This is a genomic window from Pseudoalteromonas sp. SG41-1 (assembly GCF_014164575.1).
GTDB lineage: Bacteria > Pseudomonadota > Gammaproteobacteria > Enterobacterales > Alteromonadaceae > Pseudoalteromonas > Pseudoalteromonas rhizosphaerae.
On the sequence record NZ_JACJFL010000002.1, the window covers coordinates 115,344 to 230,686 of the forward strand.

The 115,343-nt window shown below is 40.0% G+C and carries 83 protein-coding genes and 5 pseudogenes (2 of these 88 cut by a window edge); 37 read left to right on the forward strand and 51 right to left on the reverse strand.

What is annotated here, in order from left to right; all coding sequences use genetic code 11:
• The 3 genes from H5203_RS02090 to H5203_RS02100 form a co-directional block, all read right to left on the reverse strand.
• A protein-coding gene (locus H5203_RS02090; protein WP_145234387.1) for a DUF4331 domain-containing protein crosses the window boundary here: on the reverse strand, positions 1-635 show its 5' end (the start). It extends 958 nt beyond the left edge of the window; only the first 635 of its 1,593 coding nucleotides appear in the window; its start codon is at positions 633-635; its stop codon lies beyond the left edge, outside the window.
• Positions 636-812: 177 nt separating this feature from the next.
• Positions 813-1,499 (reverse strand): anti-sigma factor domain-containing protein, encoded by a 687-nt coding sequence (locus H5203_RS02095; protein WP_145234383.1) that lies wholly within the window; start codon positions 1,497-1,499, stop codon positions 813-815.
• Entirely contained in the window at positions 1,496-2,035 is a 540-nt protein-coding gene (locus tag H5203_RS02100; RefSeq protein ID WP_182734204.1) for a sigma-70 family RNA polymerase sigma factor, read from the reverse strand. Before H5203_RS02100 ends, H5203_RS02095 begins: the two co-directional genes overlap by 4 nt.
• 362 nt (positions 2,036-2,397) lie before the next feature.
• On the opposite strand from H5203_RS02100, the gene H5203_RS02105 reads away from it, so the two are divergent.
• Positions 2,398-3,399, forward strand: coding sequence for a branched-chain amino acid aminotransferase (locus H5203_RS02105; protein WP_145234381.1), 1,002 nt, complete (start codon positions 2,398-2,400; stop codon positions 3,397-3,399).
• A 274-nt stretch (positions 3,400-3,673) separates the two neighbouring features.
• Positions 3,674-5,299: a diacylglycerol kinase family protein gene (locus tag H5203_RS02110; protein WP_145234378.1), complete on the forward strand. Its 1,626-nt coding sequence runs from the start codon at positions 3,674-3,676 to the stop codon at positions 5,297-5,299.
• Positions 5,300-5,341: 42 nt separating this feature from the next.
• Here H5203_RS02110 and H5203_RS02115 read toward each other — a convergent pair whose 3' ends face one another.
• Both H5203_RS02115 and H5203_RS02120 read right to left on the reverse strand, forming a co-directional pair.
• Complete coding sequence (locus H5203_RS02115) at positions 5,342-5,608, reverse strand: VF530 family DNA-binding protein (protein WP_145234376.1); 267 nt, start codon at positions 5,606-5,608, stop codon at positions 5,342-5,344.
• Between the two features lie 65 nt (positions 5,609-5,673).
• Positions 5,674-5,976: a DUF1496 domain-containing protein gene (locus tag H5203_RS02120; protein ID WP_145234374.1), complete on the reverse strand. Its 303-nt coding sequence runs from the start codon at positions 5,974-5,976 to the stop codon at positions 5,674-5,676.
• Between the two features lie 181 nt (positions 5,977-6,157).
• On the opposite strand from H5203_RS02120, the gene H5203_RS02125 reads away from it, so the two are divergent.
• Positions 6,158-6,391 (forward strand): TIGR02647 family protein, encoded by a 234-nt coding sequence (locus H5203_RS02125; RefSeq protein WP_145234371.1) that lies wholly within the window; start codon positions 6,158-6,160, stop codon positions 6,389-6,391.
• Between the two features lie 6 nt (positions 6,392-6,397).
• Here H5203_RS02125 and maiA read toward each other — a convergent pair whose 3' ends face one another.
• Both maiA and hmgA read right to left on the reverse strand, forming a co-directional pair.
• Positions 6,398-7,027: a maleylacetoacetate isomerase gene (gene maiA / locus H5203_RS02130; protein ID WP_182819292.1), complete on the reverse strand. Its 630-nt coding sequence runs from the start codon at positions 7,025-7,027 to the stop codon at positions 6,398-6,400.
• 7 nt (positions 7,028-7,034) lie between these two features.
• Entirely contained in the window at positions 7,035-8,336 is a 1,302-nt protein-coding gene (gene hmgA / locus H5203_RS02135) for a homogentisate 1,2-dioxygenase (protein ID WP_182819293.1), read from the reverse strand.
• A gap of 129 nt (positions 8,337-8,465) precedes the next feature.
• Between hmgA and H5203_RS02140 the strand changes: the two genes are divergently transcribed.
• The gene (locus H5203_RS02140) at positions 8,466-8,897 is read left to right on the forward strand and encodes a MarR family winged helix-turn-helix transcriptional regulator (RefSeq protein ID WP_182819294.1); all 432 of its coding nucleotides are present in this window, start codon (positions 8,466-8,468) and stop codon (positions 8,895-8,897) included.
• A 63-nt stretch (positions 8,898-8,960) separates the two neighbouring features.
• Here the strand turns inward: H5203_RS02140 and H5203_RS02145 are convergent, their stop codons facing one another.
• From H5203_RS02145 to H5203_RS02155, 3 genes and pseudogenes are all read right to left on the reverse strand, one after another.
• Positions 8,961-12,038 carry a carboxypeptidase regulatory-like domain-containing protein gene (locus H5203_RS02145; protein ID WP_145234362.1) on the reverse strand — a complete coding sequence of 1,026 codons (3,078 nt, stop codon included), beginning with the start codon at positions 12,036-12,038 and terminating at the stop codon, positions 8,961-8,963.
• Between the two features lie 274 nt (positions 12,039-12,312).
• A pseudogene (locus H5203_RS02150) lies at positions 12,313-15,489 on the reverse strand (TonB-dependent receptor domain-containing protein).
• 31 nt (positions 15,490-15,520) lie between these two features.
• Complete coding sequence (locus tag H5203_RS02155; protein ID WP_182819295.1) at positions 15,521-16,384, reverse strand: S1/P1 nuclease; 864 nt, start codon at positions 16,382-16,384, stop codon at positions 15,521-15,523.
• A 222-nt stretch (positions 16,385-16,606) separates the two neighbouring features.
• On the opposite strand from H5203_RS02155, the gene H5203_RS02160 reads away from it, so the two are divergent.
• Both H5203_RS02160 and H5203_RS02165 read left to right on the forward strand, forming a co-directional pair.
• Complete coding sequence (locus H5203_RS02160) at positions 16,607-17,503, forward strand: PhnD/SsuA/transferrin family substrate-binding protein (protein ID WP_182819296.1); 897 nt, start codon at positions 16,607-16,609, stop codon at positions 17,501-17,503.
• Positions 17,496-18,443, forward strand: a complete 948-nt coding sequence (locus H5203_RS02165; protein WP_182819367.1) for a hypothetical protein — start codon at positions 17,496-17,498, stop codon at positions 18,441-18,443. The genes H5203_RS02160 and H5203_RS02165 overlap by 8 nt, the downstream gene beginning before the upstream one ends.
• Before the next feature lie 78 nt (positions 18,444-18,521).
• Here H5203_RS02165 and ushA read toward each other — a convergent pair whose 3' ends face one another.
• Both ushA and H5203_RS02175 read right to left on the reverse strand, forming a co-directional pair.
• The gene (ushA, locus tag H5203_RS02170; RefSeq protein ID WP_182733985.1) at positions 18,522-20,156 is read right to left on the reverse strand and encodes a bifunctional UDP-sugar hydrolase/5'-nucleotidase UshA; all 1,635 of its coding nucleotides are present in this window, start codon (positions 20,154-20,156) and stop codon (positions 18,522-18,524) included.
• A gap of 77 nt (positions 20,157-20,233) precedes the next feature.
• Positions 20,234-20,431 carry a hypothetical protein gene (locus H5203_RS02175; RefSeq protein ID WP_145234351.1) on the reverse strand — a complete coding sequence of 66 codons (198 nt, stop codon included), beginning with the start codon at positions 20,429-20,431 and terminating at the stop codon, positions 20,234-20,236.
• Between the two features lie 263 nt (positions 20,432-20,694).
• Here H5203_RS02175 and H5203_RS02180 point away from each other — a divergent pair, with 263 nt between their 5' ends.
• Positions 20,695-21,438 carry a peptidylprolyl isomerase gene (locus tag H5203_RS02180; RefSeq protein WP_182819297.1) on the forward strand — a complete coding sequence of 248 codons (744 nt, stop codon included), beginning with the start codon at positions 20,695-20,697 and terminating at the stop codon, positions 21,436-21,438.
• Between the two features lie 50 nt (positions 21,439-21,488).
• On the opposite strand, the gene H5203_RS02185 is transcribed toward H5203_RS02180, so the two are convergent.
• The gene (locus H5203_RS02185; protein ID WP_149979989.1) at positions 21,489-21,908 is read right to left on the reverse strand and encodes an MAPEG family protein; all 420 of its coding nucleotides are present in this window, start codon (positions 21,906-21,908) and stop codon (positions 21,489-21,491) included.
• A 154-nt stretch (positions 21,909-22,062) separates the two neighbouring features.
• On the opposite strand from H5203_RS02185, the gene H5203_RS02190 reads away from it, so the two are divergent.
• From H5203_RS02190 to H5203_RS02200, 3 genes are all read left to right on the forward strand, one after another.
• Positions 22,063-24,942, forward strand: coding sequence for an insulinase family protein (locus H5203_RS02190; RefSeq protein ID WP_182757443.1), 2,880 nt, complete (start codon positions 22,063-22,065; stop codon positions 24,940-24,942).
• Between the two features lie 148 nt (positions 24,943-25,090).
• Positions 25,091-25,678, forward strand: coding sequence for a DUF1287 domain-containing protein (locus H5203_RS02195; RefSeq protein ID WP_182819298.1), 588 nt, complete (start codon positions 25,091-25,093; stop codon positions 25,676-25,678).
• Between the two features lie 25 nt (positions 25,679-25,703).
• Positions 25,704-26,108, forward strand: coding sequence for a DUF1801 domain-containing protein (locus H5203_RS02200; RefSeq protein ID WP_182730760.1), 405 nt, complete (start codon positions 25,704-25,706; stop codon positions 26,106-26,108).
• Positions 26,109-26,188: 80 nt separating this feature from the next.
• Here the strand turns inward: H5203_RS02200 and H5203_RS02205 are convergent, their stop codons facing one another.
• Positions 26,189-28,369: an OsmC domain/YcaO domain-containing protein gene (locus tag H5203_RS02205; protein WP_182730759.1), complete on the reverse strand. Its 2,181-nt coding sequence runs from the start codon at positions 28,367-28,369 to the stop codon at positions 26,189-26,191.
• A gap of 446 nt (positions 28,370-28,815) precedes the next feature.
• Here H5203_RS02205 and H5203_RS02210 point away from each other — a divergent pair, with 446 nt between their 5' ends.
• Together H5203_RS02210 and H5203_RS02215 are read left to right on the forward strand one after the other, a co-directional pair.
• Positions 28,816-29,895, forward strand: a complete 1,080-nt coding sequence (locus H5203_RS02210; protein ID WP_392352553.1) for a porin — start codon at positions 28,816-28,818, stop codon at positions 29,893-29,895.
• 10 nt (positions 29,896-29,905) lie between these two features.
• Complete coding sequence (locus tag H5203_RS02215) at positions 29,906-30,322, forward strand: phosphate ABC transporter substrate-binding protein (RefSeq protein ID WP_310736407.1); 417 nt, start codon at positions 29,906-29,908, stop codon at positions 30,320-30,322.
• 78 nt (positions 30,323-30,400) lie between these two features.
• Here the strand turns inward: H5203_RS02215 and H5203_RS02220 are convergent, their stop codons facing one another.
• A complete protein-coding gene (locus H5203_RS02220; RefSeq protein WP_145234337.1) occupies positions 30,401-31,783 on the reverse strand; it encodes a Na+/H+ antiporter NhaC family protein in 1,383 nt (460 codons plus the stop codon).
• 306 nt (positions 31,784-32,089) lie between these two features.
• A complete protein-coding gene (locus H5203_RS02225) occupies positions 32,090-32,992 on the reverse strand; it encodes an AraC family transcriptional regulator (protein ID WP_182733996.1) in 903 nt (300 codons plus the stop codon).
• Between the two features lie 189 nt (positions 32,993-33,181).
• Between H5203_RS02225 and H5203_RS02230 the strand changes: the two genes are divergently transcribed.
• From H5203_RS02230 to H5203_RS02240, 3 genes are all read left to right on the forward strand, one after another.
• Positions 33,182-34,702 (forward strand): aldehyde dehydrogenase family protein, encoded by a 1,521-nt coding sequence (locus H5203_RS02230; RefSeq protein WP_182819299.1) that lies wholly within the window; start codon positions 33,182-33,184, stop codon positions 34,700-34,702.
• 678 nt (positions 34,703-35,380) lie between these two features.
• Positions 35,381-36,115, forward strand: a complete 735-nt coding sequence (bla, locus tag H5203_RS02235) for a subclass B1 metallo-beta-lactamase (protein ID WP_182819300.1) — start codon at positions 35,381-35,383, stop codon at positions 36,113-36,115.
• Positions 36,116-36,655: 540 nt separating this feature from the next.
• On the forward strand, positions 36,656-36,853 hold the full coding sequence (locus tag H5203_RS02240) for a CPXCG motif-containing cysteine-rich protein (protein ID WP_145234329.1): 198 nt from the start codon (positions 36,656-36,658) through the stop codon (positions 36,851-36,853).
• 147 nt (positions 36,854-37,000) lie between these two features.
• Here H5203_RS02240 and katG read toward each other — a convergent pair whose 3' ends face one another.
• Positions 37,001-39,268, reverse strand: a complete 2,268-nt coding sequence (gene katG / locus H5203_RS02245) for a catalase/peroxidase HPI (RefSeq protein WP_182757440.1) — start codon at positions 39,266-39,268, stop codon at positions 37,001-37,003.
• Between the two features lie 315 nt (positions 39,269-39,583).
• A complete protein-coding gene (locus H5203_RS02250; RefSeq protein ID WP_149979997.1) occupies positions 39,584-40,924 on the reverse strand; it encodes an L-cystine transporter in 1,341 nt (446 codons plus the stop codon).
• 324 nt (positions 40,925-41,248) lie between these two features.
• Here H5203_RS02250 and H5203_RS02255 point away from each other — a divergent pair, with 324 nt between their 5' ends.
• Positions 41,249-41,779 (forward strand): hypothetical protein, encoded by a 531-nt coding sequence (locus H5203_RS02255; RefSeq protein ID WP_145234322.1) that lies wholly within the window; start codon positions 41,249-41,251, stop codon positions 41,777-41,779.
• An 82-nt stretch (positions 41,780-41,861) separates the two neighbouring features.
• Here the strand turns inward: H5203_RS02255 and H5203_RS02260 are convergent, their stop codons facing one another.
• Positions 41,862-43,004: an alkene reductase gene (locus tag H5203_RS02260; RefSeq protein WP_182819301.1), complete on the reverse strand. Its 1,143-nt coding sequence runs from the start codon at positions 43,002-43,004 to the stop codon at positions 41,862-41,864.
• A gap of 110 nt (positions 43,005-43,114) precedes the next feature.
• Between H5203_RS02260 and H5203_RS02265 the strand changes: the two genes are divergently transcribed.
• Complete coding sequence (locus tag H5203_RS02265) at positions 43,115-43,999, forward strand: LysR family transcriptional regulator (protein WP_149979999.1); 885 nt, start codon at positions 43,115-43,117, stop codon at positions 43,997-43,999.
• A 3-nt stretch (positions 44,000-44,002) separates the two neighbouring features.
• Here the strand turns inward: H5203_RS02265 and H5203_RS02270 are convergent, their stop codons facing one another.
• Positions 44,003-45,271: a mechanosensitive ion channel family protein gene (locus H5203_RS02270; protein ID WP_182739522.1), complete on the reverse strand. Its 1,269-nt coding sequence runs from the start codon at positions 45,269-45,271 to the stop codon at positions 44,003-44,005.
• 119 nt (positions 45,272-45,390) lie between these two features.
• Positions 45,391-47,280 (reverse strand): AMP-binding protein, encoded by a 1,890-nt coding sequence (locus tag H5203_RS02275; RefSeq protein WP_182819302.1) that lies wholly within the window; start codon positions 47,278-47,280, stop codon positions 45,391-45,393.
• Positions 47,281-47,532: 252 nt separating this feature from the next.
• Here H5203_RS02275 and H5203_RS02280 point away from each other — a divergent pair, with 252 nt between their 5' ends.
• The gene (locus H5203_RS02280) at positions 47,533-47,943 is read left to right on the forward strand and encodes an NUDIX hydrolase (RefSeq protein WP_182819303.1); all 411 of its coding nucleotides are present in this window, start codon (positions 47,533-47,535) and stop codon (positions 47,941-47,943) included.
• Here the strand turns inward: H5203_RS02280 and H5203_RS02285 are convergent.
• Both H5203_RS02285 and H5203_RS02290 read right to left on the reverse strand, forming a co-directional pair.
• On the reverse strand, positions 47,940-48,695 hold the full coding sequence (locus H5203_RS02285) for an ABC transporter substrate-binding protein (RefSeq protein ID WP_182819304.1): 756 nt from the start codon (positions 48,693-48,695) through the stop codon (positions 47,940-47,942). The two genes, H5203_RS02280 and H5203_RS02285, sit on opposite strands and share 4 nt — an antisense overlap.
• 94 nt (positions 48,696-48,789) lie before the next feature.
• Entirely contained in the window at positions 48,790-49,788 is a 999-nt protein-coding gene (locus H5203_RS02290; protein ID WP_182778169.1) for an AraC family transcriptional regulator, read from the reverse strand.
• A gap of 96 nt (positions 49,789-49,884) precedes the next feature.
• Here H5203_RS02290 and H5203_RS02295 point away from each other — a divergent pair, with 96 nt between their 5' ends.
• Positions 49,885-50,334: an SRPBCC family protein gene (locus H5203_RS02295; RefSeq protein WP_182819305.1), complete on the forward strand. Its 450-nt coding sequence runs from the start codon at positions 49,885-49,887 to the stop codon at positions 50,332-50,334.
• Positions 50,324-51,148, forward strand: coding sequence for a sterol desaturase family protein (locus H5203_RS02300; protein ID WP_182734009.1), 825 nt, complete (start codon positions 50,324-50,326; stop codon positions 51,146-51,148). Before H5203_RS02295 ends, H5203_RS02300 begins: the two co-directional genes overlap by 11 nt.
• A gap of 70 nt (positions 51,149-51,218) precedes the next feature.
• Here the strand turns inward: H5203_RS02300 and H5203_RS02305 are convergent, their stop codons facing one another.
• Positions 51,219-53,402: a fasciclin domain-containing protein gene (locus tag H5203_RS02305; RefSeq protein ID WP_182819306.1), complete on the reverse strand. Its 2,184-nt coding sequence runs from the start codon at positions 53,400-53,402 to the stop codon at positions 51,219-51,221.
• Between the two features lie 591 nt (positions 53,403-53,993).
• On the opposite strand from H5203_RS02305, the gene H5203_RS02310 reads away from it, so the two are divergent.
• Complete coding sequence (locus H5203_RS02310) at positions 53,994-54,416, forward strand: VOC family protein (protein ID WP_145234299.1); 423 nt, start codon at positions 53,994-53,996, stop codon at positions 54,414-54,416.
• 24 nt (positions 54,417-54,440) lie between these two features.
• Here the strand turns inward: H5203_RS02310 and H5203_RS22765 are convergent, their stop codons facing one another.
• Together H5203_RS22765 and H5203_RS22770 are read right to left on the reverse strand one after the other, a co-directional pair.
• On the reverse strand, positions 54,441-55,043 hold the full coding sequence (locus tag H5203_RS22765; RefSeq protein WP_310736539.1) for a GGDEF domain-containing protein: 603 nt from the start codon (positions 55,041-55,043) through the stop codon (positions 54,441-54,443).
• Positions 55,044-55,055: 12 nt separating this feature from the next.
• Positions 55,056-55,985, reverse strand: a complete 930-nt coding sequence (locus H5203_RS22770; protein WP_259401893.1) for a 7TM-DISM domain-containing protein — start codon at positions 55,983-55,985, stop codon at positions 55,056-55,058.
• Positions 55,986-56,303: 318 nt separating this feature from the next.
• On the opposite strand from H5203_RS22770, the gene H5203_RS02320 reads away from it, so the two are divergent.
• Positions 56,304-57,776: a S41 family peptidase gene (locus H5203_RS02320; RefSeq protein WP_182819307.1), complete on the forward strand. Its 1,473-nt coding sequence runs from the start codon at positions 56,304-56,306 to the stop codon at positions 57,774-57,776.
• Between the two features lie 47 nt (positions 57,777-57,823).
• Here H5203_RS02320 and H5203_RS02325 read toward each other — a convergent pair whose 3' ends face one another.
• The 7 genes from H5203_RS02325 to H5203_RS02355 form a co-directional block, all read right to left on the reverse strand.
• Positions 57,824-60,769 (reverse strand): TonB-dependent receptor, encoded by a 2,946-nt coding sequence (locus tag H5203_RS02325; RefSeq protein WP_182730915.1) that lies wholly within the window; start codon positions 60,767-60,769, stop codon positions 57,824-57,826.
• 74 nt (positions 60,770-60,843) lie between these two features.
• Positions 60,844-62,985 carry a glycoside hydrolase family 16 protein gene (locus tag H5203_RS02330; protein WP_145234289.1) on the reverse strand — a complete coding sequence of 714 codons (2,142 nt, stop codon included), beginning with the start codon at positions 62,983-62,985 and terminating at the stop codon, positions 60,844-60,846.
• A gap of 473 nt (positions 62,986-63,458) precedes the next feature.
• Positions 63,459-64,469 carry an alpha/beta fold hydrolase gene (locus H5203_RS02335; RefSeq protein ID WP_145234287.1) on the reverse strand — a complete coding sequence of 337 codons (1,011 nt, stop codon included), beginning with the start codon at positions 64,467-64,469 and terminating at the stop codon, positions 63,459-63,461.
• A gap of 250 nt (positions 64,470-64,719) precedes the next feature.
• Positions 64,720-67,044, reverse strand: coding sequence for a TonB-dependent receptor domain-containing protein (locus H5203_RS02340; RefSeq protein WP_182819308.1), 2,325 nt, complete (start codon positions 67,042-67,044; stop codon positions 64,720-64,722).
• Between the two features lie 307 nt (positions 67,045-67,351).
• Entirely contained in the window at positions 67,352-67,777 is a 426-nt protein-coding gene (locus tag H5203_RS02345) for a hemerythrin domain-containing protein (protein ID WP_145234283.1), read from the reverse strand.
• A gap of 230 nt (positions 67,778-68,007) precedes the next feature.
• Complete coding sequence (locus H5203_RS02350; RefSeq protein ID WP_145234281.1) at positions 68,008-70,056, reverse strand: S9 family peptidase; 2,049 nt, start codon at positions 70,054-70,056, stop codon at positions 68,008-68,010.
• A gap of 92 nt (positions 70,057-70,148) precedes the next feature.
• Entirely contained in the window at positions 70,149-72,740 is a 2,592-nt protein-coding gene (locus H5203_RS02355; protein WP_259401894.1) for a TonB-dependent receptor, read from the reverse strand.
• Positions 72,741-72,927: 187 nt separating this feature from the next.
• Between H5203_RS02355 and H5203_RS02360 the strand changes: the two genes are divergently transcribed.
• On the forward strand, positions 72,928-75,081 hold the full coding sequence (locus H5203_RS02360) for a winged helix-turn-helix domain-containing protein (protein WP_182757422.1): 2,154 nt from the start codon (positions 72,928-72,930) through the stop codon (positions 75,079-75,081).
• Here the strand turns inward: H5203_RS02360 and H5203_RS02365 are convergent.
• From H5203_RS02365 to H5203_RS02385, 5 genes are all read right to left on the reverse strand, one after another.
• Entirely contained in the window at positions 75,062-76,381 is a 1,320-nt protein-coding gene (locus tag H5203_RS02365; protein WP_182730908.1) for a TonB family protein, read from the reverse strand. The two genes, H5203_RS02360 and H5203_RS02365, sit on opposite strands and share 20 nt — an antisense overlap.
• Positions 76,382-76,700: 319 nt before the next feature.
• Entirely contained in the window at positions 76,701-79,259 is a 2,559-nt protein-coding gene (locus H5203_RS02370; RefSeq protein WP_182730907.1) for a TonB-dependent receptor, read from the reverse strand.
• Between the two features lie 800 nt (positions 79,260-80,059).
• Positions 80,060-81,286: a threonine/serine exporter ThrE family protein gene (locus H5203_RS02375; protein WP_149980016.1), complete on the reverse strand. Its 1,227-nt coding sequence runs from the start codon at positions 81,284-81,286 to the stop codon at positions 80,060-80,062.
• Between the two features lie 117 nt (positions 81,287-81,403).
• Entirely contained in the window at positions 81,404-82,624 is a 1,221-nt protein-coding gene (locus H5203_RS02380) for a glycosyltransferase (protein ID WP_182734026.1), read from the reverse strand.
• A complete protein-coding gene (locus H5203_RS02385) occupies positions 82,621-83,628 on the reverse strand; it encodes a LacI family DNA-binding transcriptional regulator (protein WP_145234263.1) in 1,008 nt (335 codons plus the stop codon). The genes H5203_RS02380 and H5203_RS02385 overlap by 4 nt, the downstream gene beginning before the upstream one ends.
• A 174-nt stretch (positions 83,629-83,802) precedes the next feature.
• Between H5203_RS02385 and H5203_RS02390 the strand changes: the two genes are divergently transcribed.
• The 7 genes and pseudogenes from H5203_RS02390 to H5203_RS02420 all read left to right on the forward strand — a co-directional run bounded on the left by H5203_RS02390 (position 83,803) and on the right by H5203_RS02420 (position 90,826).
• The gene (locus H5203_RS02390; RefSeq protein ID WP_259401900.1) at positions 83,803-86,256 is read left to right on the forward strand and encodes a prolyl oligopeptidase family serine peptidase; all 2,454 of its coding nucleotides are present in this window, start codon (positions 83,803-83,805) and stop codon (positions 86,254-86,256) included.
• A 71-nt stretch (positions 86,257-86,327) separates the two neighbouring features.
• Positions 86,328-86,552, forward strand: a pseudogene (locus tag H5203_RS02395) (alpha/beta hydrolase family protein); the annotation flags it as partial.
• Between the two features lie 71 nt (positions 86,553-86,623).
• Positions 86,624-86,848 (forward strand): annotated as a pseudogene (locus tag H5203_RS02400) (alpha/beta hydrolase family protein); the annotation flags it as partial.
• A gap of 83 nt (positions 86,849-86,931) precedes the next feature.
• On the forward strand, positions 86,932-87,144 hold the full coding sequence (locus H5203_RS02405) for a S9 family peptidase (RefSeq protein ID WP_182819313.1): 213 nt from the start codon (positions 86,932-86,934) through the stop codon (positions 87,142-87,144).
• A gap of 71 nt (positions 87,145-87,215) precedes the next feature.
• Positions 87,216-87,440 (forward strand): annotated as a pseudogene (locus H5203_RS02410) (alpha/beta hydrolase family protein); the annotation flags it as partial.
• A 71-nt stretch (positions 87,441-87,511) separates the two neighbouring features.
• A pseudogene (locus H5203_RS02415) lies at positions 87,512-87,736 on the forward strand (alpha/beta hydrolase family protein); the annotation flags it as partial.
• Between the two features lie 357 nt (positions 87,737-88,093).
• Positions 88,094-90,826, forward strand: a complete 2,733-nt coding sequence (locus H5203_RS02420; protein WP_182819315.1) for a choice-of-anchor I family protein — start codon at positions 88,094-88,096, stop codon at positions 90,824-90,826.
• Positions 90,827-91,131: 305 nt separating this feature from the next.
• Here H5203_RS02420 and H5203_RS02425 read toward each other — a convergent pair whose 3' ends face one another.
• The 3 genes from H5203_RS02425 to H5203_RS02435 all read right to left on the reverse strand — a co-directional run bounded on the left by H5203_RS02425 (position 91,132) and on the right by H5203_RS02435 (position 95,893).
• A complete protein-coding gene (locus H5203_RS02425) occupies positions 91,132-91,524 on the reverse strand; it encodes a GreA/GreB family elongation factor (RefSeq protein WP_182730903.1) in 393 nt (130 codons plus the stop codon).
• Between the two features lie 230 nt (positions 91,525-91,754).
• Entirely contained in the window at positions 91,755-94,844 is a 3,090-nt protein-coding gene (locus tag H5203_RS02430; RefSeq protein WP_182819316.1) for an efflux RND transporter permease subunit, read from the reverse strand.
• Positions 94,844-95,893, reverse strand: coding sequence for an efflux RND transporter periplasmic adaptor subunit (locus tag H5203_RS02435; RefSeq protein WP_182819317.1), 1,050 nt, complete (start codon positions 95,891-95,893; stop codon positions 94,844-94,846). Before H5203_RS02435 ends, H5203_RS02430 begins: the two co-directional genes overlap by 1 nt.
• 170 nt (positions 95,894-96,063) lie before the next feature.
• Between H5203_RS02435 and H5203_RS02440 the strand changes: the two genes are divergently transcribed.
• Positions 96,064-96,669, forward strand: a complete 606-nt coding sequence (locus H5203_RS02440) for a TetR/AcrR family transcriptional regulator (RefSeq protein ID WP_145234238.1) — start codon at positions 96,064-96,066, stop codon at positions 96,667-96,669.
• A gap of 17 nt (positions 96,670-96,686) precedes the next feature.
• Here H5203_RS02440 and H5203_RS02445 read toward each other — a convergent pair whose 3' ends face one another.
• Positions 96,687-97,376, reverse strand: a complete 690-nt coding sequence (locus H5203_RS02445; protein ID WP_149980025.1) for a VC0807 family protein — start codon at positions 97,374-97,376, stop codon at positions 96,687-96,689.
• 107 nt (positions 97,377-97,483) lie between these two features.
• Entirely contained in the window at positions 97,484-98,392 is a 909-nt protein-coding gene (locus H5203_RS02450; protein ID WP_149980026.1) for a LysR family transcriptional regulator, read from the reverse strand.
• A 120-nt stretch (positions 98,393-98,512) separates the two neighbouring features.
• On the opposite strand from H5203_RS02450, the gene H5203_RS02455 reads away from it, so the two are divergent.
• The 3 genes from H5203_RS02455 (at position 98,513) to H5203_RS02465 (ending at position 104,155) form a co-directional block, all read left to right on the forward strand.
• Complete coding sequence (locus H5203_RS02455; protein WP_182819318.1) at positions 98,513-100,501, forward strand: ligand-gated channel protein; 1,989 nt, start codon at positions 98,513-98,515, stop codon at positions 100,499-100,501.
• 432 nt (positions 100,502-100,933) lie between these two features.
• Entirely contained in the window at positions 100,934-102,961 is a 2,028-nt protein-coding gene (locus H5203_RS02460) for an ATP-binding protein (protein ID WP_182819319.1), read from the forward strand.
• A 330-nt stretch (positions 102,962-103,291) separates the two neighbouring features.
• A complete protein-coding gene (locus H5203_RS02465; protein WP_182819320.1) occupies positions 103,292-104,155 on the forward strand; it encodes a sensor domain-containing diguanylate cyclase in 864 nt (287 codons plus the stop codon).
• Between the two features lie 72 nt (positions 104,156-104,227).
• Here the strand turns inward: H5203_RS02465 and H5203_RS02470 are convergent, their stop codons facing one another.
• The 3 genes from H5203_RS02470 to H5203_RS02480 form a co-directional block, all read right to left on the reverse strand.
• Entirely contained in the window at positions 104,228-105,091 is an 864-nt protein-coding gene (locus H5203_RS02470; protein WP_182819321.1) for a DMT family transporter, read from the reverse strand.
• A gap of 131 nt (positions 105,092-105,222) precedes the next feature.
• Complete coding sequence (locus tag H5203_RS02475) at positions 105,223-106,797, reverse strand: PepSY domain-containing protein (protein ID WP_182819322.1); 1,575 nt, start codon at positions 106,795-106,797, stop codon at positions 105,223-105,225.
• The gene (locus H5203_RS02480; RefSeq protein WP_145234221.1) at positions 106,794-107,090 is read right to left on the reverse strand and encodes a hypothetical protein; all 297 of its coding nucleotides are present in this window, start codon (positions 107,088-107,090) and stop codon (positions 106,794-106,796) included. The genes H5203_RS02475 and H5203_RS02480 overlap by 4 nt, the downstream gene beginning before the upstream one ends.
• A 356-nt stretch (positions 107,091-107,446) precedes the next feature.
• Between H5203_RS02480 and H5203_RS02485 the strand changes: the two genes are divergently transcribed.
• Positions 107,447-109,522 (forward strand): TonB-dependent receptor, encoded by a 2,076-nt coding sequence (locus H5203_RS02485; RefSeq protein WP_179959130.1) that lies wholly within the window; start codon positions 107,447-107,449, stop codon positions 109,520-109,522.
• Between the two features lie 61 nt (positions 109,523-109,583).
• Here the strand turns inward: H5203_RS02485 and H5203_RS02490 are convergent, their stop codons facing one another.
• The 5 genes from H5203_RS02490 to H5203_RS02510 form a co-directional block, all read right to left on the reverse strand.
• Positions 109,584-111,245 carry a methyl-accepting chemotaxis protein gene (locus H5203_RS02490; protein WP_182757408.1) on the reverse strand — a complete coding sequence of 554 codons (1,662 nt, stop codon included), beginning with the start codon at positions 111,243-111,245 and terminating at the stop codon, positions 109,584-109,586.
• Between the two features lie 217 nt (positions 111,246-111,462).
• Positions 111,463-112,452 carry a Gfo/Idh/MocA family protein gene (locus tag H5203_RS02495; protein WP_182819323.1) on the reverse strand — a complete coding sequence of 330 codons (990 nt, stop codon included), beginning with the start codon at positions 112,450-112,452 and terminating at the stop codon, positions 111,463-111,465.
• Positions 112,453-112,454: 2 nt separating this feature from the next.
• Positions 112,455-113,258, reverse strand: coding sequence for a class I SAM-dependent methyltransferase (locus tag H5203_RS02500; protein ID WP_145234211.1), 804 nt, complete (start codon positions 113,256-113,258; stop codon positions 112,455-112,457).
• An 8-nt stretch (positions 113,259-113,266) separates the two neighbouring features.
• Positions 113,267-113,638 carry a hypothetical protein gene (locus H5203_RS02505; protein WP_145234209.1) on the reverse strand — a complete coding sequence of 124 codons (372 nt, stop codon included), beginning with the start codon at positions 113,636-113,638 and terminating at the stop codon, positions 113,267-113,269.
• Between the two features lie 57 nt (positions 113,639-113,695).
• On the reverse strand, positions 113,696-114,115 hold the full coding sequence (locus H5203_RS02510) for a DUF3429 domain-containing protein (protein ID WP_149980032.1): 420 nt from the start codon (positions 114,113-114,115) through the stop codon (positions 113,696-113,698).
• A gap of 245 nt (positions 114,116-114,360) precedes the next feature.
• Between H5203_RS02510 and ahpC the strand changes: the two genes are divergently transcribed.
• A complete protein-coding gene (ahpC, locus tag H5203_RS02515) occupies positions 114,361-114,930 on the forward strand; it encodes an alkyl hydroperoxide reductase subunit C (RefSeq protein WP_145234205.1) in 570 nt (189 codons plus the stop codon).
• 102 nt (positions 114,931-115,032) lie between these two features.
• Positions 115,033-115,343, forward strand: partial view of an alkyl hydroperoxide reductase subunit F gene (ahpF, locus tag H5203_RS02520; protein WP_145234203.1) — the 5' end (the start) only. Its footprint extends 1,264 nt past the window's final position; the window shows 311 of its 1,575 coding nt (coding positions 1-311); the start codon lies at positions 115,033-115,035; its stop codon lies beyond the right edge, outside the window.

Below are 115,343 nucleotides of genomic sequence, written 5' to 3' on the forward strand. Positions count from 1 at the left end.
GGGATTGCTACTTGATATACAAATTGCGCTGCGTAGCTTTTATAGCCATCCATTGATGAAAACGTTTTATCGCCAATATAATCAAGTGGCTTGTGGAATTCATTACTGCTGGTCATGGTATTAGTTAGCATGGTTTTGCTACCTGTACGCTGATCACCTGCGATCATCGTCATAGTGTATGATTCGCTAAAGTTAACTGCGGCATTATTGCCAGCTGCAACACCACCAACATTTTTAAGTGGTACAGCAACAGTACGTTGGTTGCCTTCAGGGCCAACGGTTAATGCAACGCCTTGATTGTCATTAGGCAGCATACTTTTGAAGTTAAAGGCGAAACTAATATCTTCAATCGCATCGCCATCGTTATCAATATGGATGCTGTAGGTTGCATCAGGATCCATGGCAAAATAGTTAGGTCCACCATAGCCATCTTGCAGTGGAATATAGTTTGCAATCAGGGTGACATAATCACCACGGCCTTGTTCATAACTGTTAAATGCATAAAAATCTGTTGAATCTAAAGTCGGGAAACGACTGATATTTGGAGCTTCACGGTGACTTGACGCCTCTGATGGGGCGCTTACTAAGGTACTGCATACTACAACTGCTAATATTGACGGAGTTAAAGCTTTCATGACTTTGTCCTTTAGTTTTAATAAATAGTGGTCATAGTTAATAACGCATGGTGGTCGTAATTAGATGCAAAGAAACGTAAATAAAGTTAATAAAATGTCTTTTTATTTTTATTGCTTTGATTTTAAAGCAATAAAAAACCAGCTTGCGCTGGTTTTCAACTATCTTTTATTGTTTTACTACAATAAAATTAATTCAGTAGTGTAAAGTACTTCGCTAGGTAAGCCGTTTGGTGAGCCACCTATTGGCTCTATACTAATTGCTAACAGGGCAATATCTTGCGCGTTAAAACGTGCGTCTTTCAATATTGATTTAACGCCATCTTTAGGAAGTAGCCCTAATGATATTGGTATATCTTGCCCTTTTAAAATCATCCACAGCTCATAATCTTTATCCGTCCTTGCCGTAAGCTGCTCGCTGGCTTTTATTGATAAGCCTTGCTCGTTGATATCAATAAACCATAATGGTTTTTCGCTGGCATCTTTAAACAGTGCAATTTGCTGAGTGTTTTGCCCTACAGGCGTTTGTGGCTGCCAAATAATCAAAGCTAATACTACACAGGCTGCGGTAGCAATTAACGACCACGCTTGCCAAATACCAGTTTTAGGTTGAATAACATTGTTCGATACTACTTGCTGTGGGTCAATACGTTGTGAAATTGCTTCCCAAACATGGCTATCTGGCGGCACAGATTTAATTGAGCTGGCTAAATTATTTAAATGTTGCTCCCACATCCAGGTCGCCTCTCGAACACGATTTGATGAGAGCATCAAACGTTGAAAGCGTTTGCGAGCAGAGCCTTTTAATGTTCCTAACACGTATTCAGCCGCCAACATATCGATGAGTTTTTGATTGTCATAATTCATAACGTTAAGCACCTTTGCAACTGTTGCAGGCCGCGTCTGATCCAGCTTTTTACTGTGCCAAGCGGAGTATCAATATGATCAACTAACTCACTGTGAGTCAAGCCTTTGTAGTAGGCTAAGTGGATCGCCTGTTTTTGCTGTTCATCTAGTTGCTCTATACAATCAACGAGTTTACTTTTATCTTCGTAATCAATAGCTAAAGGTGAGTCAGTTAAATCATCTGAGATTGCTGAGTCGTCATCTAGGGCTTGCTCTTTACGGACTTTATGATAGCGCAAAGAGTCTAAGCTACGATAACGAACAATGCTGATCATCCAGCTGATGACAGTGCCTTTAGTTACTTGATAATCAGATGCATTGTGCCAAATTTTCACAAATGCATCTTGTAGCGCTTCTTCAGCATGTGCACGATTGCTTAACATTTTTAAGCTGATCGCAAACAGCTTTGCACTTGTGGCATTATACAATTTAGCAAATGCCTGTTTATTGCCCTGTGCGGTTGCACTTAGTAGAGGTAATAATTCGTCGGTTTCCATAAAGTTCCTATTTTTATTGTCAGTTGGTAAACGTTTCAGGATGTAAATTGGATGCAAAAAACCAACTAAATGATGGGTGCTTACTATTATTTTCATGCTTTTCCACCAGTTAGCCTAGCAGCAAAATACGGCTTATCAAGTTGAGAAGCTCCGTCGGCTATTTGGTAGCAAGGTTTTACAATCGAAGTTTTGAAGTGATTAATGACTCTTTTAAGTAAAACAATATGGCTGACAAAATTGAAATTTTACCAAATTGCAAAAAAATCCCGTTGCTTACAATAAATGCCTTGTTTTAGTTATGGTTAAACGGTGCATGAATGTCATACAATGGGGTAAAAGTAGACCACATAAGAGAGATTAAAATGGCCGCATTCGGTACCGTATTTATGCCGCAGATGATTCAAGCACGTTTTACTGATAACGCTTGGAGCGAAAGCTCTGTTGTTCCGTCAGATAAAATTGAACTTCATGCTGGTGCACATGTTCTTCACTATTCAAGTACATGTTTTGAGGGGTTAAAAGCATTTCGCCATGAAGACGGCTCAGTTTATATTTTCCGTATGGACGCTAACATTGCCCGCATGAAACAAAGCTCGCATTTATTAAGTTTACCTGAAGTTGATGGAGCCATGCTTGAAAAAATGATCATTGATATTGTTCGCCAATATGCTGATGAAACGCCGTTACCACCGGGCTCTATGTATATTCGTCCAACTCATATCGGTACTGAAGCTGCAATTGGTAAAGCGGCTGTGCCGTCATTAAGTTCATTATTGTATGTGCTATTATCACCTGTTGGTGATTACTTTGCTGGTGGCGCGACTGCGCTGCGAGTATTGTTAGAAGAAGATGGTATGCGCTGTGCCCCACACATGGGTATGATCAAAAGCGGTGGTAACTACGCTAGCGCATTAGCACCCATTACGGCAGCACGCTTGCAACATCAAGCCGACCAAATTCTATTCTGTCCAGGCGGTGATGTACAAGAAACTGGTGCCGCAAACTTTATTTTAATTGATGGTAATGAAATTATTACTAAAGCGCTAGACAGCACCTTTTTACATGGCGTGACGCGCAGCAGTATTTTAACCATCGCTAAAAATTTAGGTATGACAGTATCCGAGCGCAATTTTACAGTCACTGAATTACTTGAGCGTGCTGCAAAACCGGGTACTGAAGCTGCTTTATCTGGCACTGCTGCGGTATTAACCCCAGTGGGTACTTTTATTCATAATGATAAAGAATACAAAGTGGGCAGTGGTGAAGCAGGGCCAACGACAATGCGTTTGCGCCAAGCCCTTAACGATATTCAATGGGGTAAAGCACCAGACACCCATGGCTGGTTAACCAAAATCGACGTGTAAAGTTAAACGATATGTTTTTATAAAAAGCCTAGGTTATTTATAACCTAGGCTTTTTTATGGTCTAAGTTATTTAATAATCTATACTTTCAACTGTGTAAGTTAGCTGCAAAGGTGTGTAAAAATAACGTATGTAAACACAGGAAGTATCACTAAACTAATCAGTTGATATCTTAATGCTATGAAATATATATGAATATTTATTTCTGTGAAATTTTATTAGTGGCGCATAGATTGCATTTCTATTTGGGTATAACTAACGACAAAAGGAGCGTTTATGTGGGCCGCAATAAGTTACTTATTATTGGCAATTGTATTTATCATTATGGGGTGGCAGGTTAGTCCTAGCTATTTTTCGCTGCTATTCTATTGGACGGCTTTATCTTTATTACTGGTAAGCGGTGCCTATTTTTTTAATATTGCAAAAATTTTTCGTAAACGAGAAAACGGTGTTATCCCGTTTTACATTCGTTGGGCTTTCATACCTTTTTTATTGGGGGCACAAGTTTATAACGCGTGGAGCCGAAAGCACGATAAAGTACCGCCATTACAACAAATTAACGAACACTTATTTTTAGCCTGTCGGTTATTCCCTTCAGATATAGATACTTTAAAAGATAACGGTATTACCGCGATTTTAGATGTAACCTGTGAATTTGATGGACTTGAATGGTCATCAACACAAGAAAACATAAACTATTTAAATATCCCTGTGCTTGATCATCGAGTCCCAACACGTTCGCAGCTTAATCAAGCGATTAACTGGATTGCCCATCATATTAAAGATAATCGTCGAGTGGTGGTGCATTGTGCGTTGGGTCGTGGTCGATCGGTGTTTGTGATGGCGGCTTATTTACTCAGTCAAAATAAGGAGGCTGATGTACATCAAGTGCTTGCGCAAATAAAAGAAACACGCGAAACCGCTAATTTAAATAAACACCAACTACGTCAACTAGTTAAACGCCATAGAAAGGGTGAGTTATTAATCAAAAATAAAGCGGTATTAATTGCTAATCCAGTTTCCGGCACTAAGTTATGGCAGCAAAAAGAGCATTTAATTGTTGCGCGTTTATCTGCTTATTATAACTTAAAAGTGATGATCACATCAGTCGAGAAAAATGGGATTGTGTTGGCCAAACAAGCGATAGCTGATAAGCCAGATATGATCATCGCCTGCGGAGGCGATGGCACAGTGGCAGAAGTGGCAAGTGTTTTGGTAAACACAGACTGTAAATTAGGTATTATCCCATTTGGCACGGCCAATGCTCTAGCACATGTTTTAATGGGAATTAAGTCAAAGTTGATCCCTGTGGAAGTAGCATGTGATTTGATTATTGAAGGGCAAACCAAGCAAATGGATACAGCATATTGCAATGGTGAGTTAATGCTGCTGTTAGCAGGGATTGGCTTTGAACAACACATGATTGAAAAAGCCGATCGGGATACTAAAAACGAGCTTGGTCAGTTCGCATATTTACAGGGCTTCTGGCAAGCTTTAGGCGAACAAAAAGCCCAAGATTTCACAGTACAGCTAGATGATAACGAGCCGCAGCAAATACATACCAATAGTTTAATTGTCGCTAATGCTGCACCTTTTACTACTTTACTAGCGCAAGGTGGGGGACAGCCTGATCACTATGATGGCTTGCTCGATGTTAATTGGCTTACTCCAAACCAAGACGCATCAGCCAATGTATTAAGTATTGCTGAGCTGGTATTTAGCAGTATTACCCAAGCACATTTTGCGATTAATTCACATCATACCAATGCGCGCCGCGTTGCAATATCGGCGACTCAGGAAATAAAATATGTACTTGATGGTGAAGTTAAAAGTGCTGATAAATTGATCATTGAAATTACTCCGCAATCACTGGCGGTGATCTGTGCAGAGCAGGTCGAGTAACTGAACTTGTTGCGCGTTATAAGCTATAACGCGCAATGGCTGTTACTTCTTTTTAATACTAGGCCACACAAAGCCACTGTTTTGCGGTTGTGCATCGACACAGTTATCGAGGTATAACTGCTCGACCTTGGTACGAGCCCAAGGTGTTTTACGTAAAAACTTTAGGCTCGATTTTACACTTGGGTCTGATTTAAAACAGCGAATATCAACATGCTCACCCATCGCTTTCCAGCCAAGTGTTTGCTCGAGTTTTACTACTATTTGTTCGAGTGTAATGCCATGTAACGGGTTGTTTGCTTGCTGATTCATAATTCACTATTGCTTGATAAAAGTCGCTGCTATTGTAACGTAACTGTGCGTTGATACCAATTCTATTAATTAACGCGAATTGTTTTAGGAGCGGTTGGGTAAATAATTTCATTTTGCTCGTTGAGCATTAACCAATTTAACGCGCTATTATTGTGATGAGGTTTTTTTGCTGCACAAATCACCCGCACATTAGCCATTATAATAATCGCACCTTCGCTGTAGCGTTGATCTTCAAACCAACAGAGTTGTTGCTCGCTAACTATATTTTTTGCGTCAAGAAACAAGGCTGGTTTTTGATTATTACTGAAACTATTAGCCGAGTAAATTACACTGATAAAACAGATGCCTATAATCGTTATAATTCGCATATTTAGCCTTTGCATTAAAAAATAACTACACTAAGCTTATACCTAAGTTATCCCAAAATACTAGTTTCAGTTGCAATTAAATGCGTTTAAACCAGCCCACTTAGGGTTTTAGGGTGACTTGGCCATAAAATGTGTTAGGGTAAAATCCACAAAAATAATTTTCTAAAGACAAGGTGAGCACATGCAATTTAAACAAACGATGATTGACGAATTTACACTGTTAGCAAAATTTCCATTAACCAGTAAAATGCAAGGTATTAAGTTACATAGTGATGCTGATGAAAGCTTATTAAGCGCAGCACAACGATTGTTTGATAAAGGTATTATAGATAGCCCAGATGGCGGTTACTTAACCGATCTGGGCTTAGATCTGATAGAGCACGTAACCGTGCTACACAGTGCGTTGGGTAATTAAAAAATATCAGGCTGCATCCGGTTGGTTTTGTGGTGCAGCACCAATAAATGCATCAAGCTTGTTACAACGTTCATAAATGGCTGCTATTTTCGGATACGCAGTCATATCAACGTTAAAACGATAAGCATTAAAGACTTGCGGCACTAAACACACATCAGCAAGGCTAGGTTTATCACCCACACAATATTCATTTGTATGATCAAGTAGCTGTTCAATTTTTTCAAAACCAACCTCTACCCAATGACGATACCAGGTATTTTTGATTGCATCGTCAGCACCAAGTTCACCGCTTAAATATTTCAGTACCCGTAGGTTATCAATAGGATGAATATCGCAGGCAATGGCATAACATAAATTACGGATCTGGGCTTTTTGCCAGGCATCACCAAATAATAGTGGTGTGTCGGGGTGTGTTTCTTCAAGGTATTCTAAAATTGCCATCGATTGTGCGAGTACACCGTCATTGGTTTCCAGCGCAGGTAATAACCCTTGCGGGTTTTTATCTAGGTATTCAGGTGCTTGTTGCTCAGATTTTAGTAAGTTAACAGTTACTAAATCATGCTGAATATTTTTTAAATTAAGCGCAATACGCACGCGATATGCGGCAGATGAACGAAAATATGTATAAAGTTTCATGGTTCAATTATCCTTGTGGGCCACTGTAGTGTTTTTTAATAGTACGCCAGCAGTCAGTGTAGTTAGGTTGGCGCTCTTTGCCTTCTAATGCGTATTTTGTTGGTGAAATAACGTAACGTGATTCAAACATAAACGCGAGGGTATTTTCGTAGCGTTGCGGTTCAAGCTCTGCGTTAGAGGCCTTTTCAAATACATCAGCTTCTGGGCCATGCGGTGACATACAATTATGTAAACTCATGCCTCCTGGTACAAAACCGTGCTCTTTGGCGTCGTACACGCCTTCAATTAAGCCCATAAATTCACTCATAATATTGCGGTGATAATAGGGTGGGCGAAAAGTCTTTTCTGCCACCATCCAGCGTGGAGGAAAAATTGCAAAATCAATATTAGCAACGCCTTCTGTGCCTGATGGGGATGTCAGTACTGTGAAAATAGACGGATCCGGATGATCAAAGCTCACTGTATTCATTACATTAAAACGTGCTAAATCATATTTATAGGGTGCACTGTTGCCCGTCCAGGCTACAACATCTAAAGGGGAGTGGCCTATATCACAGCGGAACATATTACCGTTGAACTTAGCAACCAACTCAAACTCACCTTCTTTATCTTCAAAGGCAGCAACAGGGTATTGAAAATCACGGTCGTTAGCGTAGCCGTTGGCTCCCACTGGGCCGCGCTCAGCTAACACATAAGCATGACCATAATTTTCACAGATATAACCACGAGCAGTATCAGAGAGCAAAACGACTTGGAATTTAATGCCACGCGGGATCACTGCGATTTCACCCGCTTTAATCATTAAATTACCACATTCTGTTTTCAGCAGTAACTGACCTTGCTGCGGCACAAATAACATTTCGCCGTCGGCATTATAAAAATAACGATCAGTCATTGATTTATTCGCTACATAAACATGGATGCCAATTCCTGTTTGGCCATTGGCGCTGCCGTTTGCAGCCATAGTGATCAAACCATCAATGAAATCGGTTGGTGTGGTTGGAATATCAATTGGATCCCAACGAAGCATTGTAGGTGGAGTCGGGACTTCGGTAATTGGGGCGGTGCGAATTAAACCGTTATCAATTGCGCTGTAATCACCTTGGACAACCGATGGGCGAATACGGTACATCCAAGTGCGGCGGTTATCAGCACGCGGCGCGGTAAATGCGGTGGTACTAAATTGTTCAGCGTATAAATCGTATTTTACTTTTTGCGGGCTAAACTGCCCAATAGGCAATGCGCCAGGCAGAGCTTCGGTTTCAAACTCATTGCCAAATCCTGTCATATATTTTAATTCGCTGGTCATCACTCGACTCCTTTATGTTTTACTGTAAGATACTCTCAAGTGAGACTAAATTCAAACATCGTGCTTTTTGTCACTGTACATATTTATGGACACTTAAACATGATTGTAAATTAAGAGGACATAGCCGTTATGGCACTCGATTTAGAGACATTTTTACCTTATCGTCTGGCTAACTTAGCCAGTGAAATGAGTGAACAGTTTGCACCCGTGTATCAACAGCAAAGTGATTTAAGCATTCCTCAGTGGCGTATTTTGTTTAATTTAGCCCAGTTTGGACAAAGCAACGCGAAAGCATTGTGCGAGCAAGCAGCAATGGATAAATCCACGGTATCGCGTGCTATTAAGGCATTGATAGATAAACACTATGTAGTGAGTTTAATCGATCCAGCAGATAAACGCGCCAGCTTGTTAGCGTTGAGTGAGCAAGGGTTGGGCTTGTATCAGCAATTAGCCCCAGCTGCTTTAGCGTGGGAGAAGAATCTGTTGGATGTTTTAACTCAAGCCGAGTATCAAACCTTGCTTAGTTGTTTAGATAAGTTAACTAGTAAATTAGATGAATAAAACAAAAAGCCCATCAAAAGATGGGCTTTAAAATTAATTTAATTTGTAAGTTACTTTAGCAAATTAGAATGTGTATTTAACACCTACACGCATTTCCCAAAGTGACGGCTTAGTTTCTACACTTGCACCTGCTGGATCATTAAAGCTGGTGTAAACGTATTGACCATTAACAATTTCAGTCGTTACAGCGTTTTGTAATGCGCTGCCGCTTTTCAGCACGCCCCAATCGTCATTTAGCATGTTACCGATGTTTTTGATAACAAAGTATGCTGAGCCTTTTTGATCATCAGTAAAGCCCATAAATTCTTGCTCAACTTTGAAATCGAACGTAACCCACCAATCACCATCAATGCTGTTACGGTTATTGATTTTACCGCGAGTTAGGCCTTCGCTTTCAACCCACTCATTAAAGGCTGCTTGATCAAAATCTGCACCATAAACAACTTGGCTGTCGTCAAGTGTTGGTACATACAATAATTGACGAGCAGCATCGTTGTATCCCATACCACCTGATCTTGAGTCAAATCCATATGAGTAAGGTGTTGTTTGTTGTGCTTGACCAAATAGGTTGAACTTAGTCTCGTAACCATCAAATAACTCATGGCTATACGCTAAACTCATCGTAAAGCGGTGCGGAATTTCATAGTTAGATGTTGCCACACCTGGGTTTTCAGAATCAGACACCGCAACGTAATGATAGTTAGAAAATGCTACAGAGCTAGTCATCGGGTTAACATCTTTAGACACTGTATATGCATAAGAAAGAGCAAAATCGATGCCATTATCAAATGACTTGTTCATTGCAAGAGACAGAATATGCGAGTAAGCATCATCGCCTTTAACATTGGTTAACAAGAAGTCTGAACCACCATTGTAAATTGGGCGACCATCTGGCGCTACACCAGTTTTTTCATATGCTAAGTTTTTAACAATGGCTGAATCTTGCTTATCGGTATAAAGGTAGTCAACATTAAACACATAATCGCTTTCAGTGATATAAGTACCACCTAGTGAGAATTTCCATTCTGATGGAATTTCAAAGTTAGGATCCGTCACATTTACATCAGCATCAGCACCACCTTGGCCTACTTTATCATATAAGCCTTGTGGAATATCGTAACCAGGTTGACCTGCGCCATTGAATGCTATTGCATCAGGACCAAGGATTTGGATATTTCTTTGATTAACTTGAACATTACGAACACCATCGTTTGAATAGCTGTTAGAAATCCATACGTTAGGGTTACCACCTGAATATAAGCCAATACCGCCGCGCAATTCTAACTGATCATTATATATCCAGTTAACACCTAAGCGTGGTTGAAGTAAGTCAACCCCATCAAGATTTTGGCTATTTGAATAGCCATAACGTTCTTCAAAGTTAGCATTATAAGTTGGTGTATCATCACTGGTATACCAGTCATAACGAAGACCTGCAGTAAATGTTACATCATAATCAATAAGTGCAAACTTATCTTGGAAATACACTGTATTCAGTGCATATTTGAATTCACCCGCGGCATCATCAGGATTTTGGCTTGAAGCGTTACCATAGTAAATTCTGTCTACAAAGCCGCTTTCAAACTCTTCAATAGAACCAAAACGGTATTCACCTTCATTATGCTGTACAAATAAGTTGAAAACATCAAGCTCTTCACGCTCATAGCCAAATGATAGCTCATGGTCTTCAAGGTAATATGTACCACCTAATTTAAGTGATAAATTATCATACTTAAGTTTGTTCGCTTGGCGAGAGTCATCAGGACCCATGTAAATATCAATATCACCAGTATCGATTCTAAACTCACCAAAACCAGATGCTGCATCAAGTGAATTTTGACGATTATCAAGTTTTGAGTAACCTACGCGAACTTCAGTTGAAAAGTTATCAGTCCAATCTGAATATACTGATGCTACGTAAGATTGTAGCTCAGCACCACGCTCATAAAAATGATTAGATAAAGCGATTTCGCTAGAATCTGCGTCTGACTGGGCTAGGCTGAAGCCGTCGTTATAGTTATAAACAAAGCTTGCACGGTGAGCTTCGTTAATATTCCAATCTAGCTTAACTAAGATTTTTTCATCTTCAACTGGCATGCTAGGTACCATAGTACCTGGGTCATAATTATATTTATCGATAGCAATTTGGGTAACGCGATCAATAGTTGCTTGATCAATTCGACCGTTAGCAAATGGCGTATAATTAAAAATTTGTGCGCCTTCAAGCTTCTCATAAGAAGTGAATAAGAATAGCTTATCTTCAATAAGAGGAAGGCCTACGTTAAAGCCGTAACGTTTTTCTGAGTAATCACCAAGCTCTTGTTTCTCGCCTTCAATTGAGTCACCTGACATTGAGTCATTGGTATAATCATAGAAGAAACCACCAGTGATTTCGTTGGTACCTGACTTTGTTACGGCGTTAATGTTACATGAAGTAAAACCACCATATTGAACATCAAATGGTGCAAGTTCTACTGCAACTTGTGCAATTGAATCAAACGAGAAAGGCATTCTTTCAGTAGGGTAACCACTTGAGTTTAAGCCAAAGTTATCGTTCATACGAACGCCGTCAACAGTTAAGCTGTTAAAACGTGGGTTACCGCCGCCACAATTGATAGCACCAGCGTTTGTTTCATCGATATAGATACGTGGATCAGCGCGAATAATATCTTTTAAGTCACGGTTAATAGCTGGTTTGTTTTCTAAATCATCTAAAGTGAAATAAGCAGCTGGACCTGTGCTGCCTGATTGAGCGCTAATTGGCGCGCCACTAACAACGATTTGTTCCATTTGTTGCGAGCGAAGTGCAACAGTTACTGGGTAAGTTTGACCAAGTGTTAAATAAACATCATCAAGTTGAGTATCTTCATATTTATCAGAATCAACAATGATTTTATATGGGCCGCCTACGCGTAAACCTTTTGTAGAGAAGTTACCTTGTTCATTTACTGTTGTTGTTTTTGTTGAACCAGAAGGTAAGTGGATAATAGTAATTTGAGTACCAGTGGCTGGGTTGCCATTTGGACCTGTGATTTGGCCTTTTACAGATGATGCAGTTTCATTTGCAAACGCTGCGCCACTTACGCCAACACAAGCTGCGATAGCAAGTGAAAGTGCTGTTTTGCGTAGTTGAATTTTCATTATTAATTTCCCGTGTAAGGTGTAATATTTTTAGTTTTGGTATTAATTTGCTCGGATTTTCCAAGCAGCTAAATTGTACCCTATTATTTCATTACAAATAAGTTACATTGCACATAAATTTGTAATAAAAGTAGTTTAGAACAAAACTGCGGTTTTTCGAGCAATTTAGTACCCATGAGTCAATCTACTCATTAAATATGACAAAAGTATGAAACCCAGTGCTTTATGCATAAAAAAACCCGCTAAAAGCGGGTTTTACATAGAGTTTTAAAAATTAGAACTTGTAGCTGATACCAATCTTAGCTTGCCATGTTGATGAGCTCGTTATTTGGCTATAGTTTCTTACATCAGCGCCACCGAAGCTATTATCAATAATATAGCGTCCTTGGTCATCAAGACCACCAAAATCATAAATTGATTGGTCTGAATAGCCTAAGCGCTTTTCTATACCCCAATCGCTATTAAGTAGGTTAGCGAAATTATCAATCATAAGGTATAGCTCGCCACTATGGCCGTTAGCAAAGCCAGGGATTTCTTGTTTAATGCTGATGTCCATGGTGGTAACCCAAGGCTGCGTTCCAGTATTTTTACCGATAATGCCGCCGCGTTGAGAGATACCTGCGCGATCTAAACGCTCTGCTAATTGTGCCCAATTCATTTCAGAATCAGCCCAATTGACATTCGCATCATCAGCACCCGTTGGAATATAGGCCAAATAAGCACTGTTGCTAAATAAAGAACTTGTGTCGCCTAAGTGAGCATCTTTATACATATTCATTGTATAACTAAATGGACGACCAGAACGGCGTTCAAAATACATATTAAATTTAGTCGCATAACCGGCAATAAACTCAGCATTGTAGCCTAAGTTAATTTTGAAACTGTGCTCAACTTCATAAAAGCCACGTGCTGCCACATCTTGATTACGATTAGCCGTAATATTATGCTTATAGTTACCTTCAGCTTGCGACGCTGATCCAACAGAAGACTCAGTAACATCTTGATGAGCATAACTTGCAGAAACAAATAAACCGTTATCCCATTCTTTAGCAATACCAGTAGAGATAATGACAGAGCGACCATCGTCGGTTGAATTAGTCATTGCAATATCAACATTATCTTTCAATGCACCACTGTAGATGGTTTCATTAATTACACGCTCGCCGTCAGCAGCTAAACCGATAGGACGGATAGAGGTATTATGCCATACAGCTTCATTTTCTTTTTTGTGGTAAGCAATTTCGGCCTGCCATTTAAAGCCATTTCCTAATAGTTCAGAATCAAACTCATATTCAAAGCCAACTTGGGCACGAATACTTGAAGGTAGCTTGAAGTCAGGATCAATGTAAGCGGTGCTTCCAGCGCCTTTCTCTAACGAATTTTTTATAACATCAGGGACCTGAGTGATATCTGCTGGGTTATTTTGGTAGTAGTCGTTTATTACACTATTTGGTGCAGAAACGAGGGTAATACCATCTTTTTGAAATGAGTTGTTATACCAGACATTTGGAATGCCACCTTGGAAACGACCAATTCCTCCGTTGATAGTTAATGCTTCAGTTGCATAATACTTAAAGCCAACTCAAGGTAGAATAATATCTAAACCATCTAGGTTTTCTTGATTACTATAACCATAGGTGTTTAGAAAGCTTTCATTAAGAGTTGGTTTATCATCAGATGATAAGCGCTCATAGCGAAGCCCAGCTGTCACTTCTAAGTCATCATTTAAGTAAAAGGTATCTTCAATATATAAAGCTAATTGACTACGTGTTGCATCATAGGCGGTATCTGCTGAATTATTAGTGTACGCATTTTGATATGAGAAGTTGTATGCACTCACTTCGCGGTTAGCAAATTGATCAAGACTAGTGAATTTCCATGTACCTAATGAGTTCTCAGCAAACAAGTTATATAAACGAAGTGACTCATATTGAGCCCCAAAGTTTATTTCGTGCTCGTCCATTAGATAAGTTGCATCAAGTGTCAGTGTTAAGTTTTCAGTTTCAGATTTATTAGCATGGCGATATCTATCAGTACCAAAATTAAAACTAGGGCCATTTCTGCCATCTTCTTCTACGGTGATGCTACCTAAGTTAGAGCGAGTAACACTGTCAGAGGTTACATCTTTATAGGCAATACCAATCTCTGTTGAAAAGTCTTCAGTCCAATCAGAATAAAGCTTAGTGGCAAAGTTATTAAACTTAGTAACATATGCATATGTATTTGATTTTAATACAATGTTATTGCCACCCTTACTAAAGTTACGCTCATCTTGATCATCTTGCCATTGATACGTGAAATCTAGGCGATGCTCATCACTGGCATTCCAACTAAGCTTAACCAATAAATTTTTATTGGTGTCTTCAGGTGCCCCCGCTAATGAATCGGTTAAACCATATTCGTCATTTAAAATAGCAATAAAGCGATTGTAGCTGTCTTCGGTTATATTGAATTCATTCGCTGCACCTGAATCTTCAAAGCCATACTCTAAATCCTGCTCACTTGACCACTGTGCGTAGTTTACAAAGTAAAATAGTTCATCTTTAATAACTGCGCCACCGACATTAAAACCAAAACGTTGTTCAGTTTGAATAGGTTTTACTTTATTTGTTGAATAAGTTTTATAACCGGCTTCATCTGTATCTTCTTCGTTAATTGTTTGAACATCGCCGGCCATATCAGGTGTAGATGTTTCATAGAAACCTGAAAATTTGAATTCATTAGTACCAGACTTCGTTACGGCGTTTATTGTACCGCCGCCAAAGTTACCTTTAGAAGCTGAAAAAGGCGATACGTCAACTGAAACTTGCTCTATTGCGTCAAGTGAAACAGGAGGTTGAGACGTCGGGTAGCCACCAAAATTTAAACCAAAGTCATCGTTTTGACCGATACCATCAACAGTTAGACCGTTAGTACGAGGGTTGCTCCCCGCAAAAGTTAACTCGCCATTACCATTGATACTTGCTAAAGGATTTAGACGGGCAATATCTTTAATGTCACGGTTAAAGCTTGGCATGTTACTGATTGTATCTTCGCCAAAGGTACTGCTTGAACCACCAGATTGCTGAATAATTTTATAGCCTGATACTTCAATTTTTTCGATGTTAGCTGCTTGAAGCTGAGAATTAAGACGATATGTATCGCCCAGTTCTAAATATATGTTTTCAAGCATGGTATCGGTAAATTGGTCTGAATCAATAAACACAGTGTAAGGGCCGCCAACACGTAAACCATTGGCAATAAAGGTACCGCTTTCATTGGTTGTTAATTCGCTTACAGTGCCAGTTGGTTGGTGAATAACTTTAATTTTCACATTTGCAGCTGCAGTGCCAGAAGGTGTAGTAATTTTACCACGCATAGCGGATGAGGTATCTGCTGCCATTACGCTTGTAGAAACACCTAAGGCTAGGATCACAGCCCCAGTTAATTTCGAAAGGCGAAGCTTATTCATTTTGTTGATTCCCGTGGAAAGTTAAGGTTTATTACTTGTTTGTGTTAGCTGACATCTTAAGTGCCTTTGCTAACGGTTTTGCTGAACTATCAAATAACGTATTTAATAATCCTGCTAATCGAATACCGGCTTGTTGTAAGCGAGTTTTAATAATCGGTGTATTTTCGTAAATGTAGCTAAAGCCAATCTCGTCATTATTTAGCTTGTATAGTTTGTCAGCTAAATTGTGTGACTCTGTTACCCATTGCTCTGGTGAACTGGCTAGGTACTCGGTAATTATTTCTGCATTATCAGTATCAATAAACTGCGCGAATTCAGTGAATGATAGGTTCTCATTTTCGATTAATTTAGTGTCCCACAATGAGTGCAGGTTGGTTGGCTGGCCAAAAAAGGTAACGTTAACACGGTTACCACCTCTGTCTTCTGCACGTCCGGCATGAAACGGCTGATGGCTATCGCCAACTAAATGAACAAGAAAGCGTAAGCTAAAACGTTTGGCATCTATTGAGCTGTTTTTGTTTTGTAGTGTATCGATGGCAAAATACATCCCTTCAAGAATGTTGCTTACATTATCTTTATTTAAGTTTTCATCGTGGTTGTGAGTAAATGTAGATGAGTTGCTTGGCGCGTTAATGTAATGCCAACGAGAAGATTTTTTTTGCCAAAAAGGACTCGGATCAGAGCGCATTTCATCAGCCCAAGTAGCAATTTGCGCTAGGCTTTGCCCTCCTAAAAGTGCTTTTAGCTCTGCTTTAGTTGCGTCTGTTATGTGATTTTCTGCAATTTTACCGACAATTCTGTGGCCATTTTGTCCCCAAGCCAATACATTTTGTGATGATAAAAGTACTGCGCCGACTAAAAGATAACTAAATCCATGTGTAATTTTGCGTAACATTTGTGTTTTCCTCAATGATCTTACTTTGGCAAGAGCGGCCTCTTCTATGGCGCAAATTGTCCTGATTTTGAGATAAATAGGAAGGACTCAAAGAAATTCATAATTTCCCATTGATAGTTCTTTTAATTCATAAGCTTAACTGTTTTGGGTAAAATTACTTGTTGTAATAAGTAATTTAAATTGGTCAAATAGAAGGATGAATCGTTTTGGATTGTTGAACTTTTGAAAATTAAACAGCTGCTTTTGCAACACAGCTTCTTTGTTACTGTTTTGTTACTGTTTTTTTTGTTGGTTTGGCTCAGTGGCCAGCTGAGTGTGGTTACATCAACGGGGACCTTGAAGCCTTTAATTGAAACATCTAGTCTTTGTCAGACGAGGGCAACAGAAAACCAAGCGCAATTAATTGTCTATGCCTCGTCGCAAAAGGTCGCTCGTTCTTTAACACAAAACCTGTGTGAAGATCCCGTTGTAGCAAAACAATATGGCGAAGTGATCGCTTTATGGGGTTACCGTACTGCCGATAGCATTGAGTTCATTGGTAAAGGTATTGCTGATTTAATTTTAGCAAAAAACAACATTATGTCAGCCTTCAAAGCTGAATCGACCTATAACTACCAGCCTGTGGTTGGCTTTCCAAGTTATACTGCGTTTTTTATTTCAGCTAAAGAAAAGCCAAAAATTAACAAGCAATACTTTTTGGGGAAACGGATTGGCTTACTTGATTATCCTACAAGCCGATCGGGGCATATACTACCTAAACAAAAGTTTAAAGATTTAGGGATCAACCTTGAAAATTTAAAAATTACTTACGCCAGTTCACATAATGAGCTTAGGGAGTTATTAGCCAATGGACAGGTTGATTTAATAGCCTCTTTTTGGAAGGAAGCAGATCAGGCGCATTTTTCTAAAAATTATATAACTCCAATCAGCGATAATGTAATAGGCACACGTTGGTACTTTAAAATGCAGCATGAGAACACTGATTTGCTGTGCGCTATCCAATCTCAATTAATCCAATTATCTAAGCAGCAAGTGTCGACTTATTTTAATCATGTTGAACCATACTGGCATTGTTCAGCGGGTAAAGCTGAATTCTTAGGAGAGCAACGTGATGAATAATAAGCGCTTGTTTGGCGTGACACTGCTTATTTTTAGTGCGGCGCTATTGACGTTTAAACTCTCTAGTTATCTGCAGCAGGCGCAACATAACGATTTAATAATGGCTGATATTGAAAACCGAATTGCACTAGATTTACCTCGGTTAGACTTATCAAATCGTTTTTTGAAACACTCGGGTAATCATGATGCTATTGTTGGTTATCTACAACGTTTGAATATGCAATTGATACAACAGCCAATTCAAGTTAATACCATCAATGATGTCTCACTGGCATTAACAAATAATGGCCGCGAAAGTCGGATAGAGTATCTTGAAACAAGTGATCAAAAAGTTGCGATTACATTTTTAATTGAGACGCGTTGGTGGCATACAAGCGATATTTATACCTTTATTGTATTGTTATTATTGGCTTTTTTATTTTCTAAGTGGGCTGAACTTATTAACCGAACATCGCTGAAACACTTAGTATTAAAAGAACAAGTAGAGCAACTTCCACTGATTAATGTGCAAGTGAAACTAGTGATTGATTTGCAAGCCAAAGTTTTGGCTATTAATGATAACGCTGAGATAAAAGCTGGCTTAGCTAACAAACCACTGTGTTTTTACTTGGCTTTAATCGAGTTTTGCGTTGAGAATCCGGACGTGACACTTAATCAAAACAAAGATGTGCCGGATGAGTTAATTGAACTTGCTAATAAGTATTTTTACCGATTAACACAACTTGGCCATACTATTCGTAAACGGCCTAATTTTACTAACAGTCTAGAAAAAACCTTGAGTGAAATTAGGGCTGCATTGGATGAGGTACTTATTGAACACTCACAGCTGAAGGAAATATATTACCCTCCTAAGGCACATGGTGAAGGCTCTCGGTCACGGTTACATAGTTATGGTTTATCGAATATCAAAGCAGATGATATAGAGGTGATAGGCAAATAACCTTAACCTGGTTAGTGAGTTAGTTCAGAATAAAAACCTCACACTGCTAATACTTAAACTGTGTGAGGTAAGCTCTGATTATTTAGGAGCAAATTCAATGGCTTTGACTGGACTATTTTCAATAAAGAAGCGTTTTAATGCCTGTGCATCTGTTTCGTCAGTGCTGACAAATCCTTTATGATTTATCAGTATCGGGTAGCCGTCACCGCCAGATGCATTGTAGCTATTAATGCTCATGCGATAGGTTTTGTTTTTATCCAAAGCTTTGCCGTTGATCATCACTTTAGTCAGCGCATTATCGTTACGCTCGAAGCTTAATTTGTGGTATTGCAAATAAGCACCAGAATCCGGTGGGAAACTAGTTACAGTCTCAAGGTAATCCCAAAGCTCTTGGCCTTGCCAATCAATATACGCGATGCGATTTTTAAAAGGGTGTACTTTTAAAATATCTTTATAACTAACTGCACCTGCAGCAATACTATCACGTACGCCACCGCCACTGATGATACCAAAATCGGCGCCAACAACATTCATTTGTGCTTGCACAATAACGCGCGATAAGTTGGTTTGTTGATAACGAACTTTATTGCGATCGCCCTCAAGCTTTGCATCAACATAACCAATTTCACCTTCAATTTGTTTTGCACCTTTGGCTTGGTAATCAGCTAAAAATGTTTTTAAGGCAGCGTCTGGTTTGATGTATTCGTTGGCAAGCTCAGGCTTAATTGAACCATCAGCTTGCGTTTTATCAACGTATAAGTTAACTGGCAATAATTTATAATCTAATAAGGTTAATACGCCGTTTTCTTGTTTAAACTCGGCTTTGCCGACATATTTACCCCATTCATGAGCTTGCATTATCCACGTACCATTTTGTTGGTCTGGTTTACATGTCATACCGGGTTTAAAGTTATCGTCATTTTTATTTTCGCTTGCCATGCACACAGGTTCTTGTGAGTGACCGCCGATGATCATATCAAGGGTATGAGCCGGTAAAGAGCGGGCAAGGGTAACATCGCCAGGTGCATTTATGCCATAATTCGCATCAACATAATGACCCATATGAGTTACTGCAATCGTGATATCCGGTTGATATTGTGCTTTGATTTTCTCAGCTAAAGCTTGGGTTACTGCAACGGGCTCTTGAAATTCAAGGCCGCCGATATACTGCGGGTTGCCTATTTTAGCGGTATCTGTGGTTGTCAAACCAATAACGGCGATTTTCAGCCCCTGTTTGTTAAAAATCTTATAGGATTCGAAGGCATTTTTACCGGTTTTTTTATCAATTATATTAGCCGAAAGAAGCGGGAAATTTGCCCACTGCTGCTGTTGTTTTAAAACACTCAGTGGATTATCAAATTCATGATTACCAATCGCCATCGCATCGTAACCAATTAATGACATTCCTTTAAAATCAGGCTCTGCAAATTGCAGGTCTGATTCTGGAATGCCTGTATTTATATCACCACCAGATAGAAGTAGCACTGCGTGACCTTGTTGCTGCGCATCAGCACGTAACTGGTCGATTAAGGTTTTACGTGCAGCCATACCGTATTCACCTTTTTCGTTATGCCAAAAGCGGCCATGATTATCATTGGTATGTAAAATGGTGAGATAGTGAATATCTGCTGTGTCAGCTTGTTGAACGGAGGTTTGATGATTACTACATGCAGTAATGCTTAGTAATAGGAAAAATGAAAGTAATATGCGCATAATATGACCCGTGTTGTCAGTGTTGTGCTATTTATTAAGCGCATAGTTTAAACTAGTTTTATTGCAAAATAACGTAATTATTCTATTTTAATGTCATCTTGGAAATTTAACTTTCCAGTTGCCGCTAATTGACGTCGCTGTAACTCTTGTTCTGCTAATGCTGATTTTTCATGGTTATTACCCACCATCCAGTTTAAAAAGCTTGCCGGTAACTTAGTGTACGCCTCTCCTTGGTGTAAGCCAAAATCACAGATGTGTTGCTCTTCATACGACATAGTTGTTAATCCTGTTGTGTGTGTTTTATTGTTATAAATAATACTAACAAAATAAACTCGGCTATTAAGACGATTTCGTTTTAAACAAAATTTATTTATAACGTGAGTGAATAACAAGATAATGTAATTACATGTAATTTAAATGTAATCAATTCGGTTTGATTTGTTTAAAGGTACGTTTTGCTATCGTAATCTCCACAAGAGTTCTTTATTATTTGCATTAAATTCACATAACCACAACATTCTTCAGGATAGATATAATAATGAAAAAACTATTACTGTGCGGTTTGTTAACCGCAACCTCATTTGCAAGCCATGCCACTGTAGTTGAAATGCAAACTTCACAAGGCGCTATTAAGGTCGATTTGTTTGATCAACAGACTCCGAAAACGGTCGAGAACTTTTTAAGTTATATACAAAGTGATGCGTACAACCAAACCGTGATCCACCGTTCAATCAAGGACTTTATTATTCAAGGCGGAGGCTTTACTTTTACCGATGATTTTAAAGCGATCACAACGTCATCAGCTGTTGTGAATGAGCCAGAACTATCGAATGTAAAAGGCACGATTGCCATGGCAAAAGTCGGCGGTGATAAAAATAGCGCCACCAGTCAATGGTTTTTTAATCTCAAAGATAATAGTGCAAATTTAGATAAGCAAAATGGCGGTTTTACCGTATTTGGTCAGATTACAGCAGATAGTTATGCAGTGCTTGATAAGATCTCTGCTTTAGTGCATTGCGGTGAAATACCGGTAGTTAATCTCACTAAAGACCAATGTGCAAGTGCAGATACTACGCTGACTATTGCTAATTTAGTGTCGATCAATAGTGTTGTGGTACTGGATAATGATCCAAATTCGTCAGTAAATTTATCTCCAAAAGAAAATACGCTAATTGACGATTCAACTCCAACTCAGCCTGATGATGGGGATAGCTCAAGTGGTAGTATGAGCTGGTTACTACCATTATTATTGCTTGGCTTTAAACGCCGCCGCGCAGCTTAAAGGTATATACTTGCTATCGGGTTATGTGTCCTGATAGCAAACGTAACGCTTTAGAGTGCAAATACCCGCATTACTAATAACACCCACATAGTTAAAACCAGTAAACAGCCAAGCAAAAAGCTATAATAGCGAGGTTTTACGCTATTGCTGCCTAAATGAATAATACTGTGAATGACGCGCGAAATCACAAAACCCCAGGCTAAAGTAATAAATACATAACCCGCTGCATTGAGCTGTAAAGCAGCTAAACAGGCTACAAAAAATAGCACTGGTATTTCAAACTGATTAATAAAGTTTCTACCGGCAATATGTACATCATCACCCGCATTATTTAATTGCATAGTGGCAAAATCTTGCATAGTAATCGTTTTGTTACGCGCCGCACTAAAACGGCGGCGGCCCATGACTACCATTACCGTAAAAGTGAGTAGTACCTGAGAAAACATCGCGAGTAATACATATTTTTCCATTAAGAGTCTCATTTGATAAATAACCTAGCTTTAAGCCTAGCAGTTTGTCTTTATAATTCACAATGTGTTACAAAGTATTTAGAAAAATGATTGCAAGCGTTTTGAATTTTACCGATCATTCAAACAACAAATAAGTATGGATCACATTCTCAATATGAAAAAAATAATTACTTTAAGCGCTATTGCTTTAGCAGTATTAAGTGGCTGCGGCACTACCACCACAGCGGTACAGCAGCAAACGTCATTACTTTCAGATACGCTGGTAATAAGTCCCAACGATACTCGTCAATATAAAACCCTTAAACTTGCGAATGAGATTGAAGTAATTTTAGTGTCGGATCCAACTGCTGAAAAATCAGCCGCTTCATTGAGTGTGGGTGTTGGTTTATTACATGATCCAATCAGCCAGCAGGGAATGGCGCATTATTTAGAGCACATGCTATTTTTAGGCACAGATCGTTACCCAGATACCAAGGGTTACTCTGATTTTATGACTAAAAACGGCGGCGCCCACAATGCTTATACATGGTTAGATATTACTAATTACATGTTTGAAGTAAATAACGATGCTTACGATGAAGCATTGGATCGTTTTGCTGACTTTTTTAAATCCCCTAAGCTTTACCCAGAATACACCGATAAAGAAAAAAACGCAGTAAACGCCGAATGGTCAATGCGTCGCGAGATGGATTTTTTTGGTCAGTTTAAGCTTGCCCGACAAATGATGGGCGATCATCCAGCTAATCGTTTTTTAATCGGTAATCTTGAAACATTAGGTGATAAAGACGGTAGCTCTCTACATAAAGAAACCGTTGATTTTTATAATAAATACTACTCTTCTAACATTATGAAAGTAGCAATGATTTCAAATCTACCACTTGCGGAAATGGAAGCGAAAGCACAAAAATACTTCGCTGATATTGAAGATAAAAAGATCGACAAACCAACTGTTACCACAAAGCTAGATTTTGATAACGTAGGTGGAAAACGCGTTCACTACGCGCCGAATGAAGACGTAAAAGAGTTACAACTTGATTTTACTATTACCGATAACAGCAATGAGTTTGCCGTTAAACCTAACCGTTTTGTAGCATACTTATTAAGCAATGAAATGCAAGGTAGCCCGGCGCAAATTTTGCGTGATAAAGGCTGGGTTTCACAACTTTCAGCCGGGGCAGCACCAACCCAATATGGTAATTACGGTGCGCTGACGGTTAATGTGCAATTAACAGACGAAGGCATGAAAAACCGTGAAACGATCGTTGCAACAATAATGCAATATATTGATTTGATCAAAAAAGAAGGTGTAGATAGTAAATACTTTAATGAAATTCGCACTTCACTTAATAATGAATTTCAATTTTTAGAAAAAGGCGATGAATTTGGCTATGTCAGTAATTTAACTGGTAGCATGCAAGATTATCCACTAAACCACGTTATTAATGCGCCTTTTTATTATGCTAAGTTTGATGCAGCTGCGATCAACAACGTACTTGCGCAACTCAATGCTGATACTCTACGTATTTGGTATACCTCACAGCAAGAAGAAACCGATTCACAATTGCATTTTTACGATGGTAAATACCGCATTGAAGATATCAGTGATGCTGAAATTGCCAGCTGGAGTAAGCCTAGTCAGTTTGCCTTAGCATTACCCACGGTAAACCGTTTATTACCAGAGAGTTTTGCGATTAAAACAGCACAATTTGCAGAGCAAAAACACCCTAAGCTGGTATATGATAAAAATGGCGTAAAAGTATGGCGTCAAGCGAGTCAAAATTTTGCTGAGCAACCGAAAGGTTTGGTCGAAGTTTACTTAAATACCCCAGATGCTTTGACGGATATCAAAGCTAAAGTACTTTATTCAGTATGGTCTGACTTATTTAACTTACAACAAAGCAAGCTAAGTACCGAAGCTGCCGTGGCAGGTATGAGTGTTGGCCTTGAAGCAAGTAACGGACTTATCCTTTCAATGAGTGGTTTTACCGATAAACAAAATGTTTTACTCGCGCAAGCACTGACAAATATTGATGTGCAAGTAACTGAGCAAGGTTTTGCTCAAGCGCTTGATCGTTACCAACGTGATTTATTAAACGCCCAAAAACAATTCCCTTATTATCAAGCGTTTGGTGAGTATTCTAAATTAATACGAACTGGCAGCTTTGACACCGATGCACTGATCAATACGGCAAAAGCATTAACCATTGCAGATTTTGAGCAGCTTAAACAGCATACCTTCGCTAATAACGAAATGCGGGTGTTTACTTATGGTAACTATAACCAAACAGATGTTGAAGCGATAGCTAAAGAGTTAACGGCAGTTTTACCAGCGGCGCATATAAGCACTGAATTTGCGCGCAGTAAAGCGTGGTTACCGCAACCAGGCGAAACGATTGTATTGCAAAAAGATATTGATGTGGCTGATGTAGCTATCATTGATATGACCGTACACCCGATTGCAGGCTATAAGCAAAAAGCGCAAGCGCAAGTCTTACAAGGTCACTTTAGCACCGTCGCGTTTGACAAGTTACGTACTGAAGAGCAATTAGCGTATGCGGTTGGTGGTTTAGCAAGGCCGATTGAAGATTACTCAGCGATTGGCTTGTTTATTCAAACCCCGGTAAAAGATGTAAAAACCATGCAAGCGCGTTTTGAAGAGTTCAAAATGCAATATGCAGTAGAGCTTGATAACATGAGCGAAGAAACGTTTGCTCAACTTAAAAACGCCGTATTAGTGTCGCTTAAACAGCAGCCTAAAAATCTTAGCGATGAAATGGGCCCACTTATTGGCGATTGGTATCGTGAAAACTTTGATTTTGATTCAAAGGATAAGTTAATCGCTGAAGTTGAAAAAGTCACGCTTGCAGATATTAAAGACTACTACCAGCAAACTATGTTAAACCCACAAGCTGCGCGTTTAAACGTACAGCTTCGTGGTAGCAAATTTGCCGACAAACCGTTTGCAGATTTACCAAAACAAACATTGGTAACAGACTTACAAGCGCACTTTAATGGCATTAAATTGCAAAAGTAATTTAGCTAATTGAAGCGTTGAAAAAGATTAAAGCCCAAGCGATTTGCTTGGGCTTTTTTTTATGAATCATTATCTTTTAAATAATTTACAAAATGTACGTACAGTGTAACTATATAAAAAAGGAACAGCTCAAACCGCTAGGATTTTGATGAATAAGATAGTGTCCATATTGCTACTGCTAAGCCCTTTTTATAGCTTAGCCAACTCATTTGCTGATGATTTTGTAAACGCTGCAAATGATAGAACAACACAAAGCGTGCGCTATGACGGCGCTTATCACCGTATTGCCTATCCAAATGGCGATGTACCTGCCAATATTGGCGTATGCACAGATGTGATTATTCGCAGCTACCGAGCACTGGGTATCGATTTACAAAAGTTAGTTCATGAAGATATGCGCGATAATTTTTCAGTCTATCCATCAACAAGAATATGGGGGCTAACTAAACCCGATAGTAATATTGATCATCGTCGCGTGCCTAATTTACAGGCTTTTTTTCAACGCCACGGTACAGTGCTGCCCATAACTAATAATGCTCAGACCTATAAAGCAGGCGATATTGTCACGTGGATGCTGCCGGGCAATTTGCCGCATATCGGTATCGTGGTAGATACATACACTGCAGATAACAAAACCCCATTGATAGTGCATAACATAGGCGCAGGGCCGCAGCGTGAAGACGTGCTGTTTCGCTATAAAATTACAGGGCATTATCGGTATCAGCTATCAGAGTAAATGCTTTTTAAGCAAGGGTGATCAAATGGATGAGCAAGTACAACAAAAGTTTACGACTTACCCTTCACAGGTTGTAGTTGTCTTAAATGAAGTTCGAGAGATTATATTCCGTGTTGCAAAGCAGGATGGTATCACTGAACTTGAAGAAACACTCAAGTGGGGAGAGCCGAGTTATATTTCAAAAATAGGCACTACCATTCGTTTTGATCACAAACCAAAATCAGCTGAGCAATTTTGTATTTACTTTAACTGTAAAACTAAACTTATTGAAACCTTCAAAGAGCTTTATGGTGATACGTTTAGCTATGAAGGTAACCGTGCTTTGGTGTTTAAGCTTAATCAAACCGTGCCAGCTAAAGAGCTAGCCCATTGTATATCGTTGGCTTTGCGCTATAAAAAAATAAAGCACCTGCCATTGCTAGGTGCTTAAATTTAAGAAGTTATTGTCCGGCAGAAAGAGCAACAGCGCGATATAAACTCCCGCCTACGCAAATCTCGCGCTGACAATAGTTATTTGGCTCTTGCAGCGCGAGCCCCATGCAGTTTTTTATAGCTGTCGATCAAACGCTGATGACGATCTAACCCTTCAAGTTGCATATTGGTTGGAGTTAAACCGTAGAACATCACATCACCATTGATAGAGCCGACTACTGCATCCATTACTTTTTGGCCAAACATGCGGGTGAAGCTGTGAATGTAGTCTTCAATTTCTAAGTCATCATTTAGCGCAACTTCTAAAGTCGCGTGCATTGCTTGGTAGAATAACCCGCGTTCAACAGTGTTATCGTTAAACTGTAAGAAGGTTTCAACCAGTTCCATGGTCGCTTCTAAATCGCCTAATGCTAAGTAAATTAGCAGCTTAAGCTCAAGAATAGTTAACTGACCCCACACGGTGTTTTCGTCAAACTCAACGCCAATTAAGGTGATGATATCGATGTAATTATCAAGCTGGCTGTCTTCTAAGCGCTCAACTAAGTCGGCAAGTTGGTCTTCATCTAAACTGTGCAGATTTAAAATATCTTCACGGTATTTAAGGGCTTTATTGGTGTTATCCCAAATTAAGTCTTCGACAGGGTAAACTTCTGAATAATCAGGCACTAAAATACGGCATGCGATGCCAAGATCTGAAAATTCAGCAATATAAGCTTCTTTACCTAAGGCTTTTAAAATACCAAATAAGCTAGCAGTTTCTTCTTCGTTAGTACCTGAAAAATCCCATTCCACAAAGTCATAATCGTGTTTAGCACTGAAAAAGCGCCATGAGATCTTACCGGTTGAATCAATAAAGTGTTCAACAAAGTTTTCAGGTTCAGATACTGCCATGCTGTTGAATGTTGGTTTAGGTACGTCGTTTAAACCTTCAAAGCTGCGACCTTGTAATAGCTCTGTTAAGCTACGTTCAAGGGCCACTTCAAAACTTGGGTGTGCACCAAATGAAGCAAATACGCCACCGGTTTTCGGGTTCATTAACGTTACGCACATGACAGGGAATTGCCCGCCTAGAGATGCGTCTTTTACAACAACCGGAAAGCCTTGCTCTTCTAAGCCTTTAATACCGGCAACAATACTAGGATATTTAGCAAGTATCGCTTCTGGTACGTCTGGCAATACCAGTTCTTGCTCGATGATTTGGCGTTTAACAGCACGTTCAAAAATCTCAGATAAACATTGTACTTTGGCTTCGGCAAAGTTATTACCCGCACTCATGCCGTTACTTAAAAACAAGTTTTCAATCAAGTTTGATGGAAAGTATACAGTTTCGCCGTCAGAGTGACGCACATATGGGATCGAGCAAATACCTCGCTCAACATTACCAGAGTTAGTGTCGATAAGGTGCGAGCCACACAGCTCATCTTCAGGGTTGTAAATGCTCAAGGTATAGTCGTCTAAAATACCTTCTGGTAGTGAGTCATCATCAGTGAGCTGAAACCATTTTTCGTTCGGGTAATGAACAAATTCGCTGTTGGCAATTTCTTCACCAAGGAACTGGTCATTGTAAAAAAAGTTACAGTTTAAACGTTCAATAAACTCGCCAAGGGCTGAACATAATGCGCTTTCTTTGCTGGCGCCTTTACCATTGGTAAAGCACATCGGTGATGCAGCATCACGAATATGCAATGACCAGACGTTTGGTACAATATTACGCCATGATGAAATTTCAATCTTCATGCCTAAGTCAGCCAAAATCGCAGTCATATCAGCAATGGTTTGCTCAAGCGGTAAATCTTTACCTAAAATAAAGGTGTTTTCGCTGCCTTCTGATTTTGCCATTAACATGGCTTGCGCGTCGTTATCTAAGCTTTCTACGGCATCAATTTTAAATTCAGGTATGGTTTGAATAACACGCTTTACGGTACAACGATCAATAGAGCGTAAAATGCCGGTGCGGTCTTTTTCTGAAATACTTTCAGGGAGTTCAACCTGGATTTGGAAGATTTGGTTATAACGATCTTCAGGATCAACAATGTTGTTTTGCGCAACACGAATACCGTCAGTCGAGATATCACGGGCATTACAATACACTTTAATAAAGTACGCAGCACATAAAGCCGAAGATGCTAAAAAGTAGTCAAACGGACTTGGCGCAGAGCCATCGCCTTTATAACGGATTGGTTGATCCGCAATGACTGAGAAATCGTCAAACTTAGCTTCTAATCTAAGATTATCGAGAAAATTAACTTTAATTTCCATTGAGTTGGTCCACCTTCGTGCGCACTAATAAGTAAGGCCAATAGGTGTTTGCGCCAGACTTTGTCAGTGTATTTTCATTTAGCTGCAATTATCCGCTTTTTAAGGGAGCACATACAAGTAATAGTCGAGGTTAATTAAAATAAATGCTATTTGCAGCGCATAAATTGGTAAAAGTCACGTGGTTCGCTGGTTTTGAACTATTTATGAGGCTGTAAACTTTATACTCAGAGTAAGCCTAAAGTTTTTACAATAAGAGGTAGAAAAGGTCGTGAACTCCAAATAATTTAGTACTAATTAATTAAATCGATTATCACTGATGTTTTAATTTTGTTGTTATTTTGTAATTAATTTGGGGCGGAAGCTTAGGTATAGTAGGCAAAATTTTCATCTGTGGTCTAACTTTAATAATGCATATTGCAAAAGACTAATATCATAAGGTAACGCAGATGATGAAAAAGCTGTATTGGTTATTAACTGTAAATTGCATCCTGTTTACAGGTGCTTCTTATGGCGAGATCAACTTATCAGGGTTTACTAGTATTAATGCTGGTAAAGTTTTATCTGGAAGTGGGGTCCCGCAGTACGATATACCACCTACTTTTTTGGCCGATTATCCAATAGTATCGTCTTACGACGAAGATGTTTCGTTTAAACCAGAGAGCTTATTTGGGCTACAAATTAGCGCTGATTTAGCTGATGGACTATCGGTGACAGGCCAACTAGTTGCTCGAGGCGCTAATGATTTTGATGCAAAAATTGAATGGGCTTATCTCTCATATGAGATTAATGAAAATTGGACTGTTCAAGCAGGTAAAAAACGATTGCCCCTGTTTTATTATTCGGATTTTTATGATGTAGGTTACGCCTATGTATGGATGCGTCCGCCTGCGGATAATTATACGTGGCAAATATTTAACTACAACGGCGTAAATGCACTATACAGCGGTGAAATTGGTGATTGGTCTGTAATGGGCAATCTTTATTATGGAGAAGAGGATGATACAGAAAATAAGCTCCTTAGTGAGTTTTTTTTCAAAGAGCCAACACGTGAAATTTGGCGTGATATGTTAGGTGGGGTATTGCAATTAAATAAAGAGTGGTTCGAAGTTAGATTAACCCATATGACTTACAAAAATGAGCGCTACCGTAGTGGTGAGCGAGTATTATTTGACGGTGAAACTAGCCGTACAGGTAAGTTTTATGGTGTTGCAGTTAACTTAGACTTTGAAAGTTTATTTATATTAACAGAGTTAAACCGGTTGGATTTGAATGGCAACCTTGACACTTCAATGATTACGCTAGGTTACCGTTTAGACACAATTACTCCTTATGTTTCTTACTCTCAATTTAAAGAAGATGCCGATGATGGTGAACAGCACAATACAACGTCAGTCGGAATACGCTGGGATTTTCATTCTTCAGCGGCTTTTAAAGTCCAGTTTGATAAAGTGAATGATAAATCATTTGATTTAGCTGTTGCAGGTGATAGTGAGTCGATCACACTTGGCATTGACTTGGTATTTTAAGGAATACGCTATGATGTTGTTAAAAAAGATACTTTTACCACTTTTATTGCTTAGTTGTTATTCAGTAAACGCGGAGGTAGTTGTTGTTGTTCATCCTACAAATAATAGTAGTTTTGATCAATCTGAGATTTCAAAGCTCTTTTTAGGCAAGGCCAAATCATTTTCTGATGGCAATCAAGCTGTTCCATTGAATCAAGAGGAAGCCTCTACAGCACGCCAAGAGTTTGATGCGAATGTTTTATCAAAATCAGGTAGCCAGTTAAAAGCATACTGGTCAAAGCTTATTTTTACAGGTAAAGGCTCGCCTCCTAAAGAAGTGACTAATGATGCAGAGGTAATTGATTTAGTAGGTAAAAATCCAAGTATGATTGGTTACATTAATGCTGCATCGCTAACCGATTCAGTGAAATCGGTTGGGAAGTTTTAGTAATAATTTAGATAAAAACGCAAAACGTTAAAATCGATTACAGGAAACTGTAATCGATTTTTTTTAGATTTATGCACCTTAAGCAATCACTAAAAACCCGACAAATGCACAGGCAGCTGCGATGAGTGTATAGGGCAATTGAGTAATTGCGTGACTCATTAAGTTACAGCCTGAACCTTGGGCTGCAAGGACAGTTGAATCTGAGTAAAAACATGCTTGGCTACCAAATGATGAGGCAGATAACAGCGCACCAATCACCAGCGGTATATTTGCATCAACCGCGACTGCCAGAGGCATCACAATAGGAATTGTTACCGCAAAAATACCCCAGCTTGAGCCTGTAGCAAACGCCAAAATTGCCATTGCTAAAAACACCACTGCAGGTAAATAGCCTGCGGTCATGAATGGGCTTAAGGAATCAATTACAAACTGTGGTAATAGTAGTTGGTCGCACACATCTTTAAAAATAAATGCGGCGATCACAGTTCCTATTGCTGGCAACATGCTTTTAAAACCATCGAGCATTTTTTCAATCATTTCGGCAAATGGCATTAGCTTTTGCAGCATATAAAATGGAAGCGTCACGGCGAATGTCGCTAATAACCCTTTGTATACATCAATGTCAAAATACACAGTGAACGCAACGAGCAATAAAATAGGCAGTAAAAAGTTGTACAGTTTGCCGTGGCTGTCTGCGCTTTCAAAGCTTTCTTCAACGGCTTTTACTGCGTATTCATCGGCAGTTTGCACTTCGTTGTACTGTGCAGGATCTACTTGCGGTTGTTCTTGCATTGCCTGTAATTGGGCTTTTTTCATCGGCCCAAATAAAGGGATAACACCAAGTACCACTAATGGCACAAGTAACACGGCAAACCATGCATACAGCATATAGGGGATTGCTTGAATATACACGGCAATACCTTGGCCTTCGACGGCGATGTTGTTATCAACCAATAAGCCACCAAAAAATACTGCCCATGTAGACAGTGGTACTAATACGCAAATTGGCGCTGCGGTAGAGTCAACTACGTAAGCAAGCATCTCACGGCTAATTTTGAATTTATCGGTAATGCGTTTCATGGTTTCACCCACGGTAAGCGCATTGAGGTAGTCATCAATAAAAATAACGATACCAAGTAAAAAGGTCATGAGTAAAGATGAGCGTGGGCCTTTACAAAAACGCAGCGCAAAACTACCAAATGCTGCTGCACCACCGGTTCGCACTAGTAATGCGATTAACGCACCAAAGCCACCACACACTAAAATAAGCCAGCCGATTGTTTCATCTACCATTACTTTTAATGATGCCGCAGCAAAGTTGCTAAGCATTTCAACAGGATTTAGCATAGCAAGGCCAACAAGGGCACCGATCAGCAAAGATAAAATAGGACGACGTAGCACGATCGCCAAAACCACCACTACAACTGGCGGCACAAGACTTAACGCAGAAGGTTCGAGCATTTAAGTATTCACAAAATAAAAAGCATTTGAGTAATTGGCTCAAACTGCTTAACAAAAACAAAGAATGTTAGCCCAACGGCTGATATTCCAAGTCACTGCTTTTGCACGCAGAAGTCACTGTTAGGTTTCGCGGTGGGTTTAGCACAATTGCGACACAGTAAAATGCGTTGGCTTGGCGCCAGACGGTGCAGGGGATGCATGCCGCTATTGTTATGCCGATAAAAACATCAGCGGGAAAATAATCTGCAATTGCGTTCGAGTCAATAAAAACTTTTAATTTAGTTAAAAATTCTTAATAGATGAATATTAATGCTTGCATTGTTTAGGTGAAACACCAAATTTTTGCTTAAACAAACGGCTAAAGTGACTGGGGTTGGTAAAGCCAAGATCGTAGCAAACTTGACTTATTTGTTGTCCTGATTGTAGAAGTTGGCGAGATTTCTTTAATCTTAGCTGTTGTTGCCACATGGCCGGACTTTGCCCAAAGGCGAGCTTGAATTGCTGGTAAAATTTACTACGGCTCATGCAGGCTATTTTACATAAAGTATCGATATCTAAAGTTTGATTAAGATGTTCTTTAATAAAATGCAGGGCATCGGTTAATGGGCATGCAATAGTTTGTTGGCAATTGGCGAGCATTAAATCGCGGCTTTGTTGTTGTAATAATCGAGTGATTAACTCATTTACTGATAGATCAATTAGATAATGACGATCTTGCTCGTTTTCGCTAAATAACCCAATCATCCGTTCAAGTAATTGTTGGGTTTGTTGATTGTGTTGGGTATGCACCAGCTTTGGAATGTAATGAAAAAAATCATCGCTGCTTATTTGCTGCTGCATATTTAGCGCGTCAGCTACTTGGCTGATTTTATCGCGGCTAATTTCGATAGCCAAACAGGTGGTAGGTTGCTTCATTGATGCTTCTGGGAAGTCGATTAAAACCCCTTGTTCGGGTGCTAATACAAATGATTGCTGGGGTAAAAACTCTTCATGGTAGTTACTGTCAGCAACGTGCATCACTTTTTTACCGCTGATCATGCCGCAAAACAGCAGTTCGCTGGAATGCAGTGCTACTTTTTGTGCGTCTTGGTAGGTGTCGTAAATGCTCAGCTCGGCGTTGTCTGAGGCAAAAGTAATTTTATTTTCGATCAGTACATCAACCGCTTGGCGCTTTTTAGTCAGTTTTTCAGTCAATAACGTGGTATTCATTTTATTTCCTTTAAACACGACCAACAGAGTTTGGACGCACAGACATGTTTTTTGGACAGCTAATCAAGTTTTTATGCTTCTTATAAGCTAATGTCAACAGGTGACGGATAAATAAACAACAATCTCCCGTCAAACTTAGTCAATTTGATTAAATTTAAAAAGCAACATTTTGAATAAAGGACACACACAATGATCTATGCAAATCCTGGCAGCGACGGCGCACTTATTAACTTTAAATCCCAGTACGGTAATTACATTGGCGGACAGTGGGTCGAGCCTGTAAATGGTCAGTACTTTGATAATATTAGCCCCGTTAATGGTAAAGTATTTTGTAAAGTACCACGCTCTGATAAAGCGGATATTGAACTTGCCCTTGATAAAGCCCACGCTGCAAAAGCTGCTTGGGCTACAACTTCAGTAACGGCTCGTAGTAATATATTATTAAAAATAGCTGATCGGATAGAGCAAAACCTTGAGCTTCTTGCAGTTGCCGAAACGTGGGATAACGGTAAAGCCATTCGCGAAACATTGGCGGCAGATATCCCACTGGCGGCAGATCATTTTCGTTATTTTGCCGGTTGTATTCGCGCCCAAGAGGGCAGTATTGGCGAGATAGACGAAACCACAGTCGCGTATCATTTTCATGAGCCACTGGGCGTTGTTGGACAAATCATTCCGTGGAACTTCCCAATTCTAATGGCCGCATGGAAACTCGCACCAGCGCTTGCCGCAGGTAACTGTGTGATACTCAAACCGGCTGAACAAACACCAGTATCTATTTTAGTGTTGATGGAAATTATTGGTGATTTATTGCCTGCAGGCGTGCTTAATGTAGTAAATGGCTACGGTAAAGAAGCGGGCGAAGCGCTGGCAACCAGCACGCGTATAGCTAAAATTGCTTTTACCGGCTCAACTCCTGTTGGCTCACACATTTTAAAATGTGCCGCTGATAACATTATTCCATCAACGGTTGAGCTCGGTGGTAAATCACCGAATATTTTCTTTAACGATGTAATGGAAAAAGACGATTCCTTCCTAAGTAAAGCCATTGAAGGCGCAGTACTTGCGTACTTTAACCAAGGTGAAGTGTGTACTTGCCCATCGCGACTATTTATTCAAGAAGATATTTACGAGCAGTTTATTGAGCGTATTTTAGAGCGCACATTAAAAATTAAACGCGGTAACCCGCTTGATAGTGAAACCATGGTAGGCGCACAAGCGTCTAAAGCACAGTTTGATAAGATTCTCAGCTATATTGAAATTGGCAAAAAAGAAGGCGCACAAGTACTTACTGGCGGCAATGTAGAGCAACTAACAGATGAGCTAAATGGCGGTTATTACATTCAGCCAACGCTGTTAAAAGGCACTAACGATATGCGGGTATTCCAAGAAGAAATTTTTGGCCCGGTGATTTCAATGTCGACCTTTAAAGACGAAGCCGAAGCACTCGAACTGGCTAATAGCTCTGAATTTGGTCTAGGCGCAGGGGTATGGAGCCGCAACATGAACCGTGCTTATCACTTTGGCCGCAAAATAGAAGCAGGCCGTGTATGGACCAACTGTTACCATATGTATCCTGCACACGCTGCGTTTGGTGGTTATAAAAAATCAGGCATCGGCCGCGAAACCCACAAGCTTGCGCTTGACCATTACCAACAAACTAAAAATTTATTAGTAAGCTACAGCGAAGATCCGCTCGGCTTCTTTTAAATAAAGCGGTTAAGCTTAAACAAATAATTTTTATGAGTAATGAAAGCGCTGTATTGTTGCAGCGCTTTTTTACTTTTCTAAAGCACTGCGCTTTATATCCTCAAACACCTGTAATACCTTCCAAAATGCCAATTAAAACAACACCAAGTCCTCTTTTTATATTTTTCGTGAAATAGAAGTAACCGATTGAATCAAAATAGGAATTCGACTGTGGTTAGTACATCAATAAAAAATAAATTAAAAACGAATTATTCTTCAGGCTCGTTAGGTTTTTATAGAGGCTGGAGTGCAATCTAAGCTGCTAAAAATTAAATCCAAATTCCTTGAAGTCATTTAGATATTTTGAGCTCTTATATGCGCAAAAATATTGAGTTTGCAAAAAGCGAGGCGGAGCAAAAGGATCCCTTTGGGATGTCGTATTTTATGAAAAAGATGATGAATTTGAATATATTTATGCAAACATCTTTTAATGTCCTAAGTTTTGTGAGGCTAGATATGCACTGTCTTAGGCAAAGATATTTATGCCTGTTGCTTTTTCGTTTTACCCAACCCCTTAAATTTAATGAGTCTAATATAGCAATGAATTAAGTTGTTTGTTAAAACACTTTGAGTGTAAGTATGTTATCGGCAGTACTATGTGCGATTATTTTACTATTTTTTAAACAGCTGAGGAAAAGTATGAGAAGAATCATACATCTAACTTTAATAATTTTATTTTCTACGATCTCAATGTCGGCGTTTGCAAGTGCTGATGTTGAAATAAAAAAGATCGCTTCAGGAGTGTGGGTTCATACCTCATATTATACATACCCAAATGGAGTAAAATTTCCTTCAAGTGGATTAATAGTTCAAGATGGGGAAGGCGTTGTTTTAGTGGATACTGCTTGGGGAGAGCTTGCTACGTTAGAACTCATGGAGCAAATTAGAACGAAGATTAAACTACCGATTAAAACATCAATAGTAACTCATGCTCATGGTGATCGGATTGCGGGTACGGATGCTTTAAAATCAAAAGGAATTCCAGTTTATTCGCATCCTCTAACGCAAAAATTTGCTACTGAGTATGGCTTGCCAGTACCAGATCAATCTTTAGAAGCAATTATTTCACCTGGAAGCATGGTTAGTTTAGGAAAAATTGATGTTATTTACCCAAGTCCAGGTCATGCAATGGACAACTTGATGATTTGGTTACCACAAGAAAAAATTCTGTTTGGTGGTTGTGCCGTTCGCGCTAAAGGAGCAACCTCTTTAGGCAATACTGCACATAGTGATATTGGTTCATGGCTTCAGGGAATGAAACATATTAGCCAGGAGTATAACTCTGCACAGATAGTAGTCCCAGGTCATGGTGAGCTAGGTGATTTTTCATTAATTTCAAACACATTAATGCTTTTAAGTGAGTCTGCGCAATAAATATACACTAATAATCACATAAAAGATCTCGTCAAGCTCTGATAGAGCGCCTTTTATGTGGGGAGAACGTAGGATTATCCTTTATAGGAACTAATCTTACGCCTCCTAAACTCATTGGTTAACTTTTTTAAAGCCACCAAAACCAACCTCTTACTGTCATCTAAAAAATACTAAACTACGTTTAGAGCTATCAACTTATAAAACTACTAAATAATTTAGCAAAAAAGTAGAAATTAAAGATTATCAAATTATCGAAAATTGCTGTAAATGAAGATGACCAGGTTGCTGGAGGTTTAAACTTTGCTTAGGAGCTTTATAAAATGAGCAATCATTTTATTACCTAAGGTAGGCTAAGCACTTTGGTTGGATTATTGTTACCAAACCTTTAATCAGGTGAGGTGATGGGGCAGCTAGCAGTGAATATAGTATGCTGATTGCTCCAGCAAAGAAATTCAACAAAGAGCCTGCACAAAGAAATGCACCTTGATACTATATGTCTAATGATAATGGATATAGCAAGTAATATGTGAGGTTATAGCAATGAATCAATTAACTGAAAAAACGATAGCATGTCCTTATTGTGGTGAGAATATTGACGTGCTGCTCGATCCGGCAGATGTTGATCAACAATATATTGAGGACTGCCAAGTCTGTTGTAAGCCTATTAATTTTTTGGTTTTTGAAAATATAGATGAAGAGCTTTCAGTGACGGTTTTTAGTGATGACGAAGCTTATTGACTATCTTTATAGGCACTTACACTCAGCAAGGTTTGGGCAGTATGTTTAGCTGCAAAGCAATGCAGTAATATATAAAAGAGTATGACTAACCAACATAAAAAGCGCTGCAATTAATTGCAGCGCTATGGTTGCATTACTTAATGGTTATTAACGGTCTAAGTTCATTACTTTAGTCCATGCCGCAATAAAATCTTCAACAAATTTTTGCTTAGAGGTATCGAATGCATATACTTCAGCGACCGCGCGAAGCTCTGAATTTGAGCCAAAAATAAGGTCAATCGAGGTGGCATTCCATTTTTGTTCTCCAGATTTACGGTCAAAGCCTTGGTAAATACCTGGGGTAGCCGATTTTTTCCATACCGTAGACATATCAAGTAGATTTACAAAGTAATCATTGTTTAATGTCCCTGGTTTATCAGTAAATACACCATAATCAGTACCTTGATAGTTAGCATTTAATGCGCGTAATCCGCCTACTAATACCGTCATTTCAGGCACTGTTAGATCAAGTTGATCTGCTTTATCTATTAGCATTTCAGTTGGCGATTTGTAGCTTTGTTCAGCATCAAAGTAGTTTCTAAAGCCATCGGCAGGCAGCTCTAATAAACTAAATGCATTAACGTCAGTTTGAGCTTGCGTAGCATCGCCACGGCCAGCATTAAAAGGTACGTCTACTGTGTAGCCTGCATCTTTCGCTGCTTTTTCAATCGCTGCATTACCAGCTAACACAATCAGGTCGGCCAGTGATACTTGGCTTTTACTAAAGAAACTATCATTAAAGTCGGCTTGAATCGCTTTTAATACTTTAAGTACTTTTGCAGTTTCGGCCGGATTATTTACCGCCCAATCCTTTTGTGGAGCAAGCGCAATGCGTGCACCGTTGGCACCACCGCGCATATCGGAATGACGGTAGCTTGCAGCAGATGCCCATGCAACACGTACTAGCTCTGATACGCTAAGACCTGAATCTAAAATGCTGGCTTTAAGCTCTTTTACTGCGCCAGCATCAATGTTTGATTGAGTCTCTGCTGAAATAGGATCTTGCCAAATTAAGTCTTCTTTAGGAACTTCTTTACCTAAGAAGTTACGTGGTGGCCCCATATCTCGGTGAGTCAATTTGTACCATGCTTTAGCAAATGCTAGTTGATACTCTTTAGGGTCGTTTAAAAAGCGTTCAGCAATTTTGCGGTATTCAGGATCAAATTTTAACGCTAAGTCGGCCGTGGTCATTACTGGTGCGTTAAACTTACCTTTAATATGAGCGTCAGGTACAACGTTATGTAACGATTCATCCGTTGGGATCCACTGAATGGCACCCGCTGGGCTGCGAGTTTGTTTCCACTCAAAGTTAAGTAGATTGCTAAGGTACAGTGATGACCAGCGAGTAGGAGCTTGTGTCCATGCGCCTTCTAAACCACTTGATACGGTATCTTCAGAGTGGCCTTTACCACATTTGTTTTTCCAGCCTAACCCTTGTTCTTCAATGCCTGCTGCTGCGGGCTCTGCACCCACACAATCTTTAGGTTTGTGCGCACCATGCATTTTACCAAAGGTGTGGCCACCTGCGATAAGTGCAAGAGTTTCCTCGTCGTTCATGGCCATGCGAGAAAACGCCACACGAATATTTTTAGCTGAACCGATTGGATCAGGTACGCCTTTTGGGCCTTCAGGATTTACGTAAATTAAACCCATGTGAGTTGCACCCAATGGGCGTTCTAATTTGCCGCTGTCATCTTCACGGTCGCTGGCAAGCATTTCTACTTCTGGACCCCAGTAAACCATGTCTGGTTCCCAGTCGTCAGTTCGGCCGCCGGCAAAACCATAGGTTTCAAATCCCATGTTTTCTAGAGCAACGTTACCGGCTAATACGATTAAGTCTGACCATGAAAGTGCTTCTCCGTATTTTTGTTTAATAGGCCAAAGTAGGCGACGCGCTTTATCTAGGCTTACGTTGTCTGGCCAGCTGTTGAGTGGTTCAAAACGTTGTTGACCGCCACCAGCACCGCCGCGGCCATCAAGCGTACGGTAAGTACCTGCGCTGTGCCATGTCATACGGATAAAAAATGGCCCATAGTTACCAAAATCCGCCGGCCACCAATCTTGAGATTGTGTTAGTAGGGCATCAATATCACTTTTTACTGTGTCTAAATCTAGGCTATTAAATGCCTTGGCATAATTAAAGTCGGCACCGTAAGGGTTTGAGCGTTCATCATGATCACGCAGAGGTGAAAGGTTAAGTTGATCTGGCCACCAAAACTGGTTTGTTCTGGTTGCGCCCATTTTAGCTTCACCCATGCCAACAGCACCTTGTGGCTTTGACATTTGTGGTTTTTCTTGGCTAACAGCGGTGCCAGATATAAGTGCCATACTTATAAATCCAACAAGCGCTTTTTTATTGAATGAACGGTTTTTCATTGTCAGCTTCCTTAAAGTTAACGAATTTCGTTATACAAAGCGTATTACTACTTTAAACAGAGATCTCAATCGCTTTAAAAATTATTGAGTTGTAAATTTGTTTGCTCAAGTGAGGCTTAATCAAGCCTGAATAACAAAGCAATGAAAAGAATATAGCATCGGGCTGAAATGTGTGTGCGAAATAAAGCGATTACTACAATCTATAAATGTGATTGATTTTGTTGTAGTGATTAGATAAATGGATTGTTTTTACTTAAGACGGAGAGAGTAATACAGATAAAAAAGCCCAGCCAAAGCTGGGCGACTACAAAAAATCTAGTGCACTTTAATTAATTTACTCGTTATAACACCTGAGGTCATTGACCCTGATACGTTTAATGCGGTGCGTGCCATGTCTATTAATGGCTCGATTGAGATCAGTAACGCGACTATCTCAACCGGTAAGCCCATGGTTGGTAATACAACCAATGCAGCAAACGTTGCGCCACCACCTACTCCGGCAATACCAAAAGAGCTTATAACAACAATGCCAATTAACGGTAAAATAAATTCGAATGTCAGCGGATCAATTCCTACACTGGGCGCTACCATCATTGCCAGCATGGCTGGGTAAATACCGGCACAGCCATTTTGGCCAATAGTGGCGCCAAAAGAAGCCGATAAGTTAGCTATAGCAGGCGGCACTTTTAGCTGGTTAATTTGTACATCCACATTCATAGGAATAGAGGCTGCTGAACTACGCGAGCTAAATGCAAAGGTCAGTACTGGCCAAATTTTTTCAAAGTAACTCTTAGGGTTCACACCAACTAGGCTAAGTAATAAACCATGAGCAATAAACATTAATAATATAGCGACATAGGAAGCCACAATAAACGCCAGTAAATTAACAATATCATTGCTACTTGAGTTTGCCACAACGCTTGCCATTAACCCTGCGACGCCATAAGGCGTTAGCGCTATCACCATTCTTACTAAGTTCATTACTATGGCTTGTAAGGCGTTAACACCGTTGCGAATTGGATCTGCTAGTTCGCTACGTTCAAGCATCACCTTGCGTGCGGCAATCCCGACAAGGACACCAAAAATAACGACGGCAATTATAGAGGTTGAGCGTTGGTTACTTAAATCAGCAAATGGATTTTCTGGAATAAAGCTCAATAGCATTTGTGGCACACTTAAATCAGCTACATTAGCTGCTTTACCCTCTAGCGTGCTCATTTTTGCTGCCTCACGGGTTCCCGAAACTAAGCCTTCAATACTTAAATTAAAGCCATAGGTTACGGCAATACCAATTAAGGCTGCAATTGCCGTAGTAAAGAGTAAAACAGCAATACTAATGAACGATATTTTGCCCAAAGAGCCTTGGTTTTCTAGTTTCACCACGGCGGCAATCATAAACACCAATACCAATGGCATGATGATCATTTTTAATAGCCCAACATAGCCTTTACCAACAACACTTACCCAACTTAAAACGTCATTAATAGACTCTGGGGAGTGGGAAAATAAAAATTGTAAGGCTAAACCAAAAGCACTACCAACAACTAAGCCAAATAAAACAGTGCGAGATAAGGTTTTACTTTTTTGCGAAAAAAGATAAATCGCAAACAGTAAACCGACAAATAATGCCAGCATTAATAAAACAGCAAGCGACATAGCATCCTCTTTAAAGCTGTGAATAAGCGCGGCACTTTAGCGTTTTGTATCGGGTTACGAAAATACACTTTTGATATGCTATAGAACAAATTGATATGTGCTAATAATATTTGAGTATAAAAAATACTATTGCACACAAATATAACCGTTAAGCTTCTATTTAAAGGTGCTAATAATAAATGCTAAATTAAGCAATGATAAAAAACAGTATGAATGGACTTCTTTGGTTGTTATTTAGATCTTAATAGCGTGTTTATTCGTATCAAAAATTTGTATTCAAAAGAATTTTTCCTAACCGTTTATTAATTAATAGTGAGAACAGAGATGTTGCGATCAGTTGTTGGTTTAATGTTTTTTATTTTTTTAAGTGGGTGTTCGAGTCAATACCCAAATCAGAACTTAGTCGGTAAACAGTTTCCAACTATCAGTGGTGAAAGCTTGGAGCAACAGCAATTTACTATCCCTACAGACTTTAACAACGCACAGACATTACTGTTAATTGGGTATAAACAAGATAGTCAATTTGATATTGATCGCTGGCTTATTGGCTTGGATATGAGTGGCATAAACGTCACCGCTTATGAGTTACCCACAATTCAAGGCATGGTGCCGCGTATGTTTAGTACTTTTATTGATAGCGGTATGAGAAAAGGCATTCCTAAAGAACTGTGGGGTGGGGTGATCACTATTTATAAAGACGGTGATGCAGTACAAGCGTTCACTGGTAACGAAAATCCGAATAATAGCCGCATCGTATTAATTGATGGTAGCGGTAAGATTATTTACTTTTATGATCGGGGTTTTTCGGTTGCTGCATTAAATGAACTAAAAATGGTGATAGATAAAAAGCAGTAATACCCTGTAATGACCCAAACATGGGCTGCATGTTTGGGTCATTTATTTTTAACTTAAGCTGCCTCTTACTCCGTTATTTTTATCAATCATTTTTGTAGCAAGGATAGTCACTGTAACCTTGCTCAGTGCCGCCATACATGGTGGCTGCATCGGCTTCATTTAATGGCCATTGATTTTTTATGCGCGCTGGTAAATCAGGGTTTGCGATAAAAGGGCGACCAAAAGCAAATAAATCACCGTAGCCCTTAGCTAACATCACCACCGCTTTTTCAACGGTGTACTTACCAGCGTAAATAATACGCCCAGAAAATTCAGCTCTGACTGCTTGATAAAATTGCTCTGGTAAATCAGGGGCATTGTCCCAGTCAGCTTCTGCAATTGAGAGGTAGGCAATACCGGCTTGTTCAAGTACTTTAATTGCTTCAATGTAGGTATGGTGCGGGTTTGATTCTACTAACCCTAAATAAACACGGGTTTCATCAGTACTGCTAAATAAGGGCGCAAATCTAACCCCTAAGCGCTCCGGGCCTACTACGTCACTTACTGCCGCGACAATTTCTTTTAAAAAGCGCAGGCGATTAGTAAGAGAGCCGCCGTATTCATCATCTCGTTTATTGGTGTGCTCAGAAATAAACTGATTTACTAAATACCCATTAGCACAATGCAGTTCTACGCCATCAAACCCCGCTTCTAGCGCATTACGGGCAGCTTGTGCATACATGCCAACAAGCTCTTTTACTTCATCGGTTGTTAAAGCTTGTGGTTCACTTGGATCGGCTAAAGCGCCTTGAGCCGGTCCTGTTTCAATAAAGACTTTAACGCTATCAGCTGTTAGAGCTGAGGGAGCAATAGGTTTGGCTTCATTAGGCTGTAAGCTGGTGTGTGAAACGCGGCCAACATGCCAAAGTTGGGCAAAAATAATTCCACCTTCTGCATGTACTGCATCAGTTACTTTTTTCCAACCAGTTATTTGTTGATTAGAATGAATGCCCGGTGTCCAGGCATACCCTTGTCCTCTTGGTTCAATTTGAGTGCCTTCGGTAACCATAAAACCAGCACTAGCACGCTGTGCATAATATGTGGCCATCACCTCGTTGGGGATATTGCCAGGGACCGTGCTACGTGAACGTGTAAGTGGCGGCATTACAATACGGTTTTTAAGCGTGTGTGGGCCTAAATTGATTGATGAAAATAGACTGTCGATATTTTTACTTGGTTGACTCATTTTAATACCTTTTAAATTAATAATGCTGTTTAGCGCCAATTACAATGCTGGTGAGCATAGGGATTAAAAGGTACAATTTGAAACAATGCTTTTTTGTTTAAGATACAATTATGAATGGTATATCTCGGCTTGATATAAAACAATTACGAATATTGAGTGCATTACTTAAACTAAAAAATGTGTCGGATGTGGCGCGCAAAATGGGCTTAACCCAGCAGGCTATTAGTGAGCAGCTGCGAAAATTGCGAGACTTATTTGACGATCGGCTTTTTATTCGCCAAGGCAATACAATGGTTGCAACACCTAAAGCAATTGCACTAGAGAAGCCCGTTAATCAAATATTAACTCAGGTAGAAGCGTTATTAATACCTAAACAATTTACCCCAAGTAGCTACAAGGGCGTATTTACAATAAGTGCGACTGATTACGCTATAGCAGCTCTTTTGCCACAATTATTAGAAATAACAAGACGCGAAGCGCCAGGATTAAAGCTGATTATTCGTGACTTTGCCTCTGATAATGTTAATCAATTAATAAGTGCAGGAGAGCTGGATTTATTAATTAGTTTTCCTGAATTTATCCCTGCAAACTTAATCTATGACACATTATTTGAAGAACAACATATTTGTATTGCAGGGAAAGACACGGTGTTTTCTTCATCGACATTGAATCTTGCTGAAGTGGCGGCACACCCTCAATTAGTGGTTTCGGCGTCCCGCGCTAACTTACGAGGCTCTCACGACCAATGGTTTGCTGATAAGGGCTATGCGCGCAATATTGTTATGTCAGTGCCTGGCTTTTCATTTGTCCCCGATTTGCTTTGCAGTACTGACTTAATTGCTTTTTACCCATCGCGTTTACTGCCAAACGCCAAAGTGAAACAGCTTGAAGTTGAATTATTACCACCGCCATTTAAGGTGATTGCTGCATGGCATCCACGTTCAAATAACAGCGATATTCACCAGTGGTTAATAGCGCAATTAAAACGGATTTAGTGACTATTTAATTAGTTGACGAATATCGTTCCCTGTTGGTGCCTCATGGGCACGTAACGAAAAGGCGGGTAATATCGCTAATATATGGTCAAATATATCTGACTGAATATTTTCATACTCACCCCAATTAGTTGTATTGGTAAATGCATAAATCTCAATGGGTAAGCCATTTTTAGTTGGCTCTAGCTGCCTTACCATCAGTGTCATTCCCTGATGAATATGTGGGTGATGTTTTAATAGCGCGACTAAATAATGACGAAATGTGCCAACATTAGTGAGCCGGCGACCATTTAACGTACAGCTCATATCTATTTTTTTCGTGGTATTTTGCTCGTTAATAGCCGGTAGGGTAATTTCGAGGTAGTGGCTTAATAAATCTGCTTTTTTCAGCGCGGTGATCTCTTGCTCATCTAAAAAGCGCACACTGCTCATTTCTATGTGAATACTCCGTTTTATGCGCCTGCCACCGGATTCTGACATACCGCGCCAGTTTTTAAATGAGTCAGAAATTAGCGCATAAGTTGGGATAGTGGTAATAGTTTTATCCCAATTTCTTACTTTAACTGTGGTCAAGGCTATATCAATCACATCGCCATCTGCGCCGTATTTGGGCATTTCTAACCAATCACCAACCGCAAGCATATTGTTTGCTGAGAGCTGAATACCGGCCACCAGCCCTAAAATAGCGTCTTTAAACACCAGTAGCAGTACAGCCGATAGCGCACCTAAACCACTGAGTAATATTAACGGGGATTTATTCATTAATAATGAAATCGCTAAAATACCGGTTAATACGCTGGCGATCAGTTTAATTGTTTGTAAAAAACCACGTAATGGAAAGTGAGCTGCAATGGGTTGTCTATCAGATATCGCTTGAAAAATATTGAGCAAAGAGAACAGCGAAAGTAGTGCAAATAAAATGATCCACTGATCAGTAAACATCTCAATGATATGTAAAAAAGCCGTTCCTTCGGGAACCCAGAGCCTTGCTTGTATAACAACCACAGCACCTTGTAAAACAAAGGAAATATTACGTGTTAATTTAAGCGCTAAGTCGGCAGGCGTGTGGGTATCGGTTTGAACAACTTTATCACTAAAGCGGCCTTTAAGTAGTCGTTTTGAAACTGACCTTAAGATGAGGTGCAATATGAGCGCAAATAAGCCAACCCAGCACAGTACTAATATGTTGTACCATAAATGCGCACTCCCAGGAAAATAAAGACTAAACCATTGCAGTAAAAATTCTCGCAGCTGCGATCGTATTTCAGTCATTTATATTCCCAAGAGATTTATTTGCGTGAGTTTCATCTATTTAATGAAATCTAGTTAAGCAGATGGGGCGAGAAAAGTCTATTTAAGCCGCGCTTAAATAGACGTTTTAAAAATAATATTTATATTTTATTTTCAGCAAGTTGCAGAGTTAACTCCTCAAAAATACTCGGATCGTCAATGGTTGATGGAATTTGTAGTTCTTCACCATCAATAAGTTGACGTAAGTTTTTGCGTAAAATTTTACCTGAGCGTGTTTTTGGTAAGCGCTCTACACACATAATATTTTTAAGACACGCAATAGCGCCGATTTGATTACGCACGGTTTGCACCAATTGCTGCTCTACTTCTTTATGCGAGCCATGAAAATCATTTTTTAACACTACCATGGCCATGGGGTTTTGACCCTTGAGCACATCATTAACACCAAATACGGCACATTCAGCAACCGCGGGATGAGCGGCTACAATTTCTTCCATTTCACCGGTTGATAAACGATGCCCCGCGACATTAATCACATCATCGGTGCGGCCCATAATAAATAGGTAGCCATCATCATCAATATAACCGCCGTCGCCAGAAAGATAATAGCCTTCATATTCACTTAAATAACCGGCTTTAAAGCGTTCGGTATTTTGCCAAATAGTGGGTAAACATCCTGGCGGTAAAGGCAGTTTAATAACGACTGCACCTTGTTCATTGGGGGCGCATTCGTCACCATTCATATCTAAAATACGTACGTCAAACCCAGGAGTCGCAACCGTTGAACTGCCTGCTTTTGTAGGTAGGTGCTCAATGCCGACAGGATTACAGGCTATCGCCCAACCAGTTTCGGTTTGCCACCAATGATCAAGCACAGGTAGGCCTGTTTTTTCTTTGAGCCAATCGTAGGTGGGGGGATCTAAGCGCTCGCCTGCTAAAAACAAGCGTTTCAGACTTGAAGTATCGTATTGTTTAAACCCATCGGCATTGGGATCTTCTTTTTTTATCGCTCTGAAGGCTGTCGGTGCGCTAAATAAAGCCGTTACTTTATACTGTTCAACCACTCGCCAAAATGCACTGGCATCTGGGGTTCTAACCGGTTTACCTTCAAATAAAACAGTGGCGCAGCGGTACATAAGCGGGGCATACACTATGTACGAATGGCCTACAACCCAACCAATATCTGAAGCGGCCCAAAACACGTCACCAGGTTTCATACCGTATACATTTTCCATGCTGTAATGCATGGCCACGGCATGGCCGCCATTTTCACGAACAACCCCCTTGGGAGTACCCGTTGTGCCTGACGTGTATAAAATATAAAGCGGGTGATCGCCACTTACCGGAACAGGATCAACACCAGTAGCTGTTTGCATTGCAACAGCCCAGTCAATATCACGCTCAGGCATAAGTGGTGCAGTTACTTGCTCACGCTGATAAATAATACAATGTTCTACTTTATACGAGGCTGATTCGAGGGCGTTATCAAGTAACTCTTTGTATTCAATTACGGTATTCACTTCTACACCGCAAGAAGCACTGAGTACTAACTTAGGCTTGGCGTCATCAATTCTTACGGCAAGCTCATGCGCTGCAAACCCGCCAAATACGACCGAATGAATAGCGCCGATGCGGGCGCAGGCTAACATACCAATTACGGCCTCGGGGATCATGGGCATATAAATAACCACGCGGTCGCCTTTTGTTACGCCTAAAGACTGCATTAATCCTGCGAATTTAGCGACTTCTTGTTGCAGTTCAAAGTAACTGTAGCTGCGCGCGGTATTGGTTACGGGTGAGTCATAAATTAACGCTGTTTCATCGCCATGGCCGGCAATAACATGCTGATCTACGGCTAAAAAGCAGCTATTAAGTTGGCCATCGGCATACCAGTGATATAAACCGTTTTCATCTTGTGTGTAAGCTGTTTCGGGAGCCTGGTACCAAGGGAGGCGTTTACTTTGCGATAACCAAAACGCTGCCGGGTTTTGTTTAAACTCGTTGTAATGTTGTTTGTATTCACCTGACATAAAGGCTCCTGAGCAAAATTTAATATAACTTTATTTAGGGTCTGTTGACCTTTGCACATTAAAGCTTGAAAGATCAACAGACCTTAAAACTAAGCGCTTTTTATCAGGAGTGATATTCGACTATGGTCGGTTAAATAATAAACGGATTGTGTGGTTTTTAGCTAACGCTATGGTTTATAACGAACTAACGACTAGTTTGATGATTTAAATGAGGTAACATATAAAAATGATGAACTATTTAATGTGGTAATAATGAGTCAAGTTGTCAGAGTAGGCGTTGCAGTGATAGTAATGCATGATAATAAAATTTTACTCGGTGAACGGTTAGGCGCACATGGTGCAAATACCTGGGCAACCCCTGGGGGGCATTTAGAATTTGGTGAAACGGTTGAGCAATGTGCAGTGCGCGAAGTAGCAGAAGAGACAGGGCTTACTGTTACTAATATTCGTAAACTCGATTTTACCAACGATATTTTTAGCGCCGAGAACAAGCATTATATTACTTTATATGTGCAGGCAAAGTATGAAGGCGGCGAGCCTGTAATTAAAGAGCCTAATAAATGTTTACAGTGGCGTTGGTGCGATATTAATAACTTACCTTCACCTTTATTTACTTCATTAAAAAATTACTTAACACAGGGTGTTTTACCTACTCGATACTAAAGGCGCGTTGGAATAGGGAGTTGCCATTTATTTAAAATTTGTTGGTATTCAGCGCTTTCTTTTATCGCGTTTAATCTATCAGTAATAATTTTCGCTGTTTGCGGGTTAAGCTGCTTACTTGCTGCAAAGTGAAGAGAAGAAGGTAGCTCATCTAAATGTATACGCTTAGTAATTAAGCTTGGGTCGAGCCCTGTTCGCTTTAACTCGTTTTCAAGTGTGAGGGTGTTAGTCACCACAAAATCGATACGATTTTTATACAGCATTTTCCATAGCTGCTGGTAGTAACTCACTAAGACTAGATTCTCATTTTCAGTAAAGCCTTGAGCTTCTAGATAAGCCTGTGCAGAATAACCGCGAATAGTGGCTACTTTGTATTTTTTGGCAAAGTTTAAGTGAATCACTTCATCGTTATGACTACGTAAACTTACTAGGTATGCATCTGCAAAATACACTTTCCCCAGCCACTTAAACTGGCTATTTCTGTTTGGAGTTTTTAACAGTGACAGCATGATTGCATTAGGATTGGCTTGTTGTTGTGGAAACATACGCGCCATCGGCATTATTTCAAATTTTGCAGTTAAAGCCGTACCTTTTAATACTGCTTTAGCGATATCTACTAAGGCGCCCTGCGTTTCACCTTGAGGGTTTATAAAATGATAAGGCGGTAAATCTTCAGCGATGAAGGTAACCGGGTTTGCGTGACAGACCGCACTATAAAAAACCAATACAAAAACAGCTAACACCAAGCGCATAAATAATTGTCTTTAAAGCAACACCATAAGGTTAGTGTAAAGAAAGTTAGTAAGAAGGTATACGACAAATGTATGTTTTGAGTAAGCAAAGTGTTTAATTATTGTTTTTTATGAATTGGCGAGGTGAGCAATGATACCAGCGCCTAAAGGCACGATTAAAAGAGCTTTGATCATTAAACCCCAACATAGTTGCAATACTGCTGAGCGAATAATGAGGAATATAAGTTAACAAACGGCGTTTTTGCTCTTGCTCAAGAAGATCACCAAAATTGGTGTTTTCTTGCTTTAGGTGGCGTTGCACTGTGCGCGGGGTCATATTTAAAGCACTAGCCGTTCTGATCAGTGAGCAGTCCTGCAAATCGTATTTAGCCATTAAAATATGATTAATTTTTTCTGTTAATAATTGCTGACTTTTAAACTGGGATAGCTGTTGCTCTGACATTTGCTTAAGTACAGCGTTAATCTGGGAGTTATCGGTTTTAAAAGGCAGGGTTAAGTAACTACTTGGAAACTCTACTTGATTAAAGTTAGCGCCAGCTTTTACTGGGCAATTAAACCATTGCGCTAATTGTTGCAACTCACTATCTGAAAAACGTGCTGTAAAATAAACGCAACTAGGCGAAAGCTGAGGATTAAGTAGTTGGCGTATAACACTTACCCACGCGGTCATATTTCGTAATACGGCCTGTGGGCTGCACTGTGGGTCTGCTAACCAGGTTACCTTGCAAAGTGTTCGTTGCTGTTCAAACTCAGCACGCCCTATGTTGGCCACTAAACTGTCGTAACTCAGTAATGCAGTAATGGCACTGGCTAGATTAGTACTCGATTCAATTAAATACCCAAGTACACCAAAATCAGCGGTACGTATTTGTTTTCCTAACTCAAACCCAAATAAGGAGTCGTTTAGCGTTTGCTGTGCATAACTAAGCAGCGCATTGTAGCTTTTTAAGCTAATACGTGGTGCTAATTGTTGTGTTTGCTTATTTGTATATTCATCAAATTCAATGGTAGTTAGTATCTCTTGGCTATCTAATTTTTTGCTTTGAAGATAATCCAAACAGCTAGAAAAGTAATGATCGGCTAAGGTTTTCATTTGTCGCCTAAAGCTAAAAAATAGTCATCTAATCGCAAGTTTGCCATGCAATATTTTTATATGCTAGAGATCTATAAAAATAATAGGGGGCACACAATGATTGAGATAAATGTTAAAAATAGTGTGGCAGCAACGCCTGAACAATTACGCACCTTATTATTAGCGCATGCTGATTTGGGGCGCTTTTTTAATGCGCAGTTTAAAGTGTTAACACCGCAAGACTCGGGTGAAATAAGTGGCGGAAAAGGCACTATTAGACAAATAAAAATGCGAGGTACAACATTTAAAGAGCAAATAATAACGGCCGATAATAGCCACATTAGTTACCGTATTTTAGGGGATAAACCCGTTGCACAGCACCGTGGTGATATTTACTTAAAAGCCAATAATGCTCAGCCATCACTCACCGAGATCAGCTACCATATTCGTTGCATTGCGCCTTTGTGGTTACCCAATTTTATACTGGCTTTTTTTATAAAAAAAGATGTTAGCCAAGCACTTAAAAAAATAGCCAGCTATTTTCAGGAGAAACGCCATGAGCATTGAAATTATTTTATTGGCACTGAGCCCTATTTTTTTGCTGTTTGTAGGGTTTGAGTTTATAAAATTTAGACGTTACTACGATATAAAAGACAGCTTAGCCAACGCGTTACTTGCTTTATTACATCAAGGAGCTGATGCCATTGCGTTATTATTATTAATGCCGTTTTTTTATTGGCTGTATCAGTTTCGACTATTTGATATTGAATTGACAGTATTTACTGTATTAGGCGCTTTTTTACTGCAAGACTTTTTATACTATTGGTTTCATCGTGCATCACACCATATTCATTGGTTATGGGCCGCTCATGTAGTGCATCATAGTTCTACTAAAATGAACTTTACCACGGCATTTAGGCAAAGTTTAATGTATCCGCTGGCGGGAATGTGGCTATTTTGGTTGCCGATGATATTAATAGGCTTTGAGCCTGTGATTGTTTTTGCTGTGGTGGCACTTAATTTGGCTTATCAATTTTTTGTACACACTCAAGTGGTAAAAAAGCTCGGTTGGTTTGAAGCATTATTTAATACCCCATCGCATCATCGGGTGCACCACGCTATAAATAATGGCTACTTAGATAAAAACTTCGCTGGTGTTTTAATTATTTGGGATAAATTATTTGGCACTTACGTCGAAGAAGATGAAAACAAACCCTGTAAATACGGCATTATTGGCCAACTAAACAGTAATAACCCGATCAAAATTACCTTTCATCAGTGGCAGTATTTATTTAAAAGTACCTACAGGGCAAACGGGTTAAAAGCTAAATTAAAAGTAGTATTTGGTTACCCAACAAGCTCTCAAAGTAGTAATAAGTAAGCCTATTTTTTATATAAAAAAGCCAGGAGCAAATAGCATCACTCCTGGCTTATCTCACAGTAAAATTTAATTATTTGGCCGTTGTGATCACTGTATCAATTAAGTGTACAACGCCATTGCTAGTGTAAATATCAGTGGTTGTTACATTGCTGCCAGCTACTTGTAGTGATGTAGCCGGTAAGCTTACTTGCCACCAAATATCGTTCACAGCTTGACCATTACTCTGACCGGCTGCCGTATCACCTGAGAAGGTATATAAAGGGCGGCCAAGGTAAGCTACTTGCATGCTGTCATCTGAGCGAGCAATCAAGGATAAACCCGGAATATTTTCGATAGACGCCGCAGTGCCTAACACGGGTGGCCACGTTGTTGCACAAGTTGCTTCACATACGCTCATTGCTTCACCTAAGTCGTTATCAAATACATACACCGTTTTACCTGGCATTGCATCGGCCATACCCGTTACTAAACGATTATTAGTTGCATCATAGGCTACGCTGTCTGTTGCTGTATTTTCGGTACTGGTAAAATCTACCACGTTTACGCTTAGCATATTCTCAGCAAGTGTAGTGACCATTTTACCGTTAGCAGCAAACGCATCAGTACTACCTACTTGGGCAGCTAATACATGTTGAGTAAGTACGCCAGTAAGTGCAGTAGTGTCAGCTAATAAAGCATTTAAATCAGCGGTAGGAATTTTACTAAATGCCGCATTTGTTGGTGCGAATACCGTAAACGATTTAGTGGTATCGTTAAACGTATCCACTAACCCTGCTGCTTGCAGTGCAGTTACTAGTGTAGATAATGCAGATGTTTCTGTGGCAACTGTTGCAATAGTTTTGGTCGGTGTGCCTACTTCAGCGGGTGGCATAATCACTTTGTTTAATACATGAATAACGCCGTTGTCAGCAGTTACATTCGCTGTAGTTACCGCCGCATCATTAATAAACAGTGAGCTGTCTACATACGATAAAGCAGCCATATCACCATTTGCCAATTCAACTTTGTTGTTCTCGCTGTTTGCAATGGTGGCTGCTGCATCAGATAGTACATTTGCATCTGCTACTACATGGTAAAGTAAAATATCACGAAGCGTGTCGGTATCTGCCAATAAAGCGTCAATAGTGTCTTGACCAAGGGCAGCAAATGCTGCGTCAGTAGGTGCAAATACCGTGAATGTGCTGGTTGGATCGCTAACCAATGCGTCTAAACCTGTTGCTGAGAGTGCAGCGAGTAATGTAGTAAAGCTGCCATTTTCACTTGCAACATCCGCAATTGTGCCAAAACTCTCTGGTAGGGCAACGTCAGCAACAATCACAGAGTCAATTACGTGAACAATGCCATTAGTTGTTTTTATATCAGTTATTACCACATTAGCGCCGCCAAACATCAAGATGTTGGTGTCTGCGTTAATTGAAATAGGTAAAGTATTACCAAGCAGTGTTTCAGCTGATTGACCGTTTAGAGACATTGCGGTTACTGAATCAATAGAGCCAGTTAACACATGTTGTTTTAGAATATTGCCGAGTACATCTGGATTAGCTAATAGGGTGTTTATCATTTTGCTACCAACAGCTTCAAATGCAGCGTCTGTTGGGGCAAATACAGTATACTCCTTTGAATTATCCGACAATGCAGCTGTTAAACCCGCAACATCAAGCGCTGTGAGTAACGTACTAAAATTACCAGCTTGTTGCGCTGTTTCAACAATATTTTTCGTTGGCGCAGTTTCAGAAACTTCTTTAGGCATTAAAACAGCATCAATGACGTGGATAATACCGTTATCAGTTTCAATATCAGTCATGGTAACGGTGCTTGTGTTTACTAACAGCGTATCGCCATTTAAAGATAGAGCAATATTTTGACCATTGACAGTTGCAACCGTTGTGCCTGCGAGGCTAATTGCTGTTTGTGCATCAACACTACCTGATAAAACATGATAAGTTAATATTGAACTAAGCTTGTCAGTATCAGCTAATAAAGCGTTGATTTTGTCTTCACCTAGTAATGCAAAAGCCGCATCGGTGGGAGCAAATACTGTGTAACTATTCGTTGTATCATCAAGAGTCTCGTCAAGACCTGTTGCTTCTAAAGCTGCAACGAGTGTAGTGAAATCATCAGAACTTTGTGCAGCATCAAAAATGGTAGTAATTGGTTGTGGGTCAGTACTTACAGGTACGTTATCATCGTCATTACAGCCTTGGATCAGTAACAAGGGAAGTATGACTGCGCATAGCTTAAATACTTTATTCATAATTTTTCCTTTGATTGAATGTTACAGTGTTATAGCTGTGTGAACATTACGTAAGGGAAGCTATAACTGATCAAAAAAAGGCCTGTTATTTTTTGTTTTGGGATATCGTTAAGATTTTATTAGACTATTTAGAAAAAATTCAGGTTACTAAGGATTTGGCGCCCCTAATAAAAATAAATACGCTGCAGATATACACGGATGAAGAATACACACATTCCTAAAGCGCCAGTAAAGTCATCAACACTGTGCTCGATGTAATAACCATAAAATATGATGACAGAGCTTGCAAGAAAGCCAATGGCAAAGCTGTCGGCTAGGCGTATATTGATAAATAAGTATTGCTACTATGACTCTTCGGGAATGACATAAACTAGACAATAAGGCCTATCAAAGCTGCTGATACCATGATAGGAATTAATAATTTTGGATTGACGAATTTTAATAATAAAAATTTACTTTTAGCGCGCACATCACAAACCATAGCTCTCGCATTTAATAGCACAAAACAGATGTTGTTAATGTTATATAAATTGCAATTTATGTATAATGCAGCATATTTCATATGTTAAAAGTTATTAATGAAGGTAATTTATGTCCAACTGTTTGCACTTGGCAATACCGGCAGGTGATCTCGAAAAAGCGAAAACATTTTATTGTGACGTACTTGGCTGTAAAACGGGCAATAGTGAAGCAGGGCGATGGGTAGACATTGATTTTTGGGGTAACGAGTTAACGCTTCACCAAAGCGAAGAGCGCTTACCAACGGTACGTCATGATGTTGATATGGGCGCGGTGGCAGTCCCTCACTTTGGCATTCATCTATCAGAAGATCAATTTCAAGCTTTAAAAACGCGCATTGCGGCTGCTGGTCTCGAATATTTAGATAAACCATACCGTCGTTTTGTTGGCAATGAATTTGAACAAGAGACGTTTTTTATTGAAGATCCAAACGGCAATGTTTTAGAAATGAAAACTATGGTAAACCCAGAAGTCTTATTCAAAAAAGACGAGTAATGATTATGCGCCTAAACGATTACTTTAGGCGTTTTCTCTTGTGTAGGTTTGCTTAGCCTGCGCTTTTCGTAATGACTTTTTTTGATACATTGCTTCATCACCGGCTTTTAAAACCTCATCTAAATTTTTAGGCGCTTCGCTATAGTTTATTTGCCCTACGCTTGCGTAAATAGCGATGGTGTTGCCTTGGTGCTCTAAGCTAAGCGCATTTAACTTTTGTTCAAGAGTCGCAACTCGTTGGTTAATTTTATCTTTGCTGGTAAATAATGCCATAGCCACAAACTCATCCCCGCCTAAGCGTCCAACCGCATCTTCACTGCGCATATGGTTATTAATCAATTGCGCTACTTTGCTTAACACTTTATCGCCAACATCATGGCCATAACTATCATTTATTACTTTAAAGCGGTCTAAGTCTATATATAAAAAACACAGGATACCGCCTTGTTGAGCATGTTGAGTTAATAAGTCGTTTGCTTTTAAGCTCCAACCGCGACGATTATGTATATGACAAAGGGGGTCGTAATTAGCGTGTCGTTCAGCCTGTTTTTTTGCATAACTGAGTCTTTGTAAGCGCTTGGCCACGGCGATGGCCAGTAGTAATGACTCAAGAGTAAAAGCAATCACAAACCCATAACGTTAAATAAAAGGGCTGTATTCGGTGAGTAATATTCTAAAAGTCATGCTAATAAATACACAGCTTAAGGCTATAAAAACTAAGCCTGCCTCATTCACACCTTGCTTAGCTTGCACGGCTGAGAGTATAAAAATACTCATTACAATCAATAATGACAAGTAGCCTGTAATCGCTGAGGTGAGATTAGCAATAGCGGGTAAATCTAAAGCTACTCTTTGTAAGCACAAGGTAAGTACACACAAAGCGGCAATTTTTAATAAGTGACTCACTTTTGGCCAATATTGCGGCAATGCTAATATTGCGCACATAAACCAAGTCGCACTCACAACAGTTAAACCAATACTTAATGAATAAAGGTTTCTGATAAGCTCGGAAAACTGATTTTGAGCAAATAAATAGGGTTGACCTTCTTGTAAAAAGATAAAGCTAGCAATACAAAAAAGGTATGCACCATACTGTTTGAAAATAGCATCTTTAATACCATAACCTATTATTAGTACATAAAAAATAAGTGTGGCACACAAGCCATAAAACACTCCGAAAATTAAATTATATAACTGAACTCTTTCAATAAACTGCTGTGTATTTAACCACGTAAAGCGAGGGGTGTAGCTATTTGTTACTGTTACAGTGAGCTGTGCGTGAAAGCTGCCTTGTTCCATCAAAATAGCCATTTGATTTGTTTTTAAGGGAGCTTTTAATGCGCCATCTTGTTGCCACGAAAAGCTCTTAAGTGCAGGGCGAGTAAAAGTGAATACACCACTTTGACTTAGTGTACATACTAATTCAAATTGGTTAACCCCTTTTACTAGTCTTATGTCTGATGCAACACTTTGCAATAACGGGGTTGATACATTGTTTGCAATAGCTGTTAAATAACAGTTATCTTCAGCGAAAGCTGCGCCGCTCAATAGCAGAGTAATAAAAGCCAATATGATACCGTTGAACCTGAGGAAGCGGGAGCTTGGGAAGAGGAAGCTATTCCTTATTTTCACGGTAGTATTGCGCATAAGTGAGACATAAAAATAATAATTACCTCATACTAGCAAAGCTAGTTTGCTTTACTAGTAAATATTGATAAGAAATAGTGACCTAGGCTGCAGTTAGTTGAACTTCGACTGGCTTCGGGTTAAGTTGTTCTGATAAGTTATTGCTTTAAAATAAACTGGTAGTTTTTTACTTGCTTGAGATCGGGGGGTTGATCACCCTTGGTGGATCTAAAGTAATTGATCGCATTAAAAAGGATTTTCATGAAAATAAAAACAACAATAGTTAATCGTACTTTATTATGCGCTTTATTAATTGCGCCTACCTTAAGTGTAGCTGAATTACCGGTTTCTCCTCAAACCCCAGGGCAATGGCGCAGTGTTAGTGAGCGTGATATTGAAGCCGCTTACGGCATATCGGTACAAAACCACCCTGGTATGTTTGATGTTAACAACCCAGCCTTTCCTGAACTATTAAAGCAAGCAAAAGCAGAGGCACTTGCACTATCAACTCAGGCCAGTGGTGCACAAGCTCATGTTGCGGCTATAGCGCGCTTTAGTACTATTTTACAAGATGGCCATGCAGGGGCTTTTTCAAGCGTTGAACGATCTGCTCGTCGTTGGCCTGGTTTTAGTGCCGTTTGGCGGGGTGATGCATTAAAAGTGTATTACAGTGAAACAGATAATATAAATAAAGGTGATGTGATAAGTGGTTGCGATGGGCAAAGTACCGAGACTTTAATGCGAAAAAGAGTGTTTAAATTTCATGGACAGGTTACACAACCTGGGCATTGGTGGCAGCAAGGTTGGCGGTTACTAATTGATGATGGTAACCCATTTTTAACACCTCTAAAAGAATGTCAATTTATTAAAGCTAATGGGCAAGCTTACAGTAAAACCCTTGATTGGTCTGTTCGGCCAAAGAGTGTAAGTAAGCATTTAACACATGCCTATAATGGGGATGAGCTTACAACCGATTTAACTTGGCCTGCGCAAAACATAGCGTGGATTGCTATGCCCAGTTTTGCAAATAACGATAAGCAAACTCATGATTACAACAACCTGTATAAAAAAGTGACTGAACAACGTACTAAGTTACTCAGTGCAAAAACGGTGGTTTTAGATCTTCGTCATAACCAAGGTGGCTCGTCTTATTGGAGCTTAAAGCTTGCAAAAGTGTTGTGGGGTGAGCAAGTTGTTGAACAAAAAATGGATAACTACTCAAAAAATAGCCGGGTTTGGTGGAGAGCGTCAAAAGATAATACTAACTATGTTAAATCGTTAATTGAAGTGGTGAAAGATCAACCTGAAGTCCATAAAGAGATTAAAGAAATAGCTGCAGGTATGGCAAAGTCACTTGAAAACAATAAGCCATTTTATATAGAAGCAAAGCAAAGCAAATCAAATCAAAGCGAAAATACATCGCTAGTGAGTGACTTTAAAACACAGGTTTTTGTTATTGTGCCGCCACAGTGTGCAAGTGCCTGTCTTGACGCCATTGATGTATTTAAGCAGTTTTCAAACACTCAGTTATTTGGCGCGCCAAGCAGTGCTGACTCATTGTATATGGATGTTCGACTAGCCGAGTTACCCTCAGGGTTAGGTAAAGTTATTATCCCTAATAAAGTGTATGTTGATAGAGCAAGAGGAAAGGGCGATTACTATAAGCCCGATATTGCCTATAACGATATTGATTGGACAACCGATAAGCTATTAGAAAAAATTAAACAGTTATAAAAAAAGCCGCTCAATGAGCGGCTGGAATGTTTAATTACTTAGGTTTATTAAAAGGTATAGCGTGCACCAATTGCGTAGCGTGGACCATACTGGCGAGCAAATAAGAACTGCTCTTCGTAACGGCCATAGCCTTGCTCGGTTTCATTATTGAGGTTTATACCTTCAAAGAATACCGTCACATTCTCGTTAACGTCATAATTTACGCTCATATCCCACTGGCCATATGTTTTAGCATATTGTGGTGGTGCATCAGCAGAACCTTGTGCTTGGCCTACACCAATAAGGTATGAATCGCGCCATGCGTAAGTCAGTTTTACTGATAAGCCATCTTTTTCGTAAAACGCTTGGAAGTTAGCTGAATCACTTAAGCCCGTTAACGGAGCTTGTTGGTCTAAGCTGTCTGTATCAAATTCAACATCTCCGTCGACAAATGTAGCATTAACACCGACACCAAAGCCTGTTTCGCCAATTAAGTGCTGTACTGCCACTTCAAAACCATCGACTGATTTGCTATCGGTATTTTGTGGTTGGCTAATGTTCCAAGTAATAAGCGGATCGTTACTATTTGGTTCAATTTGACCATTGACATTACCATCACCATTAGCAAGCATTTGTGCAAAAATGGCATCGGTTGTTGCTTGCTCACCACGTGCCTCAATATCACTCACAGCTTGTAAATAGCGCGGGCCATTTAAAATATCATATAAGCCTTCAATGGTTGTTGGGGTAATGGTGGTTTGAATAAAGTTATCAACGTCCTTTTTAAAGTAACCTACAGATGCATAACTGCCTTCTGCGTAGTAATACTCTAAAGATAAATCAAGATTTGTTGATTCAAACGGTAATAGCCCCGTGTTACCTTGACTACCTACGCGTGATCCCGGTTTTGGACTGCCTGTTAGTGAACGACCGCCAGCTAAATCGCCCAAAGGTGCACGCGACATTGTTTTGCCCCACGATACGCGAGCAACCACGTCATCAGTTAGGTCAACACTTAAGTCAATTGATGGCAGTAAAATATCATAACTGCCTTCTTGCACTAAGAAGTTATCATCGCCACCTGCTGAATATTGAGTGATCCACTCTGAAGCGCTTATCCAATTAACTTGTTGTTCAACACGCTGACGAACAGAGCTGGTTACATCGGTTTCTTCGTAGCGAAGACCTGCGTTTACTTTAACGTAGTAATTACTAACGTCAAACTCCCAACGTGATTGAACATAAATACTGTTGGTAATTTCCTCAACCGAGCTTTGACTGTCAATGCCATCAAGATAGGCATTAGGTGCATAAGCATCGCCGCCTGTTACATCAGCGGTTAAGTATGCCATTTGTCTTGCTACGGCTTCGTCAAAATCATAGCTGTAGTAATAGTTTGGTTGTAAATTGCTACCGCCACCGGCAAATTGATCTAATAATCCTGAGGTATCATGAAGTGTAAACATACCATCTGGGAAAATTTCAGTGTAAGAAGGGTTAAAACCAGGGCCACCAACTAAGCCACTCCATGCCTCATAACCACCAGTGTTTTGCTCTGTGCGCGAACCACCAAACTTAACTTCAATTAAACCGATGTCAAAACTTTCATTTATCCAACTTGCATGTAGTTGAAGTTGTTCAATATTTGATTCCCCCGGTGAATGAATAAACTGGCTAAAGTTTGAATCAATCTCACCTGGGCTTAATACATTCGTGCCGTTTTTCCAATTAACTTGCGTATGCGGAACTTCGCCAGTGCGGTAATCATAAATTTTATTAACAAGCTGATCAGAACCTAAAATAACTTGCCCATCACTACCTAGACCTTTGTCTGCGCCATTGTCGGTTTCGTTTTTAGAATCATGGTAGTCAAGCTCAATTTTCCATGTATCATTAATTTGCCAATCTAAATTTAAACCGATAGAACGAGCTTTTACTTCAGTGGTGTTTTTACTCGAGGTAAATGACGCATCGTTACCACTTATATCTGCATAAATAGCGGTGCCATTTTCATCTAGCTCGTAACCGTTAATATTACTGCCAAAGTCGTTCCAAATACCCCAGCCGAGAGTTTTTGACCCTGTTGTAGCCTCACTTGCTGTGTAATCAAGGGTGGCCACAAAATTATCAGTGGGTGCAAATTGCAGTGTTACTTGCCCATTGGTACGCTCACGTTGTAAATCTTCAATAGCGTAGTTCATGTCTTTTGCAAAAAAATGATTACCTACGCGATTACCGTCTGCATCAACTGGGCGAGCATCAATAAATTTATCTTCTGAAAGAGTCGGTAAATCTACATTAGCTTGCCAACCTTGAATATTAGCACTTTGTTTTTGAAAGTCGCGCTGTTGATGCGAGAATGAAAAGCCAATACCAAACATTTCATCATTAAAGGTATTGCTGTAAATAGCTGATATTTCAGGTGTTACATCGCTACCAACTTCATTTGATGAGTCATGAATTGCTTTTGCTGTTGCTGAAAAGTGCTGCCCAGGTCTTTGCAGAGGGCGCGATGTTGAAATATTAACTGTCGCACCTAAACCACCGCTAGGCACATCAGCACGGGCAGTTTTAAATACTTCTAAGGCACTTACACCTTCTGAGGCGATGTTTTCAAGATTATACGAACGAGAGTTACCCGTTCCAGGCATTTGGCGACCGTTAAGTGTTACCAAATTAAATGAAGGGCCAAAACCACGGACTGTAATTTGGCTACCTTCGCCGTTTGCACGACTCACCGATACACCCGTAATGCGTTGTAGTGATTCAGCTAAGTTGGTATCTGGGAATTTCCCCATTTCTTCGGCAGAAATTGCATCGACTACCCCAGATGCATCGCGTTTCATGTCCATAGAGCGGATCAGTGAACCACGTATACCTTTAATTTGTATTACTTCGATTTCAGGTTCGGCAGTACTTTCTTGCGCAGCGTTAGCGAAGTTAAATGTGCTTGCAGCGATGATAAGTGACACAGAAGCCGCTATTTGGCTTTTTTTAAACTTATTTGTGTTCATAATTGCTCTGCTTTTTACTAAATTTTTTACGGTAAGTAGGTGCTTATACGCACCTACCATAAAGTGATTCTTAGTTATGGAATGCCAATGAATGCGTTATCTACACGATAAACAGCGCCTTCACCTGTGTCCCAAGTTGGATAAATCATCACCACATCTAATGCACTAACATCTAAACCTGCACCCGCTAAATCAGCAAGGGTAAAGGTATATGTTTGCCATTCACCAATAGTAGGTTCTACACTTTCGACGCTGTCAGTTAATGGAATTTCGACAGCAGAGCTACCGTTATCAGACTCAACTTTGAAATTCCAAACTGAATCAAGATTATTTGGTTTTGAGATCACCTTTAACTCAAACGCTATTACACCGTTTTCTAATATCGAAGTAGCATCGAATGCTTCACCGCTTCCGCCTGCAGCTGTGCGGCTATTAAAGCCCATTACTGTTGCTGTTGCGCCAATAGTAAACTCAGCCGTTAAACCGTGTTCTTCATCATCCATTACTTCAACCGGTTTTGAACCACCACAACAATCCCACATTGGCCAATCTAGGTTTTGTTCATCACTGAAAAGATCGACTTTTGGTAAGTCACCTTCAATAGTTACATTGGTAATTAAGTACTCGGCACCGCCACCTGTTTGCCATGTAGGAAATACCATTAATACATCAATAGCACTTATATCGAGGCCTCTTTCTTGTAGTAAAGAAAGTGGAAACGTATAGGTCTGCCATTGGCCAGTAACAGGTGTTACACCTTCATTACTTTCGCTAAGTGGGACGTCGCCCGTATTAGGGCCGCCATCACCGGCTTCAGCCTTTAATAACCAAGTAGTTGAAGATGTTGGAGGAGTCACTACTTTCATATCAAATGATACACGACCATTTAAATCAAGCAGTAAAGAAGCATCAAATGGAGACGATGACCCTGCAAAGCCATCAGGGAAGTGACCGCCACGGGTTGAAAAACCTAATACTGTACCGTTATTATCGTTGATATTAAATTTAACTACGTCGCCTTTGTCAGCGTCGGTAATGGTTTCTGGTGTGGTTCCGCCACAACAATCCCAAGCGATCCAGTTTGCGTCTAAGCTACCATTAAAAATATCAAGGTTTTTTGCAACACCATCACTTGGTGGAGTAGGTACAGGCGCTTTACCTTCAACAAGTGCATCTTCTAAGTTGTCGTAACCTGGGCGTACTGTCTCACAGCCTTTACCTGTGTCAGTATTAGCTGCACATTGATAAACGCGTACGTAATCAATCTCAAAGCTTTGACCCTCTGCAAATGCTGCAGCGTCAACGCCTAAGTTATTTACGTTTTCCGGCCAATCACCACCAACGGCGTTATTTAAAATAAGGTAAAAGTCTTTATCAAAGGGGGCATTATCCCAATGTGTTGTAAGCTCGCCATTACCTTGTTCAAAGTATTCAGCAAACCAGCCTTTATGTTTTAGGCCAACAGCTTCGTCTTTTGAGTTATAACGAACTTCAGAACGACGTTGTGTGGCATATAAGTAGTCATCTACGTACCAACGAATTTCGCCCTCTTGCCATTCAATAGCGTAAGTATGAAAATCGTCAGCAGGGTTCATCCCCTCTGCAAATGTGTACGCTTTACCAGAGTTCGAGTTGTTAGGCCATTCACGACCATAGTGAAGTGTGCCATGAATATTAGCTTCAACGGTGCCATCTTCAGCAACTGTTTTTAAATTTACAGCTTCTAAAATATCAATTTCGCCAGAGCGCGGCCATGTACCATATACTTCATTAGTTGGCATCATCCAAAAAGCAGGCCAGCTACCTTGCCCTGAAGGCAACTTTGCACGCATTTCAAAACGACCATAAGTAAAATCAGCGTTGTAGCGGGTGTTCAAACGTGCCGATGTATAAGGCTTTTCGGCACCTTCATCGGCCGGTAAGGCGACTATGTTTAGTACACCGTCTTTAATGAAGGCATTTTGTTCACTGTCGGTGTAACATTGTTTTTCGTTGTTACCACCACCGGCACAATTTAATTCAAAGTTCCACTTGTTAGAATCAATACTTGCGCCATCAAATTCGTCACTCCAAACCATTTGCCAATCAGAAACCGGCTTTTGTGGATCGACTTTTGTGAAGTCAGATTTTGTCTCAGCACTTCCACCACAGCCAAATAGCATGGTCATGGATATTGCCGCAACAAGGCGGCTTACTTTGGTTGTTGTCATGTTCATTAGTTGAACCCCAGTATCGACAAAAATTTAAAAGTACTTCGTTGTGGTTGTTATTGTGTCTACGAACGAAGTTGTAAGCGCTTACATTTATCAGTGTGTGTGTTGTAAGCGCTTACATAGAGTAAGCTAAGGTTGTAATTTGGTCAACAACAGACTGCTTGTTTCTTTAACTTTAAGTTTACATTACCTGCTTTTTTAGTTTTAAACTGAAAAGTTATTTAATTTTTAAATAACTTCAGAATAGCAATATATTAATGGAGATAGAGTTTTAGTCTAATAATATCAGTGAGTTGTTATTTTTTAGTGCCATCAAAATATTAAAAGTGAATCCACATGCTAATTAACAATATTTTTCTGTTATCGCTCAAAGGTATCTAATAGTAGGCATTTATGTTTATTAATTGGTTTTCAAAGGTCAGCGTTGAGTAATCAAACCAGCAGTTAATAACTTTAACAGCTGAACTGCCTAAATATTACTCTAGTGGCTTTGAGCCTGCTTCTAAGACTTTTAACAATACAGCTTTAAAGCGCTTAAAATCTTCAATATGGGGTAAATGACCTAAATCAGTCAGTTCAAATAGTTGGCTGTGAGGAATTAATGCCGCGGCTGATTTACCTAATTGATCGTAGCGGCCAAGTTCATAATCTACTCCTTGTTTCTTCCAGTTACGGCCAGGTCCTGTTCTGTCTCTTGTACCTATAATTAGTGAAACAGGCATAGTGAAGTTTTTAAACTCGGTGATAACGGGTTGAGTAAAAATCATGTCGTATGTTTTTGCGTTAACCCACGCTACTAGCTCTTTATCTGGGCCTTGAATTTGTCCGGTGATAAAATTCGTCAGAGCAGCAAATTGGTTATTCCATTTTCCGTCATAGTAATTTTTTTGCTGGTATGCTTTTACCCCGGCAGGTGTTTTAGCTAACTCATTTTTATAAAAAAAGTTAGTGTCTTTGTAATCAACATATTGCAGGTAATTTTCAAGGCCAATAGGGTTGAGTAAAATTAATTGTTGGGTTGTTTGTGGATACATAAGCGCAAAGCGACTTGCCAGCATGCCGCCCATAGAATGACCCAATACAATTGATTTATTTATATTAAGTTGGCTCATTAAAGCATGGGTGTGACTAGCTAAGGCTGCAAAAGAGAACTGATAATCTCGTGGTTTAGATGATTTTCCAAAACCAATTTGGTCAGGTATCAGCACGCCATAACCGAGTTTTTGTAGCAATAGTGCAGTTTCAGTCCAGTAATGAGCGTTAAAGTTTTTACCATGCATTAAAGTCATAACGGGTTTACCAGCCTTTGCAGGTAAGTAAATATACGCCATTTTTAACGACAGCCCTTGTGAGTCAAGGTTAAAATAGTCAACGTCAAAATCGTAATTATAGTTGCTTAATAATGCGTCATAGCTCAGTGGTTGCGGCGCTTGTGCATTTGCAATACCGAAGACAAAACATAAACTTAATAGCCATATTCTATACATAAGATCCCTCAATGATTTAAATTAAATCTGTCAAAACATATCTTCACATACTAAGCGAATAAACTCTAAAATTTAATACTATAAGTTAAGGCTTCCTTTGCTTATTCATCGGTAACCCTTATTGAGTATACGCTTTAAGCTGCTTCGGCCACGAATCTGTGTTGGGTGATGAAGTATAAAAGGCACGGTTAAATCGTAATAAAAAAAAGCCCAGCATTGTTGCTGGGCTTTATTTTTATAGCTTCTTATTCTAGAAACTGTAACTCATTGATACCCACAAGCTGCGTGCTTTTTGGGTGGTATTGTAATCAGATGTACATTCGTACTCTTCCTCTGAGGTTGCTAATAAGCAAGTACGGCTTGATAAGTCGTCATCTAACAGATTATTAATACGGGCATTTAATGCTAGGCTATCATTAATTTTATAACTTGCTGCTAAATGATATAGATCATAGGCTTTGTAGTAGAGCTTTTGTGTTTCAGGGCCCTGTGGACCAGACACATTTGCCGTACCACGGTAACGATCGCTGCGGATTTCAGAAATAAGTGAAATACTCAAATCATCCAATGGTTGCCATGCAAGCGTTAAGTTATACATATTTTTAGGTGTATTAACTAAAGGTAGTCCTTCATCACGGCCACTTTTCACTTCACTATCGGTGTAAGTAAAGTTCCCACGTAGTGACAACTGTTCAATAATCTGCCAATTAGCAGCAATTTCAACACCACGAGTAGCTGATTTATCTACGTTAGCAGCTTGCGTAAAGGTGGTGCTACCGATGCCAGCCCAACCTGCGCCAATTTCAACACAAGGTTCATCAGCTATGGCCACTTCACAGTTTGGTAAGTTATCTTGGTTAATGATTTTGTCTTTAAAATCATTGTAAAACACCGTTACGTTACCACTAAAACTATCACTGCCATTAAAGTAAGCAGCCATTTCGTAGTTTACACTGGTTTCTGGTTGTAAGTCTGGCGTGCCAACAAAAGGTTTAGTACCTTGGCCACCAAAACCTGTAATACCAGAGAATAGTTGGTTTGGCTCAGGGGTTTTGTAACCTGTGCTGATACCACCTTTGAAAGTCCATTCATCAGCAGGAGAGTAGGCTAAATAAGCGCGAGGACTAACTTGTGAGCCAAAGATATTATGATGATCATAACGAGCGCCGAAAGTTGCAGTTAGATTTGTGGTAATTTCCCAGTTATCTTCAGCAAATACAGCTGTTTGACGATGATCTTGAGTCGTACCTTCACGGAAGCCATCCCCGTACATACCAAATACACCATCTTCCATTTCGGCATCAAAATATTGTGCGCCTACTACAAAATAGTGGTTATCTATATTTGATTCAAACTTAGTATCAATAATTAAGTTATCAAGTTTTAGTGTACGCATTGGGCGTGGTAAAAAAGTCTCATCAAGTTGAGCGTAAATTGCATCCGTTAGTTCTGGCTTGTCGATGCCTTGATCTTGTACTGCTTGGTCCCAAATGGCCTGCACACCTAAACGCTCTTGTACATTAAGAGGTAATGAGCGACCAAAGTTTTCACTGCTGCTTTGGGTAATGCTGCTGGTCAGCGTACCAACATCGTATCGACCAACATGTGCAAATACAAATTGCTCACGTTCAACGCGTTGATATGGAGTATAACCAACGCGTGGCTGTACAATGCCTTTGCTAACACGCCATAAACTGACTGGGCTATCTAACGTACCCGTTTGACCTTCGGTGTTATCGTAACGCTGTTTGGCTATGTCGTACTCAAAGGTGATTTCATTCTGATTATTGATCAGGTAGTTTATTGTTGCGCCGGTATTCCAGTTACGTGCTGCAACGATTTTTTTATCGCCAAAACTACCATCATCAACCCACATGCTGCCATCTGGAAGTGGTAAACTTTCGCTGTAAGTTGGCTCACTTTCTTGACGGTCATAAAAACTACCACGGATCCCGTAAGTTAATCCCTCAACGCCGCTTGGTCCGGTCAAATATATATCGACTTTATTATCGTTACCGTATTGATCGTCTTGTTGGATATTACTGCTTACCGTGACGCTACCATGGGTGCTATCAAGATTTTTACGAGTGATAATATTGATTACACCACCGATTGCATCAGCGCCATATAAAGTGGACATTGGGCCACGAACGACTTCAATTCGCTCGATAGCCTCAAGTGGCGGCATATACATAAATTGGCTGTTACCAAAGTTGTTTGGGCCTATATTACCTACGTCACTTTGACGGCGGCCATCAATAAGCACTAGAGTATAGCTTGCGGGTAAACCACGCATGGTAATACTAATATTACCGTTTTTATCTTGTCCGGCACCAACATCGATACCTTCGATATCACGAAGCGCATCAGCAAGGCTAGTAAATGGCTTATTTTGTAGATCTTCGCGAGAGACAACTGAGACACTTGCAGGTGCATCTATTAATTTTTGCTCATAACCAGAAGCGGTGACAACCATCACTTCCATATTTTCAGCTGTGTCATCATCAGCAATAAGTGTTGTTGATGTTAATAATGCACTGATCAGTGAGGCCAGATAAAGCGGGCGGGATTTCATTGTACTTCCTTCATGACAAGAATAAAGATTATTAATCTAATAAGTAACCAAGGTGGGTATGATAACAATTATCAGTTGTATATTCAATTGCGAAATATTTACATTCAATGAATGATTTTCATATTAAATAAAGGTGGGGATGGAGCATGAGCATTAAAAAACCCAGCGTTTGATGCCGGGCTTAGTTAATTTAAGAGTATTTGCTTAGCCAAGTATTGACCGTGTTAGAGGTGCCTAATAAATGCAAATGGTATAGAGTTGTAGCTATTTAGAGAGCTTTATAAATTAAAGCGGGCACATATAGCAGTTAACTCATCGCATCATTATACTTTTCGGCTAGACTTTCTTTTTGACTTTCGGTTAGCGCTTTACCGGCTAGTTGAAATACTTCATGTTCTTCTTCAGCAAGATGATGATGTACAAGATGATGTAATTTTTTAGCGGTCACAAGCCACGCTGGTGAGCTCATATCAGTTTCTTCAAGTTGCTCAATCAATTCATCAAGTTCATGATGCTCTGCAATACTATGACGGGCTTTTTCATGGGTTAAATCATCAAACATCAAAGGATTGTAGAAATAACGCTCTTCAAATTTAGCATGTTCTACTAACTCATGTTTTAAATTATCCATAAGAGACTGTCTATTCGGTGACTCCCCCTGGGTTTTTATCAGCGCATCGACAAGCGAACGTTGTTTATCGTGATCATTACGAAGTGCTTCAAAAATATTCATGGGTTTTCCTTGCTTTACTCATTAATTACAATGAATATTGCAAGACAGAAGCCAACTTTTAAGTTGTTGTAATATATTGATTTAATTTTTATATTTTAGCTTGTTAGGATGTTTTCTTGTAAAAATTACCGAGTTAGGTCTTTATATTACATCCATATACATTGTTATTCAAAAGCAAAAAGGCCAACATGAATGTTGGCCTAAAAGCATATTTACACAAAATAAGAGAGTTATTTATTGGCGTCTTTTACCGCTTTTAACTTGCCTGCATGGTCAATCTCGAATGCTGGCATGTCTTTTTTGCCGTCAATTAAATAGTTATCCATCCAACGCATTAAACGTAAACTGTAATCATATTGCGCGGCTACTTTACGGTTACCATGACCTTCGCCTGGATAGTATACAAGGCGTACATCTTTGCCTTGTACTTTCATATAACGGTACAGTTCCATTGATTGTGCAGGGTGTACACGAGGATCATCTTTACCATGCATGATCAGTAATGGTGTTTTAGACTGGCCAGCCCAGTAAATAGGGCTGCGCTCTAAATACCACTGCCATTTATCCCATGGGTATGAACGTGCATGCACAAGATTCATTTCGTTGGAAATATCAGTAGTTCCAAATTTAGATAGTTGGTTGGTAACACCTACAAACATTACGCTCGCAGCAAAGTGTTCAGTTAATTTTGTTGCGGCCCATGCTGATGCATAACCACCATAAGAGCCACCCGTAATACCAACACGTTTAGTATCAACTAAGCCCATTTCAACAAGATGCTGTTTAAAGTCAATTAAGTCGTCAAACTCTTTACCTGCATAGTCGTTTTGACCAAGCTTTGAATAATCAACGCCTTTACCTGTAGAGCCACGGTAATTTGGGTAAAAGACAGCATAACCACGTGCAGCCCCCATTTGACCTGGGCGCGAGTAGTTTGTTACCCAACCGTCTTTGTCATGGCTTTCAGGGCCACCGTGCACTGACATGATCAATGGATAGCGCGTGCCTTTATCATAATCTAATGGGTAGACTAATATGCCATCAATCTCAACACCGTCGCGGGCCTTAAGTGAAATAGTTTCTTGCTTAGCAAAACGTTTGTCATTCAACCAGTTGTTTGAATCCGTTAAACGTTGTGCTTTAGAGCCACGAATAATGAATACTTCATTTGGGTGCTTTGCAGTGTTTGCACGTAGCGCTAAGGTTTTATCTGAATCAGAAATACTCAGATTTGATGCAATAAATTGGCCTTCATTAATAATTTTTTTGTATTTATTAGAGCCGGTTTTAATGCTTGCGACAAAACTTTGCGTACCTACATTGGCAATAAAATTAAGCGTGTTGCGTTTATGTGACCATTTAAAATCAACGATATGACCCATGAAATTGGGTAACCAATCACTTACTTCACCTGTTTTTGTGTCAGCTAAAAATAAACGACCAGCTGCTGGATCATGCTTATCTTCGGCACCTAGAATTGCGATGTAACGACCATCATGAGACAGTTCAGCACTGTCTAATTTACCTTCAGTAGCAAACGACATCGTCACTTGATTAGTCGCAATATCAAATAAGTGCCATTGTGATTTAGTGTATTTGTCGTCAATTAGCGCTGTAGGCTGGGTTTTTACTAATAACTTATCGCCTTTTGCGGCCCAGTTTACATCACTTACATAGTTCGCAACGTTAAGCGCTGTTGGTGTCAGAGGTTTATCTGTTTTGGCTAAATCGACAATAAATAGTTGTTTATCTTTTAAGCCTAGCTCATACACCTCAGCCATAAAGCCTAATTTTTTTAGCTCTTTTTCAGATTTATCAGCCGCTGGCATAGCTAAAATAGCGAGTTGTTTGTTATTCGGGCTTAACTGATAGCTAGAAATTGATGTGTCTTTAAGCGATAGTACTTTTTGCGCTTGACCACCATCCACTGGAATTTGATATAACGCGGTAAACTTGTCGTCTTTAAGTTTTGCTAAAAAGTAGATCGTTTTGCTATCGTTTGACCATTGAATACTCTTGATACTTACAGAGCCGGTAATGAAAGGACGCTCGACACCTTCATCATCGACGACATAGAGTTCGCTGTAATTGGCGCCATTTTCGTCGACGTATAATTCACGTGGCACTGAGCGGGTAAATGCAACATTGTCACCATCTGGACTAATGCTGGTTTGAATAACTGACTGAATTTTAGGGATATCTTCTACAGTAAGCGATGTGGCTGCAAATGCCAGTGAGCTTGAGAGTCCAAGAGCCAGTGCTAGGCTAGTTTTTATCATGAATTTTCCTTCGCATGTTTTAATTATCGAAGGATTATAACAAGGTGTACCTTAAATGCTAAAATATGCGATTAATAGGCAAACATTGTCGGCTAATGGCTGTAGCGCACACCAACATAAAAGCGACGGCCATTTTGATAAATGCCCGTTGGCGCATATTCATTACGCTCATAAAGGTAAGTGATCTCATCGGTGAGGTTTATCGCTTCAATAACAAAATCAAGGCTATCAGATATTTTAAAAGTGACGCTACCATCAAGTTGGCCAAAATCATCCATCATAGTCTCTCCCACACCCGTGGCAAAATGTGTGCGATAGTTATACGCCAAGCGTGAGCTTAGCCAATCATTTTCATAATAACTGGTTAGATTAATAGTGTGTTTTGAGGTGCCGGGTACATAATCGTCGCGCGCTGATGTGCTATCTGTTCGGTCGCCATCAACAAACGTATAGTTGGTGATCAAGCCAAAACCATAGATAAGCTCTTGTTGATAGCCAATCTCAACACCGCGAATAGTACCACCACTGCCATTGATTGGTCTGTCAATGGTCATTTCAATGCCTTCATGTTGTTCAATGGTACGTTTAAATTCAACAAATGATTCGACATCTTTATTAAATAACGCCACAGAAAGGAGGGCAGCATCATTAAAATACCACTCAACGCTTAAATCAAATTGATTGGCTCGATAGGGGTCTAAGTCAGGATTGCCTCCTTGACCCTGTGCTTGAGTGACATTGTAATTAGTTGAAGGCATTAAATGATTATACTGAGGACGTGACATTACGCGTGCGGCGCTGATACGGGCGATCAGGTTCTCATTCAAATCAATACTGATATTGGCGCTGGGTAATATATCGACATAATTTTTATTATGTTGCTGCCATGCAAAACTTTCTTGTTGTTCAACTGGTGAACCAATACGTTTATAAGCACCAGCGTCTTGCCTAGTATTTACAAGCCTTACGCCAAGGTTAGCACGGTAGTCATCACCATCTAGCATCAATTTAACATAACCTGCGGTGGTGCGTTCTTGAATATCAAATCTGCTAGCTTTTTCTTGTTGTTTTATAAAGTCGATAGTTTGGAAGTCTTTTGATAACGCACTAATATTGGCGAAGCTATAATTTCTGAGGGTATATTGATCACCAATATCGGACAAAAAGCCATGGGGAAAACTAGCAGGGTAATCCGCTAACGTCCAATCAAGCTGTTGAGCTATACCATCAAATGCGCCATTGAATGAACGGTAACGAATAAAATCGCGTTGATGGTCGCGGTATTTTGCACCTACTTTAATCGCGCTGATGATAGAATGATCAACTGCGCGTTCAAAATCACCTTGTAAATAGAGCTCTTGATCATTGGAATCTTGGCTGTCGTTACGTGCTTCTGTCAGTTGCCAAGCCTGTGCATCAAGGGGAGAAACATCATAATTGGCAATAATATTTTTACGCTCAGTGGTGTTTACGCTAAAAGCAGTATTGGCGGAAAATTGCGATGTGTGATCTTGCTTAGAGCCACCACCGCCTTTGGTAAAACCAATTTGGTATTGGTTCTGCCAAAGGTGTGCTTGTTGACTGACAATTAAATGCATACTGCTGGTATTTATTTCAGATTCTCGCCAAATAGCTTCCATTGCAGTACTAAAAGGCAGGTTTTGTGCATTTTGCTCAGGCACTTGTGAATAGCGGGCGTAAGTTAATGTGTTATCACTTATACGAGCATCACTGATATGGCCACCTCTGGCAAACACGCTACTGGGTTGCCATAAAAAGTTTTGGTTACTGTTATCGGCATTAAGTACTGAATACAAGGTATTAAGTTGAATATTCCAATCTAAGTTTGGTTGATATTCAAAATTCGCAGTTGCACTAGTCAAAATACGTTGTTGCTGGAAAATAGCTGAGCCACCTCCGCCAGGTGTCCAAATATTTTTTATATCTGCGGTGTTATCGTCACTTGCTGTGAGCGTACCATCTGTATTTTGTTGGAAGTTTTGCTCATGCCAACCCCAAGATTCAAGACCATCACGACGCAATGAACGTTGATTACGCGTGAAAGTTATCAGAGCACCAAAATTTTTATCTGGATTAGTCCAGTTATAAAATGCAGCCAGTTGTGGGTCAAACTCGCCAGATAAATCATTGTATTGTATTTGTGCGTTGGCAACAAAATGATTACGTTCGGTATGCAATGGACGCTGAGTTTTTATATTGACAGAGCCACCGAGTGACCCCTCGTTATGGTCTGCTTGCGGGGTTTTATAAACTTCAAGCGAAGATACTAAATCAGCAGGTAATAATGTGTAGTTAAAACCTCGGTTTGGCTGAGTTGAGATCCACCAATCGGCCGAGGCAATGGCTTGGCCATTCAAAAAAGTACGATTTTGCTCAGGTGTTGTGCCCCTGACACCGACACGCTCACCTTCACCTTGTGCACGCGATAGTGAAATTCCGGTAATACGTTGCAATGCTTCGGCAACATTTTTATCTGGGAACTTACCAATATCTTGTGCACTAATTGCTTCTATGATTGATTGGCTATCACGTTTATCTCGAAGTGTTTTGATAGCGCTGTCATGAAAGCCCCTAATTTGAATTGTTTCTAATTTTTTTTCGTCGCTGGTAACAGGGGGATTTGCCATACTCATAAATGAGCAGAGTGTGAAGAGAATCGTCATGTTAACAAAATTGACTGCTTTTATCGGCATATTCGACCCAGTTGAAGCGACATTAAAAATTATGCTGCAGCTAAGTACTTATAAGATAAGTGCTTAGCTGCGGGCTATGTTATGATTTACTGTACTTGCTTATAATACGCCTTCTTGGCTTATTTAACCATAGATTAACGTGTGTAAAAAACGAACTATGCCAACACCCGAGCTAAAACAGTTATTACTTAATGATGTACTCGTTGACTTTACTGCCTTAAAAGTGAAAGTGGCAGGGCGTTGGTGCGCGGTTGAAGCAAAGCAATTGATGTTGCTAAAATTATTACTTGAGCATCAAGGCCAAGCGGTTCCTCGTGATATAATTATGGATAAGATTTGGCCAGAAGTGGTGGTCAGTGATAACTCGGTGAGCCAGCTGGTTACCCAACTGCGTAAAAGTTTAAAGGATGATAAAAACACCGCGCTCTTTATTCGAACTGTCCCGCGAGTTGGCTATCAATTAATAGCACAAGTAAGCGATGCCCCGACATTATTAGACAAAGTCACACCAGCAACGCCACGTACATCCGTTTTATTTATTACGCTTGGATTAATTTTTGGCACCATCATTACACTTGTTAGTCAGTATTTACTTGCACCTAAAGCGCCGAGTTTAAATTATGAGTATCAATCACGGATCACCTCAGCTCCTGGTGCAGAAGTATTTTTACGTTATTCCCCAAATGGTAGATATTTAGCGTTTAGCCAGTCAAACGAGCAGCAAAGTCAGTTTGATTTGGCGGTTTATGATCAACAAAGTAAAACTGTCCACAGTATTAAAAACTCAGGTTATTCTGAAGAAGCGCCAGTATGGTCTCCGGATGGTAAATGGCTGGCATATTTTAGATATGATCCACTGAGCTGCGATATTCGGGTGATCCCTGTATCTAACGCAATTGAAACGTGGCGTTTGAGCCCCGAGTTTAAATTGACCCGCTGCCAACAACGCCACGGCCCAACCAAACTACATTGGGTTGATGAGAATACGATTTATACCACTCATTGGCAGGATGAGCAGCCACGGCTAGTAAAATACACCTTAGCATTTACACCTACGCCAACTTTATTAGAGCAGCAAATCGTAGGGGATTTTAAACCAATCACTTTTGATATTAACAAGCATAATAAAATGCTGTTACTGGAAAAAGATCAAGGCTGGTTTAGCGTTAGTGAAGTTGATTTAACACAATCACTTAAGCGTACTGAAATAAAGCGCAGTCGTCATAGTCATGCGCCGTTATTATTTGACAGTGAAGACAATTATTATTGGCTCGGGGATGATGCATTACGCCGTTATGACTATCAAGGTAATGAACAACTAGTTCACCAACCGCTAGGCTTTGTTGCCGATTTAGCGGTTAACCCGCAAACAGGCGATATTGCCCATGCTGAAGGACAAGCGCGCGTTAATTTGTATCAAATTGAACTCGATTTTACTCAGGATTTGCCTCAGATCCGTAATGCTGTACAACTGTCATCGTCGGCACGAATGGATATTTTACCTGCGGTATCCCCCGACGGGCAGCAAAGCGCGTTTATTTCATTACAGCGCAGAGGGATCACGGGCTTTACTCATATAGAAGTATGGCTTAAGCATAAACAACGTAAAACCGCGAACTTGATCGCTACTCTGCCCAGTGATATTACGCCAAAATACCTGCTTTTTTCTCCTAATGGTGACAACGTATTATTGGCTGACGAGCAACAAAATGTGTATTTGATCAATACTTTTTCGCGGCGCTTAGTACCAATAATTTCGGGTTTTGAGCAGCTTAATGCAGTGCATTGGTCGCCAGATAGTCACAGTATTTATTATCAAGTTAAAAAGCAGCAAAGCACGAATGAACAGGCACAATGGCAAGATTGGCGTTATGATATTCAGCAGATGAGTAACTCATTGGTTGCTGATAGCGTTAAGTTTGAAACCTTAGACGAAGAACATCCATTGTGGCAACTTAATAGCTCGTATTTAGAACATGATTTACACGTGCGAACTTATCTATCAGCGGTGTTAGAGCAGCAATTACCATTAGCGCAATTATTGCCATCACTTGAGTTATTTAAGCCTGCGGTATTTAAACATGGTATTTATTATGTACTCCGTCAAGGGCATCAATTATTGCTGTATTGTTATTTAACAGAGCAAAAGCGTAATGTGTTTATAAAAGAGCTTGGTGTTTATGGTTACGACATTGATATTAATTTAAATATCAGTAGTTCAACAGACGGGCGTCAAGTGGTATTTAGTCAAGTGGATGGCATTGAAACTGATATTCTATTACACAAAGCAGTTAAGGTAGTGTCGCCATAAATTGTTTGATTCGGCTTTGATCCCAGTTACGAGCATTCGCTTCTTTTAGAGCACTATTAGCCAGTTTTTTAGCGTGTTGCGGTTTATTACTAGCAGCTTGAATTCGCGCTTTTAGTAATAATAATTGTGGGTGTTCACTATCATCTATCAGTGCTGAATTTAAGGCGGCAGTTACTTGTTGGGCGGGCTTTTTTAACTCAAAAAGCAATAAGGCGAGATCGCGTTTGGCACTAAACAAGCCTTGCTCTGCTGCAGCTTTTAACCATTTTAAGGCCTTATTAGGTGCATAATCCACATGTTGGCTATTGAGTAACTCTCGGCCTAAACGGTATTGCGCATTAGCAAAGCCACTTTGTGCTGCGAGCACAATCCAATTCAATCCTTTTTCACGATCAACTTTACCGTACTCGCCGCGAAGCATATTTGCGCCAATACGATATTGCGAATTAGCATAGCCATTGACAGCTGAACGCAGTAGTAATTCACTGTTAGCATTTGCTTGTTGCCAGTGATATTTCAATAATCTAGTTGCGTTGTAGTCGTCAGAACTTAGCCAATTGGCAATATAATATTGCACTAAGGCGTTACCTTGTTCGGCGGCATCAATTAAGTCTGAAATTTTTTCATTGTATTCACGTTGTTGGCTTTTGAAGCTTTGTTCATACTGTTTACCTTTATAGGTCGTAAAGTGATACAGTAGAGAACGGTTGTAATAGGGCAATGTTTGGCTATCACCTTGATATTTCCAACGTTTAACTGCGTTGATAATGGCTTTATCAAAGGTTTTTTCAGGGTATGAATCAATTAAGGAAACATCTGTTACTGCGCCGCTTTTATCAATATCAAACTCTAACCAGACCCAGCCTTCGATACCATTTTTATAGGCATGTTCTGGGTATTTTGGCTCTACAGTATAGCTACGTTGTGGACTCGCATGAGGGGCTGGACTGGCGTTTAACTCTGGCCGTAATTGTCGGTCATACCACTGAAAGCTGAGTTGTTTTAGCAGTGCATTATAGGCATCATCAAGAGGTTGTTGATTGTTACTCTGTCTGGCTATCAGCATTGCAGTATCGCGTGCATCAAGTAAGCCAAAATCTGCCGCTAAACTAAACCAGGCATAGGCTTGGGCTTTATTTTTTTCAACCCCTTGGCCATGTAAATGCATAACAGCAATATTGTAAATTGCATCGGCATTACCCAAATAGGCTAATTGTTGGAATTCGCGCTTCGCATCGTTGAAGTTTCCCTGATGGTAATCGAGAGTTGCACTCAGTAAGTCAGCTTTAGTCTGGAACACAAAAAATAGGCAAAGCAATACAATTAAGAATTTGTAACGACAAAATCTTGTTGTTTGTTTACTGTAATGACTAACTGTGCTTTCTGACACGTATTATGCTTCGCCGATGTTGATCGAGTAACTTTTTTACCTATTGATTGTACTTGTTTTGTTTATTATTACTAGCGCCTTTGTGCTACTAATAATGGTAATTTCCTAAGCATGAAAAAAAGCAGGCAGTCAAATGACTACCTGCTTTAAACCCCTGGGCATAGGGGCGATGCCGTCCTTGGCGAGAGTCGAATACCTGTGTTAGCTTGGAGTTCGACAAAAATGGATATTAAAAGTTAAAACGTACTCCGGCTACAAAACGACGACCATCCGCGTAAACACCGGTCAGTGCTTGTTGCACACCTTTTTCTTGATAGCTAAAGGTATGCTCGTCTGTTAAATTAATTGCCTCTAACACAAGCGCTAGATTATCGTTTACGTTATAGGTAAAGTTCGCATCCACCTGACCATAATCATCAACATAACCATGGCCTTGGCCTGAGTTGTAACCAGTACGGAAGTTATATGAAATACGGGTACTAAAGGTTTCTGTTTCATAGTAAGTACTTAAATTGACTGTGTGTTCAGAGTTACCTGGAATAATCGTATCATTGCCATCTGCATCTTTTGCTTCACCATCGACAAATGTGTAGTTAGCATTTAAGCCAAAACCATCAAGGATTTCTTGTTGATAACCAAGTTCAAGACCTTGGATACGACCCGATCGACCGTTAGTAGGGCGGTTTACTAAGATCTCAACACCTTCATGTATTTCAAGGTTTGGTGAAACATCTAAGAAAGATTGAATATCTTTGTAAAATACAACAGCTGAGAATAAACCTGCGTCACTGAAATACCATTCAACCCCAGTATCAAACTGGGTTGCACGATATGGGTCTATATCAGGGTTACCACCGCTGCCTGTCTGTGTTTCGAGGTTATAAGAGGTTGAAGGAGTCATTGATGCATAATCTGGACGAGACATAACACGTGCTGCACTGAAGCGCAGTAGTACATCGTCATCTAAATCAATTGCTAGATTGATGCTCGGTAAAATATCAAAATAGTCACGGTCATCATTGGTCCATACTTCCGAGCCACTTTCACCTACATAGGCTGCCGTTGATTGCTGAGTTTGCACCAAACGAACACCTAAGTTACCGCGCATACCTTCAACATCTATATCTGCTTTGATATAACCTGCGGTAATTTTTTCTTCAACCTCAAAGGTACTCGCTTTGAGTACACGGTAGTTCCAATCAAGAGCATCACCTTCACGGCGAACTTTATCTGAGTCGGTGATTGCGTAATTACTCAGTGTACCGTCAGAGCCTAGGCCTGATAAATAATCTGATGGCATTGATAGCGAATAGTCTGCTAAGTTCCAGCCCAAATCGGTGCGGTTATCAGTGGTGTGTTTAGTATTAAAACGTGAATGGTCTCGGTACTTTAAGCCAAACTTAACTTTACTAAAGACAGCGATGTCAATTGGGCGCGTAAAATCAACTTGTAGGTAAGTTTCATCATCTTTGGCATTATTATTATCGTAACGTAAAAAACCTAGATCCCAGTTTTTACCATCAGCTGGATCTGCACCATAGCTAGTACGCACATCTTCTACATTTGAGGTGTCGAAACTATGTATATAGTTACCTTCCCAACCAACACTGCGATCAGCTTGCGAGCCGCCGCTGCCTTCGGTATATCCAACATGTACACTGGTCAACCATAAATCACCTTGGTAATCCGCTTTTAAATCGTATGACTTAGTGTTGATTTCAGAGTTACGTACTTTGGTCTCATCAAGAATATTATTAGCCGTCGGTGATAACCCTAAAGTCCCGCCAACGAGCATAGTACCAACTTGATCATTTTCTATTAATGTGACATCAGTGTATTGTGAGCCACCGTAACCAGGCAGCCAAAGAAAGTTTTGATTTTCATTATTTGCTTCAAGGGTCGAATCAAGGGCATTGAAGGTTAAATCTAATTGCTCAGTAGGTTGATACTGCACAGCTAAATTGATACCGGTACGGATACGCTCTTGTAAAAACATGGCAGAACCACCACCGCCTGGGCTGTATACGTCTTTGTACTCAGTACCATCTTCTAAGGTGATATCACGTTTTGCCCAGCTCCATGATTCAATACCATCACGGCGCAAATTACGCTGTTGGCGAACCAATGAAATAAGTGCACCGAAGGTTTCGTCTTCAGTTTTAAAGTTGTACATTGCAGAGAGTTGTGGGTCGGTTTCGCCTGAAATTTCACTGTATTGAGCAAGTACTGAGCCGGCAAATTTATTCGCTTCTAAATCAAGCGGCTTACGAGTTCGTACTATAACAGTTCCACCTATAGAACCTTCATCGATGTCGGCTTCAGGTGATTTATAAACTTCTAATCCAGATACAACTTCAGAGGGCAGCATCGTGTAGTTAAAACCACGGCTTGCGGCAGAGTTTGTCCACCAATCGGCAGAGCCAACAGCTTGGCCATTCAATAATGTGCGGTTTTGGCTCTCGCTCGTACCACGAATACTAACACGTTCTCCTTCACCAAAGTTACGGCTAATTGATACGCCAGTTATGCGTTGCAGTGATTCTGCAACATTTTGATCGGGGAATTTACCGATATCTTCCGCAGTTACTGCATCGACTATGGCATTTGAATAGCGTTTAGTATTTAGCGATTTAACAACGCTGCCACGAATACCACGAACTTGGATTACTTCAACTTCATCTGTGCTTTTAAGCTCGGCGCCGTGGGCTACCATAGGTAAGCTCAATGCCGATGTAATAAGTGATGCGCTAACTGCTAAATATAGCTTATTTATTTTTACTTTTAACATCCTCGATTCCCCTTGAATCAAAACTTTATTTTGTTGTATCAGATTGTGTATATGTTATTCGTACCTATGTATTCACTTTTAAGATCCGAATTGCATTTAAGACGCTGTCTACAAACTTAAGCTGGCAACTAAGGGAGATTAGTTTATGGCTACCTTTATTTGTAAAAGTAACCTGTACCAGCTTTGTTTGTGCCTCTATTAAACGCCTTTTTAAAAATAGAGTCTTGAATTTGGATGAATAGTTGTGAAAGTGACAAAATTGAAAATAAAATGATGCAGTTTGCTTTTTAATTTATTTATATCAATAGTTTAAATTTATTATTTATTTTTGTTTTTTAATAAATTAAGTTTACTCAATCTATTTTGTGATTTTAATTTTTACAATTCACAACTAGTGGATTAAAAAATGAAAGGAAAAAGGTAATTGAACAAGATTATTGGCATTAGTACACCCGACGTTTATTTAGAACGTTTAATTACGAGCGTATTTTTGTGGCTAAAAATGAGTGGGAAAATTATAAAGATTGATGCAGGACGGATCTGATTATCTTAGATTTATTGAAAGTGCTTATACCAATCGTGTTAAGTTACTGACCATTTAGCTCGCTAGAATGGTTAAATATTTAAGTCGATTGGTATTATAACCCTTTAAGGTTTGATACTTAAGAAGAGTTGATCGCAGAGTTTTTTAGCAACTCATTAACGGCGAGTTAAGATTTCACGATAGGGAAGTAACTAAGAGCAATAGGTTCACGTTTACTTTTAAATTAAGCGCCTAGCAGGCTAGACACTTAATTGCTTTATAAACTCTTTTTCGGTGGGAGTGCAACGTTGGCAAAGATTAATCCAGCCACCAATGACATAAATATTAGGAAGGTTTGTTGGCCGATGTGCTCAGCATACACAAAGTCTTGCCCTTCAATTAATGAGTTTAGACCTATGTAAGTTTTGCTACCTGGAACTAATACAATCAAGCCTTGCATGGCAACAATTGAGGCAGGAGCGTTTGCTACGCGGTTAAATAGGTTACTAAATACACCCACCGCAAATGCACCTACAAATGTTCCTAAGGTGTAATCTAAATACATCGCAGAGCCAATACTGCTGCCATAAGCGATAAAGCCAGAGGCGATAGACCATGTAGCATGTTTTAGTTTGGTTCTAAAAATAACGATTAAGCTGCTACAGAGTAAAAAGATTGCCAACCAAGCCGTCCATTTAGGTAAAGGGTCAGGTTGTACGAAATCGGCTTGGCCAAATAGTGCAAAACCAATCGCAATGCCGATGAAGGCACCAAAATACAGTTTAAACAACAGCATAAAAGCATCCATCACACGCGCTGTACCAGAAACTAAATGCCGCGCTGCAAGTTCTGCTAGGCCCAGTGCTAATGCAAGCCCGGGTATAAACACAATAATCGCAGACAATACCACTAAACGAATATTAATCCCGACGTCTAAATGCACGCTTACAGCGCAGGCCAAAATAGCCGAGACTATCGCCACTAATGGCTCTAACATATGGCCTACGCGTTTTGAACGCGCTGACCACAGTACAAATAAGTAAACGACAGAGGTAAGTAGCGCTGACCAAAATACGTCATTCCAGCTGGTGCCCATCAGCATTGCAAATGCGCCGCCAGAGGTAGCAAAGGCAACCCCTGTGGTAAAGCGATTATACGGATTTGGCATAATAAAAATGGCGTCGAGTTGAACGTCAACTTCTTGTAGCGTGAGTTCGCCATTGAGCATTTTATTAACCAGATCATCGGTATCGGCTAACGACCCTAAATCGTGATCACCAGGATCAACACGGGCAACGTGAGTATATTCATCTTCATGGCCATCTGTCCAAATCACAAAAGTTACGGAAGTGGGTGACATTACAAATGAAGATTTAAGATCAAGGTAAGTAGCCACTTCCATTAAGTGAGCTTCGAGTCGATAAGCTGGGGTACCATACTTATGAAGCATCTTACCCAGTTTAACGATAAATTTGCGCTTTTCTGTAAACGTTGCGGTTTTCAAATTTGTATTGAGCCAAAATTTAAATTATTCAGTTAAAAAATATAGACAATACATCTAAATTTGCCTACCTAGTTTGGCGGGAATTTTAAACACTAATCACCGCCTGTCTAGTTTTTTTTATTTGTTTTTAGCTTCAATCCACTGTGCCATATATTGAGTGCTGCGCATTGTGTGATGTTTGAGCATTTGGCCTGTGAAATTTGCTTCGCGGTGAGCTTGCAATTGCTCTTTAATTGATTGAATTTTAATGATTAAATTATTAGATAAAAGCTGTTTGTCGTAGTGCGTTTTTAATATCGTATTACCGGCTGTTTGTGCCTGCGTAAATAAACTTTTATTTTGATACAGTGCCACAGCGGCATCGGCAAATTGCTGTGGCTCATTTTCAACCACACCACTCCAAGGTAAATCATGGTGCATGCCCTCACTACCAATTGTCGTTGTAACACTGGGTGTTTGCATGATCATCGCCTCTAACAGCTTTCCTTTAATGCCAGCACCAAAACGCAGCGGTGAGATACACACACGCGCACTTTCCATTACTTGATAAGCATCAGTGGCCCAACCTTTAATTAAAAAGCCAGTTTTAGGGTTATTGAGTGCCGTGGCTTTTGGTGGTGGGTAAGAGCCATAAATATGTAACTCAGCCTGCGGTAATTGTTTACGGATCAGCGGCCAAATTTGCTGTAAGTACAACACTGCATCCCAGTTTGGGGCGTGGCGAAAATTACCTATGGTCATAAAGTGTTGGCGTTGCTCAAACGATTTAGTTTGTTCAGGGAGTGAGCTTAAATCGACCATAAAAGGCAGATGATGCAATAAGTTACTGTCGACTTTAAATACATCAGCAAGTAATTGCATTTCAAAACTTGAGATAATCAAACTTAAATCACAGCGTAAAATAGCGGCTATTTCTCGTTTGGCGATGTCAGAATGTAAATCACTATGATTAAATGCTCGGTTGCCTTTATGCGCTTCATGGCGGGCATTGCGTAAGCATTGTAAATCTTCAGTATCAAGGATTTTTACTGCGTTAGGGCAATGTTTATCTACTCGCCAGCCAAATTGTTCTTCCATCATAAAACGGTCAAACATGACGATATCAGGGGCGTAGTTGATAACATATTCATCAAAACTTGCACAATTAAGGGCAATAGTTGCGCTGCTGATCCCGTAGTCATCCAGATTAACCATATGCTCGGTTTTTTGTGCGGGACTGGCAAATTCAACCGCCCAATTTTCATTTTTAAACGCTTTTAATAGCGACATCATATGAGTGCCGGCCGCTGATGAATTTGGTTCTGGCCATACATAGCCAATTACTAAGACTTTTTTCATTGACTTGAAGCTCTTACTTGCAGATGAACATCGACTAAAGTGCGCACCGCAGGGGTGCCTTGATTAAGTAATTCTTGCAGTACTTGGCAAGTATGTTTACCAATATCGTCTGCATTTATGGTGACACTGCTTAATGATGGAGACATTAAACATGAATCAGCTAAATCATCAAAACCGACTACTTTTATATCTTTACCGGGGATCAAACCATGTTGGCGAATGGCTTCGACGACACCGTATGCAATAACATCATTAAAACAAATAATCGCTTTAGTCGCAGGGTATTGCGCATACAACGTAGCAAAGGCATCGCGCCCGCCTTGACGGTTCGTGGCGGCGGTGATCGTTGGTTTGTCTTGATGGATATTAAATTGCTTTAAGGCACTGTGAAAACCACTTAAACGTTCATGATGATCAGAAATATCATTAGTTCCACCTATAAAAGCAATATCCTCAATACCTTGTTGTAAAATATGGCTAGTGGCTAGATGAGTGCCTTTTTTATTGTCCGGTAATATTGTCGGGGCGGCACAAAAAGGCACTTCGCGCATAATGTGAATGACCGGGAAACCACTATTGATAAGTTCATCAACCCACTGCTGGGTAGTTCCCGGGGCAGGGCACATGATAAATGCGGCAACATTATATTCTTTGAGTGTTTTAACAACTTGTGTTTGGCGCTCCACACTTTCGGCGGTGTTCACTAACATCGGCAGCATGCCAAGGGTATGAATATGGTTTTCAAGTCCTACCGCTATTTGCGCAGAGTAAGGGTTAGTTAAGTCATTAATAACTAACGCCACTAAATTAGAACGGCGACTTCTCAGTGCTGCCGCATCTCTATTATATACATAGCCAAGCTTATCAATGGCATGCAATACTTTTTCTTTGCTTTTATCACTGACTTTGTCACTGTGTGTAAGCACTAACGACACCGTTGACTTAGAAACTTGTGCTTCTCTGGCAACGTCAAAAATAGTTATTTTATCGGTTTTTTTTTTCATTTTAATGTATGCGTCAGCAATTGCTTGAACGAAGGATCCAGTTTAACGCAGTTTGAGCTAATAAGTCATCTATCGGCGTTATTGAAGGTAGAATCGTAAAAACTTTATGAATGTTGCAAAACATGTTTATATACAGGAATTAATAAAAAATACCAAGGATACACTATGAAAAGCATGCTGCTTTTATTCGCCCTCTTATTGAGTGTTGGCTTTAGTCATTTTAGCCATGGCGCGCAGGGGTATCAAACCCCATCAAGTGATTTAGCCGCGCTGGTTGATGCTAAATTAGCACCGAGTAGCTACCTATCTGCTGATGGTCAATGGTTAGCGCTGTTTGAGCGAAAACGTATTGAAACATTAGATGATTTAGCAAAAGAAGAATTGAAATTGGCGGGTATAAAGTTAAACCCGGCAAACTTTTCACGCTCACGTCCTCGCACTAAATTTAGTGCGTTACAAGTTAAACATATTGCGACTGGCGCTGTGATTACCGTTAATAATTTACCTCAAGGGGTGATCCGCTCACCTAAATGGTCAAGTAATAGCGAATATTTAGCGTTTATTGTTGAGCAACCAACTCAGGCGCAATTGTGGGTGTATAACGCCGAAACTAAACAAGCACGTCAGTTGTCAACTGTGGCTCTTAATTCAGTGCTAACAGCCACCCCTTATCAATGGTTACCAGATAGCACGGCAATTGTTGCTAACCAAGCGGTTAACCTTGGCAAGCCGAAATTAGTTAGTGATGCAAATAGCGTTGTGCCGGTTATTCAACAAAGTAGCGGTCAAAAAGCGCCAGCACGGACTTACCAAAATTTATTAACCAGCCCGTTTGATGAGTTGCAGTTTAAGTTTTACGGCCAAGGTCAATTAACTTATATTCCTCTGAGCGGTGTTGCGTTATCGATTGGCAAACCAGCATTATTTAAATCATTTTCGATCTCGCCTGATTCAACCAATATTTTAGTAGCCACTATCGACGAACCATTTTCGTATCAAGTACCCTATAGCCGCTTTGCGACAACGTGGCAGGTGCTTGGCATGCGTGGTTATACGTTAGCGCAATTGTCTAAACAGCCACTGGCCGACAACATTCCACAAGGTTATGACAGTGTGCGAACGGGTCGTCGTGATTTTCAGTGGCGTGATGACCAAGGTGCCGAACTCATTTGGGCGCAGGCGCAAGATGGCGGCGATATGAAAACCGATGTGCCGTATCATGATCATCTATATAGTTTACGCTCACCTTTTAAACGTGAACCAAAACTATTTGCTAAACTAGAACGACGTTTTTCAGGTATTGAGTGGGCGAATGAAAACGTTGCGTTTTTAACCGAGTGGCGTTTTAGTGATCGCCAGTTACGTACCTATGTGATCCAACCACGCGATGCGGATAATAACCGCGTATTGTTTTCACAGCGCAGCTATAACGATGCTTATAAAGATCCGGGCGACGCTATTTATGAGCGAAATGATCTCGGTGTAAACGTTATTAAAGTGGTTGGTGGACGTTATATATTTTTGCGCGGTGATGGTGCGTCAGAGCAAGGGAATGTGCCATTTTTAGATCAGTACGACATTAAGACCAATACAACCAAACGTTTATGGCAATCAAAAGCGCCATATTACGAGCGAGTTCGTGCCATGCTTGATGATGAAGGTGAGCGATTAATTACTATTCGTGAATCTAAGACCGAACAACCTAACTTCTTTATTCGCGATTTAGATGCCGACACTCTGACTCAGCTCACTACCTTTGAGCATCCATACCCGGCGTTTAAAGGGGTGACTAAAGAACTTGTACGTTACCAACGTGATGACGGTGTTGAACTCTCTGGTACGCTATATTTACCTCCAGGTTACGATAAAACGCAAGGTCCATTACCTGTATTAATGTGGGCATACCCACTGGAATATAAAGATAAAGCAGTTGCATCGCAAGTACGTGAATCGCCGTACGAATTTACCTACATAGGTTATTGGGGGCCAATGCCTTACCTCGCAAAAGGTATTGCTGTATTTGATGATCCGAAGATGCCAATCGTCGGTGTTGATGGTAAAGAGCCAAATGATTTATTTAGAAAGCAGTTAGTTGCAAGTGCCAAAGCTGCGGTAGATGTGCTGGTCGAAAAAGGCATTGCAGATAAAGATAAAATCGCCATTGCAGGCCACTCATATGGCGCCTTTATGGTAGCAAACTTATTAGCTCACAGTGATTTATTCAAAACCGGTATTGCCCGCAGTGGCGCCTATAACAGGACCTTGACACCGTTTGGGTTTCAAGGAGAAGAACGTGATTTTTGGCAAGCACAGGATGTATACGCCAATATGTCACCGTTTTTTCATGCTGAAAAAATTAACGAGCCGATGTTAATGATCCACGGCCAAGAAGACCCGAATTCTGGCACCTTCCCAATGCAAAGCGAGCGTATGTACGCTGCGCTCAAAGGTTTAGGTAAAGAAGCGCGTTTAGTGATGTTACCTTACGAAGCTCACGGCTACCGTGCTCGCAAGAGTTTACTGCATGTGCTTTGGGAGCAAGAGCAATGGCTCGAAAAGTACTTGTTAAGTGACGAAGCTCCTGTAAGCGATGCTCAAGCAAATACTGAACCTTCTGTTTCAGAGTAAATTGAAAGCGCGGTTTATGCCGCGCTTGTTAATTTAATTATATGGGGAAGAAGACCCACCCTTAATCTCACGGCACCTTCCCAATGCAAAGCGAGCGTATGTACGCTGCGCTAAAAGGTTTAGGTAAAGAAGCGCGTTTAGTGATGTTACCTAACGAAGCTCACGGCTACCGTGCTCGCAAGAGTTTACTGCATGTGCTTTGGGAACAAGAGCAATGGCTGGATAAATACTTGTTAACTGACGAAGCTCCTGCAAGCGATGCTCAAGTAAATACTGAGCCTTCTGTAACAGAATAAATTCAAAGCGCGGTTTATGCCGCGCTTGTTAATTTAATTATATGGGGAAGAAGACCCACCCTTAATCTCACGGCACCTTCCCAATGCAAAGCGAGCGTATGTACGCTGCGCTCAAAGGTTTAGGTAAAGAAGCGCGTTTAGTAATGTTACCTTACGAAGCTCACGGCTACCGTGCTCGTAAGGGTTTACTGCATGTGCTTTGGGAGCAAGAGCAATGGCTGGATAAATACTTGTTAACTGACGAAGCTCCTGTAAGCGATGCTCAAGTAAATACTGAGCCTTCTTTAACAGAATAAATTCAAAGCGCGGTTTATGCCGCGCTTGTTGATTTAATTATATGGGGATGAAGACCCACCCTTAATCTCACGGCACCTTCCCAATGCAAAGAGAGCGTATGTACGCTGCGCTCAAAGGTTTAGGTAAAGAAGCGCGTTTAGTGATGCTACCTTACGAAGCCCATGGTTATCGTGCCCGTAAAAGCTTATTACATGTTTTATGGGAACAAGAGCAGTGGCTGGATAAATACTTGTTAACTGACGAAGCTCCTGTAAGCGATGCTCAAGCAAATACTGAACCTTCTGTTTCAGAGTAAATTGAAAGCGCGGTTTATGCCGCGCTTGTTAATTTAATTATATGGGGAAGAAGACCCACCCTTAATCTCACGGCACCTTCCCAATGCAAAGCGAGCGTATGTACGCTGCGCTAAAAGGTTTAGGTAAAGAAGCGCGTTTAGTAATGTTACCTTACGAAGCTCACGGCTACCGTGCTCGCAAGAGTTTACTGCATGTGCTTTGGGAACAAGAGCAGTGGCTGGATAAATACTTGTTAAGTGACGAAGCTCCTGCAAGCGATGCTCAAGTAAATACTGAGCCTTCTTTAACAGAATAAATTCAAAGCGCGGTTTATGCCGCGCTTGTTGATTTAATTATATGGGGAAGAAGACCCATCCTTAATCTCACGGCACCTTCCCAATGCAAAGCGAGCATATGTACGCTGCGCTCAAAGGTTTAGGTAAAGAAGCGCGTTTAGTGATGTTACCTTACGAAGCTCACGGCTACCGTGCTCGCAAGAGTTTACTGCATGTGCTTTGGGAGCAAGAGCAATGGCTCGAAAAGTACTTGTTAAGTGACGAAGCTCCTGTAAGCGATGCTCAAGCAAATACTGAACCTTCTGTATCAGAGTAAATTGAAAGCGCGGTTTATGCCGCGCTTTTTATGCCAAAAAGTGTCCCTCACAATTTTAAGTATTTTATAAATTTTTTCTATTGCGCAGAGTTACAATCTGATATTCAGTACATCACTACAGCTATTAGTTAGAGAGCAACGGCAAGTAAATTCAACGTAGTTAGAGTTGGAAATTACTACCTGCACGTCTGAATTTTGGTTATTTAGAATGAGGTGAATTATAAATTAAATCATGACCTTATAGTTTATTCTCGTTCGCAATGTCATCCCATTGACATGATAATTACATTTAGCTGTCAATATTACGCTTTAGGGTATCGTGATTAATTAAAACTAAAACGATACCAAGGAAATGTGATGAAATTGAAACCGATAGTAGGCAGCTTATTAATGCTAGGTCTAGTAAGTGGCTGTGATCTAGCAGATGATGATAATGATTTAGAGCCTTTGCGTTACCAACTGATATTAAATATCACAGAGCAAAGTGCTGGAAACGTAGTAATAAGTCCAGAGCGTGCTGATTATGAGCAAGGTGCTATTGTTATGCTAAACGCTCAGGCTGCACAAGGATATAAATTTGTTTCATGGTCTGGCGATATTGGTAACGCAGACTATAGCGCGACTTCTTTAACTCTTACAATGAATAACCATAAAGAGGTTACTGCAACATTTAGCCAAATTACTGAGACACCATCAGCAGGGCAAGTGGTGATCAACGAGGTGCGTTCAAATGAAGGCGGTTATGATTTTATTGAGTTGTTTAATAACTCTGAACAAGCATTTACCTTTAGTGAGGCTAATTGGGCAGTAAATGATTTAAAAGGCTTTGAGATTGATAAAGAGCCGGGCATTAAAATTCCACAAGGTACAACCATCGCTGCAGGTGGGTTTTTAGTGATTGCCACAGATCAAACTAGCATTCCATTTGATGCACCAACAGATACTTTAGTTGCCACTGCTGGCGATACTGATTTTGGTTTAGGTAAAGGCGACACCGCATTACTGGTGCACAACAATCAAATTGTAGATAGCGCACATTGGAGTGATGGTAGCCATGTGTCTACATGGGGGCGTTTACCAGATGGTGGTAATTGGCACACTCAAGATGAAGCGCTCGCGCCAACGCCTGGTGCTGCCAATAAATTACCAGCGCCGGTTGATGGTGCAACTGCCGCTAATATTGTGATCAATGAAGTGGTTTCAAAAGGCCGTGATGACGCCGATTTTGATTTTGTTGAGCTGTACAACACATCTTCTGAACCATTTGTTTTTGCAGCTAATGAGTGGGAGTTAGTTGATTTAGACCGTGAAGCGAATAACCAAGCGGGTTTAACTATCCCTGCAGGTACAGAAATTCCTGGCCACGGCTTTATTGTATTATTGCCGAATTTAGTTACGGGTGCTCAGTTACCTAACGGTGCACCCGCAACGGCTATTTTAAATAATAATGAAGACTTTGGCTTAGGCAAAGGCGAAACCATTAAACTAAAATACCAAGGCCAAGTGCATCAACAAGTCAGTTATGGCGATTTCCATGTTAATAGTTATGGCCGTTTTCCTGATGGTATGGAATTTATAGAGCTTGTTGATGAGAATGCGCCACAACTTTATGCCAGCCCTGGACGTAAAAACTTCAAAACTCCTATGCATGTGGGTGCTGCAACTACATTAAATTTCACATCATTTAATGATCAAGAAGCGGCTCTTGAAAGCAAAGGCTTCCGAGTATTTGGTAAAGGTGCAGATTTAGCTGCAGACGTTGAGCCTGAGTATGTCGCCGTATCAGCTGATTCAAGCACTGCATGGGTGTCATTGCAAGAGAATAACGGCCTTGCAAAAATAGACTTAACCACGAAAACTATCACTGATATTTTTCCGCTGGGCTTTAAAGATTATGGTATGGCTGGCAATGAAATCGATGCCAGTGATAAAGATAATATGATCAAACTACAAACCCGCGCAAACGTAGTGGGTATGTATCAACCTGATGGCATCGCAACATTTACACAAGATGGCATAGATTACGTTTTAACTGCCAACGAGGGGGATATACGTGACTGGTTTAGCAACTTCGCTGAAGGTGAGAAAGTTGCAGATATCGTGCTTGATGAGTCGGTATTTACAGACGTAAGTATATTACAAAACAACGTCGAATTAGGGCGTTTATTAGTATCGCAATATGTTGATTCTGATACTGCAGCATCAAGTCATAATAAACTCTATAGTTTTGGTGCACGTTCATTCTCAATCTTCAATGGTGATACCGGTGAGCAGGTGTTTGATAGTGGTTCATCACTTGCCTTTGAAGCTAATAAAGCCGGCGTTTACCCAGATGGTCGCAGTGATGCGAAAGGCACTGAGCCTGAGAGTGTAACAACAGGTATGGTTGCCAATAAGCGCTATGCATTTATTGCTTTAGAGCGTGCTGATGCGGTTGCAGTATATGATATTAGTGATGTTAATGCCGTAAGTTTTGTGCAAATGCTCGTTACCCAAGGTGATGATGCGCCAGAAGGGGTGTTATTTATAACCGCTGATCAAAGCCCAACGTCAAAAGCGCAGCTGGTAGTTGCAAACGAAGACAGTGGTAATATCACCGTCTATAGTGAAAACAACGAAGGCAAGTTTGATTTTGCATCACGCTTGTTAATTGAAGGTGGTGAAGGCGCCGCAGAGATCACGGCTTATGATGCACAAACAAAACGTTTATTCGTAGTAAATAACGGCAGCTTGCTTAACGCTCCTCGTATTGAAGTGATTGATTTTGCTAACCCAAATAACATTGCAACACTTGGCGCAATTGATATTAGCTATTACGGTGCAGGTGTTAATTCTGTCGCAGTATCAAACGGAAAACTTGCCGCTGCGATCGAGTCAGGCGTGAAAACTGATACTGGCGTTGTTGCTATGTTTAACACGAGTAGTTATGAGCTTGAAATGATATCTGCGGTCGGAGCACTGCCAGATATGGTAACTTTCAGTCCCGATGGTAAATTAATCATCACCGCTGACGAAGGCGAACCGAGTGAAGACTATAACGTAGATCCGCTAGGCTCTGTATCAATTATTACCGTGCCAACAATACAGTAGCTAATTCAGTTTTATTTAAACTTCATCTATAACAAAGGTCTCTATTGAGGCCTTTTTTATTAATATATTTAAACGATAAAAGCCCGACATTTTTATAATGCCGAGCTTTGGACTTTATTAAGGTTTCCATGAAACGTTATATGTAAAGTGACAACTCTTTACTTTTCGGTTGTCTTTGTTTTCTCTTTACGTATTTTTCGCTTTTCTTTTAACGTCATTTTTGCTGGTTTTTTAGCTTTTTCTTTACTTATTATAAATAACTCCAATTAAATATATAAAAATTAATAAATAAAAATTGAAATGATTTACTCTATATAATTCTCCTTACTATTAATTGCTAATATTTGCCAAGAGTGAAAACATCCATATTCTTTACACTCAAAAATGTGACCTATTTTATGTCCTAAAAGATCAGTACCTATAGAAGAGTGTAATGACACAACATTATTACATAGCCCCTTTTCTGCAGCCGGAACTAAGCTTATACGGCGTTTATAACCCGTATCAGTATGCTGGATGACTACGGTACAGCCAATTTGTACATGTGGGCTAAACTTTGACCAAGGTCGTTGTGAATACTCTATTTTTTGCAACACATGCGCGAGTTTCAGCGGATGTAAAAATGCTGAACTTTGGCTTAAATAGTTTTTATACTTATAAAAAGCAGGGGTTTTGTACCCGAACAGAAAAGCAAACACGGACTAAATCTCCACGAAAACTGAACCGAACTTAAATTTAAAATAATACAGTGAGACTGCCGAGTGTAAGAGTTACACTCGGCTTAAATGTCGAAGGTGAGATTTGTTTTTTGTGGATGAGATATTAATATAAACATGATGTTCCTCTTATTTAAAGTAATCATACCTCATAAAAATATTATATCAATGGTGTTTTATAATTTAAAAATAAAGATATTAATTTAAATTTACTAGTGTGCGTTAATTCCATGTTTTTTTGTGCGTAGCGTGCGTTTTGATACTAAATAATATGCTACAGGAACAAAATAAAATGACAACACAGTGGTTAATACAGTACCACCTGCGATAGCGACGGCAAACGGAGGCCAAAAACCTCCGCCGGCGAGTATGAGTGGTAAAAAGCCACCAACGGTGGTGATGGTAGTGGAGCTGATATGGCGTGAGCAAGTCATCACAGCGGCAACGATTTTGTTTTTATCAGTGAGGGCTTGCAGTGAATTTAACTCTGATAAAATGACAATGGCGGCATTTATGGCCAGTCCCATTAAGCCCAATAAACCAATGATCACAGTAAAACCAAACGGGTAGCCAGCAATAAATACACTGAGCAAGCCCAGCATTGCAGCTTGCAGGGCGTTTATTAAGATTAGCCCTGTGGTGGTAAATGAATTAAATGACATCACCAGTACGGTGATCAATAACACGACAATAATCCCCACTTGGCCAAGCAATTTACTAACCGCTTCGTTGCGTTTTTGCGACTCACCACCGAGCTCTAATCTGTAGCCATGGGGTAATACAAAGCCTGATTGTGCAATGGTGGCGGTTACTTCATTCAGTACGGTTTGCGGTAATACGCCAGTTGCTAAATAAGCTTCGATAATATTAACACGTTCACCGTCACGGCGAGCGATAGAGCCACGAGAAGGGCTCAGTGTTGCACTGGCAAATGATTCAACCACTAGCGGTTGTGCAGTATCTATTTGGTTTGAACTAGCTGGCGTATTTAACTGCGTACTAAATAGCGAGCTAATATCATCTCGGTGCTTATCTGCAACTCTAACGAGTACGGGAACGGTTTCGGTATTATCAATAATACTGCCGACCACGACACCATTGAACTGGTTTTGTAGTTGTGTTGCCATATTACTTAGGCTTAATCCTGCATGAGTCAGCGCTGCTTCATCGGTGTTTAACCATAGTTTAGGCGAGCCCGACAATAAGGTTGGACGGGTGTGGGTTATATCGTTATGAGCAATGAGCTGCGTGCGTAATTGTTGGCCCAGTTCAGAGAGAGTATCTAGGCTTGGGCCATAAATACGCATTTCAATTGGTGCATTGAATGGTGGACCTTGCTCAAGCTTTCTGACTAAAGTTTGTGCGTTTGGAAATGCTTTATCAAGTTGTATCTGCAAGCTTTTTATTAACTCGTTGGCACGTTTAAAGTCGGTTACTTTTACCATCGCTTGCGCATAGTTATTGGCGCCGCGATTACGCTGGAGCATATTATAGTAAAAGCTTGGGAAATTAGTTCCGATCATCCAATCAAGCTTTTCAATGCCTTCAGATTGCCGAATTAGTTGATCCATTTTCTCTATGGCTTGTCGAGTTGATGTAATACTCACATGAGGGGCAAAATGCACTTCAATTTGAAACATATCGCGATCTGAGGGCGGGAAAAACTGCTCGGTGAGTTGTCCTGCCCCAAAAAAACCGGCAACAGGGAGTATAAAGACCAGTAGTAAAGTGAGTATTGGTTTTTCTAGGCTACGTTTTAACGTTGCTTCAAAGCGTTTACTGAGTTTAGGTGTGCGTATACCTTGATAAAAGATACCAGTACGCTGTTCGTTATTGATAAATTGCCCTGCAAATACCACCACTAAAGAGTGTGAAATCAGGTATGAACCAATTAAGGCAAAAATAACACTTAAGGCAATACCGCCAATAAACTCTCCTGCAGCACCTGGCATCAGCACAATCGGTGCAAACGCTAAAATAGTTGTTAGAGTTGAGCCAAGCAGTGGAAGCCAAAAATGTGCCACGGCTTTTTCTACTGCGGCTAAAGCTGTTAGGCCTTGTTGGCGAAAGCGCTGAACAGCATCGGTGATCACAATGGCGTTATCAACCATAATGCCCAGTGCCACGACTAAACCGGTAACCGACATTTGATGAATAGGTAAGCCATAGAGCTGCATACTTACTAACGTAAACAATACGGTTAAAGGTAACGCGGTGCCGACAACCAGAGCAGCTTTAAAACCTAAAGTGATAAATAATACCACTAGAATAAGCACAAACCCCACGGTAATATTGCTGAGTAAATCGGCTAAACGAGTTTGGGTATAACCGCGTTGATCAAAAATATCTTGGAGTAAAATTTGGCTTGGTAAGTCTTGGCTAAAGTTATCGATGGCGACATCAACACGCTTAGAAAAAGTATCGATACGCAAGTTTGGTAACATGCGGATCGCAATATAAATACCGGGTTTTCCATCAATTAATGCAATTTCGTTCACGGGGGTTTTTACTGAGCGAGTAATTTGGGCTACATCAGAGAGTTGATATTGCCCTGCATTTTGATTACTACTTAGTGGAATTGCGCCAATGCGAGCAATCGAGTCAAACGCACCGGTCACTTCAATTTGCATTTGCGATTTGTCATTTGTAAGGGTACCAGCGGCTACTTTTGCATCTGCACCTTGAATAGCTGCATGAATATGCGCTAAAGGAATACCAGCTAAACTGGCTTTTTGTTGATCAACCGCAACTAAAATTTCCTCATCAACTTGGCCAAAAAAATGCACCAACTCCACACCTGAAACATTACGTAATTGATTTTGCAGTTCTTTTGCATAGCGATTAACCGTTGCTAATGTGGTTATATCGTCATTGGCGTTAAGCGATAAGATACGAGTATAAGCATAGCCACGCTCGTCATCCAGTAGCGGTGATGAAGCATTTACTGGCAACTGGTTGTTGACATCACCTAATAAATCACGCATTCGCGACCAAATGGGTTTAACGTTCGTGACTTCGTCTTTTAGCTCAATGGTGATCACTGAGAGCCCAGGACGAGAAATCGACGATAAATGCTTTACTTCAGCTTGGGATTTTAGTTTTTGTTCGATTTTTTCACTTATTTGCACCTCAACTCGTTCAGCACTGGCGCCAGGTAAAGCAGTGGTTACGATAGCGATACGATTAGTTATTCGAGGATCTTCACTGCGCGCTAAGCCACTAATCGCAGCTAAACCACTAACGATAAGTAACGCCACTAAAAGCGCTTGGACACGCCCGTGATTAAATAAATAGCGGATCATCACAGCACCTTGGTTGGTTGATTTGCAACAACATTAACCGAAATGTTGGCCGACAGCTTATGCATGCCATTGGCAACAATTTGCGCACCATTGTGTAATGGGGCGCCAATAAACGCATAGCCATCATGGGCATAATAAAGCTGCACAATGATAGGTTTTAGTACCTTGTTTTTTATTTGATAAACCTGCCAAGTACCGCGCACACCATCGGCAAGGGCATCAAGAGGCACCCAAAAACCGCTTTGTTGCTGATATTGTTGCACTGTTAATTTTGCTAATTGGCCAGCATAAACAACTGCGCTAGTTGGCAAAGCAAAGCGCATTGTTAAGGTTTGTGTATGTGGGTCGATACTCGCTCCTTTACTGATAGATTGTGCAGTAAAGTTTTGTCCGGCAATCTCAATGTCCATGCTATTTTGGATGGTGCTTTGCAGTGTCAGTGGGATCCCCATGCTAACTTGCGCATGTTGGTTTTCGATTAAACGCACAATCGCTGTACTGGCTGCAACAATTTCACCTTGTGAGGCAAAGCGCTGGCCTAAAATACCGTTGAATGGCGCGGTTAAATGTGCCTTTTCAGTGCGGATACTGACTTCATTCAAGCTTGCTGCTATTGCGGCTAGTTCTGCGTTAAGTACAGCGATATTGGTTTTAACTTGGTCAAGTGCCGAGGTGGCCGAGTAGTTCTTTTTATCAAGTTCTGCTAAACGCTTTTTTTCAAGTTCAGCGAAGGTAAGTTGTGCTTGAATTCGTTGTTTTTGCGCCTGAAGTTTTTGTTCTTCGATAACTAAAAGCTGCGTATTTTGGCGTGCAATAATATCACCATGTTTTACTTGCTCGCCTTGATCAAAATAAATTTGTGCAATTTTTCCTGGAAATTCAAAACTCAACTTTGCATCGTTTTGTATGACCACTTTGCCACTAAGCGTACGTGTTTGATAATAGCCCGCCTCTTGTTGTACTGTGTAGGCAGCTACATGAACCAGACTTTCGCCGTAACATATAAATGGTGTGAATAAAATGAATGCACTAAGCAGATATTTTTTCATTATAATATCCTTATTTATCGCCATGTTAAATCAGCGTGGTTAGTCAGGTGCATTAAACACAGTTATGCTTTGTGCTAGACGCAGAATGATTTAGAATTGGACTCAAGAGTCTAATTTTGTATAAATATAAACCAATCAAACTAGACTGTCTAGTTTGATTTGAGGTGAAAATGGAAATAACTACCCTAAGTCGGTCAGAACAAAAACGACAACAAATTATTACAGCTGCAACGACCTTGTTCATGGATAAAGGCTTTCCTAATACCAGCATGGATCAAATTGCTAAATTAGCCCAAGTATCTAAACAAACGGTTTATAGTCATTTCAAAGACAAAAATAATCTATTTGTTGAAACTGTAACAGCGCATTGTTCCTCCTCAAACTTACGTAAAGAGCGTTTTGAGCCAGCGCAAAGCCTAGAGGAAAACTTACTACGTGTTGTGACTAATTTTATTACACTGGTATTTTCACCCGAGGCATTGAAAGTATACGACACGTGCGTAGCGCACAAAGATGAATACCCTGAGTTGGCCTTATTGTTTTATGACGCCGCCCCTAAAGTAGTGATGCAGCAGGTAGAGGTCTGCTTATGTAGTATTGCACAGGCGGGCTTGCTTGATATCGACAACCCTAAGTTTGCCACGTTACAGTTACTGGGCATGGCCACAGGTGATTGGAAATTACGCCATGCACTTGGGCACGCAAAAATTAATGATGTACCGCCAGCAGCATATATTGAAGATTGCGTAAGGCGGTTTATTAAAATGTATCGCTAAGGCTTTTGAGTAACCACTTACTGCAATATAAATTCATCGATAGGTTGTTTAGTTAATTTACCTATTTGCTTAAAAATGAAAATAATTGCTCCGCCTAATAGTACCATAGTCGGCGCCACAATGACTGGGTAGCTTAACCAAGTCATACGTCCTAACTCTTCGGCATAAGCTGTGGTGCCGGGCATACTAACAACAATACTTTTCGCTAAAAAGTAGTTGAGTGTTGCAGATAAAAAGAACGCACTGGCAACAATAAAACCGGCAAGACGCATTTTTGCATCAAATACCGCGGTGTTGTTTTGTTGCTCTAACGAATGCATAAGTTTATCAATATCAAGCAATTCAGGGTTAATTAGTAATTTACGGATCAGCGGATAAGGGGTGTACTGGCTGATCAATACAATCACACCAATAATTGCTGGTACCATCGCTTCTTTAATCGCGATATAAGCTGGGTCAAGTTCAAATAAACTGATACCGCCAGTAAGTAGTACGCTGATAATGCCAAGTACTGAGAAAAAGTTTACTTTGCCTGATTGTTTAAGTTCCCACAAACCAAATAACAGCGGAAAAGCAAGTGCTACCACTACTGCCCATACCGGGCCTAACGTATCAGGTGTACTAAAGCGGCTTAAAATCACCGCAGGTAAAATAATATTAAAAATTATATTACTAAAAAAATTACTCTTCTTTTTTGCCGCTGTCATTATGCATCAATCATTGGTATTCAATACATAAAGTATATACACAAGTTACTTTAAGATATAGACCCGCTGTGTTGCAGTAGTTACAAGTAAGTTTAGGATAATTTGCTTTATGCAGACTGCTTTAATGAATCTGAGATTTCATCACAGTGCTGTTTTAAAATTTCGATAGCCAGTTTGGTTTTACCTGCCAAAATATCTCTTGCTGGGGTAATTGCATACACACTGTAGGTGGGCAGTTGCCAGTCAGTGCATAACTCAACGAGTTCTCCTTCTAGCAATAATGATTGTACTTCTGGCTTTGGTAAAATTGCATAACCAACGCCATCACACACTAATTGAATAATACTGTGCATGTTATTAACCACGATACGTGGTTTTGGGAGCGCTTTTTTTTGGCTGTTTAAACTATGCGTTAGTGGGTGATCTGCAGTGCAATGCGAGATACGAGTATGATGGTTTAACTGCCAAGGCGACAGTGTGCAATGCTCAGCCAATGGGTGACTTTTATGCACACATAATACGAGTGGCCACTTCGCCAAAGGCCGAGCAACTAAACTTGAATCATCCAGCGGGCCAATCGCTATAGCCAAATCAGCGCCCGACTTTATTATATCAAGGGGTTCGTCAGATAAAGTCAGTTGCACATCAAAATCAGGGTACTGGTTGGTTAATTTTTTAAGCGGTTCACTTAATATTCCGCCACCAAATCCAACCGGTGCTACTAACTTTAATTGACCACTAGGGCTGTTTTGTAAATATTGCAGCTTTTCACCAGCTTGTTTTGCAGCGGTGAGGATGGTTACACAGCTTTGATAATAAATCTCGCCAGCCTCGGTGAGTGTCAGTTCTCGTGGACTGCGATTAAATAAGCTCAACTTAATATCAAGCTCTATTTGTTTGATTTGTTGGCTAATTGCTGATGTGGTCATGGCAAGATCAACTGCGGCTTTACTCATACTACCCGTTTCAACAATGCGCACAAATACAGTTAATGTGCGAAGTAATTTTGTATTCATTTGGTTAAGTCTTACTTAATACTGTTTTAAGAAAATACACATTGTAGAAAAAGGAACATCTCACTACCATGCAAACGCTAATTATTATCATTTAAACTGCATTTGTCACGGAGAAAAATCATGAACACGGTAAGTTGTAAGTTAATACCGTTAACTAGCGCCATTTTAACCGCGCTTAGTTTATCCAGCTCAATAGTGTTAGCTGATGAAATGAAACAAGATATGGAAGTTATCGTGGTATCAGCGTCAGGTTATGAGCAAATGTTAAAGGACGCGCCAGCAAGCATCAGTGTGATTGATCGCGCAGATCTGGAAAAACGCTTTTATCGTGACTTAACCGATGCAATGACCGATGTCCCTGGAGTTGTGGTTACTGGCGGTGGCGATCGTAAAGATATAAGCCTGCGAGGCATGGCTAGCCAATACACATTAATTTTAGTTGATGGCCAGCGACAATCATCACGTGAAACAAGGCCAAACAGTGATGGACCAGGTGTTGAAGGTGCATGGACACCGCCAATCTCTGCAATTGAACGCATTGAAGTGATACGTGGGCCTATGTCGTCCTTGTATGGCTCAGACGCTATCGGTGGGGTGATAAACATTATTACTCGAAAAACACCCCTGCAGTGGTATGGTGAGCTGCGTTTAGACAGTACAGTTCAACAAAGTAGCGACTCAGGTAATACTAATCAAGGTAGTTTTTTCGCAGCTGGTGGACTTGTCCCAGAATTATTAGGTGTGCAATTATATGGGCAGTTTTCAAAACGTGACGAAGATAACTTTACTTCAGGCTTTAGGGGCAAAGAGCAAAGTAACCTTAAAGCAAAGTTTATTTTAACGCCAAACGATAATCACGAAATAATGCTAGAGGTTGGCAGCGCGCAGCAAAAATTTGAAAACACACTGGGTAAAACAGTTGAACCATTGGCGCCGGGTGAAAGCTGTGGCCGAAGAGGTTGCCCAGAATCATCGACAACAGAGTATGAGCAACAAACTTACTCGTTAACCCATAACGGTTATTATGACTTTGGTAACTCGCGCAGCTATTTAAAATACGATAAGTACGATAATACTTCTCGTGAAATGTTTGTTGAAAACACGGATGCGCAAACCAGTTGGACTTTACCGATTTTTGCCGGTCATAACGCGACGCTTGGTGCAGCCTACTTAAAAGAAGTGCTTGATGATTACACGAGTAATAGGATCAGCGAGTTAACCCATGTAGAAAATAAACAGTGGTCGGTATTTGCTGAGGATGAGTGGAGCACCAGCGACAAATTTAAGCTCACCACAGGTTTGCGTTACGACCACGACGATAATTTTTCAGGCCATTGGAGTCCACGTTTATATGGTGTTTATACCGTCTCTAAGGCTATCACTATCAAAGGTGGTATTTCGACAGGTTTTAGAGCGCCTAATATTCGTCAATCAAATGCAGACTGGGGACAAGTAAGTCGAGGCGGCAATATCTATGGCAACCCAGATCTTAGTCCTGAAAAGTCATTGAATTATGAAATGGGTATTTATTACGATCCACGTGGTGATTACACAATCTCAAGTACGGTGTTTTACAATGAGTTTGATGACAAAATTACGCGAATTGCATGCCCACTTACGCAATGCACGGATGGCCAAAATCAGTTTGGTTCAGATCCGACAACCTATGTAAATGTTGATGAAGCCGTGACTCAAGGGTTTGAATTTTCAGTTTCTTACGACTTAACCAGCGATTTAGGTTTAAGCGCTAATTACACTTATACCGATTCTGAGCAAAAAACCGGGCAATATAAAGGCAGTCCTCTCAATCAGTTACCTAAACATATAGTGCAAACATCGTTAAACTGGCAGCCAAGCGATAAGTTAGGGGGGTGGTTACGTGTGCATTATCGTGGTGAGGAAAGTCAACCAACCACAGGACCTTCACAAAGCAGCCTAATTGCACCTAACTACACGTTAGCCGATGTGGGTGGTAATTATGTTTTGACTAAAAGCGTAAAGTTAGGCTTTGGTATTTATAACCTATTTGATAAAGATATCACTGAGAATGAATATGGTTATGTCGAAGACGGACGCCGTTATTGGGCATCGCTCGGGTGGCAGTTTTAATGCATACCACTTAGTAACCCCTGCTTAGGTTAAGTAATAAGGTCTCAATTGAGGCCTTATTTTATAAATGGAGCTTTATAACTAACTGAAAATATAAATAAACTATTGCTGATGAAAAGTTTCTACTCTAAAGTTAGGGTAGCGTGTGTTTCTATTTCGAAGTTTGCAGCAATGTGTTTGGCTTTTAGGCTAGGCTGAGCTTATGTAGTGTGGTAATTCCCCATAAATAGGCGATAACGCAGCATAACTGGCAAACATACTATGATCTAAGTGTTAAACCTAAATTGAACAAATTTTAATCCCGAAAGGTCAGTCTCCTTAGTAAGGTAAATATTTAATTACACGCTATAATAATTAACCAATATGAAGTGGTTAGATAAGATTTTTTAGCTATAGCATCTGTCGCTATGCAAAATAATACGAGGTATTTATTTGAATTTCCTTCGAAGCTTCCATGATATTGTATCTGATCAAAGTCAAAGTTTTGACGAGAAAACGCATAGTTTGCTCAAGTTTGGGCTTGATGTATTTAATTTAGATATCGCGATTGTTAGTAAAATTGAACAAAGTATTTATACCGTGCTCTACGTTATAACACCTGATAATTCTTTAGCCTCTGGTACAACGTTTGATTTAGAAGGCACTTATTGTGTACATACACTCGCAGCAAATGCCGCGCTTACTTTTCATAAAGCGTCGAGTAGTCGCATTGCAAACCACCCATGTTACCTAAATTTCCAGCTCGAATCTTATATTGGGGCGCCAATAAAAGTCGGTTCAAATGTATTCGGTACAGTTAACTTTTCATCACCGGCTGTATCAACTCCCTTTTCACAACAAGCCCATGACTATGTTGAGTTATTTGCACAATGGCTGGGTGCTGAGTTTGCCCGCAAGATCACCAATGAACAGCTTATTAAAAACAACAATACGCTGTTAAAATTAGAGGCTGTAGCAAATATTGGCACGTGGGAAGTTGATTTACTCACTGATAAAGTCACTTGGAGCGAGCAAACACGACGTATTTACCAAGTTAGTGATAGCTATGTTCCTGATCTTAATGCTGCGACTGAATTTTTTAAAGCAGGAGAAAGCAGAGAAAGCATCGTTAATGCAGTGAACTCTGCAATACAAAGTGGCGAGAAATGGCATCTCGACCTCGAACTTGTTACCGCTAATGGACAGACTTTGTGGGTATCAACATTTGGTGAAGCTGAATTATTAAATGGTCGATGTGTGAGGTTATTTGGTACCTTACAAGACGTGACTGAATCGGTCATGCTTCGCGAAGAGTTAAAAAATAAAAAAGCAGAAGCAGAGCGCATGTTAGAAGATAGAAGCATGCTACTAGCTAAAATAAGTCACGAACTCAGGACACCATTGAACGGCATAACCGGAATGTTAACTACGCTATTAGGTGAGCGCCGTGAAGATAAGAGAGTTGAAAAACTAAAGATAGCTTTGCGTAGCGCGGATATTTTACTGAGTATAATTAACGAAGTGCTCGACTTTTCAAAAATAAACCACGGTGAGTTAAAACTCGAACCAAATCATTTTTTATTAAAAACAATTTTTGTTGATCTTGCTTCGTTGTACATTCCATTGTTTAGAGATAGTAAGGTTGATTTTCAAACAAATATAACGATAGCAGATGACTGTTGGGCTTATTGCGATAATGCTCGGCTGAGCCAAATTGCGTCAAACTTATTAAGTAACGCGTTAAAATTCACTGACGAAGGCTTGGTAAAATTTAATGCTGATGTGAATGTAGTCGGTGATAAATTAGCCTTGCATCTTGAAGTGTGTGACAGCGGAAGGGGGATGACCAACTCATTTTTAGATTCATTGTTCTCACCTTTTACACAAGAAATAGACGCCAAAAAGAGTAAAGGTGGTACCGGCTTAGGCTTGGCAATCGTAAAAGAATTGATTGATTTTATGGGGGGGACAATAACGGTTGATAGTACTTTTAATCAGGGTACGACATTTATCGTGGATATCCCACTTGCAGTCGGCGCAGTACAAATCGAAAATAATCCTCGGGTAAACGTTGTCATAGCGGCAACTAATTTATCGGTTTTAGTTGTTGATGATAACCAAATAAACCGATTGGTACTGGACGCTTCGCTTGAAAAATTAAATATTAAAGCCGATTTTGCAGTTGATGGCGAAGACGCAATTTTAAAGTGTAAGCAAAAAAAATACGATCTTATTTTTATGGATTGCGTGATGCCGCAGCTGGATGGACTTGAGGCCACTAAAATTTTGCGAGCACAACATATTTGTCCTTATGCAGATACCTTAATAGTGGCATTAACTGCAAATACATCATCTACCGATAAAGTTGCGTGCAAAGAAGCTGGCATGGATATGTTTATTTCAAAGCCTTTTAAACTACATTCGATTGAGGAAGCGGTAGTTAATGCTGTAGGAAGGAGCAAAACTAAAGAAATAAGCTAGTTTACTGCGGTATTTTTTAAGGTTTTAGCTTTTCAAGTTATATTTGGCGACGGGTTTTTAGCATTTGAGCAGTACAGTAAAAGCAGTTTACTGACAGAGAAACATAACGTGGCCTAATATTTGTATGTTTTTTAATGTGGTATTTGATAAAACGCACTATGATTAGTTTTATTATCGCAATATATTATTATTTCTTTATAGCTCTCAACAGCAATGAACCGTATCCTAAGATACGTTATACACTATTACGCAATGATTGATTGCTTAACTGATGGGTACTGTAAATAAATAATAAAGACTGTATTTTTACTGTTTGAGGCATGGAGTTGAATGAAAAATAGTGGTGTGATTTGTCTCTCGGATGTACTTGAACTGATGCTTGACGCTGTTTGCGTGGTTGACAAGCAAGGGGTATTTGTTTTTGTGAGCGCGGCTTTTAAAGACATTTTTGGTTACGAGCCTTGCGAAGTAATTGGTAAACCAATGCTCGACTTTGTTTATAAAGAAGATGTTGAGATCACGCTTGACGCAGTAAATACGTTATTATCTGGAGGCTCTAAACCGCGCTTTGAAAATCGTTGGGTGAGAAAAGACGGGCAAGTGGTGCATATATTATGGTCTGTCCGCTGGTCTGATTCACATCAGTTCAGAATTGCTGTTGCTCATGATATCACCGAGCGCAAAAAATTTGAAAAGCAATTACAACATATGGTGGGACATGATCAGTTAACGGGTTTACCCAATCGCATGCTGTTACTTGACCGAATTCAATCAACATTAACGAAAGCTGACCGACAGCAGGTTGAATTATCGCTACTATTTATAGATTTTGATGGTTTTAAAGAAGTTAATGATTCATATGGGCATCAATGTGGTGATCGATTATTACAAGCCATTGCTGCTCGGCTACAAGGGTGTGTTCGAGGGTCTGATACTGTTGGGCGCTTAGGTGGCGACGAATTTTTAGTCTTACTTCATGGGATTAGCTTACGCTCAGACGTACATAAAACAGCTGAAAAAATCCGCAAAGAGTGCGAACAAGCTTTTGTGATAGATGAACATTCATTACAGCTTTCAGTCAGTATCGGTATCGCCAGTTATCCTGAAATGGGCGAGAATGAACAACAACTTATTCAACATGCAGATCAAGCAATGTATGTTGCAAAAAATGCAGGGGGTAATCGTATTGTCTAAACACGTTACTCCCCTTTGATCAAAATCAACATTTAGCTTTATAACTAATATTTTTACGTCTTTTTTGGTTTGTTAGTTGCTGTCTTTACTTGTAGACATTGAACTGCCAACCGATGCAACTATCACCAAAAGAATTGCTAACCATTGCCAAAGAGTTAATAACTCGCCTAAAATTATAAAGCCAGCAAGTGCCGCAATAGCGGGCTCTAAGCTCATCATAATACTAAACCCTTGTGCAGGCATATTACGCAGTGCAACCATTTCCAGCGTATAAGGTAGGGCACTTGACATAATAGCAACCAATAAACCTAAAGGGATCACTTCCCAGCTTAGTAGTGCACCACCTTGAGAAATAGCACCATAAGGCACTAATATAAGCGCCGCGACACTCATACCAAGGGCAACAGTCATCCCGCCAGAGCTTTGATTACCCGTTTTTTTGCCAAATAAGATATAGCCAGCCCAACATGCACCAGCACCTAGTGCCAGAATCACGCCCAGTAGATCGAGACTTTCTTCACCTTTCATATCCGGGAGCAACATTACGATCCCCGATATAGCACAGGCGACCCAAAATAAATCTCGCTTACGTCGCGATGATAGCAGCGCTACCGCTAACGGGCCGGTAAATTCAAGTGCGACTGCAATCCCCAATGGAATACGCTCAATGGCGTAGTAAAATAAAATGTTCATACCGCCCAAGCATAAACCATAAACCATAATTGGCATGCGTTGACCAAGTGGCGGAAATGCGCGCCAAGGTTTAAACACTAAACACAATATAGCTGCTGAGAAACCCAAACGAAGTGCCGTTGTCCCTTCTGGGCCAATTATTGGAAACAGTTGCTTAGCAATTGAAGCGCCTGACTGAATAGTCACCATGGCAAGTAATACACATATAACAGCAATGAAAAAAGGAGAAATAACTCGAGACATAACGTATAAAAAATGAAAAAGGAAATTATCTGCAGAGTGTACAGATTAATGTAACAATTTAATATATTTGCGATAAATAGCAGCCATTAAGTGATGCAGGCTCACGTATTAAACAATGCGTGAGCCTTTATTTACCTTATGAACTCTATTGTTTTGTGATCCAGAATTACTTTATCTTTAATGGGTTTTTGCTTTAAGCGTTTAGCGATAAAGAAAAACATAACTGAGAAAAGTGTGGCTATAAAATCAACAGAATAGCTTTCGTAATAGGGGAGCAGAGCTAAATTATTCAGGCCTTGAATAACACTCGAGATGGGTAAACATACGGTTAAAATCGATAATGTTATTAAGCCAGTATAGCTTGCTTTGTTAGCGCCTAGTGTAAAGCAGTAGGCTAAGGAAATAAAAAAAACAACATAATAACACTGCATATAATGGTTATTAATGTTATTTATCAGTGTGTTACTCCATTTTGCTAACAATAATACTGCAACAACAGCGAGCATGGATCCTAAACACACGCCAATCGTTAACTTTGCCATAATATGTGTGCCGGTTTTATTTGCATCTTTTTTCATTCGTTTGTCTATCCATAATAAGTTGCCTGAATAAAAAAGCAATGCGCCGAATAGTCCCATTATAAAGTAAGCCCAGCGACCCCACTCACCGCCATATGTTCCAAAATGCAGTGAAAAGATACTCGCGACAAAATTGCCCCAGAAGCTTTCTTCACCCTGTGGGTAAGTTGATCCGCTGATCTCTAAAGTATACGGGTTCATAAATAAATAATCCGTATCAGGTCCACGTACCACTGCAGAATCATTACTCATTTTAAATACAGCGGAAGGGGACGCTAAATTCAATCGACTGTAGCTAATATGTATTGGCTCATAGCCTGTAGCATAGCCCTTAGCCGCTAGTATTTGTGTATCAATACGTTTCAGTTCGCTGATGTTATAAGCGTGTGTTGCGGTTGGGGGACGCTCAAATAGTGGTTTGTCACCATAAAACTGGGCCAAACCATCATAAATTAAGTCGTGAAAAGCAAATACAATAACAGTAAACGCAATGATCAAATGAAAGGGCAAACTCGCAACGCCAATAAGGTTATGGCTATCTAACCAAAAGCGACTCGGGCCTTTTTCTTTTCGCAGCGCAAAAAATGTTTTTACCAGTGTTGGTAAAAGGATAATTACACCGGACACCAAGGCTAAAAAATACAGTCCTGCAGCAATACCAAGAATGTAAACGCCAGATTGGTCGTGGCCAATTTCACCAATAAAGCCTGCGGTACGGTGTAGGTAATCGATTAAATCAGCAAGTTTATGTTCTGCTTGATCAGCAATTATCAGCTTTTGATCTTCATCAAGATATGCTGTTTGCTGTTGATTATCTAGGTGCATGCCACGAGCTTGACCTTGTGTATACCACGACAGTGGCGCAGCTGTTGTTAAAAGGTCGAGTTCAAAACCTTTTGCCATTTGCTCAGGATAAACAGTGATGGCTTTGTCGACTAAGCTTTGATAGTTTGTAGTAGTGGGATCGGTAAGTGGTGCAGTAGTTGGCTCTGCCCATTGTTGGATTTCATGTTTAAACATGGTCAAACTACCAGCATAAAAGCCGATGAAAAGTACTAAACCTGCAATGATCCCCGTCCATGTATGCACACCTTGGTAGGTGCGTAAAATATCGGCTCTTACTTTCATAATCCACCCCTTAACAGCAAAAATAAACTATACAAGATAACATTTGCTCCACCGAGTATGAGCCAAGCTTGCCTCGCTGAATTAAATAAATAAGTAAAACTAAAGAGCGTGAGCCATAAAATCGGGATCATCCACATATTAAATTGAACCTTGTCTTGGGCATCAATTCCGCCTGGGCCGTACCAAGCAAAAAAAGCAATCAGAATATAAGCCAGCGCTAAACCCAGCAATACACCAGCTAAACTTTTACCAAGCCAAGTTGGTTGAATTTTTTGTCTTTGCTCAGATGTCATTTCTTAGCCCTTTCACTTTAATTAAGCTTGCAAATGGCATGACCATTAAAGCGAGCATCAGTATTAAAATAATAAAGAAGCTTGCTGCTAATTTAGACAGTGTAGAAAAAGAAATGATAATTGCAGTTATAAACAGCATTAGCGCAAGTGTACGCCAGTGTTTAGAAATAGGTTTAGTAAGTAATCTTTGATGGCGATTACTGCAGTAGAGCACAGTTATAGCAATGAGTAAGATAACAATAACGGTAAATTGAGACATAAGAGCAATAATAGTTTATTTTTAATGCCATTCTAAATGATAAGTAAACTCAATTGCAATACTGTAGTTGATATGGTATTTTTTCGCGCAATTTAAAATGTCTCAAAAAAAGGAAATTATTTTGGCTGCTTTATTTAAACGCAATAAGCTTTCACTGCTTATTGCCAGCGCGCTGTTATTTACTCAAGCTCAGGTATTAGCAGATGATGAGGGTAATCGCGAATCAATCGATACTATCGTTGTTACGGGTGAAAAAATAGCAAAATCACTTAAAGACACTATTACCTCAGTTGCGGTCGTCGATAAGTCGTTATTAGAAAATGGTCAGCTAGCATCTGTTTCAGAAGCGCTTGCAGAAATGGCGAATGTAGTGGTGTTAACGGGGTCAGTTCCTGATATGCGTGGTGTGTCAGGTAACGGTGGAGCAACAGGGTTTAATTCGTTTAGTGGTGGCTCTAAAGCGCGAGTATCAACGTTAGTTGACGGTGTAAGTCAGCCGTTTGTCGCTGATTTAACCGGTGATACTGGTTTGTGGGATATGGAGCAAATAGCAGTGTATCGAGGTCCACAATCAACAAGTAATGGTCGTAATAGCATTGCTGGCGCTGTTTATATGACAACCAAAGCACCGACTCAAGACTTTGAAGGCGCAGTGCGAGTCGGTTACCGCAATCAAGATAGCTACCTTGACACCGCAGCCGTTGTTTCCGGTGCATTAGTTGAAGATGTACTTGCTTTTAGGTTATCGACTCAATATGTTGATGGTGAAACTTACAGTAACCCAACTGTCTATGAAACAAATCCGACAGATCGCGATCTAAATAAATTAAACACCTCAAGTACCCGAGCAAAATTACTTTATACTCCATTTGATGATCTATCAATTCAACTAAGTTATTCAAACTACAGTGAAAAAGGAAATTCTGGTCGTCATTATTATGAAGGTGACAACCCATCTGATTATATACCACTGTTTCAACGTATAATGGATACAGATTCAGATACAACACAAATCGATTTTGAATATAAGATTGATGAGAACTTCTCTGTGGATCTGCTGGTGGCATATATGGATTATCATTGGGCGTTTGATGCTTATGAGCCGCTAGCAACAGCAGAATCTGATGTTACTATGGATGAAAAAAATATTACCATTGATGGTAAATTAAACTTCGGTCTTAGTAGTGATTTTTACTCAGGTTTTATTGGCTTAGCTTATTTCGATCGAGATCAAGATTTCGACAGTACTGGAGCAACAGATTATTTTGGTGATGATAGCAGTGATTCGATAGCTATTTACTCAGAGGCAAGCTTCAACCTAACAGATAAGCTAATAGTAACAGGTGGCTTGCGGGTTGAACATGAAAGTCAACTTCGTAACTTTAACATGGCATTTAGAGGCGATACCTTAGCTGAACAGCTAGATGATTCTAATACTATTAAATTACCTACCTTAGCTATTCAATACAAAGTTACCGAGGCAACTACTTTATCAGCCAGTGCGCGGCGTGGTTATAATTCCGGCGGTGGTGCACTCGACTTTAATGCTGAAGATTATTATTACTATGATGAAGAAACTGTTAATACCTATGAGGTAGGCACACGTAGTGTATTAAATAACGGCGACATTAATATCAGTGCAAATGTCTTTTACAATAACTTTGACGGTTATCAGGCATTAAGTTCAGATCGTAGAATTACTAATATCGATGACGCTCATAGTTATGGTTTAGAGCTTGAGGCTTACAGTATGTTAGGTGAGCAATGGCAGTTACATGCTGGTCTAGGATTGTTAAAAACAAAAATTGACGCATCTACAACGTATTCTGAAGCGGTTGGTAACGAACTTAATTCAGCCCCTTCATTTACAGCCAGTTTAGGTCTGTCTCATTGGTTTACTGACAACCTTAAAATCAATGTCAGTGCAAATTATGTCGATGAGTATTACGGTGATCTTACTAACAGTGAAGAGCGCATGGCAGGTGATTACACTATTACTCGCGCTACAATAAGCTATGACACAATGAATTGGTTAATTAGCGCTTATATTAATAATGCCTTTGATGAACAAGGTTATACCAGTGTAGAGCCTGTAAGTGGCAGGTATCCAACTGGTTATGTCTCTGTTGTTAGCCCACAAACATTAGGTGCTTCAGTTACTTATCGTTTTTAGCTACTCTAAAACCTTAGGCTGTTGCTGTATAAAAGCCTGAGGTTTTTAATCCAGAGATCCGTTAACTTAATTTAAACTTATTTATTTGTGTATTTAAATTAATCGCAACTTGCGCGAGTTCACTAGACGAAGACGAAATTTGTGCGGTTTGCGACTTCGACTGCATACTGGCATCTTGAATACCAGTTAAGCGTTCAGCTATATCTTCGGTTACTTGTGCTTGTTGCTCGGATGCAGCTGCAATGGTTCGGTTTGCATCTGAAATTAAGCGCACTTGGGTGCTTATTTCTTTGAGCATTGAGCCCACTTTTTCTGAGTTTGATACTGCGTCTTTAACCCGCGTATCACTGCTACGGATCCGTTCGGTTACAGCGTTACTTGCAGACTGTAAGCTATTGATTTTTTGTTGTATCTCAACTGTTGAGCTTTGTGTTCTGCTCGCTAATGTCCTTACCTCGTCGGCAACGACGGCAAAACCTCGACCTTGTTCGCCAGCTCGTGCGGCCTCAATTGCAGCATTAAGTGCTAATAGATTAGTTTGTTCAGCAATATTGCTGATCACATTTAAGATCACCGCTACTTCGTTAACTGAAGATTCGAGATCATTTAAATCATTAATTGACTCGGTTAATATTTCAGCAACCGATTCGACAGAATGAATACTCTGATTAACGACATCGATCCCTGCTTGTGTTTTAGCATCTGCATCTCCTGCGTTTTGAGCCGCTTCAGAGCAGTTTTTTGATACTTCTTTGACGGCGGTGGAGTTTTCATATACTGAACTTGAGATCACCTCAATTGCTTGACTCTGCTCGTCATTAAGCAGTCTTGCCTGCTGTGCAATAGAATCTAGCTCGTTGGCAGCAATTTGGGCTTGTTGGGATTGCGAGTTAATTTCTGACAGTAAGGTAGATAGTTTATCGATCATAATATTAAAACTGGCTGATAACTCTGCAATTTCATCTTTACCGGAGTGAGCAATTTTATGCGTTAGATCACCATTGGCGATTCGTTGTGCTTCATTGACTAATAGCGTGGTTGTCTTTATTACGCGCTTCTCAAGCTGTAAGTAGCATAAAATTAAAATAGTGATTATAACTAATACCATCACAATACTAATAAGGCTTAAATTAGCAACACGATTGTTATTATTCATTACTTCTTGCAAGCTGCTGTTTTCTACCGCAGCTAAAAATTCTTGCACCGGTGTCTGTATTTTAGCTACTTCATCCATATATCCCTTATCGGTTAGCAGTCCTATTGCCTGTACCCACTGTTTTGATTCGCTCGTATTTAATAATGATGGTGATTGCCCAGCAAAACTACTTACCAATTGAAAAGCTTGTTCTTCAGTGCTGACTAACTGCAAAGAGAGCGAGTTAGATTTATTTAGCAAAGCAAGTTCTTGTTCATTCACATTAAATTCTTTTAAGCGATCAATATAAGATTTTTTACGACCGTCTAACCAGGGTTCAGTCCCTTCAATTTGATTTACAAGTTCATAGTATTGTTTTTTATAGCTAGGTTGAAGGGTTACAACATATTGTCGGGCGAGTTCTGTTAGCTTGATTGAGTTGGAGGCAGACAGCTTAGCAAAATGACTTAGTTGATAGCGTTGCTGAGCAGATTGTTGACTATCAGATAATCCTGTTTTTAACAGTAATATGATAATGAGTAGCCCTGCTGCAATTGTGATTGCTAGAGCAAAAACAGTTCTTAGCATTAATCTTATTGTCAAAATTGCCTCTGATGCGATTTAATAATAATGCTAAATAACTATAGAATATAATTTCAATTAACTAAAGAATTCATGAATTTTATTTATTATTGGATACGCATTAAACTAGTGAGCAGATTGCAAGAGTATGATAAAAGTGACAACAACATTGACAAGCCTCAAAGCATTGAGGCGTTGTTTTGCGTGAATAATATTTTGTAGCTTATAGTCGGTCGGCTGGATAAATAACACCAAGTTGCTGTCTTGCTTTATCAAGTACAGCCATCACATTGATACTTAGTTGATGGGTATTGATAGGTGATTCGAGTTGTCCTGCGTTGGCAATTGTAATGAAATGGGCAACTTCGTGGCGCATAAAGTGTTCATCAAATGGCTGTGATAATTCTTCAACACTGCCATCATTAGCAATAAATTGTATCTGTTTTAATAACGAAACGGCTTCAATTCTGATACGGCCCAGCTCACCTTGGATTTCTGTAAAATTATCACCTTGAGATATTTTTGAATAACTGATCACTGCTTGCTTATCACTATAATTTAGTAATACATCACCAGCACCATCTACCCCTGTTTCAAGTAATACTCCACTGGCTTTTACCGTGTTTGGTGCACCCCAAAGTGCAATCAAGATATATAGCGGATAAACCCCTAAATCGACGAGCGCACCATTAGCGAATGCTGGCAAAAAGGTGTTAGGGAGCTCACCATTTTTGTATTTATCATAGCGTGATGAATATTGACTATACTGACCTATGTATTTACGTGGCGTCCCAATTTTGGCAATGGCTTGTTGTAAAACGGCAAAGTTAGGCAAGTGAGTGGTCATCATCGCTTCCATATAAAGGCGATTATTTTGTTTTGCTGCGTCCACTATCGCGGCTAATTCTTGGCTATTTGCTGCTGCAGGTTTTTCACCTAACACGTGTTTTCCTGCATTTAAACAGGCCACAGCATAGCTTTTATGCAAACTATTGGGGGCTGCGATATATACAGCGTCTACACTGTCGTCGCTGCATACTTGCTCAATAGTCGTAAATACTTTTGCATTTTTTATAGCGTGCTTAGCTAAAAATGCATGACCGCTTTGCTCGGCTCGCGAACATACGCCATATAATGAAAACTCACTGACTGTTTTAGCCGCTGCAAGTAAAGTATCGCTAATAAAATTAGTGCCGACTATCACAAAATTCATGGTCACTCCTGATTGTTGAATTGTGCAAGCCAAGCTTGCCAGTCGGCCTCAAAGCCTAACATTTGTTGGTGCTTTTTAGCTAATAGGTGTTTTTGTTTATCTTCACTGGCTTGAAATGGACCTACTCGGCACAGCGAACAGCTATCAACTGCTAAGTAGTTTGGTATAGTTAATCGATTATGGAGTTCAGTCGTTTCTTTGGGGCTGAATACATAAGTGGTGCCACTGGTGTCTTTTACGTGTTTGTCACGATCAACATTACGGATTTTATAGCCAGGGAAAGGACTGATATCAAATGGCATTTGGCCGATATAGCGTGATGCTAAGCCATAATTTAAGCTGCCTTCAATATTCCACTCACGATATGGTTTAACATCTTTTGAGGTGATGTAGCACAACATTGGGCCATTGTTATCAAGAGCATAGCTGGTGGCATATTTAATATATTGGTGTAGCAAAGCCCGGTTGAGGGTGTTCATACTGGTTGTTTGGGTGTTTTCACGATAAGCACTCTCCCCGACAAAAGCAGGAATAAGCGGAAATTGAAAAATCACCACATCAAATAGCTCGCCATTTAAGCGTTGCCAGGCTTGTGGGTCAGTCACATCAAAACTATCAAGTACCGTAATGTGATGATCTCGCAGTGCATTTAGTGCGTTATCAGCATATTTGAAGGTAATCGTGGCTGCACTATCATAGGTAGAAGCAACTAACTTGGCCGGCTTTAGATCAGTAGATAAAGCATGAGAAAACGATAAGTCGCCATCGCCAACGGTAAGGATCCGCCAATTAGGATTTAAATACATTAATTCAATTATTCTAGTGGTGTGTTTTTAGCATCATGATCAATTAAACGTAAAAACGCTAAGCGAGTCTTTAGTCCTTCAATCGCGATTTGTTTGATAATTAAATTAAACGTGATTAATACTGCAAACGCAATATGAATAGGGCCATGAGTAAAGCCTGCGTCTGGATCGAAGAGCATTAAGCCAAACAGTAAAAAGAGTACCACGAGTGCAATTTCAAGCCATTGATTAGAATAAAACGATAATCGGCCTTCACTCTTATGATCTTTCTTGATTTGAATAGCACAAAAAAAAGGGATCACTTTAATTTTGAAATGAGCGCTTTTCTCAACATAGTTTTCACCGAGTTGATCAAGCTGTTGGCGCAATTGGTCTATCATTTTAGTTCCTCAAAAAGCAGTGCACGGATGGTACATTAATCCGTTTTAAAGGGCGAGCTAGTTAGGGTATAAACTAATGCCTATTACTAATATATGGCAAACAAACACCACTGAGGTTAATACAAAGCGCATTTTTTGATAATCAGCATGGTAGCTTTGCCATTGCGGGCTGGTTTTTTCAAATAGTAATACCAGCCAAAAACTAACCGCTAACCAAGCCAAGGTTATGTGTTGTGGTAAAAAAGCTAAAAAGCCAAGCGGTAAAATCGGTAGTATAGCCTTAATCGCATCTCGATAACTCTGTTGTCCAGCGTGCCATAAGTTACCACTCATAAAAGCCAAAATTGCAATACTATAAAAAGTAAAAAACTGCATATTAAAGTTATTACTACCGACTAATAACGGCCAACCGACACACGCTAAAAAGGGCAATAAGCCTAAATAGCCTAACTGGATATGATTGATGAATTTATTCATGGCTTACCCCAAAATTAACTAAAAATACGTATTCGCGATATTTTTCAGTGAGCATTGTAACATTAGACGCAAAAAAAGCTTTAGCCCTATCTGTCCAGATGACAATGACCGCTTCAGTCAATAAAATCGATTGAATTAATCTAAACAATCAATTTTATTAATTTTTATTTACACCTTATTGTATTGCTCAAGCCAACGCAGCAACCTGCGTTGTTTACACTTTAAATAAACAAATGAGGAATACTATGAGCACTTCATTAATTAACACTAAATTACAACCTTTCAATGCAACGGCTTACCACAATGGTGATTTTGTTGAACTATCAGAACAAGATGTTTTAGGTAAGTGGTCTATTTTCTTTTTCTACCCAGCTGATTTTACCTTTGTATGTCCTACGGAACTGGGGGATGTTGCAGATCACTATGCGCAATTACAAGAAATGGGTGTAGAGGTTTACTCAGTATCGACTGATACTCACTTTACTCACAAAGCATGGCACGATACATCAGACACTATTGGTAAAATTACTTACCCTATGATCGGTGACCCAACAGGACGTATTACACGTAACTTTGGTGTAATGATCGAAGACGAAGGCCTAGCACTTCGCGGTACGTTTGTAATGAACCCTGAGGGCGAAATCAAAATCATTGAAACACATGATTTAGGTATTGGCCGTAGTGCCAAAGAACTAGTACGTAAAGTACAAGCGGCACAATACATTGCGACTCATGATGGTGAAGTATGTCCGGCTTCTTGGCAGCCAGGTGAAGAAACATTAGCACCATCGCTTGATTTAGTTGGCAAAATTTAAATCACTATTACAAAGCATTAATATGCTTGAAGGCTCATCATCACAATTTTATTAAGCACATTAGTGTGATGATGGGCATTTTTGCTAAAACAAGGGTAAGTCATGTTAGATACCAACATTAAAAATCAATTAAAAAGTCACTTTGCAGCTATTGCTGATCCTGTTGAGCTACTTATCGCCTTGGATGACAGCAAAAAATCAATAGAAATTGACAATTTAGCCAACGATATTGCGTCGTTGAGCGACAAATTTTTGGTGCGAGATAATCCAGATAGTGGCGTACGCCGTCCATCAATAACGGTATCTTCACCTATTCGAGATAGCCAAATTACCTTTGCTGGTGTGCCGATGGGGCATGAGTTTACCAGTTTGGTATTAGCGTTGTTACATACGGGCGGGCATCCGAGTAAGGC

Coding starts and splice junctions, on each gene's coding strand:
- H5203_RS02310 (WP_145234299.1), top strand. CDS start 53,994: ATGTCCAACTGTTTGCACTTGGCAATACCGGCAGGTGATCTCGAAAAA.
- H5203_RS02260 (WP_182819301.1), bottom strand. CDS start 43,004: ATGAGTCAACCAAGTAAAAATATCGACAGTCTATTTTCATCAATCAAT.
- H5203_RS02500 (WP_145234211.1), bottom strand. CDS start 113,258: ATGTATTTAAATCCTAATTGGCGGATCCTTACCGTTGGCGATGGCGAC.
- bla (WP_182819300.1), top strand. CDS start 35,381: ATGAGAAGAATCATACATCTAACTTTAATAATTTTATTTTCTACGATC.
- H5203_RS02380 (WP_182734026.1), bottom strand. CDS start 82,624: ATGAAAAAAGTCTTAGTAATTGGCTATGTATGGCCAGAACCAAATTCA.
- H5203_RS02470 (WP_182819321.1), bottom strand. CDS start 105,091: ATGTCTCGAGTTATTTCTCCTTTTTTCATTGCTGTTATATGTGTATTA.
- H5203_RS02440 (WP_145234238.1), top strand. CDS start 96,064: ATGGAAATAACTACCCTAAGTCGGTCAGAACAAAAACGACAACAAATT.
- H5203_RS02210 (WP_392352553.1), top strand. CDS start 28,816: ATGATGAAAAAGCTGTATTGGTTATTAACTGTAAATTGCATCCTGTTT.
- H5203_RS02115 (WP_145234376.1), bottom strand. CDS start 5,608: ATGAATCAGCAAGCAAACAACCCGTTACATGGCATTACACTCGAACAA.
- H5203_RS02275 (WP_182819302.1), bottom strand. CDS start 47,280: ATGTCAGGTGAATACAAACAACATTACAACGAGTTTAAACAAAACCCG.
- H5203_RS02220 (WP_145234337.1), bottom strand. CDS start 31,783: ATGCTCGAACCTTCTGCGTTAAGTCTTGTGCCGCCAGTTGTAGTGGTG.
- H5203_RS02100 (WP_182734204.1), bottom strand. CDS start 2,035: ATGGAAACCGACGAATTATTACCTCTACTAAGTGCAACCGCACAGGGC.
- H5203_RS02230 (WP_182819299.1), top strand. CDS start 33,182: ATGATCTATGCAAATCCTGGCAGCGACGGCGCACTTATTAACTTTAAA.
- H5203_RS02335 (WP_145234287.1), bottom strand. CDS start 64,469: ATGTATAGAATATGGCTATTAAGTTTATGTTTTGTCTTCGGTATTGCA.
- H5203_RS02195 (WP_182819298.1), top strand. CDS start 25,091: ATGAATAAGATAGTGTCCATATTGCTACTGCTAAGCCCTTTTTATAGC.
- H5203_RS02390 (WP_259401900.1), top strand. CDS start 83,803: ATGCTGCTTTTATTCGCCCTCTTATTGAGTGTTGGCTTTAGTCATTTT.
- H5203_RS02505 (WP_145234209.1), bottom strand. CDS start 113,638: ATGATAGACCAATTGCGCCAACAGCTTGATCAACTCGGTGAAAACTAT.
- H5203_RS02140 (WP_182819294.1), top strand. CDS start 8,466: ATGGCACTCGATTTAGAGACATTTTTACCTTATCGTCTGGCTAACTTA.
- H5203_RS02485 (WP_179959130.1), top strand. CDS start 107,447: ATGTCTCAAAAAAAGGAAATTATTTTGGCTGCTTTATTTAAACGCAAT.
- H5203_RS02305 (WP_182819306.1), bottom strand. CDS start 53,402: ATGAATAAAGTATTTAAGCTATGCGCAGTCATACTTCCCTTGTTACTG.
- H5203_RS02265 (WP_149979999.1), top strand. CDS start 43,115: ATGAATGGTATATCTCGGCTTGATATAAAACAATTACGAATATTGAGT.
- H5203_RS02205 (WP_182730759.1), bottom strand. CDS start 28,369: ATGGAAATTAAAGTTAATTTTCTCGATAATCTTAGATTAGAAGCTAAG.
- ahpC (WP_145234205.1), top strand. CDS start 114,361: ATGAGCACTTCATTAATTAACACTAAATTACAACCTTTCAATGCAACG.
- H5203_RS02330 (WP_145234289.1), bottom strand. CDS start 62,985: ATGAACATGACAACAACCAAAGTAAGCCGCCTTGTTGCGGCAATATCC.
- H5203_RS02240 (WP_145234329.1), top strand. CDS start 36,656: ATGAATCAATTAACTGAAAAAACGATAGCATGTCCTTATTGTGGTGAG.
- H5203_RS02320 (WP_182819307.1), top strand. CDS start 56,304: ATGAAAATAAAAACAACAATAGTTAATCGTACTTTATTATGCGCTTTA.
- H5203_RS02185 (WP_149979989.1), bottom strand. CDS start 21,908: ATGGAAAAATATGTATTACTCGCGATGTTTTCTCAGGTACTACTCACT.
- H5203_RS02190 (WP_182757443.1), top strand. CDS start 22,063: ATGAAAAAAATAATTACTTTAAGCGCTATTGCTTTAGCAGTATTAAGT.
- H5203_RS02270 (WP_182739522.1), bottom strand. CDS start 45,271: ATGACTGAAATACGATCGCAGCTGCGAGAATTTTTACTGCAATGGTTT.
- H5203_RS02385 (WP_145234263.1), bottom strand. CDS start 83,628: ATGAAAAAAAAAACCGATAAAATAACTATTTTTGACGTTGCCAGAGAA.
- H5203_RS02495 (WP_182819323.1), bottom strand. CDS start 112,452: ATGAATTTTGTGATAGTCGGCACTAATTTTATTAGCGATACTTTACTT.
- H5203_RS02290 (WP_182778169.1), bottom strand. CDS start 49,788: ATGAAAACCTTAGCCGATCATTACTTTTCTAGCTGTTTGGATTATCTT.
- H5203_RS02370 (WP_182730907.1), bottom strand. CDS start 79,259: ATGTTAAAAGTAAAAATAAATAAGCTATATTTAGCAGTTAGCGCATCA.
- H5203_RS02475 (WP_182819322.1), bottom strand. CDS start 106,797: ATGAAAGTAAGAGCCGATATTTTACGCACCTACCAAGGTGTGCATACA.
- H5203_RS02340 (WP_182819308.1), bottom strand. CDS start 67,044: ATGAAATCCCGCCCGCTTTATCTGGCCTCACTGATCAGTGCATTATTA.
- H5203_RS02095 (WP_145234383.1), bottom strand. CDS start 1,499: ATGAATTATGACAATCAAAAACTCATCGATATGTTGGCGGCTGAATAC.
- H5203_RS02430 (WP_182819316.1), bottom strand. CDS start 94,844: ATGATCCGCTATTTATTTAATCACGGGCGTGTCCAAGCGCTTTTAGTG.
- H5203_RS02215 (WP_310736407.1), top strand. CDS start 29,906: ATGATGTTGTTAAAAAAGATACTTTTACCACTTTTATTGCTTAGTTGT.
- katG (WP_182757440.1), bottom strand. CDS start 39,268: ATGAAAAACCGTTCATTCAATAAAAAAGCGCTTGTTGGATTTATAAGT.
- H5203_RS02435 (WP_182819317.1), bottom strand. CDS start 95,893: ATGAAAAAATATCTGCTTAGTGCATTCATTTTATTCACACCATTTATA.
- maiA (WP_182819292.1), bottom strand. CDS start 7,027: ATGAAACTTTATACATATTTTCGTTCATCTGCCGCATATCGCGTGCGT.
- H5203_RS02180 (WP_182819297.1), top strand. CDS start 20,695: ATGAAAAAACTATTACTGTGCGGTTTGTTAACCGCAACCTCATTTGCA.
- H5203_RS02420 (WP_182819315.1), top strand. CDS start 88,094: ATGAAATTGAAACCGATAGTAGGCAGCTTATTAATGCTAGGTCTAGTA.
- H5203_RS02125 (WP_145234371.1), top strand. CDS start 6,158: ATGCAATTTAAACAAACGATGATTGACGAATTTACACTGTTAGCAAAA.
- H5203_RS02200 (WP_182730760.1), top strand. CDS start 25,704: ATGGATGAGCAAGTACAACAAAAGTTTACGACTTACCCTTCACAGGTT.
- H5203_RS02165 (WP_182819367.1), top strand. CDS start 17,496: ATGAATAATAAGCGCTTGTTTGGCGTGACACTGCTTATTTTTAGTGCG.
- H5203_RS02225 (WP_182733996.1), bottom strand. CDS start 32,992: ATGAATACCACGTTATTGACTGAAAAACTGACTAAAAAGCGCCAAGCG.
- H5203_RS02280 (WP_182819303.1), top strand. CDS start 47,533: ATGAGTCAAGTTGTCAGAGTAGGCGTTGCAGTGATAGTAATGCATGAT.
- H5203_RS02110 (WP_145234378.1), top strand. CDS start 3,674: ATGTGGGCCGCAATAAGTTACTTATTATTGGCAATTGTATTTATCATT.
- H5203_RS02465 (WP_182819320.1), top strand. CDS start 103,292: ATGAAAAATAGTGGTGTGATTTGTCTCTCGGATGTACTTGAACTGATG.
- H5203_RS02405 (WP_182819313.1), top strand. CDS start 86,932: ATGCAAAGAGAGCGTATGTACGCTGCGCTCAAAGGTTTAGGTAAAGAA.
- H5203_RS02360 (WP_182757422.1), top strand. CDS start 72,928: ATGCCAACACCCGAGCTAAAACAGTTATTACTTAATGATGTACTCGTT.
- H5203_RS02120 (WP_145234374.1), bottom strand. CDS start 5,976: ATGCGAATTATAACGATTATAGGCATCTGTTTTATCAGTGTAATTTAC.
- H5203_RS02285 (WP_182819304.1), bottom strand. CDS start 48,695: ATGCGCTTGGTGTTAGCTGTTTTTGTATTGGTTTTTTATAGTGCGGTC.
- H5203_RS02350 (WP_145234281.1), bottom strand. CDS start 70,056: ATGATAAAAACTAGCCTAGCACTGGCTCTTGGACTCTCAAGCTCACTG.
- H5203_RS02355 (WP_259401894.1), bottom strand. CDS start 72,740: ATGACGATTCTCTTCACACTCTGCTCATTTATGAGTATGGCAAATCCC.
- ushA (WP_182733985.1), bottom strand. CDS start 20,156: ATGCGCATATTACTTTCATTTTTCCTATTACTAAGCATTACTGCATGT.
- H5203_RS02480 (WP_145234221.1), bottom strand. CDS start 107,090: ATGACATCTGAGCAAAGACAAAAAATTCAACCAACTTGGCTTGGTAAA.
- H5203_RS02510 (WP_149980032.1), bottom strand. CDS start 114,115: ATGAATAAATTCATCAATCATATCCAGTTAGGCTATTTAGGCTTATTG.
- H5203_RS02255 (WP_145234322.1), top strand. CDS start 41,249: ATGTTGCGATCAGTTGTTGGTTTAATGTTTTTTATTTTTTTAAGTGGG.
- H5203_RS02450 (WP_149980026.1), bottom strand. CDS start 98,392: ATGAATACAAAATTACTTCGCACATTAACTGTATTTGTGCGCATTGTT.
- H5203_RS02490 (WP_182757408.1), bottom strand. CDS start 111,245: ATGCTAAGAACTGTTTTTGCTCTAGCAATCACAATTGCAGCAGGGCTA.
- H5203_RS02145 (WP_145234362.1), bottom strand. CDS start 12,038: ATGAAAATTCAACTACGCAAAACAGCACTTTCACTTGCTATCGCAGCT.
- H5203_RS02455 (WP_182819318.1), top strand. CDS start 98,513: ATGAACACGGTAAGTTGTAAGTTAATACCGTTAACTAGCGCCATTTTA.
- H5203_RS02250 (WP_149979997.1), bottom strand. CDS start 40,924: ATGTCGCTTGCTGTTTTATTAATGCTGGCATTATTTGTCGGTTTACTG.
- H5203_RS02300 (WP_182734009.1), top strand. CDS start 50,324: ATGAGCATTGAAATTATTTTATTGGCACTGAGCCCTATTTTTTTGCTG.
- H5203_RS02175 (WP_145234351.1), bottom strand. CDS start 20,431: ATGTCGTATGAAGAGCAACACATCTGTGATTTTGGCTTACACCAAGGA.
- H5203_RS02155 (WP_182819295.1), bottom strand. CDS start 16,384: ATGTTACGCAAAATTACACATGGATTTAGTTATCTTTTAGTCGGCGCA.
- H5203_RS02445 (WP_149980025.1), bottom strand. CDS start 97,376: ATGACAGCGGCAAAAAAGAAGAGTAATTTTTTTAGTAATATAATTTTT.
- hmgA (WP_182819293.1), bottom strand. CDS start 8,336: ATGACCAGCGAATTAAAATATATGACAGGATTTGGCAATGAGTTTGAA.
- H5203_RS02325 (WP_182730915.1), bottom strand. CDS start 60,769: ATGAACACAAATAAGTTTAAAAAAAGCCAAATAGCGGCTTCTGTGTCA.
- H5203_RS02105 (WP_145234381.1), top strand. CDS start 2,398: ATGGCCGCATTCGGTACCGTATTTATGCCGCAGATGATTCAAGCACGT.
- H5203_RS02295 (WP_182819305.1), top strand. CDS start 49,885: ATGATTGAGATAAATGTTAAAAATAGTGTGGCAGCAACGCCTGAACAA.
- H5203_RS02345 (WP_145234283.1), bottom strand. CDS start 67,777: ATGAATATTTTTGAAGCACTTCGTAATGATCACGATAAACAACGTTCG.